At 67.8% G+C, this 112,226-nt stretch carries 106 protein-coding genes and 1 pseudogene (2 of these 107 cut by a window edge); 54 read left to right on the top strand and 53 right to left on the bottom strand.

Features of this window, described 5'->3' with window-relative positions; genetic code table 11:
• The 3 genes in view from fliH to fliF are tightly spaced (each overlapping or abutting the next) and all read right to left on the bottom strand, a layout consistent with a single transcriptional unit that may run on beyond the window.
• Positions 1–502 carry the 5' portion of a flagellar assembly protein FliH gene (gene fliH, locus WS51_RS25695; protein ID WP_059448459.1) on the bottom strand. The gene continues 182 nt to the left of window position 1, outside the view, so the window shows 502 of its 684 coding nt (coding positions 1–502); its start codon is at positions 500–502; its stop codon lies off the left edge, out of view.
• On the bottom strand, positions 495–1,490 hold the full coding sequence (gene fliG / locus WS51_RS25690; RefSeq protein ID WP_059448460.1) for a flagellar motor switch protein FliG: 996 nt from the start codon (positions 1,488–1,490) through the stop codon (positions 495–497). Before fliG ends, fliH begins: the two co-directional genes overlap by 8 nt.
• Positions 1,480–3,243 carry a flagellar basal-body MS-ring/collar protein FliF gene (fliF, locus tag WS51_RS25685; protein ID WP_059504497.1) on the bottom strand — a complete coding sequence of 588 codons (1,764 nt, stop codon included), beginning with the start codon at positions 3,241–3,243 and terminating at the stop codon, positions 1,480–1,482. The genes fliG and fliF overlap by 11 nt, the downstream gene beginning before the upstream one ends.
• Before the next feature lie 250 nt (positions 3,244–3,493).
• On the opposite strand from fliF, the gene fliE reads away from it, so the two are divergent.
• The 6 genes from fliE to WS51_RS25655 all read left to right on the top strand — a co-directional run bounded on the left by fliE (position 3,494) and on the right by WS51_RS25655 (position 7,721).
• Positions 3,494–3,838 carry a flagellar hook-basal body complex protein FliE gene (gene fliE / locus WS51_RS25680; RefSeq protein ID WP_059448462.1) on the top strand — a complete coding sequence of 115 codons (345 nt, stop codon included), beginning with the start codon at positions 3,494–3,496 and terminating at the stop codon, positions 3,836–3,838.
• Positions 3,839–4,200: 362 nt separating this feature from the next.
• Positions 4,201–4,635: a flagellar export chaperone FliS gene (gene fliS, locus WS51_RS25675; protein WP_059448463.1), complete on the top strand. Its 435-nt coding sequence runs from the start codon at positions 4,201–4,203 to the stop codon at positions 4,633–4,635.
• On the top strand, positions 4,632–4,964 hold the full coding sequence (locus WS51_RS25670) for a flagellar protein FliT (protein WP_059448464.1): 333 nt from the start codon (positions 4,632–4,634) through the stop codon (positions 4,962–4,964). The genes fliS and WS51_RS25670 overlap by 4 nt, the downstream gene beginning before the upstream one ends.
• 75 nt (positions 4,965–5,039) lie before the next feature.
• Entirely contained in the window at positions 5,040–6,398 is a 1,359-nt protein-coding gene (fliK, locus tag WS51_RS25665) for a flagellar hook-length control protein FliK (RefSeq protein ID WP_069229932.1), read from the top strand.
• Positions 6,395–6,715: an EscU/YscU/HrcU family type III secretion system export apparatus switch protein gene (locus tag WS51_RS25660; protein WP_069229931.1), complete on the top strand. Its 321-nt coding sequence runs from the start codon at positions 6,395–6,397 to the stop codon at positions 6,713–6,715. The genes fliK and WS51_RS25660 overlap by 4 nt, the downstream gene beginning before the upstream one ends.
• 271 nt (positions 6,716–6,986) lie before the next feature.
• The gene (locus WS51_RS25655; RefSeq protein ID WP_059504503.1) at positions 6,987–7,721 is read left to right on the top strand and encodes a PepSY-associated TM helix domain-containing protein; all 735 of its coding nucleotides are present in this window, start codon (positions 6,987–6,989) and stop codon (positions 7,719–7,721) included.
• 90 nt (positions 7,722–7,811) lie between these two features.
• Here WS51_RS25655 and WS51_RS25650 read toward each other — a convergent pair whose 3' ends face one another.
• The 8 genes from WS51_RS25650 to WS51_RS25615 form a co-directional block, all read right to left on the bottom strand.
• A complete protein-coding gene (locus WS51_RS25650; RefSeq protein ID WP_069229930.1) occupies positions 7,812–8,837 on the bottom strand; it encodes an XdhC family protein in 1,026 nt (341 codons plus the stop codon).
• 272 nt (positions 8,838–9,109) lie between these two features.
• A complete protein-coding gene (locus WS51_RS25645) occupies positions 9,110–10,516 on the bottom strand; it encodes an amino acid permease (RefSeq protein WP_059448467.1) in 1,407 nt (468 codons plus the stop codon).
• A 197-nt stretch (positions 10,517–10,713) separates the two neighbouring features.
• Entirely contained in the window at positions 10,714–11,370 is a 657-nt protein-coding gene (rqpR, locus tag WS51_RS25640) for a response regulator transcription factor RqpR (protein ID WP_059448468.1), read from the bottom strand.
• 7 nt (positions 11,371–11,377) lie between these two features.
• Positions 11,378–12,193 (bottom strand): quorum system sensor histidine kinase RqpS, encoded by an 816-nt coding sequence (gene rqpS, locus WS51_RS25635; protein ID WP_059504505.1) that lies wholly within the window; start codon positions 12,191–12,193, stop codon positions 11,378–11,380.
• Between the two features lie 415 nt (positions 12,194–12,608).
• Positions 12,609–13,379 carry a ferredoxin--NADP reductase gene (locus WS51_RS25630; protein ID WP_059448470.1) on the bottom strand — a complete coding sequence of 257 codons (771 nt, stop codon included), beginning with the start codon at positions 13,377–13,379 and terminating at the stop codon, positions 12,609–12,611.
• Between the two features lie 435 nt (positions 13,380–13,814).
• On the bottom strand, positions 13,815–14,630 hold the full coding sequence (locus tag WS51_RS25625; protein ID WP_059448471.1) for an endonuclease/exonuclease/phosphatase family protein: 816 nt from the start codon (positions 14,628–14,630) through the stop codon (positions 13,815–13,817).
• A 5-nt stretch (positions 14,631–14,635) separates the two neighbouring features.
• On the bottom strand, positions 14,636–15,124 hold the full coding sequence (locus WS51_RS25620; protein WP_059504507.1) for a hypothetical protein: 489 nt from the start codon (positions 15,122–15,124) through the stop codon (positions 14,636–14,638).
• 146 nt (positions 15,125–15,270) lie between these two features.
• Positions 15,271–15,990, bottom strand: a complete 720-nt coding sequence (locus WS51_RS25615; protein ID WP_059504589.1) for a nitroreductase — start codon at positions 15,988–15,990, stop codon at positions 15,271–15,273.
• A 228-nt stretch (positions 15,991–16,218) separates the two neighbouring features.
• On the opposite strand from WS51_RS25615, the gene WS51_RS25610 reads away from it, so the two are divergent.
• The 11 genes from WS51_RS25610 to WS51_RS25560 all read left to right on the top strand — a co-directional run bounded on the left by WS51_RS25610 (position 16,219) and on the right by WS51_RS25560 (position 29,190).
• Positions 16,219–17,199, top strand: a complete 981-nt coding sequence (locus WS51_RS25610) for an AAA family ATPase (protein ID WP_059448473.1) — start codon at positions 16,219–16,221, stop codon at positions 17,197–17,199.
• Between the two features lie 157 nt (positions 17,200–17,356).
• Entirely contained in the window at positions 17,357–18,466 is a 1,110-nt protein-coding gene (locus WS51_RS25605; RefSeq protein ID WP_059504511.1) for an NAD(P)/FAD-dependent oxidoreductase, read from the top strand.
• 147 nt (positions 18,467–18,613) lie between these two features.
• Positions 18,614–18,925, top strand: a complete 312-nt coding sequence (locus WS51_RS25600) for a high-potential iron-sulfur protein (RefSeq protein ID WP_069229929.1) — start codon at positions 18,614–18,616, stop codon at positions 18,923–18,925.
• A gap of 189 nt (positions 18,926–19,114) precedes the next feature.
• The gene (locus WS51_RS25595) at positions 19,115–20,422 is read left to right on the top strand and encodes an MFS transporter (RefSeq protein WP_069229928.1); all 1,308 of its coding nucleotides are present in this window, start codon (positions 19,115–19,117) and stop codon (positions 20,420–20,422) included.
• Positions 20,423–20,733: 311 nt separating this feature from the next.
• Entirely contained in the window at positions 20,734–22,362 is a 1,629-nt protein-coding gene (locus WS51_RS25590) for an ABC transporter substrate-binding protein (protein WP_059504513.1), read from the top strand.
• 118 nt (positions 22,363–22,480) lie between these two features.
• Positions 22,481–23,491, top strand: a complete 1,011-nt coding sequence (locus WS51_RS25585; RefSeq protein ID WP_059448478.1) for an ABC transporter permease subunit — start codon at positions 22,481–22,483, stop codon at positions 23,489–23,491.
• 4 nt (positions 23,492–23,495) lie between these two features.
• On the top strand, positions 23,496–24,413 hold the full coding sequence (locus WS51_RS25580; RefSeq protein ID WP_059448479.1) for an ABC transporter permease subunit: 918 nt from the start codon (positions 23,496–23,498) through the stop codon (positions 24,411–24,413).
• 1 nt (position 24,414) lies between these two features.
• Positions 24,415–25,413 (top strand): ABC transporter ATP-binding protein, encoded by a 999-nt coding sequence (locus WS51_RS25575; protein WP_069229927.1) that lies wholly within the window; start codon positions 24,415–24,417, stop codon positions 25,411–25,413.
• Complete coding sequence (locus tag WS51_RS25570; RefSeq protein ID WP_059448481.1) at positions 25,410–26,426, top strand: peptide ABC transporter ATP-binding protein; 1,017 nt, start codon at positions 25,410–25,412, stop codon at positions 26,424–26,426. The genes WS51_RS25575 and WS51_RS25570 overlap by 4 nt, the downstream gene beginning before the upstream one ends.
• Entirely contained in the window at positions 26,419–27,564 is a 1,146-nt protein-coding gene (locus tag WS51_RS25565; protein WP_059504516.1) for a TraB/GumN family protein, read from the top strand. The genes WS51_RS25570 and WS51_RS25565 overlap by 8 nt, the downstream gene beginning before the upstream one ends.
• Positions 27,565–28,503: 939 nt before the next feature.
• Positions 28,504–29,190: a response regulator transcription factor gene (locus WS51_RS25560; protein WP_069229926.1), complete on the top strand. Its 687-nt coding sequence runs from the start codon at positions 28,504–28,506 to the stop codon at positions 29,188–29,190.
• A gap of 40 nt (positions 29,191–29,230) precedes the next feature.
• On the opposite strand, the gene WS51_RS25555 is transcribed toward WS51_RS25560, so the two are convergent.
• From WS51_RS25555 to pxpB, 4 genes are all read right to left on the bottom strand, one after another.
• Positions 29,231–29,710, bottom strand: coding sequence for a hypothetical protein (locus WS51_RS25555; RefSeq protein ID WP_069229925.1), 480 nt, complete (start codon positions 29,708–29,710; stop codon positions 29,231–29,233).
• Positions 29,711–29,843: 133 nt separating this feature from the next.
• A complete protein-coding gene (gene pxpA, locus WS51_RS25550; protein ID WP_060359946.1) occupies positions 29,844–30,608 on the bottom strand; it encodes a 5-oxoprolinase subunit PxpA in 765 nt (254 codons plus the stop codon).
• Positions 30,609–30,663: 55 nt separating this feature from the next.
• Positions 30,664–31,731: a 5-oxoprolinase subunit C family protein gene (locus tag WS51_RS25545; RefSeq protein ID WP_069229924.1), complete on the bottom strand. Its 1,068-nt coding sequence runs from the start codon at positions 31,729–31,731 to the stop codon at positions 30,664–30,666.
• Complete coding sequence (gene pxpB, locus WS51_RS25540) at positions 31,728–32,384, bottom strand: 5-oxoprolinase subunit PxpB (protein ID WP_069229923.1); 657 nt, start codon at positions 32,382–32,384, stop codon at positions 31,728–31,730. The genes WS51_RS25545 and pxpB overlap by 4 nt, the downstream gene beginning before the upstream one ends.
• A 148-nt stretch (positions 32,385–32,532) precedes the next feature.
• Here pxpB and WS51_RS25535 point away from each other — a divergent pair, with 148 nt between their 5' ends.
• Complete coding sequence (locus WS51_RS25535; RefSeq protein ID WP_059448486.1) at positions 32,533–33,045, top strand: winged helix DNA-binding protein; 513 nt, start codon at positions 32,533–32,535, stop codon at positions 33,043–33,045.
• A gap of 68 nt (positions 33,046–33,113) precedes the next feature.
• Here WS51_RS25535 and WS51_RS25530 read toward each other — a convergent pair whose 3' ends face one another.
• Entirely contained in the window at positions 33,114–33,728 is a 615-nt protein-coding gene (locus WS51_RS25530; protein ID WP_059504524.1) for a 5-formyltetrahydrofolate cyclo-ligase, read from the bottom strand.
• A gap of 8 nt (positions 33,729–33,736) precedes the next feature.
• Between WS51_RS25530 and WS51_RS25525 the strand changes: the two genes are divergently transcribed.
• Genes WS51_RS25525 through WS51_RS25510 form a run of 4 tightly spaced genes read left to right on the top strand, consistent with a single transcriptional unit; the run spans position 33,737 to position 38,646 of the window.
• Positions 33,737–35,689 (top strand): lytic transglycosylase domain-containing protein, encoded by a 1,953-nt coding sequence (locus WS51_RS25525; RefSeq protein WP_059771801.1) that lies wholly within the window; start codon positions 33,737–33,739, stop codon positions 35,687–35,689.
• A 57-nt stretch (positions 35,690–35,746) separates the two neighbouring features.
• Entirely contained in the window at positions 35,747–36,706 is a 960-nt protein-coding gene (locus tag WS51_RS25520; protein WP_060329162.1) for a complex I NDUFA9 subunit family protein, read from the top strand.
• Positions 36,707–36,760: 54 nt separating this feature from the next.
• Positions 36,761–37,408, top strand: coding sequence for a glutathione S-transferase family protein (locus tag WS51_RS25515; RefSeq protein ID WP_060329161.1), 648 nt, complete (start codon positions 36,761–36,763; stop codon positions 37,406–37,408).
• Complete coding sequence (locus WS51_RS25510) at positions 37,405–38,646, top strand: multifunctional CCA addition/repair protein (protein WP_069229922.1); 1,242 nt, start codon at positions 37,405–37,407, stop codon at positions 38,644–38,646. The genes WS51_RS25515 and WS51_RS25510 overlap by 4 nt, the downstream gene beginning before the upstream one ends.
• A gap of 45 nt (positions 38,647–38,691) precedes the next feature.
• Here WS51_RS25510 and WS51_RS25505 read toward each other — a convergent pair whose 3' ends face one another.
• Entirely contained in the window at positions 38,692–39,498 is an 807-nt protein-coding gene (locus tag WS51_RS25505; RefSeq protein WP_069229921.1) for a helix-turn-helix domain-containing protein, read from the bottom strand.
• Positions 39,499–39,943: 445 nt separating this feature from the next.
• Here WS51_RS25505 and WS51_RS25495 point away from each other — a divergent pair, with 445 nt between their 5' ends.
• On the top strand, positions 39,944–41,794 hold the full coding sequence (locus WS51_RS25495) for a M24 family metallopeptidase (RefSeq protein WP_069229920.1): 1,851 nt from the start codon (positions 39,944–39,946) through the stop codon (positions 41,792–41,794).
• A gap of 114 nt (positions 41,795–41,908) precedes the next feature.
• Here WS51_RS25495 and WS51_RS25490 read toward each other — a convergent pair whose 3' ends face one another.
• The 3 genes from WS51_RS25490 to flgA all read right to left on the bottom strand — a co-directional run bounded on the left by WS51_RS25490 (position 41,909) and on the right by flgA (position 44,107).
• Entirely contained in the window at positions 41,909–42,349 is a 441-nt protein-coding gene (locus WS51_RS25490; RefSeq protein ID WP_059504540.1) for a flagella synthesis protein FlgN, read from the bottom strand.
• A gap of 83 nt (positions 42,350–42,432) precedes the next feature.
• Positions 42,433–42,765: a flagellar biosynthesis anti-sigma factor FlgM gene (gene flgM, locus WS51_RS25485; protein WP_059448495.1), complete on the bottom strand. Its 333-nt coding sequence runs from the start codon at positions 42,763–42,765 to the stop codon at positions 42,433–42,435.
• A gap of 118 nt (positions 42,766–42,883) precedes the next feature.
• Complete coding sequence (flgA, locus tag WS51_RS25480) at positions 42,884–44,107, bottom strand: flagellar basal body P-ring formation chaperone FlgA (RefSeq protein ID WP_069229919.1); 1,224 nt, start codon at positions 44,105–44,107, stop codon at positions 42,884–42,886.
• A gap of 205 nt (positions 44,108–44,312) precedes the next feature.
• Between flgA and flgB the strand changes: the two genes are divergently transcribed.
• From flgB to WS51_RS25415, 13 genes are all read left to right on the top strand, one after another.
• Entirely contained in the window at positions 44,313–44,801 is a 489-nt protein-coding gene (gene flgB / locus WS51_RS25475; protein ID WP_059504545.1) for a flagellar basal body rod protein FlgB, read from the top strand.
• Positions 44,802–44,837: 36 nt separating this feature from the next.
• Positions 44,838–45,263, top strand: coding sequence for a flagellar basal body rod protein FlgC (flgC, locus tag WS51_RS25470; RefSeq protein ID WP_059448498.1), 426 nt, complete (start codon positions 44,838–44,840; stop codon positions 45,261–45,263).
• Between the two features lie 65 nt (positions 45,264–45,328).
• The gene (flgD, locus tag WS51_RS25465) at positions 45,329–46,075 is read left to right on the top strand and encodes a flagellar hook assembly protein FlgD (protein ID WP_059448499.1); all 747 of its coding nucleotides are present in this window, start codon (positions 45,329–45,331) and stop codon (positions 46,073–46,075) included.
• 28 nt (positions 46,076–46,103) lie between these two features.
• The gene (gene flgE, locus WS51_RS25460; RefSeq protein WP_059542531.1) at positions 46,104–47,345 is read left to right on the top strand and encodes a flagellar hook protein FlgE; all 1,242 of its coding nucleotides are present in this window, start codon (positions 46,104–46,106) and stop codon (positions 47,343–47,345) included.
• A gap of 20 nt (positions 47,346–47,365) precedes the next feature.
• Positions 47,366–48,124: a flagellar basal-body rod protein FlgF gene (gene flgF / locus WS51_RS25455; protein WP_059448501.1), complete on the top strand. Its 759-nt coding sequence runs from the start codon at positions 47,366–47,368 to the stop codon at positions 48,122–48,124.
• Positions 48,125–48,159: 35 nt separating this feature from the next.
• Positions 48,160–48,948, top strand: a complete 789-nt coding sequence (flgG, locus tag WS51_RS25450) for a flagellar basal-body rod protein FlgG (protein ID WP_014895799.1) — start codon at positions 48,160–48,162, stop codon at positions 48,946–48,948.
• Between the two features lie 21 nt (positions 48,949–48,969).
• The gene (gene flgH / locus WS51_RS25445; protein WP_059448502.1) at positions 48,970–49,659 is read left to right on the top strand and encodes a flagellar basal body L-ring protein FlgH; all 690 of its coding nucleotides are present in this window, start codon (positions 48,970–48,972) and stop codon (positions 49,657–49,659) included.
• Between the two features lie 5 nt (positions 49,660–49,664).
• Positions 49,665–50,864, top strand: a complete 1,200-nt coding sequence (locus tag WS51_RS25440; protein WP_069230040.1) for a flagellar basal body P-ring protein FlgI — start codon at positions 49,665–49,667, stop codon at positions 50,862–50,864.
• Positions 50,865–51,872 (top strand): flagellar assembly peptidoglycan hydrolase FlgJ, encoded by a 1,008-nt coding sequence (gene flgJ, locus WS51_RS25435; protein WP_059794548.1) that lies wholly within the window; start codon positions 50,865–50,867, stop codon positions 51,870–51,872.
• Positions 51,873–52,102: 230 nt separating this feature from the next.
• On the top strand, positions 52,103–52,858 hold the full coding sequence (locus WS51_RS25430; protein ID WP_059504551.1) for a flagellar brake protein: 756 nt from the start codon (positions 52,103–52,105) through the stop codon (positions 52,856–52,858).
• 193 nt (positions 52,859–53,051) lie between these two features.
• Positions 53,052–55,034: a flagellar hook-associated protein FlgK gene (gene flgK, locus WS51_RS25425; protein WP_069229918.1), complete on the top strand. Its 1,983-nt coding sequence runs from the start codon at positions 53,052–53,054 to the stop codon at positions 55,032–55,034.
• A gap of 23 nt (positions 55,035–55,057) precedes the next feature.
• On the top strand, positions 55,058–56,296 hold the full coding sequence (flgL, locus tag WS51_RS25420) for a flagellar hook-associated protein FlgL (RefSeq protein ID WP_059771820.1): 1,239 nt from the start codon (positions 55,058–55,060) through the stop codon (positions 56,294–56,296).
• Positions 56,297–56,536: 240 nt separating this feature from the next.
• Positions 56,537–57,844, top strand: coding sequence for a solute carrier family 23 protein (locus WS51_RS25415; protein WP_060176270.1), 1,308 nt, complete (start codon positions 56,537–56,539; stop codon positions 57,842–57,844).
• Positions 57,845–57,886: 42 nt separating this feature from the next.
• Here the strand turns inward: WS51_RS25415 and WS51_RS25410 are convergent, their stop codons facing one another.
• The 6 genes from WS51_RS25410 to WS51_RS25385 form a co-directional block, all read right to left on the bottom strand.
• Entirely contained in the window at positions 57,887–58,354 is a 468-nt protein-coding gene (locus tag WS51_RS25410; RefSeq protein WP_230958512.1) for a hypothetical protein, read from the bottom strand.
• A 192-nt stretch (positions 58,355–58,546) separates the two neighbouring features.
• Positions 58,547–59,053, bottom strand: a complete 507-nt coding sequence (locus WS51_RS25405) for a Csu type fimbrial protein (protein WP_063550618.1) — start codon at positions 59,051–59,053, stop codon at positions 58,547–58,549.
• Positions 59,050–61,344 (bottom strand): fimbria/pilus outer membrane usher protein, encoded by a 2,295-nt coding sequence (locus tag WS51_RS25400; RefSeq protein WP_230944340.1) that lies wholly within the window; start codon positions 61,342–61,344, stop codon positions 59,050–59,052. Before WS51_RS25400 ends, WS51_RS25405 begins: the two co-directional genes overlap by 4 nt.
• Before the next feature lie 25 nt (positions 61,345–61,369).
• Entirely contained in the window at positions 61,370–62,122 is a 753-nt protein-coding gene (locus WS51_RS25395; RefSeq protein ID WP_069229916.1) for a fimbrial biogenesis chaperone, read from the bottom strand.
• Between the two features lie 98 nt (positions 62,123–62,220).
• The gene (locus tag WS51_RS25390; protein WP_059504563.1) at positions 62,221–62,727 is read right to left on the bottom strand and encodes a Csu type fimbrial protein; all 507 of its coding nucleotides are present in this window, start codon (positions 62,725–62,727) and stop codon (positions 62,221–62,223) included.
• Between the two features lie 885 nt (positions 62,728–63,612).
• Positions 63,613–64,497, bottom strand: coding sequence for a transcriptional regulator GcvA (locus WS51_RS25385; RefSeq protein WP_059542523.1), 885 nt, complete (start codon positions 64,495–64,497; stop codon positions 63,613–63,615).
• A 97-nt stretch (positions 64,498–64,594) separates the two neighbouring features.
• Between WS51_RS25385 and WS51_RS25380 the strand changes: the two genes are divergently transcribed.
• From WS51_RS25380 to WS51_RS25370, 3 genes are all read left to right on the top strand, one after another.
• Positions 64,595–65,209 (top strand): chromate transporter, encoded by a 615-nt coding sequence (locus tag WS51_RS25380; protein ID WP_069229915.1) that lies wholly within the window; start codon positions 64,595–64,597, stop codon positions 65,207–65,209.
• Complete coding sequence (locus WS51_RS25375) at positions 65,206–65,733, top strand: chromate transporter (RefSeq protein WP_059942332.1); 528 nt, start codon at positions 65,206–65,208, stop codon at positions 65,731–65,733. Before WS51_RS25380 ends, WS51_RS25375 begins: the two co-directional genes overlap by 4 nt.
• Before the next feature lie 430 nt (positions 65,734–66,163).
• Positions 66,164–67,285 carry a porin gene (locus tag WS51_RS25370; RefSeq protein WP_059448511.1) on the top strand — a complete coding sequence of 374 codons (1,122 nt, stop codon included), beginning with the start codon at positions 66,164–66,166 and terminating at the stop codon, positions 67,283–67,285.
• A 151-nt stretch (positions 67,286–67,436) separates the two neighbouring features.
• Here the strand turns inward: WS51_RS25370 and WS51_RS32935 are convergent.
• Positions 67,437–67,613: pseudogene (locus tag WS51_RS32935) on the bottom strand (ISL3 family transposase); the annotation flags it as partial.
• 176 nt (positions 67,614–67,789) lie between these two features.
• Here WS51_RS32935 and WS51_RS25365 point away from each other — a divergent pair.
• From WS51_RS25365 to gor, 6 genes are all read left to right on the top strand, one after another.
• A complete protein-coding gene (locus WS51_RS25365) occupies positions 67,790–68,347 on the top strand; it encodes a fimbrial protein (RefSeq protein ID WP_155627617.1) in 558 nt (185 codons plus the stop codon).
• A 116-nt stretch (positions 68,348–68,463) separates the two neighbouring features.
• The gene (locus WS51_RS25360; RefSeq protein ID WP_069229914.1) at positions 68,464–69,210 is read left to right on the top strand and encodes a fimbrial biogenesis chaperone; all 747 of its coding nucleotides are present in this window, start codon (positions 68,464–68,466) and stop codon (positions 69,208–69,210) included.
• 178 nt (positions 69,211–69,388) lie between these two features.
• Positions 69,389–72,025 carry a fimbria/pilus outer membrane usher protein gene (locus WS51_RS25355; protein WP_081333602.1) on the top strand — a complete coding sequence of 879 codons (2,637 nt, stop codon included), beginning with the start codon at positions 69,389–69,391 and terminating at the stop codon, positions 72,023–72,025.
• An 85-nt stretch (positions 72,026–72,110) separates the two neighbouring features.
• Positions 72,111–73,187 (top strand): fimbrial protein, encoded by a 1,077-nt coding sequence (locus WS51_RS31510; protein ID WP_167358004.1) that lies wholly within the window; start codon positions 72,111–72,113, stop codon positions 73,185–73,187.
• A gap of 529 nt (positions 73,188–73,716) precedes the next feature.
• Positions 73,717–73,941 (top strand): hypothetical protein, encoded by a 225-nt coding sequence (locus WS51_RS25345; protein ID WP_059448526.1) that lies wholly within the window; start codon positions 73,717–73,719, stop codon positions 73,939–73,941.
• A 245-nt stretch (positions 73,942–74,186) separates the two neighbouring features.
• Positions 74,187–75,542 (top strand): glutathione-disulfide reductase, encoded by a 1,356-nt coding sequence (gor, locus tag WS51_RS25340; RefSeq protein WP_069229911.1) that lies wholly within the window; start codon positions 74,187–74,189, stop codon positions 75,540–75,542.
• Between the two features lie 52 nt (positions 75,543–75,594).
• Here the strand turns inward: gor and WS51_RS25335 are convergent, their stop codons facing one another.
• From WS51_RS25335 to WS51_RS32930, 11 genes are all read right to left on the bottom strand, one after another.
• Entirely contained in the window at positions 75,595–76,896 is a 1,302-nt protein-coding gene (locus WS51_RS25335; RefSeq protein WP_059504573.1) for an NAD(P)/FAD-dependent oxidoreductase, read from the bottom strand.
• A 25-nt stretch (positions 76,897–76,921) separates the two neighbouring features.
• On the bottom strand, positions 76,922–78,226 hold the full coding sequence (locus WS51_RS25330; protein ID WP_059794558.1) for an NAD(P)/FAD-dependent oxidoreductase: 1,305 nt from the start codon (positions 78,224–78,226) through the stop codon (positions 76,922–76,924).
• 112 nt (positions 78,227–78,338) lie between these two features.
• Positions 78,339–79,913 carry a DUF3138 family protein gene (locus WS51_RS25325; RefSeq protein WP_059542519.1) on the bottom strand — a complete coding sequence of 525 codons (1,575 nt, stop codon included), beginning with the start codon at positions 79,911–79,913 and terminating at the stop codon, positions 78,339–78,341.
• 101 nt (positions 79,914–80,014) lie between these two features.
• A complete protein-coding gene (locus tag WS51_RS25320) occupies positions 80,015–80,854 on the bottom strand; it encodes an ABC transporter permease subunit (RefSeq protein ID WP_059448516.1) in 840 nt (279 codons plus the stop codon).
• On the bottom strand, positions 80,851–81,837 hold the full coding sequence (locus WS51_RS25315) for an ABC transporter permease subunit (protein WP_059771848.1): 987 nt from the start codon (positions 81,835–81,837) through the stop codon (positions 80,851–80,853). The genes WS51_RS25320 and WS51_RS25315 overlap by 4 nt, the downstream gene beginning before the upstream one ends.
• A gap of 10 nt (positions 81,838–81,847) precedes the next feature.
• Positions 81,848–83,002, bottom strand: a complete 1,155-nt coding sequence (locus WS51_RS25310) for an ABC transporter ATP-binding protein (protein WP_059504576.1) — start codon at positions 83,000–83,002, stop codon at positions 81,848–81,850.
• A gap of 188 nt (positions 83,003–83,190) precedes the next feature.
• On the bottom strand, positions 83,191–84,306 hold the full coding sequence (locus tag WS51_RS25305) for a polyamine ABC transporter substrate-binding protein (RefSeq protein WP_059547021.1): 1,116 nt from the start codon (positions 84,304–84,306) through the stop codon (positions 83,191–83,193).
• 61 nt (positions 84,307–84,367) lie between these two features.
• The gene (locus WS51_RS25300) at positions 84,368–85,801 is read right to left on the bottom strand and encodes an aspartate aminotransferase family protein (protein WP_069229910.1); all 1,434 of its coding nucleotides are present in this window, start codon (positions 85,799–85,801) and stop codon (positions 84,368–84,370) included.
• A gap of 37 nt (positions 85,802–85,838) precedes the next feature.
• Positions 85,839–87,176 (bottom strand): glutamine synthetase family protein, encoded by a 1,338-nt coding sequence (locus WS51_RS25295; RefSeq protein ID WP_059507881.1) that lies wholly within the window; start codon positions 87,174–87,176, stop codon positions 85,839–85,841.
• Positions 87,177–87,205: 29 nt separating this feature from the next.
• Positions 87,206–87,991, bottom strand: coding sequence for a gamma-glutamyl-gamma-aminobutyrate hydrolase family protein (locus WS51_RS25290; RefSeq protein ID WP_069229909.1), 786 nt, complete (start codon positions 87,989–87,991; stop codon positions 87,206–87,208).
• Between the two features lie 284 nt (positions 87,992–88,275).
• Positions 88,276–88,458, bottom strand: a complete 183-nt coding sequence (locus WS51_RS32930) for a hypothetical protein (RefSeq protein WP_006402789.1) — start codon at positions 88,456–88,458, stop codon at positions 88,276–88,278.
• Positions 88,459–88,926: 468 nt separating this feature from the next.
• Here WS51_RS32930 and WS51_RS25285 point away from each other — a divergent pair, with 468 nt between their 5' ends.
• Both WS51_RS25285 and WS51_RS25280 read left to right on the top strand, forming a co-directional pair.
• Positions 88,927–89,478, top strand: coding sequence for a cupin domain-containing protein (locus tag WS51_RS25285; RefSeq protein WP_059450693.1), 552 nt, complete (start codon positions 88,927–88,929; stop codon positions 89,476–89,478).
• An 85-nt stretch (positions 89,479–89,563) separates the two neighbouring features.
• On the top strand, positions 89,564–91,054 hold the full coding sequence (locus WS51_RS25280) for an aldehyde dehydrogenase (protein ID WP_059769376.1): 1,491 nt from the start codon (positions 89,564–89,566) through the stop codon (positions 91,052–91,054).
• 49 nt (positions 91,055–91,103) lie between these two features.
• On the opposite strand, the gene WS51_RS25275 is transcribed toward WS51_RS25280, so the two are convergent.
• A complete protein-coding gene (locus tag WS51_RS25275; protein WP_059450690.1) occupies positions 91,104–91,304 on the bottom strand; it encodes a heavy-metal-associated domain-containing protein in 201 nt (66 codons plus the stop codon).
• Between the two features lie 339 nt (positions 91,305–91,643).
• Here WS51_RS25275 and WS51_RS25270 point away from each other — a divergent pair, with 339 nt between their 5' ends.
• A complete protein-coding gene (locus WS51_RS25270) occupies positions 91,644–91,976 on the top strand; it encodes a cupredoxin domain-containing protein (RefSeq protein ID WP_011353437.1) in 333 nt (110 codons plus the stop codon).
• 12 nt (positions 91,977–91,988) lie between these two features.
• Complete coding sequence (locus WS51_RS25265; RefSeq protein WP_059450689.1) at positions 91,989–92,825, top strand: FTR1 family iron permease; 837 nt, start codon at positions 91,989–91,991, stop codon at positions 92,823–92,825.
• 88 nt (positions 92,826–92,913) lie between these two features.
• On the opposite strand, the gene WS51_RS25260 is transcribed toward WS51_RS25265, so the two are convergent.
• From WS51_RS25260 to WS51_RS25230, 7 genes are all read right to left on the bottom strand, one after another.
• Positions 92,914–93,132, bottom strand: a complete 219-nt coding sequence (locus tag WS51_RS25260) for a hypothetical protein (protein WP_059450688.1) — start codon at positions 93,130–93,132, stop codon at positions 92,914–92,916.
• Positions 93,132–93,629 carry a hypothetical protein gene (locus tag WS51_RS25255; RefSeq protein ID WP_069229908.1) on the bottom strand — a complete coding sequence of 166 codons (498 nt, stop codon included), beginning with the start codon at positions 93,627–93,629 and terminating at the stop codon, positions 93,132–93,134. Before WS51_RS25255 ends, WS51_RS25260 begins: the two co-directional genes overlap by 1 nt.
• A gap of 50 nt (positions 93,630–93,679) precedes the next feature.
• Positions 93,680–95,497, bottom strand: a complete 1,818-nt coding sequence (glmS, locus tag WS51_RS25250; RefSeq protein ID WP_059544831.1) for a glutamine--fructose-6-phosphate transaminase (isomerizing) — start codon at positions 95,495–95,497, stop codon at positions 93,680–93,682.
• 52 nt (positions 95,498–95,549) lie between these two features.
• Entirely contained in the window at positions 95,550–96,911 is a 1,362-nt protein-coding gene (glmU, locus tag WS51_RS25245; protein ID WP_059544833.1) for a bifunctional UDP-N-acetylglucosamine diphosphorylase/glucosamine-1-phosphate N-acetyltransferase GlmU, read from the bottom strand.
• Between the two features lie 134 nt (positions 96,912–97,045).
• Complete coding sequence (ttcA, locus tag WS51_RS25240; RefSeq protein WP_059507875.1) at positions 97,046–98,035, bottom strand: tRNA 2-thiocytidine(32) synthetase TtcA; 990 nt, start codon at positions 98,033–98,035, stop codon at positions 97,046–97,048.
• Complete coding sequence (locus tag WS51_RS25235) at positions 98,032–98,436, bottom strand: dihydroneopterin aldolase (protein WP_059450683.1); 405 nt, start codon at positions 98,434–98,436, stop codon at positions 98,032–98,034. Before WS51_RS25235 ends, ttcA begins: the two co-directional genes overlap by 4 nt.
• A gap of 78 nt (positions 98,437–98,514) precedes the next feature.
• Entirely contained in the window at positions 98,515–99,258 is a 744-nt protein-coding gene (locus tag WS51_RS25230) for an SDR family oxidoreductase (protein WP_059791098.1), read from the bottom strand.
• Positions 99,259–99,271: 13 nt separating this feature from the next.
• Between WS51_RS25230 and WS51_RS25225 the strand changes: the two genes are divergently transcribed.
• Positions 99,272–100,462, top strand: a complete 1,191-nt coding sequence (locus tag WS51_RS25225; protein ID WP_059791096.1) for a class I SAM-dependent methyltransferase — start codon at positions 99,272–99,274, stop codon at positions 100,460–100,462.
• A gap of 11 nt (positions 100,463–100,473) precedes the next feature.
• Positions 100,474–100,668, top strand: coding sequence for a DUF2905 domain-containing protein (locus tag WS51_RS25220; RefSeq protein WP_057928625.1), 195 nt, complete (start codon positions 100,474–100,476; stop codon positions 100,666–100,668).
• Positions 100,669–100,759: 91 nt separating this feature from the next.
• On the opposite strand, the gene WS51_RS25215 is transcribed toward WS51_RS25220, so the two are convergent.
• The 6 genes from WS51_RS25215 to WS51_RS25190 form a co-directional block, all read right to left on the bottom strand.
• On the bottom strand, positions 100,760–100,981 hold the full coding sequence (locus WS51_RS25215; RefSeq protein ID WP_059450680.1) for a hypothetical protein: 222 nt from the start codon (positions 100,979–100,981) through the stop codon (positions 100,760–100,762).
• Between the two features lie 98 nt (positions 100,982–101,079).
• A complete protein-coding gene (locus tag WS51_RS25210) occupies positions 101,080–101,988 on the bottom strand; it encodes a carbohydrate kinase family protein (protein ID WP_059798177.1) in 909 nt (302 codons plus the stop codon).
• On the bottom strand, positions 101,985–103,265 hold the full coding sequence (locus tag WS51_RS25205; protein ID WP_059791094.1) for an AGE family epimerase/isomerase: 1,281 nt from the start codon (positions 103,263–103,265) through the stop codon (positions 101,985–101,987). The genes WS51_RS25210 and WS51_RS25205 overlap by 4 nt, the downstream gene beginning before the upstream one ends.
• Entirely contained in the window at positions 103,262–104,281 is a 1,020-nt protein-coding gene (locus WS51_RS25200; protein WP_059450677.1) for a LacI family DNA-binding transcriptional regulator, read from the bottom strand. The genes WS51_RS25205 and WS51_RS25200 overlap by 4 nt, the downstream gene beginning before the upstream one ends.
• A 621-nt stretch (positions 104,282–104,902) precedes the next feature.
• A complete protein-coding gene (locus WS51_RS25195; RefSeq protein ID WP_069229907.1) occupies positions 104,903–106,741 on the bottom strand; it encodes an EAL domain-containing protein in 1,839 nt (612 codons plus the stop codon).
• A 376-nt stretch (positions 106,742–107,117) separates the two neighbouring features.
• A complete protein-coding gene (locus WS51_RS25190; RefSeq protein ID WP_059807868.1) occupies positions 107,118–108,161 on the bottom strand; it encodes a bile acid:sodium symporter family protein in 1,044 nt (347 codons plus the stop codon).
• 344 nt (positions 108,162–108,505) lie between these two features.
• On the opposite strand from WS51_RS25190, the gene WS51_RS25185 reads away from it, so the two are divergent.
• The 3 genes from WS51_RS25185 to WS51_RS25175 all read left to right on the top strand — a co-directional run bounded on the left by WS51_RS25185 (position 108,506) and on the right by WS51_RS25175 (position 111,553).
• Positions 108,506–109,003, top strand: coding sequence for a hypothetical protein (locus WS51_RS25185; RefSeq protein WP_059768676.1), 498 nt, complete (start codon positions 108,506–108,508; stop codon positions 109,001–109,003).
• Positions 109,004–109,346: 343 nt separating this feature from the next.
• Positions 109,347–110,423, top strand: coding sequence for a porin (locus WS51_RS25180; RefSeq protein ID WP_069229906.1), 1,077 nt, complete (start codon positions 109,347–109,349; stop codon positions 110,421–110,423).
• Between the two features lie 170 nt (positions 110,424–110,593).
• Positions 110,594–111,553: a LysR family transcriptional regulator gene (locus tag WS51_RS25175; RefSeq protein WP_059451601.1), complete on the top strand. Its 960-nt coding sequence runs from the start codon at positions 110,594–110,596 to the stop codon at positions 111,551–111,553.
• 112 nt (positions 111,554–111,665) lie between these two features.
• Here WS51_RS25175 and WS51_RS25170 read toward each other — a convergent pair whose 3' ends face one another.
• Positions 111,666–112,226, bottom strand: the 3' portion of a protein-coding gene (locus tag WS51_RS25170; RefSeq protein WP_059507867.1) for an NAD(P)H-dependent flavin oxidoreductase. It continues 399 nt past the right edge of the window; the window shows 561 of its 960 coding nt (coding positions 400–960); the start codon falls outside the window, past its right edge; the stop codon is at positions 111,666–111,668.

The raw sequence follows: 112,226 nt of genomic DNA, 5'->3' as shown, positions 1-112,226 counted from the left end.
GGTCGGCCGGATTCACCGCGAGATGCGGCGCGCCGGACAACGCCGGTTCGGCGGCGAGCACGTCGCGCACGGCCGCGACGAGCGCGGCGGGATCGTGCTTCACGTGCTGGCGCACGACCTGCTGGGCGATGTCGAGCGCGAGCTGCGCGAGCTCGGACGCGAGGTCGTGCTCGGCGTTCGACACGGCTTCGCGGAACGACGCGGCAAGCGCCGCGAGTTGCGCGGCCTGTTCGCGGGCTTCGGCCCGGCCGGCCTCGAAGCCCTGCTCGCGGCCTTGCTCGAAACCGGCCTGGTAACCCAGCGCCTGGCCTTCGACGTGACCGGCCGCATGGCCTTCGGCATGCGCGGCATCGCGCACGCGCTGCAGTTCCTCGGCGAGCGCGGCGGCGGCCGCGGCCGCGTCGTCGGGCGGCGGCGGGGGCGGCGGCGGATCGAACGACGCCATCTCCCACCGCTGGTACGCGGTGAGGGTGCCGGCGCGGTCGCGCGCGGAATCAGACATATGCGTCTTCCGCCTTGCCGCCGATCACGATCTGACCGCTCTCGGCGAGGTTGCGCACGATCTGCAGGATGCGGCGCTGCTGCGTCTCGACTTCGGACACGCGCACCGGGCCGCGCGCGTCGAGATCCTCGGCGAGCAGCTCGGCCGCGCGTTGCGACATGTTCGCGAGGAATTTCTGGCGCAGCGCGGGCGGCGCGCCCTTCAGCGCGATGATCAGTGTCTCCGACTCGACTTCCTTGAGCACCATCTGGATCGCGCGATCCTCGAGGTCGAGCAGGTTCTCGAACACGAACATCTGGTCGACGATCTTCTGCGCGAGGTCGGCGTCGTACTGGCGCACGCTTTCGAGCACGCCTTCCTCGTGATTGCTCGTCATGAAGTTCAGGATCTCGGCCGCGGTGCGGATGCCGCCCATCGGGCTGCGCTTCAGGTTGTCGCTGCCCGACAGCAGGCCGGTCAGCACGTCGTCGAGCTCGCGCAGCGCGGCCGGCTGGATGCCGTCGAGCGTCGCGATCCGCAGCATCACGTCGTTGCGCAGCCGCTCGGTGAAGCACGACGCGATCTCGGACGCCTGGTCGCGGTCGAGGTGCACGAGGATCGTCGCGATGATCTGCGGATGCTCGTTCTTGATCAGTTCGGCCACGGCGCCCGAGTCCATCCACTTCAGGCCCTCGATGCCGCTCGTGTCGCTGCCCTGCAGGATCCGGTCGATCAGCACGCCGGCCTTGTCCTCGCCGAGCGCCTTGGTCAGCACCGAGCGGATGTACTCGCTCGAATCGAGCGACAGCGCGGTGTGCTGCTCCGCTTCCTTCGCGAACTCCTGCAGCACCTCCTCGACCTGCTCGCGCGTGACGTTCTTCAGCGCGGCCATCGCGGCGCCGATCTTCTGCACCTCGCGCGGCGCGAGGAACTTGAATACTTCAGCGGCCTCTTCCTCGCCGATCGACATCAGCAGCAGCGCGCTCTTGGTCAGGCCTTCAGCGTTCATCGGACACCCAGTTCTTCACGACGGTGGCGACGATCTTCGGATCCTGGCGGGCGATCGTGCGCGCGTAGTCGAGGTTGCGTTCGTAGCGGTTCTTTTCGTTCTCGAAGCCGAGCAGCAGCGGATCGGGCTCGTCCGCCTGTTCCAGCGCGGGCAGGCCGTCGAGCGCGACCGGATCCTCCGGCGCCGCGAGTGCCGGCGCGGCCGGCTCGGGCGGCGGGAACGCGCGGCGCATCGCCGGGCGCACGAACATGAAATAGAGCGCCGCCGCGGCCGCCGCGATGCCGAGCCACTTCGCGGCTTCCTTCGCCATCGCGATCATGTCGGGCTGGCGCCACCACGGCAGGTCGGCGTACGGATCGCCGACGGTCGAGAACGCGCTGTTCACGACGTTGACCGAGTCGCCGCGCTTCTCGTCGTAGCCCATCGCGTCCTTCACGAGCTGCTCGATCTGCGCGAGCTTCGCGGGCGGCAGCGGTTGCATCGTCACGTGGCCCTTCGCGTCGGCGACCGGCTGGTAGTTCACGACGACGGCGACCGACAGCCGCTTCACGTTGCCCATCGGCTGCTCGACGTGGCGGATCGTCTTGTCGAGCTCGTAATTGGTCGTCTGGTCCTTGCGGTCGCTGACGGGCGTCGACTGCGGGCCGTTCTGGCCGTTGCCCGCGACGATCGGCGCCGAAGCCGGCTGCGGCGGGGTGTTCGACAGCGCACCCGGCACGCCCGAGGCGCCGCCCTGCGCAAGTTCGGTCGCGGTGCTGGTCTGCTGGCTGCGGATCGCGGCCTGCTGCGGCGTGCCGTTCGGGCCGTAGCTTTCCGAAGTCTGCTCGAGCTTCGAGAAATCGATGTCCGCGCTGACCTGCGAGCGCGCGTTGCCGGCGCCGAAGATCGGCGCGAGGATCGCGTCGATGCGCTTTTGCGTGTTGTGCTCGACCTGCTGCACGTACTTGAGCTGGCTCGCGTCGAGGCCGGTGGCCGACGCGGTCTGCGTCAGCAGGTTGCCGTCCTGGTCGACGATCGTCACGTTCTTGGCCGGCATGTCGGGCACGCCGGACGACACCATCCGCGTGATCGCCTGGACCTGGCCCTCGTCGAGCACGCGGCCCGGGTAGAGGTCGACGAACACCGACGCGCTCGGCGCTTCCTTGTCGCGCACGAACACCGACGGCTTCGGGATCGCGAGATGCACGCGCGCCGTCTTCACGGCGTTGATCGATTCGATCGTGCGTTGCAGCTCGCCTTCGAGCGCGCGCTGGTAGTTCACCTGCTCGGCGAACTGGCTGATGCCGAATTTCTGGTTGTCCATCAGCTCGAAGCCGACCGAGCCGCCCTTGGGCAGGCCCATCGCGGCGAGCTTCAGGCGCGTTTCGTGCACCTGGTTCGACGGCACGAGGATCGCGCCGCCGGCGTCGGCGAACTTGTATGGAACGTTTGCCTGCTGGAGCGCGGTAATGATCGCGCCGCCGTCGCGGTCCGACAGGTTGCTGTACAGCACGCGATAGTCGGGCGCGCGGCTCCACAGCACGAGCGCGGTGATCGCGGCGATGGCGAGCGCGACGGCGATCACGAACGGCAGCTTCGGGTTGCCCTTCATCCGCGTGATGCCGGGGATGCGTTCCGCGAAGCCGCCGAACCCGAAGTCCGCGCCGGCGCCGCCTGCTCCCGGCAACGCGGCGGCCGCGGTGGCGCCTGGCACCGGGCTGGCGAGGCCCGCGCGGGCGTCGGGGTTGATCAGCGAGTTGGCCTGCGAATCCATGCGTGGAATTTCTCCGGAGCGGGACGACTGAGCCGCTCGGACGAGCGGACGGACAATGACACGATGCGATTATCGGGACCCGCGCCCGACTCCGATCGACCGAAAAGAGCGGGGTTTCCCCCGTACTTTCGCGGCTTTGGCGCGCGCCGCGCTGCTATCCTTTTTCGCGATCCGGCATGGTGCGCGTCGTGGGGCGCCGCCTGACCGGCCGGTGCGTCCGGGTTTCTTCTCTCATATGTCTGGGGACAGCATGGCTGCCAACGTCAGCGGAATCGGTTCGGTGTTGCAACAGATGCAGGCGATGGCCGCGCAGGCGAGCGGCGGGGTCGCGAGCCCGACGGCGGCGCTCGCCGGTTCGGGCGCGGCGACGGCCGGCACGTTCGCGAGCGCGATGAAGGCATCGCTCGACAAGATCAGCGGCGACCAGAAGCACGCGCTCGGCGAGGCGCAGGCGTTCGAGGTCGGCGCGGCGAACGTGTCGCTGAACGACGTGATGGTCGACATGCAGAAGGCCAACATCGGTTTCCAGTTCGGGCTGCAGGTCCGCAACAAGCTCGTGAGCGCATACAACGACATCATGCAGATGTCGGTTTGATGCGACGGGCATCCGGGGACGGGCATCCGGGGACGGCCACCGGCAACGGGCATCCGGGGACGGCCAACCGGCGACGGGCATACGGGGACAGCCACCGGCGACGGGCATCCGGGGACGGCCACCGGCGACGGGCATCCGGGGACGGCCACCGGCGACGGGCATCCGGGGACAGCCACCGGCGACGGGCATCCGGCAACGGACCACCCGGGACCCGCGCCGGCGACACGCCGCCGGGCCCGTCCACCCGGCGGCCCGCGCACCTAAAGCTTTTCAATTCCCTTCCGATAACTCTGGAACAAGGCCGCGTCGTGCATAGCAGGGCGGCGGCTACCGCATAGCCAACGCATCACAAGGAGAAGCGCATGTTTTCCCCAGGACACGCTGGAGCCAGTGCGTACGCGCGTGTCGGCGTCGAGACGGGGGTGATGGGCGCCTCCCCGCACCGGCTGATCGCGATGCTGTACCAGGGCGCGCGCCAGGCGATCGCGCTTGCGCGCATGCACCTGCAGCAAGGCAACGTGCCCGCACGCGGCGAAGCGATCGGCAAGGCGATCGGGATCGTCGAGAGCGGCTTGCAGGCGTCGCTGAACCACGACGCGGGCGGCCAGATCGCCGGGCGCCTCGATGCGCTGTACGCGTATATCGGCCGTCGCCTGCTGGAAGCCAACATGCACGCGAGCGACGCGATGCTGGTCGAGGTCGACGGGTTGCTCGCGACGCTCGAGGAAGCGTGGACGGGCATCGCGCCCGAAGTCGCGCGCATGACCGCGCAACAGGCGGCGGGCGCGGCACGATGAATCTCAAGGCCGAATACTTCGCTCGCTACGAGGCGCTCGCGGCCGTGTCCGGCCGCATGCTGTCCGCGGCGCGCGGCGCGGACTGGAGCGCGCTGCCGGAGTTGCAGGCCGAATTCCTGCGTCTCGTCGACGGGTTGAAGGAGGCCGATCCGGGCGTCGCGCTCGACCAGGCGGATCTCGGCCGCAAGCTCGGGCTGATCCGCCGCATCCTTGCCGACGACGCCGCGATCCGCGATCTCGCGAGCCCGGACGTCGCGCGGCTGTCCGCGCTGTTCGACGCGCGGCGCTCCACCCAGGTATTGACCGATCTCTACCGCGCTCGCGGGTAGTGCCCGTTTGCCGGGGCGGCGGTTGCCGCGTGCCCGGATTTGCAACGATGTGGCTGAGGTGAGCAGGCTCCGATCATGACCGGTATCGACTCCGTTGCGGCCGCCTTGCTGGCGAGTCGCCTCGACAGCCTGCTGACCGGCCCCGTGACGGCGCCCGCCGGCGGCGGCGCGGCCGTGCAGGTCGGCACGCCGGGCACCGGCGCGCCGTCGTCGTCTTCGCCAGGGGCCGCGCCGGCGCCGCCGCCGGCGTCCGCGCAGACCGCGCTGTCCGATGTCGCGCTCGTGCTCGACGCGATCTCCCGCTCGGGCGGGGTCGCGACGCCCGTGATCGCCGGGCGTACGCCGCTGCTGGCCGATCCTGCCGTGCTATTGGGCGCGGCGGCGGCCGTGCCGCCCGACGGGCAGCCGGCCGCAGGTCCGGCTGCATCCGCCGCCATGCCTTCGGCCGCCGCTCCCGTGTCCGACGTCGCAGCCGCGCGCGATGCGGTGGCCGCATCGCCTGTCGCGGCGCTGCGTGCGGCGCTCGCGCAGGCCGTGAGCGAAAGCGGTTTGTTTTACGAATCCCATCTCGCGCAGTGGCTGGCCGGCCAGCGCCCGCTCGCGGCGTTGATGCGCGAGCCGCAGGCGCGCCTCACGACCGCGCCGGTACAGCCCGCCCCGGATGCCGCGCAGCACGAGGTGCCCGACGTGCTCGACGAACTGCTCGCGCAGCGCCTGCCGCTGCCGACGGCGGCGCGAACGGCCACGCAGCCGGGCCCGGCCGCATCGGGCGGTGCGGTGCCGCGCGAGCTTGCACAGAACGCGGCTGCCGCCGCTCGGCAAGGCGCGGCGACGACCGCGACCGCGACCGCGACGACCGACCCGCTCGGCGAGCGCCCCGACGCGCGCTGGACGCCCGCGCGCGCCGAACTGGCCGCCGCGTCGGCCGATCCGCAGACACCGGCTCCCGTGCATCCTGCCGCCGTGCCGATCGTCCGGCAGCAGCTCGATGCGCTCGCGACCGACCAGTTTCGCTGGGCGGGCGAGGCATGGCCGGGCGCACGGCTCGACTGGACGATCGAGCCCGACGATCCGGGCGGACACGCGTCGCGCGGCGCAGACGACACCGGGAGCGGGATCGCATGGCGCACGCGGCTGACGCTCACGTTGCCGTCGCTCGGCACGGTCGACGCGGAGCTGGTGCTGAACGGCGCGCAGCTGGTCGCGCGGCTGCGCGCGAATTCGGCCGGCGCGGACCGGCTCACGCGCAACGAGGCCGCGCTGCGGCAGCGGTTCGAGGGATCGGGGCTGCAGCTCGGCGGACTGTCGATCCGTGCGGTCGGCGACGAACCGGACGGCTTCGATCCGCTCGTCGCGCAGGCGGCCGCCGCAGCATATGCGCGCAGCGCGACCGGCGGCAGCACGCCGGGCGCCGACGGCGAGGTGCCGGAATGAGCATGACGTCCCGCAAGCGCGCGGCCGCGCTGGTCTACGATCCGAAGGGCGGCGACACCGCGCCGCGCGTGGTGGCGAAGGGCTACGGCCTGCTCGCCGAGATGATCGTCGCGCGTGCGCGCGATGCCGGGCTGTACGTGCATACCGCGCCGGAGATGGTGTCGCTGCTGATGCAGGTCGATCTCGACGACCGGATTCCGCCGCAGCTTTACCAGGCCGTCGCGGATCTGCTGGCGTGGCTGTACGCGCTCGATCGGACCGAACCCGGGCCGGATGACGCCACGCCGCGCTTTCCGCTGCCGCCGCTGCGCCGCTGATCGTTCGTCGGCGCCCCAGTTTCTCCTGCGAAATGCCGTTTCGGCCTTCCGCGATCATTTGGACGGCATTTCTCTTCTATTCGCCGGGATTGGCGTGCAATTTTCGCGATATGCCGGCTATCGATGAATTTTCGTGTGTCGCCAGCCGCACAGCAGCGGATTGAGCGGTCGCGTCATTTGTGTAATGATATCCATTCTCATTTTCATGTTACCCGGGCGGTGCACGTTTTCCGTGCGCCGCCCGTTGCTTTGACCGAATGGATACTCTCGCGTGAACGCGCCCGACACGATCGCCCCGCCGCAGGCGGGCAGGCCCCCTGCGGGCGTCACCGTGCTGCATCCGGCCGCACGGCCCCTGAGCGATGCCGAACTGGCGGCGCGCCGCCAGCGCTCGCGTCGCGCGACCTTCATCAAATGGCTGCGCAAGGTGCATGGCTGGGTCGGGCTCTGGGGCGCGGTGCTCGGGCTGCTGTTCGGCGTGACGGGCGTGCTGCTCAACCATCGTGCACCGCCGCTGAAGATCCCGACCGGCGAGCCGCAGGTCGAGCAGTTGCAGATCGCGTTGCCGGACCCGGCGCCGAAGTCGCCGGCCGCGATGACGAAGTGGCTGCAACGTGAACTCCACTTCGACGGCCGGCCGGGCCGCGTGCGCAAGGAGCCCGCGCAGCCCGTCGCCTGGGGCGACAAGCGCGTGATGCAACCGGAGCACTGGCAGATGGGCCTGTTCGGTCCGCACCAGAACCTGCAGGCGGAATACTGGGTGGGGAACGGCTACGTATCGGTCAAGCGTACCGGCAATACGTTCCTGACCACGCTGAACAACCTGCATCGCGGTGTCGGCATGAATCTCGGCTGGGTACTGCTGATGGACACGATCGCGGGTTCGCTGATCCTGTTGTCGCTGACGGGCGTGCTGCTGTGGACGGAGCTGAACAAGCGCCGCACGGTCGGCGTCGTGCTCGTGGCCGGCTCCGTCGCGGCGGCGCTTGCCGCGGGTCTCGCCTGATTCGGCCATCGACGCGCGCCGGTATCCCGCCGGCGCATGACGGCCCTGCGGCCCTGCGGCGCGGCCGTGCGCCGCCGCCGGCGAGCGGCCTCAGAGGCCGCAGGTCGCGCCGCTGTTTGCCGCGATCTCGCGCGCGGCCTTCGCGCCCTCGACCTGCAGGATCGTCGGCAGCGATACGTTGTTTTTCGCGGCCGTGACCTCGGCGAGGATCGAGATCGCGATTTCCGGCGGCGTGCGGCTGCCGATGTAGATGCCGGCCGGCCCGTGCAGCCGTGCCAGTTCCGCCTCGCTCAGATCGAATTCGAGCAGCCGCTCGCGCCGGGCGGCGTTGTTGCGCCGCGAGCCGAGCGCGCCGACGTAGAACGCGGGCGTCTTCAGCGCCTCCATCAGCGCGAGATCGTCGAGCTTCGGGTCGTGCGTGAGCGCGATCACGGCCGAACGCGCGTCGAGCTTCATGTCGAGCACCGTGTCGTCGGGCATCGTATGCACGACGCGCGTGCCCGCCACGTCCCACGCATCCGTGTACTCGTCGCGCGGATCGCAGACCGTCACCTGATAATCGAGCCCGACCGCGATCTGGCACAGATAGCGCGACAACTGCCCCGCGCCGATCACGAGCATCCGGTAGCGCGGCCCGTGGATCGTCACGAGCCGCTCGCCGTCGAACGCGAGCCCGTCGGTCGCCTGCGCGGGCGACAGCGACGCGCGGCCGGTCGCGAGCGTCATCGTGCGCGTGACGAGGCGGCCGGCTTCGACTTGCGCGCACAGCGCGGCGATCCCGCTGTCGCGCGTGAGCGGCTCCAGCACGAGCTGGATCGTGCCGCCGCACGGCAGCCCGAAGCGGTGCGCCTCTTCGGCCGTCACGCCGTACTTGACGGCTTCCGGGCGTGCATCCGCCGCGATCCCGCTCGCATGCACGCGGGCGATCAGATCGTCCTCGATGCAGCCGCCGGACACGGAGCCGACCACGAGGCCGTCCTCGCGCACCGCGAGCATCGCGCCCTCGGGGCGGGGCGAGGAGCCCCACGTCTTCACGACCGTCACGAGCAGCACGCGGCGCCCTTCTTCGAGCCAGCGCGCGCTGGATTTCAGTACATCGAGATCGACGCTTTCCATCATCTTGTCCCTGTTGCCGGACGGCCCGCCGGGCCGTCGTTCGATGGCCGGATTATGAACCGCCCGGCGCGCACGCGCTGGCAGCGTGCAGCCCGCGCGGGCAAATCCGGACGATCGGGCAAGAAATCACGACGATCGGGCAGCGATCGCGTGCGTGCGGAGCGCGGCGGCGCGTGGCGTGCGCGGCACGAGGGGGGCGATGGCCGGACCGGTTCGGTCGGGGGAGGGAGATATCGTGCCGCTGCGCGCGGGGGCGCGCGCAGCGGCGGCGATCAATGCGCGTCGTGCCGACCGTGCGCGAGCTTCGAGTGATGGCGCGAATACAGGAAGTAGATCACGAGGCCGATCACGAGCCAGATGCCGAACGCGGCCCACGTGACGGGCTGCAGGTTCAGCATCAGGAACAGGCACGCGCCGACCGCGAGGATCGGCACCACCGGCACGCCCGGGCAGCGGAATGCGCGCGGCAGTTCAGGGTGCGTGCGGCGCAGCACCAGCACCGCGATCGACACCATCGAGAACGCGGCGAGTGTGCCGATGTTGATCAGCTCGGCGAGCACGTTCAGCGGCACGAGCGCGGCGATCAGCCCGAAGAACAGGCCGACGAGCCAGGTCGTCAGGAACGGCGTCGCGTAGCGCGGATGCACGCGCGACAGCGCCGCCGGCAGCAGCCCGTCGCGCGACATCGCGAAGATGATGCGCGTCTGGCCGTAGCTCATCACGAGGATCACGGTCAGCATGCCGAGCACCGCGCCGAGATCGATGAAGCCGGCGACCCACTTCTCGCCGGCGATCTGCAGCGCGTACGAGATCGGGTGCGACACGTTCGCGTATTGCGCCGACGGCACGATGCCGGTCGCGACCGCCGCGACCGTCACGTACAGCACCGCGCACACCGCGAGCGACGCGATGATGCCGATCGGCAGGTCGCGCTTCGGATTCTTCACTTCCTCGGCCGCCGACGATACCGCGTCGAAGCCGATGAACGCGAAGAACATCACGGCCGCCGCGCCGAACACGCCGTTCCAGCCGTGCGGCATGAACGGCTTCCAGTTCGCCGGCGTGACGTGGAAGATGCCGACCGCGATCACGAGCAGCACGACCGACACCTTGATGAACACCATGATGTTGTTGATGCGCGTCGACTCGCGGATGCCGATCGACAGCAGCGTCGTGATCACCAGCATCACGAGGAACGCCGGCAGGTTGAACCACGTGACGACGCCCGGAACGGCGCCGGGCGCGGCCGTCAGCACGGTCGGCAGCGTGAGCCCGAAGCCCTGCAGCAGCGACTGCAGGTAGCCCGACCAGCCGACCGACACGGCCGAGGCCGCGAGGCCGTATTCGAGCATCAGGTCCCAGCCGATGATCCACGCGACGAGCTCGCCGAGCGTCGCGTACGAGTACGTGTAGATCGAGCCCGCGACCGGAATCGTCGAAGCGAATTCCGCGTACGACAGCGCCGCGAGACCGCACGCGATCGCGGCGATCACGAACGACAGCATCAGCGCGGGGCCGGCCTGCACGGCGCCCGTGCCGGTCAGCACGAAGATGCCGGTGCCGATGATCGCGCCGATGCCGAGGAAGGTGAGGTCGATTGCGCCGAGCGCTTTCTTGAGCCCGGCGCCGTGCGCGCCGGCGATCATGCGATCGACGTTTTTCTTGCGGAAGAGGGACATTGCGGATGAGTGTCCGGCGCGCGCGAGGCCGGCGGCGCCGAGTGAGTGAAAACCCGCAATTTTAGCCGATTTGGCGTGGAAGGCCCGCTGCGGCGCAGCGGTGCGCGCGGGAATCGTCCGATAAAACAAGCGCTTGTGTGCGGCGTTTCGCGCGCCGGGCACGGCGTGCAGCCGGCCGGCGCCGCGAGGACGATGAATCAGGCGCCCGACGCGGGCGCCATGTCGACGAGCCGGTTGCTCATCACGTAGAACGTCAGTTCCGCGTTGTTCGACAGCCGCATCTTCTCGAGTAGCCGCGAGCGATACACGCTGACCGTCTTCACCGACAGCGACAGCGTGTTCGCGATGTCGGTGAGGCGCTTGCCCGACGCGAGCATGCAGAGCGTCTGGTATTCGCGGTCGGACAGCTTCTCGTGCGGCAGCGGCTCGTTCTCGAACGACACGTATTCGGCGAGCGCCTCGGCCATCGCCGGGCTCACGTACTTGCGGCCGGCCGCGACCTGCTGGATCGCGCCGATCATCTGCGCGGCGTTCACCGTCTTCGACAGGTAGCCGGCCGCGCCGGCCTTGAGCGCGCGCACCGCGTACTGGTCCTCGCGATACATCGAGAACATCAGCACCGGCGCGCCCGGCAGTTTGCGCTTGATGCGCTTGAGCACCTCGATGCCGTTCGTGTCCGGCAACGAGATGTCCAGCAGGATCACGTCGAAGGCCTCGCGTTCGACGGCGGCCACGGCGTCGCTGCCGGTCTCGGCTTCGGTCACGTTGCGCGCGATGCCGCGGTCGATCAGCAGGTGGCGGATCCCTTGACGGACGATTGCGTGATCGTCCACGAGCAGGATGTTCAGGCTCATGACGGCCTCACGAGTGCGACGCGCGGCGCCCGGCCGCCGGCACCGCGAACAGCGAGTCCCACGCGAAGCGCGCGGTGACGCGCGTGCCGCGGCCGGCTTGTGCCGCGCTCGCGTCGAAGCTGCCGCCGAACGCCTCGCAGCGTGCGCGCATCCCGGCGAGGCCGTAGCCGGCGCGCCGGTCATGACGGAAACCGGTCCCATCGTCGGTGACGATCAGGGACATATGCGAGTCGTCGGTGTCGATCCGCACGTCGACGGACGTCGCGCGCGCATGCTTCGCGACGTTCGACAGCGCTTCCTGCGCGACGCGGAAGATCGCGAGCGCACCGGCGCCGCCGAGTTGCGTGAGCCGCGCGTCGGCCGCGCAGACGAAGCTCGTGCGCAGGCCGGTGCGGGCGGTGTGGCTGTCGACCCACGCCGACAGCGCGCCGACGACGCCGCCGTCGAGCGCCGGCGTGTCGCGCTCGTCGATCAGGCGGCGGTTGGCATCGGTGGCGGAGTCGAGCGCCTGCTGCGCCAGCTCGAGCGCGCGCAGGCAGCCGTCCGGCGCATCGGCCGGCAGCCACGTTTGAACGTTTGCGAGTGCGAAGCGGGCGGCGGTGAGTTCGGCGCCGAGCCCGTCATGCAGTTCGCCGGCGAGATGGCGGCGGGCTGCTTCGTCGGCGGCCATCAGCTGGAGGGACAGCGCCGCGATCCGGGCGGCGGACGTGTCGCGTTCGGGGAGGGCTTCGGCCGTGGGTGCGGCTGCGTTGCAGCCGTGTAAGAGCGGCTGCGAAGGGAACGGGGCATGAGCGCCGGTAGGCGCGTTGAGCAACGTATCCATGACTCTCCCTGCTGTCAGAAAGCGGTTCAGACACCGGCTGGCTGCGTGGCCCGGCTGCCGTTTCGATGACGGTCGCTGCCAGAGAATCGCCCCATGCCCGGGTAACAAAAGTTACATCTTGTAACGTTTGACTCCGACCCTTCGATGACCTTTGGAACGGCGACCACGCGGCCCGAATCATATCTCAAAAATTCTGAAAAGGTCATGTCAGGCGGACATTTAAGGGTAAATGTGAATAATCGGAGTGAAGCTGTTGTAGGAAAAATACCGACACGAAAGTGCCCGCGTCGCGCGTATCCAAATGTAACGATTTGACATGGAATGATCGTGCTTTGTTACGAATTCGCCAAGTAGCGACGAAAAAAAACCGGAGCTTTTGCTCCGGTTCTTGATGCGGCACAAATTCGGGGTTCGATCAGTCCACGAACGCGCGTTCGATCACGTAGTGACCCGGCGCGCTGTTCTTGCCTTCGACGAGGCCGGCCTGCTTCAGCAGATCCGTCGTGTCCTTCAGCATCGCGGTGCTGCCGCACAGCATCACGCGGTCGTTTTCCGGCGAGAACGCCGGCACGCCGAGATCCGTGAACAGCTTGCCCGTCGCGATCAGGTCGGTGATCCGGCCCTCGTTGTCGAACGCCTCGCGCGTGACCGTCGGGTAGTAGACGAGCTTTTCCTTGATGATGTCGCCGAGGTATTCGTGGCCCGGCAGGTCGTGCTTGATGTAGTCCATGTACGCCAGCTCGCCCTTCAGGCGGCAGGTGTGCGTCAGGATGACCTTGTCGAAGCGATCGTAGATCTCCGGGTCGCGGATGATCGACATGAACGGCGCGAGGCCCGTGCCGGTCGACAGCATCCACAGCGTCTTGCCCGGCAGCAGGTTGTCGACGACGAGCGTGCCGGTCGGCTTCTTGCCGATCAGCACCGAGTCGCCCACCTTCAGGTGCTGCAGGCGCGACGTCAGCGGGCCGTTCTGGACCTTGATGCTGAAGAATTCGAGGTGCTCTTCGTAGTTCGGGCTGACGATCGAGTAGGCACGCGCGAGCGGCTTGCCGTCGACTTCGAGGCCGACCATCGTGAATTCACCGTTGTTGAAGCGCAGGCTCGGCTCACGGGTGCAGGTGAAGCTGAAAAGCGTGTCGGTCCAGTGATGGACGGATTGGACGGTGGCGGTGTCGTATTTGCTCATGGCTTTGAAAACGGACGCGCGTCGCTAACGCGTGTAACGGGCCCAAAAACGGGCAAAAAAAACGAGTGCGTCGGCCCGATCGCGGATCGGCCGGCCGGCGCGTCGGACACGCGCCTTCTCGATGACAGACGATTGACGAACTGGTTATTTTACCCTGCTTGGGGCAGATGCGGGCTTGACCCGAGCGGCCGCGCGGATTTGGCGCAACGAAACCTTGCAATCGGCTTTCATCGATCGGCGGCGAGCTTCGCGCAGCAGCTGCGCCGGCCCGCGAGCGACGGCGGCCAAATCATGAAGCCGTTCGGGCCGGGCGCGATCGCCGCGACGGGTTAGACGCCAGCGATTTGCGGCAGGATCGGCAGGCAACTCGTGGCGGGCAGCGGCGCGAAGCGGGCAAGCCGCCACTCGCGTGCATCGAGCGGCCGCGCTGCCGCGTCACTGCGGATCGAGGCGCAGCCGCGCGATATACGGCAGGTGGTCCGACAGCCACGCGGTTTCGCCGGACGGCGCCTGCCATTCGAGCGGCGTGAGCCCGCGCACGAACATCTTGTCGAGCGCGAGCGCCGGGGAGAACGCGGGGAACGTGCGGCCCGACTGGCCGAGCAGCGTCGCGACCTCGGACAGCCCGATCTCGCCGAACAGCGCGACCGAATCGTTGCGCCAGTCGTTGAAGTCGCCGGCGAGCACGAGCGGGTCGTCGCCCGCGTTGCGCACGATCCAGTGCGCGATCCAGTGCATCTGGCGCAGCCGCGCCGCGCGCGTGAGCGCGAGGTGCGCGCACAGCAGCGTGACGGGCCGCGCGCCGGCGAGCGTCGCGCGCGCGACCAGCAATCCGCGCCGCTCGAAACGGTGCGCGGAGATGTCCCAGCGGCCGCCCAGGTCGAGCGGATGCGGCGACAGGATCGCATTGCCGTGCCGCCACGACGGCTTGAACACGTTCGGCCCGAGCGCGATCTGCCAGTCGAGCGCCTGCGCGATCTCGGTGGCCTGGCAGTGCCACACGTCGTCGACCGCGTCGTCCATCGGCGCGCCGAAGCCGGGCGCGAGCATCGGGCGCGGCATGCGGCGCGCCATCGCTTCCTGCAGGAAATACACGTCGGCGTGCGTGGACTGCATCCAGTTGCGCATCGCGTTCCATGCGGTGAAGCCGAGCGGCGAGCGGCCCTTGTGCAGGTTCCAGCTGACCGCGGTGATTTCGTCGGGTGCGGCGTGCGGTTCGGCGAACGGCAGGGACAAGGCGTCGGCGGACATGGCGTTCAGTCCTTCGCGACGTGCGCGCGCACGCGGTAGACGAGATGCGGGTGCTGCTCGACGAGCGTCCAGTCGGTCCATGCGTCGCCGCCGACCGCGAGCCCCGGATGGCTCGCGACGATCTGCCGCGGCGACGCCGGCAGGCATGGATCGCTGCGCGTCGCGTTTTCGTCGTCGAGGGTTTCCTGCACGTCGAGTGCGAGCGACACCGTGTGCGCGGCGTCGTCGACGGTGAGCGGCGCGACCGTCACCGAGCGCGAGCGTTCGGTCGGCACGACGCGCGCGGCATTGCCGCAGCCGACGGGCACGGCGGACGGATAGCGATGCGTGTCGGTTCGGGTTTGACCCACGGTGGTGCGTTGCTGGAACGTGTCGATCGTCTGACCGTCGCGCACCACCTGGATCTCCCATGCGACGGCGGCCGGTGCGGGGCTCTGCGCATGGGCCGCGAGCGCGGCGCTCGCGAGCAGGACGGCCAGGCCGTGTTTCAGCATGAAACTTCTCCGGAAACGCGGGGTAGCGGGAAACGGACGCACATCTTACGCCCGATCGATCCGGGCGGTCGTGTGACAGGATGCGTCGCCGCAGGTTCGCAGCACGATCCGGTCCTGATCGAAAGGTAGGTGCGCGTCACGCGTTTTCAAGCGAAAAAGCGCGCGAACTCGGCGACGCTCGCGCGCTCGGTGACGAGGCGGTTCTCGATCGCATCCGGATCGGCATGGCCGAGCGACATCCCGCAGACGAGCAACTCGTTGGCCGGTATGCCGAGATGCTCGGCGACGATCCGGTGGAACGGCACGACCGCGGCTTGCGGGCAGGTGTCGAGGCCGCGTGCGCGCGCGGCCGTCATCACGCCCTGCAGGAACATTCCGCAGTCGAGCCATGCACCGTGCGTCATCACGCGATCGAGCGTGAAGAACAGCGCGACGGGCGCATCGAAGAAGCGGAAGTTGCGCGCGTGCTGCGCGTGCATGCGGGCCTTTTCGTCGCGACCGATGTTCAATAGGCCGTACAGGTCCCAGCCGACCTTGCGGCGGCGGTCGATATACGGCGACACCCATTCGCGCGGATAGTAGTCGTACTCGGCGACGTATTTCTCGTCGCGCGCCGGATCGTCGTATGCCGCGCTCAGGGCAGCAGCGAGTGCGTCGCGCGTCGCGCCGGTCGCGACGTACACGCGCCACGGCTGGATGTTGGTGCCCGACGGCGCGCGGCTCGCGGCTTCGAGGATCGCCTCGAGCGTGTCGCGCGGCACGGGCGTCGGCAGGAACGCGCGAATCGCGCGGCGCGACTTGAGCGCGGCGTCGACGGCGTGGATCGCATCGGTGTCGACGCGCGGGACGGCAACGGAGACGGACATCGGCATACCTTCGAAACGAAGCGCGCGGCGCCGCGCGGGCGCCGTGGCGAGGCCGGCGCGGCGGCCGGTGAATCATCGATCATACGCCGCGCGGCGCTGCGCTGCAGCGCGCCCGCGGTGTTAGCAGCAGACCGCAGCGGCTGCTTGCTTGCACGCCGATGCGGGATCGCTACACTGAAATCGTAAGGGTCTGATGATCGTGTGACGGCAGCGGGTAGCGAGGTTGGTATGACGACGGAGATGGTGAAGCAGGAACTGGCGGTGGCATCCTTCAGCACGGTGTACGACCTCGAGCAGGTCGAGACCGCATTGAACGACCTGAACGAGAGCGCGAGCGACGCACTGCGCGCCACCTACGAGCGGATGCTCAAGACGGGCAATCTGCGCTTTTGCGTGAAGCCGAACCGGATGCCGTCGTTCGACGAGCTCGGCGACGCGCTGCCCAATTTCACCGAGCCGCTCGAGGACGTGCGCAAGCAGGTCGCGCTGTGCCTCGAGACGGACGACCGGCTCGAACTGATGCCGATCCTGCTGCTCGGGCCGCCCGGTATCGGCAAGACGCATTTCGCGAAGGCGCTCGCGCACATGCTCGGCACCGCGTATCACTACGTGCCGATGAGTTCGCTGACGGCCGGCTGGATCCTGTCGGGCGCGTCGTCGCAATGGAAGAACGCGAAGCCCGGCAAGGTGTTCGATGCGCTCGTCAACGGCAGCTATGCGAACCCGGTGATCGCGGTCGACGAGATCGACAAGGCCGGCAGCGATGCGCAATACGATCCGCTCGGCGCGCTGTACGCGTTGCTCGAGCACGACACCGCGCGCGCGTTCGTCGACGAATTCGCCGAAGTGCCGATCGATGCGGGCAACGTGATCTGGGTCGCGACCGCGAACGATGCGCACGCGATTCCCGAGCCGCTGCTGAACCGGATGAACGTGTACGAGATCGCGCCGCCGGACGCGGCCGGCGCGCGCCGGATCGCGCAGACGATCTACGACGAGATCCGCACGTCGCACGCGTGGGGGCGGCGCTTCCCCGACACGCTCGACGACGACGCGCTCGACGTGCTCGCCGCGACGCCGCCGCGCACGATGCGCCGTGCGCTGCTGCATGCGTTCGGCGCCGCGCGGCTCGACGGCCGCGACGTGATCGCACCGTCGGACATTCGCGCCGACGAGGGTGCGGCGAAGCGCCGGCCGATCGGATTCTGAGCGGGCGGCGCGCGCGTCGCCGCCCCGGATGCGTCGCGCCGCGACGCGCGTTCATCGCGCGACGCGTGCGGGGCGATCGGGATGCGTTCGGCAAGCGGGCGAACCGGGACGTACAATTCTCCTCTCTCCCCTTGATGCGCAAGCGACGCGAAACGTCATGGAGCAGATGGATTGTGTGGTGATCGGCGCGGGTGTCGTCGGTCTTGCGATTGCGCGGGAACTGGCCGCGCGCGGGCGCGAAACCATCGTGCTCGAGGCGGCCGACGCGATCGGCACGGGCACGAGCTCGCGCAACAGCGAGGTGATTCACGCGGGCCTCTACTACCCGCGCGGTTCGCTGAAGGCAACGTCCTGCGTGCACGGGCGCGACCTGCTGTACGAGTTCTGCGACGCACGTCACGTGCCGCACCGGCGCGTGGGCAAGCTGCTCGTCGCGACGAACGCCGCGCAGGTGAAGCAGTTGAAGGCGATCGCCGCGCGCGCGGCGGAAAACGGCGTGCTCGACCTGATGCCGCTCACGCGTGCCGAGGCGCAGACGCTCGAGCCAGCGCTCGAATGCGTGGAGGCGCTGTTCTCGCCGAGCACCGGTATCGTCGACAGTCACCAGCTGATGCTGGCGCTGCTCGGCGACGCCGAGCGCGACGGCGCGATGTGCGCGCTGAAATCGCCGGTCGAGTCGATCGACGTGCTGCGCGGCGGACGTTTCGTGGTGCGTACCGGCGGCGACGCGCCAACCGAAATCGAGGCCGCGTGCGTGATCAACAGCGCGGGCCTCGGCGCGCAGGCGCTCGCGCGCCGCACGCGCGGGCTCGACCCGCGCTGGGTGCCGCCGCTCTATCTCGCGCGCGGCAACTATTTCAGCCTGTCCGGGCGCGCGCCGTTCTCGCACCTCGTCTATCCGATGCCCGATCGCGCGGGGCTCGGCGTGCATCTCACGCTGGACCTGGGCGGACAGGCGCGCTTCGGCCCGGACGTCGAGTGGGTCGATGCGTTGCGCTATGAAGTCGATCCGGCGCGCGCGCCGGCGTTCTACACGTCGATCCGCACATACTGGCCGGGGCTACCCGACGACGCACTGCAGCCGGCCTACGCGGGGATCCGGCCAAAGCTCGCGGGGCCCGGCGAGCCGCCGGCCGACTTCATCGTGCAGGGCGCGGCGCAGCACGGCGTGCGCGGGCTCGTGAACCTGTTCGGCATCGAATCGCCGGGGCTGACCGCATCGCTTGCACTCGCGCAGCGTGTCGGCGACATGACCTCGCGTGCATGACGCACGCGGCCCGCACGCGTGCGGGCCGCCCGTGTGAAATCCCTTATCTCCGGCATTTCGGCGCGCACATTTGTCCGCTTGAGCGTTATTCTGTCGAACGCCGTCGCCAGAACGGCTTTCAAACCGATAACGTTGGAGCGAGTCCCCATGAAAGCAACCCGTCGGAGTTTCCTGATTACGAGCATTGGCGCCGTGTCCGCGCTGGCGCTGTCGCGCGAAGCGCTGGCCGATGCGCCGATGCTGTCGGAAACGGACCCGACCGCGGTGGCGCTCGGCTACAAGGCCGATGCCACGAAGGTCGACAAGGCGAAGTATCCGAAATACGCAGCGGGCCAGGATTGCGCGGCCTGCATGCTGTACCAGGGCAAGAAGGGCTCGGCATCGGGCCCGTGCGGCGCATTCCCCGGCAAGCAGGTGTCGGGGAAGGGCTGGTGCAGCGCATTCTCGAAGATGGGCTGACGTCCGCGGCGGCATCGTGCAATGCCGCAATGTGGCGAAAACCGCAAAACGCCCGCCATCGGACGATGGCGGGCTTTTTTATGCTTGAAAACGGTTCCGTCGCTTTCTACACTCGCTGCACACCAAGCGCGCCCGCGGCATCCCGCGCCGCGCCGGCCGATACGGCGAATCCACGAGGACGAGGCACGCATGGCGACGATTGCGAATTCAACGAAAACGGTCCGGCCGGAGCGTGCGCTGAACCGGCGGGCAGTCGCGGCGGCCGTGATCGGCAACGCGCTCGAGTGGTACGACTTCACGGTCTTCGGCTTCATGACCGTCGTGATCGCCGAGCTGTTCTTTCCGACGACCAGTGAATACTCGTCGCTGCTGCTGACCACCGCGACGTTCGGCGTCGCATTCTTCATGCGCCCGATCGGCGGCATCGTGTTCGGGCTGTACGCCGATCGTGCGGGCCGCAAGGCCGCGCTGTCGCTCGTGATCCTGCTGATGACGGCCGGCATCTTCCTGCTCGCGATCGCACCGCCCTATGCGGCGATCGGCATCGGCGGCCCGCTCCTGATCGTGCTCGGCCGCCTGCTGCAGGGTTTCTCGGCGGGCGGCGAATTCGGCAGCGCGACCGCGTTGCTGATCGAAGCCGCGCCGTTCTCGAAACGCGGTTTCTACGGCAGCTGGCAGATGGCGAGCCAGGCGGCCGCGCTGCTGATCGGCGCGCTCGTCGGCGCGGCCGTCACGCGCGGGCTGTCGCACTACGCGCTGCGCAGCTGGGGCTGGCGCGTACCGTTCATCCTCGGGCTCGTGATCGGCCCGATCGGTTTCTATATCCGCCGTCATCTCGCGGATTCCGAAGCATTCCTGCACGCGCAGCAAAGCGCACGCCGCGCGACGCTCGGCGAAGTGTTCACGCGCCATCCGCGCGAGGTGCTGTGCGGGCTCGGTTCGGTGATCGCGCTGACGGTGACGATCTACGTGCTGATCAGCTATCTGCCCACTTTCGCGGTGAAGCAGCTCAAGCTGCCGTATGCGGAATCGTTCTACGCCGTGATCATCGGCAACCTGCTGCTGATGGTGCTGTCGCCGGTCGCGGGCGCGTGGTCGGACCGCATCGGCCGCAAGGGCCTGTCGCTGTGGTCGCTCGTGCTGACGCTCGCGCTGATGTATCCGTTGTTCGCGTGGCTCGACGCGGCGCCGAGCATCGCGCGGCTGATCGCGGTGCAGGCCGTGCTGTCGGTGACGCTCGCCGGCTACTACGGCCCGTTCGGCGCGATGATCGCCGAGCTGTTCCCGGCCAACGTGCGCTCGACGGGGCTGTCGATCGCGTACAACGTCGCGGTGATGCTGTTCGGCGGTTTCGGGCAATTCATCGTCACATGGCTGATCAAGGCGACGGGCACGCCGCTCGCGCCGACCTATTACGTGATGGCGGGGCTCGCGCTGTCGATCGTCGCGGTCGCGTTCGTGCCCGCGCGCAGCGCGGATCTCGACGCGCCGGTCTGACGGCCGCATCGCGGCGGCCATCGTTGCGAAAGCTGCAATGATGCGCGCATTGGCCCCGAAACCGGCGCGGCCATCGTTCGCGTCCGCGTACGAATTGTTTAGTTCGTAGAAGGAAACACGCGCGGGATGAGCGAATTCGCCGCTCGCGCGCGCAGACGCACTTTTCGCGCACGCGAGACATCCGCAAAAACCCGCGCAAATGCGTCTAGAAGAGTTTTTTCTCCAGCTTGTTGCAAAATCGCTAGCTCAAGTAATATCCCGCGTACCCGGCCCCTGGGGGACCGGTTCCGATCTGGAGACCTGGAGGAAACATGGAATACAACCGTCTGTTGCACACCCTGCGTGTTACCGCCATGGCAGGCGTGGCAGCGGCATCGTTCGGCATCGCGGGTTCTGCATTCGCACAGATCCCGAACAAAACGCTCGTCTACTGCTCAGAAGGCAGCCCGGCGGGTTTCGATTCCGCGCAATTCACGACCGGCGTCGATTTCACCGCCGCCACGTTCACCGTCTATAACCGTCTCGTCGAATTCGAGCGCGGCGGCACCAAGGTCGAGCCGGGCCTCGCCGAGAAGTGGGACGTCTCGTCCGACGGCAAGGTGTACACGTTCCACCTGCGCCATGGCGTGAAGTTCCACACGACCGACTTCTTCAAGCCGACGCGCGAATTCAACGCCGACGACGTCGTGTTCACGTTCGAGCGCATGCTCGATCCGAACCAGGCGTTCCGCAAGGCGTACCCGGTGTCGTTCCCGTACTTCACCGACATGGGCCTCGACAAGCTGATCACGAAGGTCGAGAAGGTCGATCCGTACACCGTGAAGTTCACGCTGGCCGAGCCGAACGCGCCGTTCATCCAGAACATGGCGATGGAATTCGCGTCGATCCTGTCGGCCGAATACGGCGATCAGCTGATGAAGGCCGGCAAGGCCGCCGACATCAACCAGAAGCCGGTCGGCACGGGCCCGTTCATCTTCCGCAGCTACACGAAGGATGCGACGATCCGTTTCGACGGGAATCCTGACTACTGGAAGAAGGGCGAAGTGAAGATCTCGAAGCTGATCTTCTCGATCACGCCCGACCCGGGCGTGCGCGTGCAGAAGATCAAGCGCAACGAGTGCCAGGTGATGAGCTATCCGCGTCCGGCCGACATCGCGACGCTGAAGGCCGATTCGGGCATCGACATGCCGTCGCAGCCGGGCTTCAACCTCGGCTACCTCGCGTACAACGTCGAGCACAAGCCGGTCGACAAGCTCGAAGTGCGTCAGGCGCTCGACATGGCGATCAACAAGAAGGCGATCCTCGAATCCGTCTATCAGGGTGCGGGCCAGGCCGCGAACGCACCGATGCCGCCGACCCAATGGTCGTACGACAAGAACCTGAAGATGGCGCCGAACGACACCGCGAAGGCGAAGGCGCTGCTCGCGAAGGCCGGCTATCCGAACGGGTTCGACATCACGCTGTGGGCGATGCCGGTGCAGCGCGCATACAACCCGAACGCGCGCCTGATGGCCGAGATGATCCAGGCCGACTGGGCGAAGATCGGCGTGAAGGCGAAGATCGTCACGTACGAGTGGGGCGAGTACATCAAGCGCGCGCACACGGGCGAGCAGGACACGATGCTGATCGGCTGGACGGGCGACAACGGCGACCCCGACAACTGGCTCGGCACGCTGCTCGGCTGCGAGGCGATCAAGGGCAACAACTTCTCGCACTGGTGCTACAAGCCGTTCGACGAGCTGATCCAGAAGGGTCGCACGACGACGGGCCAGGACGCGCGCACGAAGATCTACATGCAGGCGCAGCAGATCTTCGCGCAGCAGCTGCCGTTCTCGCCGATCGCGAACTCGACGGTCTACCAGCCGGTACGCAAGAACGTGGTCGACATGCGCATCGAGCCGCTCGGCTATGCGCGCTTCGACGGAGTCGGCGTGAAGTAACGCGGCCCGTGTAAGCTGTCGTCATCGAGAAGACCGGCTTGAACTCATCCGGCGGCGAGGGGCCAAAAGCCCCTCGTCGCCGGTCGCACATTTCCCACGAGAAAATACGAGACGCATCATGTTCACATTCGTGTTGCGCCGCGTGGGCATGGTGATTCCGACCTTCATCGGCATCACCATCCTGGCGTTTGCGCTGATTCACCTGATACCGGGCGATCCCATCGAAGTGATGATGGGCGAGCGCGGCGTCGATCCCGCGATGCATGCAGAGGCGATGAAACGCCTCGGGCTCGACCAGCCGCTGCCCCTGCAGTACGTCCACTACATCGGCCGGGCGCTGCATGGCGACCTCGGCACGTCGATCATCACCAACACCAGCGTCGCGGGCGAATTCTTCGCGCGCTTCCCGGCCACCGTCGAGCTGTCGCTCTGCGCGCTCGTGTTTGCGCTCGTGGTCGGGCTGCCGGCCGGCGTGATCGCGGCGCTGCGGCGCGGCTCGGTCGTCGATCACGGCGTGATGGGCACCGCGCTCACCGGCTATTCGATGCCGATCTTCTGGTGGGGGCTGATCCTCATCATGGTGTTTTCGTCATACCTCGGCTGGACGCCCGTGTCGGGGCGCATCGCGGTCGAATACGACTTCCCGCATCCTACGGGCTTCATGCTGATCGACGCGCTGCTCGCGCCGGACGAAGGCTCGTTCAAGTCGGCGCTCAGCCATCTGATCCTGCCGTCCATCGTGCTCGGCACGATCCCGCTCGCGGTGATCGCGCGGATGACGCGCTCGTCGATGCTCGAAGTGCTGCGCGAGGACTACATCCGCACCGCCCGCGCGAAGGGGCTGTCGCCCGCACGCGTGGTCGTCGTGCATGCGCTGCGCAACGCGCTGATCCCGGTCGTCACCGTGATCGGCCTGCAGATCGGCACGCTGCTTGCTGGCGCCGTGCTGACCGAGACGCTCTTTTCGTGGCCCGGCGTCGGCAAGTGGCTGATCGATGCGATCGGCCGCCGCGACTATCCGGTCGTCCAGGGCGGCATCCTGCTGATCGCGACGCTCGTGATCGTCGTGAACCTGGTCGTCGACCTGCTGTACGGCGTGCTGAATCCGCGCATCCGCCACACGAGGTAATTCCATGAGCAATCTGCAAAACACCCTGCCGAGCGAATCCGCGCCGGCCGGCGGCCGTGCGCTCGCGCTGCGCGAGTTCTGGGCCAACTTCTCGCGCAACCGCGGCGCCGTCGGTGCCGGCATCGTCGTGCTGCTGCTGATCCTGGTCGCGATCCTCGCGCCGCTGATCGCGCCGCACAGCCCGGTCGAGCAATACCGCGACTACGTGAAGATTCCGCCCGCATGGCTCGCGGGCGGCAACTGGCAATTCATCCTCGGCACCGACGAAGCGGGCCGCGACATCCTTTCGCGCCTGATGTTCGGCGCGCGCATGTCGTTCTGGATCGGCTTCGTGTCGGTCGTGCTCGCGCTGATTCCCGGCATCGTGCTCGGGCTGGTCGCCGCGTTCTTCCAGAAATGGGCCGACACGCCGGTGATGCGCATCATGGACGTGCTGCTCGCGCTGCCGTCGCTGCTGCTCGCGGTCGCGGTCGTCGCGATCATCGGCCCGGGCCTCACCAACACGATGTTCGCGATCGCGATCGTCGCGCTGCCGGCCTACGTGCGTCTCACGCGCGCATCCGCGCTCGGCGAGCTGCAGAAGGAATACGTGACGGCGTCGCGCGTGGCCGGTGCCGGCACGCTGCGCCTGATGTTCTCGCAGGTGCTGCCGAACTGCACGGCACCGCTGATCGTGCAGGCGACGCTCGGCTTCTCGTCGGCCATCCTCGACGCCGCCGCGCTCGGCTTCCTGGGCCTCGGCGTGCAGCCTCCGACCGCCGAGTGGGGCGCGATGCTCGCGTCCGCGCGCGACTACATCGACAACGCATGGTGGATCGTGACGATGCCCGGCCTGTCGATCCTGATTTCGGTGCTCGCGATCAATCTGCTCGGCGACGGGCTGCGCGACGCGCTCGATCCCAAACTGAAGCGGATGGCCTGACATGACCCAGAATCTCCTGACCATCCGCAATCTCGCGGTGAATTTCAACGGCTTGCCCGCCGTCGACCGGATCAACCTGTCGATCGCGCCGGGCGAGGTGGTGGGCGTCGTCGGCGAATCGGGCTCCGGCAAGAGCGTGACGATGATGGCGCTGATGGGCCTGATCGACGCGCCGGGCAAGGTGACGGCCGACGAAGTCACGTTCAACGGCGTGGATCTGCTGAAGGCGTCGCCGAAGGCGCGCTGCAAGATCGTCGGCAAGGACATCGCGATGGTGTTCCAGGACGCGCTGACGAGCCTGAATCCGAGCTACACGGTCGGCTACCAGATCAAGGAAGTGCTGAAGCTGCACGAAGGCCTGCGCGGCGACGCGCTGCATCGGCGCGCGCTCGAGCTGCTCGACCAGGTCGGCATTCCCGACGCGAAGAATCGCATCGCGGCGTTCCCGCACCAGATGTCGGGCGGGATGAACCAGCGCGTGATGATCGCGATGGCGGTCGCGTGCAACCCGAAGCTGCTGATCGCCGACGAGCCGACCACCGCGCTCGACGTGACGATCCAGGCGCAGATCATGGATCTGCTCGTGAAGCTGCAGAAGGAGCGCGGGATGGCGCTCGTGCTGATCTCGCACGACCTCGCCGTCGTATCGGAAGTCGCGCAGCGCGTCGCGGTGATGTATGCGGGCGAGATCATCGAGACCAATCGCGTGCCGGACATCTTCCGTGCGCCGCATCATCCGTACACCGAAGCGCTGCTCGCGGCGATTCCCGAGCACAATCAGGGGGCGCGTCGCCTTGCCGCATTGCCGGGCATGGTGCCCGGCCGCGATGATCGCCCGTCCGGGTGCCTGTTCGCGCCGCGCTGCAAGTACGTCGTCGACGATTGCCGCAAGGCGCGTCCGGCGCTCGATACGCTGGTGCCGGCCAACGATGCGATGCGTGCGCGCTGCATCAAGCCGCTCAATGTTTCCAACCTCGACCTGACGGGAGGCGCACGATGAATGCAGATAAGGAAGTCCGCGCCACGCCGCACGACGAGGAAGCGGTGCTGGTCGCCGATCGGCTCGCGAAGCACTACACGGTCAAGCGCGGGATGTTCGGGCAGGGCACGGTGAAGGCGCTCAACGGCGTGTCGTTCTCGTTGAAGCGCGGCAAGACGCTCGCCGTCGTCGGCGAATCCGGCTGCGGGAAGTCGACGCTCGCGCGCCAGCTCACGATGATCGAAACACCCACGTCGGGTCACCTGACGATCGACGGCAAGGACGTGGCCGGCGCGAGCCGCGAGACGGTCGCCGACCTGCGCCGCCGCGTACAGATGGTGTTCCAGAATCCGTTCGCGTCGCTGAACCCGCGCAAGACGGTCGAGCAGACGCTCTCCGAGCCGCTCGAGATCAACGCGAACCTGACGGCCGCCGAACGCGCGGCGCGCATCGCGCAGATCATGCGCACGGTCGGCCTGCGGCCCGAGCACGCGAAGCGCTATCCGCACATGTTCTCGGGCGGCCAGCGCCAGCGGGTCGCGATCGCGCGCGCGATGATCCTCGATCCGCGGATCGTCGTCGCCGACGAGCCGGTGTCCGCGCTCGACGTGTCGATCCAGGCGCAGATCCTGAACCTCTTCATGGATCTGCAGGAGCAGTTCAAGACGAGCTACGTGTTCATCTCGCACAATCTGTCGGTGGTCGAGCACGTCGCCGACGACGTGATGGTCATGTACTTCGGCAGCGTCGCCGAGCTCGGCGACAAGGCGACGATCTACGCACGTCCGCGCCATCCGTACACGCGCGCGCTGATGTCGGCGACGCCGGCGATCTTCGAGGAAGACCGCCGCGTTCAGATCAAGCTGCAGGGCGAGCTGCCGTCGCCGCTCAATCCGCCGTCGGGCTGCGCGTTTCACCAGCGCTGCCCGTATGCGGTCGAGCGCTGTCGTGTCGAGGAACCGCAGCTGCGCGACGTCGACGGACGCCGCGTGGCCTGCCATCGCGCCGAGGAGGTGGGGGAGGCGAATGCCTGATGGTTTGGCGGCGCGCGCGTCCGGCGTGCGCCGTTCGGGGGTCGGCCGCGCGCGGATGATGCGCGCGTGCCGCAACGCACGGCGCTGGAGCGTGCGCACGGTCACGGGCGCGGCGCTGGCCGGCGCGTGCGTCGCGGCCGGCCTCGTCGTTCCCGTCGGGGCCGCGCGTGCCGAAGGGCGTGCGCCGGCCAGTTCGCCGATCCATACGTCGCAGGTTCCGCCGCCCGGCATGAGCCTGCCGGGCTTCCACGCGCCTTCCGTGTCCAACGGCACGGTCGCGCGCGGCACGGTTCGCGTGCAGCCCGCGCGCATGCCGTTCTACGTGGCGACCAAGGGCAAGGTCACGCTGTACGTGCTCGGCACGCTGCACACGGGCGACCCGTCCGACTATCCGCCCGCCCAGCCGTTCCGGCCGCGCATCCTCGGCGCGCTCGCGGCGTCGCCGACGCTCGCGCTCGAGCTGTCGCCGGACGATCTGCTCGAATCGCAGGACGACGTGTCGAAATACGGCGTGTGCCGCTACCCGTGCCTGCAGCGGCTGCTGCCGGAGTCGCTGTGGCAGCGCCTCGCGGGGCGCCTGCGCGGCAATCCGGCCGCGCTCGCGGAAATCCGCCGGATGCGGCCGTGGCTGGCGGCGCTGGTCGTCGAGACCTACGACTCGCTGTCGGCCGGCCTGCAGACCGAGTACGGCACCGAGGCACAACTGCAGAACGTGTTCCTGAAGAAGAAGGGTGGCCGGGTGATCGGGCTCGAGACGCTGGCCGAGCAGATGCGCGCGTTCACCGGGCTGACGCTCGCCGAGCAGCGCGAGATGCTCGCGCAGGACATGGTGCAGACGCCCGCGCAGAATGCCGACGACATCAAGGCGCTGCATCGACTGTGGCAAATTGGCGACGCCGATGCGATTTTCGCGTGGGCGGTCGCGAAGAGCGAGCGGCTGGCCCGTTCGAAGACGCTGTCGGCGTCGATCGACAACAAGATCCTGTACGAGCGCAACCGGCGCTTCGTTGCACGGATGACGGCAATCGCCGCGCCGAACCGGCCGGTATTCGTCGCCATCGGCGCGCTGCATCTGGGCGGCCCGCGCGGCGTGCTCGAATTGTTGCGTCAACAAGGTTACAGCGTCGACGCGAACTGAGCGTCGCGGGCGTGCCCGAACCGATCCTCCCCTGTTTGATCGACGCTGCGTGCGTAGCGTCAAACGCCTGTATGGGCGTGCGATTCGATAAGGAAAACCCTCGATTCGTCAGAAAATAGCGTTTCAAACGATTGACATCCCGTTCGGCCAATATCTATTCTTCGATCCACAAGTTGAAAAAATGAAAAGAATAGAAAAAGTTCTACGGGGTAGCAGAAAACAAAGCGCGGGGTGAGCGCGTTGCCGGCACGTGGTGCACACGTGTCGGCCGCGGAAAGCGTCTGCATGTACGGCGGGGCCAACCATCGTCGGACAACAACAACGCATGCAGGCCGACTTGCGAATAAGCGACGCTCCGTCGTCCAACCGGGGTAAGCAGTAAATCGGGCGGCGGCGGACGTTTTTTAATCCGGAAGGTTTTCCGGTCACGGTCGACAGACGGTTTCGGGGGGCGAGAATCGACAGACGGCGAAGCCGCAGCGATCGCGCCAACGGAAAAGCGCCACGAGGGCGCTTTTTTCTTTTGTGCGACCGAACCCGTGTGGTGGCAGGGGCCGGTGGCGCATGACATCGTAGTGGCCGACGATCCCCGCCGGATCGCACGGAGCCCGCATCGGTCCAGGGCTTCGTGTTTGCCGCCAGCCGAGTCGACTGAGGTTGTACAGCGATGAGGCAGTGGTGGCCCGTTTGCTTTTTGCAACAGTTCTGCGCGTACCACGCGCGCCATGGTCGACGCCGCGTCCGTATTTTCCTGCGTTGCTGGCCGATGTTCAGCCCCCGGCTTTGGGACATCGAGCATAGAAACGGCATCGATCACACGATCGGACAAATTTCTTCCGACTCCGTCGTCACCGCTGGCCAATGCCCGCCGTTGTTTTGAGATGGTTGTCGTGGCACGGTTGGTCAATGCACCAAGCCATCCAGGGAAACGCGAGCGCAATGGACACGGAACCGATGAAGAGCCGTAATCAGGCCTTGCCTGTTCTGCTCGTGGAATCGCAGCCGCTCGTCGCGCAAGCGATGCGGATCGCGCTGACGGCGATCGATCATCGCGTGAGGCCGACGGTCTGTCACTGCGTGGAAAGCGCGTTGCGTGCAGTTCGCCGGCACCGCCAATGGTGCCTCGTTTTCATCGATCTCGACATGTGCGATGAACATGGCGTGCCGCTTTCCCGGCAATTGCACGACGAAGGCCTTGCGCAGCGATGTGTGGCCGTCACGTCCACCCGCCGTTCGTTCGGGATCGGCGAGGCAAGGCGGATGGGAATGGCCGGCTGTATCGACAAGATGGCGTCGGTAGGCGATCTTACTGCCGCGTTACGTTCCTTGCTCGACGGTCGGCCGTGCTTTCCCGATGTCGGACCAAAGCGAGATCCGCTGGCGCGTTTGACGAGCCGCCAGCGCGATGTGCTCGCGCTGCTCTGTGTCGGTTATCCGACGAAGGCGATTGCATCGACGTTGAGTCTCGCCCAGGGAACCGTCGACAACCACATCGCTAACATCTTGCGTACGTTGAACGCGCAGAACCGCGCGCATGCGATCTACAAGGCTGTCGCGCAAGGCTACTTTCCCGAGATTTCGTTCGAAGCGTCTGGATGCGGCGCTTCGCGCCGCGCGCAGCGGTAGCGAGTGACGCCGTAGCCCCGGGCGGGCGCATGCCTGTCTGTCAATGCGTGTGTTCGGCGGACCGGTAGTAAGCGGAAATTCGGCTAGCGAGAAAGAATCCGACTCCCGACGTAACGACCAACGGGACGGTGTCGGTGTCGCCGTCGATGTGGAAAAGCGATGCCGCGCAAGCCCAAACCCCGGCGTAGATCAGCACGACCAGGACGAACGTGACCACGAACGAGCTGACGTTCGTTGCGAGGCGACACATTGCATGTTTTTCGGCCGGGAGGTCCTTTTCCGGCGTCGACGCACGGGCCGATCCGACATGAAAGGGATAAAGAACCCAGGTTCCCTGGCTGTACGGCGACCGGAAAAAGCGAAGGAGCACGTATTCCACGAATCCTGAAATGGCCGCAATGGACGCGTAAAAGAGAACGCCGCGGCTACCGGGCAAGAAACGCGCGGAGGCGACGTCGAGCGCCATGAACATCAGATAGGCGAAGAGTATGCGTGGCGCTGCTCGAGTCAGCTTTTCCATGGCGATTGAGTGAGTTGCCCGAGCGGTCAATTTATCAGCGACTCACGCCCCCGGAAATGTGGAATTTCTCATGGGTTGGGGGAGCTGACCGGCATCGGGGCCGGACGCCACGCGTGCTCGCCGAGACGACGCGTCACGCGTCCTCGCCAGCCTCCAGCGCACCCGGCGCCACCACATCGATTCCCGCCGCCTCCAGCGCCGCACGAATCCTTTTCGCGAACGCCAGCGCATGCGGGCCGTCGCCGTGCAGGCAGACCGTCTGCGCATTGAGCGCCACCCACTCGCCGCTCACCGCCCGCACCTGCCGCTCGCGCACCATGTCGAGCGTGCGCGCGAGCACCGCTTCCTCGTCGTCGATCAGCGCGCCGGGCTGGCTGCGCGGCACCAGCGAGCCGTCCGCGCGATAGCCGCGATCGGCGAACACTTCCTCCACCGCGGCGAGCCCCGCGTGCCGCGCGGCCGCGACGAACACGCTGTTCGCGAGCCCGAACACGGCAAGCGACGGATCGAAGTCGTGGATCGCGGACACCACCGCGTCGGCGATCATCGGGTCGCGCGCGGCCTGGTTGTACAGCGCGCCGTGCGGCTTCACGTGCGCGATGCGGCCGCCCTCGGCCTGCGCGATCGCCGACAGCGCGCCGAGCTGGTACAGCACGCCCGCATAGATGTCGCTCGCCGGCAACTGCATTTCCTTGCGACCAAAATTCTCCGGGTCGTGAAAGCTCGGATGCGCGCCGATCGACACGCCCTTCTGCACGGCCCAGCGCACGCAGTCGCGCATCGCGTTGGCGCCACCTGCATGCCAGCCGCACGCGATGTTCGCCGACGTGACGAGGTCGAGCAGCGCCTCGTCCGATCCGCATCCTTCGCCGAGATCGGCATTCAGATCGATTTCCATGATGTTCCTCGTCCACTGATGGCGTGGCGCGTCCTTCGTCCTGCTTCCGCCATTGTCACGCCGCGCGCGATTGCGCGCGGCGGCGGGTCTCCTCGCGCATCTCGATCGCAACGTCGATCTGCCGCAGATAGGCACGTTCAGCGCTCAGGGCGGCGCGCGCGGCATCGGGTGTCGTGCGCACGAAGCGGATCGGCAGATTGAGCCGCGCCTGCGCGAGTTTCCAGAGATCCGCGCGGATCACCGTGCCGATCTTCGGGTAGCCGCCGGTGGTCTGCGCGTCGTGCATCAGCACGATCGGCTGGCCGTTCGGCGGCACCTGGATCGTGCCGGGCAGCACCGCGTGCGACAGCAGCTCCACCGGCCGCTCGCGCACCAGCTCGGCGCCGGCGAGCCGATAGCCCATCCGGTTGCTGTTCGCGGTGACGAGCCATTCCTCGTCCCAGAACGCCTGCTGGGCGTCGGCCGCGAACGACGCGTAGTCTGGGCCCGGCAGCACGCGCACGGGCATCGCCCACGGCGCATGCGCGGGCCGGTGGCGGCGCGGCGGCTCGTCGACGCGCACGAACGCGCACCACGCGGGCGCCTTCACGCCGAATTCGGGCGCATCGGCCGCGAGGCAGCCGGCGCCGGCCGGCGGCACACCGACCGGAAGCCGATCGCCGTCGCGCAGCGCGCGGCCGCCGAGCCCGCCGAAGCGCGACGCGAGATCGGTGCTGCGCGAGCCGAGCATCGGCAGCACGTCGATGCCGCCCGCGATGCACAGGTAGCCGCGCATCCCGCGCTTCGCGGCCGGCAGCACGAGCGTCTGCCCGGCGTCGACCGGCAGGCTCCACCACGAATACACGGGCTTGCCGTCGAGCGTCGCGCCGAATTCGGTGCCGGTGATTGCGATGCGCGTCGCGCGCGTGAAGCGGAACGCGGCCGGGCCGATCGTGATTTCGACCGCCGCCGCGCCGGGGCGGTTGCCGACCAGCCGGTTGCCGACTTCGAGCGCGAGGCCGTCGAGCGCGCCGCCCTGCGCGACGCCGAGATGGCGCATGCCGCGGCGGCCGAGATCCTGCACGGTCGACAGCGGGCCGGCGCGGACGACCTCGATCGTGCCCGGTGCTGAGTTCTGGGTCATGTCGCGTCGACTCCGGCAATGGTGAAGCGCACGCGGTCGCCGGGCAGCAGCAGCGTCGGCTGCGGGCGCGCCGGGTCGAACAGCACGTGCGACGTGCGGCCGATCAGCTGCCAGCCGCCGGGCGACGTGGCCGGGTAGACGCCCGTCTGCGCGCCGCCGATGCCGACCGAGCCGGCCGGCACTTCGAGCCGCGGCGCCGCGCGGCGCGGCGTGTGCAGCGACGCATCGAGGCCGCCGAGATACGCGAAGCCCGGCTGGAAGCCGATGAAGAACACGACGTATTCGCCGGCGGCGTGCCGCGCGACGACTTCGTCGGCCGACAGCCCGGTATGCGCGGCGACAGCCGCGAGGTCGGGGCCGGCAGCGCCGCCGTATTCGACCGGAATCTCGATCTCGCGGCCGTCCGCGTGCTCGACGTCGGCGGTTTCCCACGCGTCGCGCAGCGCCGGCGTGAGCGACTCGGCCGTCGCGGCGAGCGCATCGAATACGATCGTCAGATTGTTCATGCCCGGCACGACGTCGATCACGTCGGGCCATGCGCGCGCGGCCTCGGCGACGGCCCAGACGCGGCGCTGGCAATCGAGCGTGGCGGGCGGCGGCACCTCGCAGACGAGGGCGGCATCGCCGAGCGGATAAATGCGGGGTTGCGTCATCGGACTGGCACGGTTCGGACGGCAATGTTAGCGCACATTGTCAATAAAATATCGACAACTTCCCAATAAGCGTTTTCGCCTAGCCCGTATGGCCGGGCTTCTGGCGTACACTCGGCACACCCTGTCATCCGGCTTGCGCCGCCTTTCCATGAAGCGTCCTGCGACCAAGATCGTGTCATCCGAACACCTCGTTTCCGATTCGAGCGCGGAGCTGTCGGAACTCGAATACGGGCTCATCATGGCCGGCAACGCATTCAACCGATGGATGGTGCGCTGCATGTCGGCCGCCGGCGCGAAGGACATGACGGCGGTCGAGGTGTCGCTGCTGCACCACGTCAGCCATCGCGAACGCAAGAAGAAGCTCGCCGACATCTGCTTCGTGCTCAATATCGAGGATACGCACGTCGCCACCTATGCGCTGAAAAAACTGATCGCGCGCGGCTACGTGAAGAGCGAGAAGAGCGGCAAGGAAGTGTTCTTCTTCGCGACCGAGGCGGGCCGCGAGCTCTGCCTGAAGTATCGGGAGGTGCGCGAGCATTGCCTGATCGAGACGCTCAAGGACAGCGGCCTCACCAACGAGCAGATCGGCGACGCGGCGCAGCTGCTGCGCCACGCCTCGGGCCTCTACGACACGGCCGCGCGCGCGGCGGCGTCGCTGTAAACGATTGCGGACGGGACGACGAACGCGGTGACGCGCGGCATGCCGCTCGAGCGACGTCGCGCGCCGCGTCATCCGGCGGCCGGGTCCGGGTAAAGCGCGCCGTCGGTCACGATCCACTGCATCGCGAGATCGTGCGCTTCGGCCGGCAGCGCATCCACGCGGCACGCTTCATACGCGATGCCAACCGTCACCGGCAGCGCCGTGCCCGGCCACATCGCGAGCGTGCGGTCGTAATAGCCGCCGCCATAGCCGAGCCGGTAGCGCTGGAGATCGAATCCCACACACGGAATCAGCAACAGGTCGGGCACGACGACGACGCCCGACGCCGGCTCCGGAATCCGGTGATGCCCTTCGCGCATCGGCGTGTGCGCATCCCACGCATGGAACGCGAGCGGCGTGTGCTTCTCGCCGATCACCGGCAGCGCGACACGGCGACCGGAGCCTGCCGCCGACCACGCGAGCACCGCGTCGCGTGCGTCGAATTCGCCCGGCAGCGGCCAGTAGAAACCGATCGTGCGCGGCGCGAGCCGCTCGAGCAACAGGCGAAGCCGCGCGTCGAGCGCGGCGTTCGCGGCGGGCTGCGACGCGGCGTCGCGACGCGCGCCGGACAGCGTTTTGCGCAGTGCAACCTTCGGGTTCGGCACAGGGTTGCATGCTATGCTTTCGCTCACTTCGTGCTCCATTCAAAACGATGTCGAACAGCCTTTTCCGAGTATATCGCGCGGTCGCGCTCGCGCTTTCGGCCGCCGCGCTCGTCGCGGGCACGGCCGCGTGCGCCGCACCGAACGACGACACGCTCGCCGGGGACGACCAGATCTTCGTGCAGCTGCGCGAAGCCGCGCGCCGCAACGACGCCGCGAAGGCCGCGCAGCTCGCGGCGATGATTCCGAACTATCCGGTTCCGTCCTACGTCGAGTATTTCCAGATCAAGCCGCAGCTGTTCGATTCGACGGGCCGCGCACGTGTCGATGCCCCCGACGCACCCGTGCAGTCGTTCCTGCAGCGCTACGACGGCCAGGCGATCGCCGACCGCCTGCGCAACGACTACCTGCTCGTGCTCGGCGCGCGCCACGACTGGCGCAGCTTCGACGATCAATACAAGCGCTTCGTGCTCGACGACGACACGCAGGTCAAGTGCTACGCGCTCGAATCGCGCGCGGCGCGCGGCGAGAACGTCGCGGATGCGGCGCGCGCGCTGCTCGTCGAGCCGAAATACTACGGCGACGCCTGTGTCGACCTGATTACGGCGCTCACCGTCAACCAGCAGTTCACGAGCGACGACGTGTGGCAGCAGGCCCGCCTCGCGTACGAGCAGAATTACACGACGCTCGGCGGGAAGATCGTCGACGCGCTCGGCGCGCGGCCGGCCGGCTTCGACCAGGCGACCAGCGCGCCGCCGCTGTATCTCGCGCGCGGCATCGGTCCCGACGCGGCCTCGCACCAGCTCGCGCTGATCGCGCTCGGCCGCATGGCGCGCAACGATCCGGACGCGGCGGCGGGGATGCTGACGTCGCTCGCCGGCTCGCTGACGAAGCAGGAGCAGGCGATCGCGTGGGGCGCGATCGGCTACCAGGGCGCGATCAAGCGCTCGCCGCTCGCATCCGTCTGGTATGCGAAATCCGCGAACGCGCCGCTGTCGAACCCGGGTTACGAATGGCGCACGCGCGCCGCGCTGCTCGCCGGCAACTGGCCGATGGTGCGCTGGTCGATCGAACAGATGCCGCCGTCGCTGCGCAGCGATCCGGCATGGATCTACTGGCATGCGCGCGCGCTCAAGCAGAGCGGCGACACGCTGCAGGCGAACCAGGAGTTCGAGCAGGTCGCGGGCCAGTTCAACTTCTACGGGCAGCTTGCCGGCGAGGAGCTGGGCCAGCGCACGTCGATCCCGCCGCGCACGAAGGTGAGCGACGCCGACGTCGATGCGATGAGCAAGATCCCCGGCTTCGCGCTCGCGCAACGCTTCTACGGGCTGAACCTGCGCCTCGAAGGCAACCGCGAATGGAACTGGCCGCTGCGCGGGATGACCGATCGCCAGCTGCTCGCGGCCGCCGAATACGGCAAGCGCATCGACCTGCTCGACCGCACGGTCAACACGGCCGACCGCACGAAGGCCGAGCACGACTTCACGCTGCGCTACCCGTCGCCGTACCGCGACATCGTCGAGCGCTACGCGCAGTCGAGCGGCCTCGACATCGAATGGGCCTACGGGCTGATCCGCCAGGAGTCGCGCTTCATCACGAACGCGCGTTCGTCGGTCGGCGCGGGCGGACTGATGCAGCTGATGCCGGCCACCGCGCAGCTCGTCGCGAAGAAGCTCGGGATGGGCACGATCACGCGCGCGCAGATGCACGACATCAATACCAACGTCCAGCTCGGCACCTGGTATCTGGCGGACATCTACAACAACTTCGACAGCTCGCCGGTGCTGGCGACGGCCGGCTACAACGCGGGCCCGGGCCGGCCGCGCCAGTGGCGCCAGGTGTTGACGCAGCCGGTCGAAGGCGCGATCTTCGCGGAGACGATTCCGTTCAACGAGACGCGTGACTACGTGAAGAACGTGCTGTCGAATACCGTCTATTACGCGGCGCTCTTCGAGGGCAAACCGCAATCGTTGAAGAAGCGTCTAGGCATGATCTCGCCCTGATCCGCAATCTTCACACTGCCGCGCGAGACGCGGCAGTGTTCTTTTGAGGTCACCATCATGGATCGCCAGACCGTCGCGCTGCTGGGCGGCACCGGCTTCATCGGCAGCCGGCTCGTCAATGCGCTGATCGATGCCGGCAAGCAGGTGCGGATCGGCACGCGGCGGCGCGAGCATGCGCGCCACCTGCAGATGCTGCCGATCGAGATCGTCGAGCTGGAAGCGCTCGATACGCGCACGCTCGCGCGGTTCGTCGCCGGCGCGCATGCGGCCGTCAACCTCGTCGGCGTGCTGCACGGCGGCCGCGGCACGCCTTACGGGCCCGGGTTCGAGCGCGCGCACGTCGCGCTGCCGGCCGCGCTGGCCGCCGCGTGCGTCGAAGTCGGCGTGCGGCGCGTGCTGCACATGAGCGCGCTCGGCGCCGATTCGCACGGCCCGAGCATGTACCAGCGCTCGAAGGGCGACGGCGAGGCCGCGCTGCATGCGGTCGCGGCGACCGATTCGCTCGCGCTGACGATCTTCCGCCCGTCGGTCGTGTTCGGCCCCGGCGACGCGTTCCTGAACACCTTCGCGAACCTGCAGCGCACGCTGCCGGTACTGCCGCTGGCGATGCCCGACGCGCAATTCCAGCCGGTGTTCGTCGGCGACGTGGTGCGCGCATTCGTCAACACGCTCGATCTCGCGGCAGCGGATGGCAAGACCTACGAGCTCGGCGGCCCGACCGTCTATACGCTCGAGCAACTGGTGCGCTATTGCGGCACGCTGGTCGGCCGGCAGGCACGCATCGTGCGCCTGCCCGACGCGCTCGCGCAACTGCAGGCGCGCGTGTTCGAATGCCTGCCCGGCGAGCCGGTGATCACGCGCGACAATCTTGCGTCGATGTCGGTGCCGAACGTGCTGTCCGGGCCGCTCGCGCCGGAACTCGGAATCGCGTCCGCGAGTCTCGAGAGCATCGCGCCCGCGTATCTCGGCCATGCCGCGCGGCGCTCACGCTTCGACTGGTTCCGCTCGCGCCGCTAGGCGTCGCGGGCCGTCGCTTCCGTCATTCACTTTCGCGCTTTTCGGAACCCCGCCATGAAACTCGTCATTGGAGACAAGAATTACTCGTCGTGGTCGATGCGGCCGTGGCTGCTGCTCGCGCATTTCGGCATCCCGTTCGACGAGATCGCGATCGAGCTGCGCCGCGACGACACGGCCGCGCGCATCCGCGAGTATTCGCCGACCGGCAAGGTGCCGTGCCTGGTCGACGACCACGGCTTTGCGATCTGGGATTCGCTCGCGATCGCCGAGACGCTCGCCGAGCGTTATCCGCAATTCCCGATGTGGCCGGCCGATCCGCTCGACCGCGCGCATGCGCGCTGCATCTCGGCCGAGATGCACTCGGGCTTCGCCGCGTTGCGTACGGACATGGGCATGAACGTGCGCGCGTCGATGCCGGGGCGCGGCGCGACGCCCGAGGCGCTCGCCGACGTCGCGCGCATCGACGCGCTGTGGAGCGCATGCATCGAGGCATCGGGCGGCCCGTTCCTGTTCGGTGAATTCGGGATCGCCGATGCGATGTATGCGCCGGTCGTGATGCGTTTCAACACGTATGCGCCGGCGCTGTCGCCGGAGGCGGCCGGCTATGCCGCGCGTGTGACGGCGCTGCCGGCGGTGCAACGCTGGATCGATGCCGCGCGCCGCGAAACCAACGTGATCGCCGAGTACGAACCGACGCCATGAACATCTACGCAGTAGGCGGAGCGATCCGCGACGAATTGCTCGGCGTGCCGGTGCAGGACCGCGACTACGTGGTCGTGGGCGCAACGCCCGAGCAGATGGTCGCGCAGGGCTTCCGGCCGGTCGGCAAGGATTTTCCCGTGTTCCTGCATCCGGACACGCAGGAGGAATACGCGCTCGCGCGCACCGAACGCAAGACGGCGGCCGGCTATCACGGCTTCCAGTTCTACTACGCACCGGACGTGACGCTCGAGGAGGATCTTGCGCGGCGCGACCTGACGATCAACGCGATGGCGCGCGAAGTGAGCCCGGAAGGTGCGCTGGTCGGCCCGGTGATCGATCCGTTCGACGGACAGGCCGACCTGCGCGCGCGCGTGTTCCGGCACGTGGGCGACGCGTTCGTCGAGGATCCGGTGCGGATCCTGCGGATCGCGCGCTTTGCCGCGCGCTTCGCCGATTTCACGGTCGCGGACGACACGCTCGCGCTGATGCGGCGGATGGTCGACGCGGGCGAAGCGGACGCGCTGGTGCCCGAGCGCGTGTGGCAGGAGATCGCGCGCGGGCTGATGGAGGCGAAGCCGTCGCGGATGTTCGCGGTGCTGCGCGAGTGCGGCGCGCTCGCGCGCATCCTGCCCGAGGTCGACGCGCTGTGGGGCGTGCCGCAACGCGCGGACTACCACCCGGAGGTCGACACGGGCGTGCACGTGATGATGGTCGTCGATTACGCGGCGAAGCAGCGCTATTCGCTGCCGGTGCGCTTCGCGGCGCTCACGCACGATCTCGGCAAGGCGACCACACCCGCGGACGTGCTGCCGCGCCATGTCGGCCACGAAGGGCGCAGCGTCGATCTCATCAAGCCGCTGTGCGAGCGGCTGCGCGTGCCGAACGAGTGCCGCGATCTCGCGCTGGTGGTCGCGCGCGAGCACGGCAACCTGCATCGCGTGATGGAAATGGGCGCGGCCGCGCTCGTGCGGCTCTTCGAGCGCAGCGACGCACTGCGCAAGCCGGCGCGCTTCGCCGAGATGCTGCAGGCGTGCGAATCGGATGCGCGCGGCCGGCTCGGGCTCGACACGCAGCCGTATCCGCAGGCCGAGCGGCTGCGCGTGGCGCTGGTGGCGGCGCGCAGTGTCGATGCGGGCGCGATCGCGCGCGGCCTTGCCAACGATGCGATGCGGATCAAGGACGCCGTGCATCGCGCGCGCATCGAGGCCGTCAAGCAGGCGCTGGCGATCGCCGAATAACGGGCGAGCGCCGGGTGGCGGAGCGCGCCGCCCGGCAGCTGGCTGTCACTGCTTCGTGCGGGCGGTGGCGCGGCGAGACGGCGTGGCGGCAGCGGCTCGCTTGGCGGTGGCGGCGCGCGGCTTCCCGGTTGCCGGCTTGGCCCGCGTGTCGACGGGCGCGGCCGCGTTCGAATCCGTGTCGCGCTCGGGTTTCGCCGCGGGTTCGCGGCGGCTCACGCGCGGCTCGCCCGGCCTTGCGCCGGCATCGCGTGCAAGCAGCCTGATCTTCATTGCCGCGGATCCGAGCTCCGCATCGTCGTCGTCGAAGAGCGGCAGCGTGCCGACCGCGATCATCTCGGCGGGCCCGTCGCCGACGTTCGCGACGCGGTGGCGTTTCCTTGCGTCGAAGTGCAGCGAGTCGCCGGCGGACAGCGGGTAATCCTTCCTGCCGATCGTGTAGCAAAGCCGTCCGGTCAGCACGTACACGAACTCGTCGCCGCCGTGCGCGACCCATTCCGAACGGTAGCCCTCCATCATCCGGACCTTGAGCGCGTTGATCTGACTGCCGTCGAAGGTGGTGGACAGCCGCTCGTACCACTGCGACGCGGCATCGACGGCGTACGGCTCGCGGCGGCCCGCGTGCGAGTCGGGCTGCGCCTGGCGCGGCTGGTCGATCAGCGTGCCGAGCGGCACGTTCAGCGCCTTCGCGACGTTGACGAGCGACGAGAGCGAGATGCCGGTGAGGTGGCGCTCGACCTGCGACAGGAACCCGACCGACAGGTTTGCTTCGGTCGCGACTTCCAGCAGCGTCTTCTTCGCTTCCCGGCGCAGGCGGCGAATGCGCTGGCCGATACGCATGATGTCTGAATCCATGAATCTCTTTCGTGGCAACGAGCCGCAAGGCGGGCAGAGGGGCGGTGCCGTCGCCGGGATGCGGCGTTGCGCGAATCGCACGAAGCACGGCCGTCGGGACGACGATGCCGGCGCATTGTACCGCGCGTACCGCGCACGCCGGCGCGAGGACGTTGCGCGCCGGACGCGGCCGCGCATGACCGCGCCGCCGCCGCGCGCGGTGTCGGAAATTTTAGCCCTACGAAAATTTTGGCTTGACCGCGATTTCAGCGTGCTCTAGATTCTGTCGCTCGCATCAAACAAAGTTAAGTGAGACAAAAATTTCCCCGAAAATCCGGCGATGGAACGGCACCGCCGCGCGGCTGCGCTCCGCGCCGCGCGTCCCCGCACGGGCGGTGTGTCGCGCCACGCATGCGCCGGCGCGTGTCGCCGCCGGCCGCCTACAACAATCAATAACGGGTATCCGATGATCGATCGACTGAAATACAGCTTCTCCGGCCTTCCTCCGTACGACGCGTGCGTCGCCGATACGCAGGCCGGCCTGTCGCGACTGCTCGATGCCGCGCGGCTCGACGCGGTCGTGGTCACGTCGCAGGACGAGTACATCACCGAATACCTGCCGCGCCGCAACAACCCGCGCTATGCGCTGTCGGGCTTCGACGGCTCGGCCGGCTGCGGGATCTTCCTGAGCGCGGCAACCGCGCAGGCGCTCGGCGTGCCGCCGTTCGTGCTGTTCGTCGACGGCCGCTACCACCTGCAGGCCGAACAGCAATGCGACCCGGCGCGCGTGCGCATCGAGAAGCTCGGGATGAACGTGACGATCTGGCAGGCGCTGGCCGACTGGCTGCTCGCGCATGCGAGCCGGCTCGCGCGGGTGGGCTACGACGCGCTGCGAATCAGCGTCGCGCAGCGCGACCGGCTGGTCGAGCGCACGCAGGCGGCGTCGCTCGACTGGACGAGCTTCGTCGAGCGCGAGATCGACCGCGCGATCGCGCTGCCGGGCTGGGAGGTCGAGCGGCCGATCTTCGAGCTGCCGGATGCGATGACCGGCGCGAGCATCGCGCACAACGTCGATGCGCTGAACCGGCGACTCGCCGGGCACACCGGCGCGGCGCCGGGCAAGACCGCGTTCTTCACGTGCGCGTCCGACGATCTCGCGTATCTGCTGAACAGCCGCGGCTATCACATCCCGAATGCGTCGTCGCACCTGGGCTTTCTGTTCGCGCTCGGCGAGCAGGTCGTGCTGTTCCTGCCGGAAGGTTGCGACCGGTGCCCGGTCGAAGTGACGTCGTATCCGGCGCTGCAGGTGATCCGGCGCGATGTCGCCGAACTCGAGCGCTTCCTCGCGCGGTTCGCGGTCGACCACGTGTGCTACGGCTTCGAATCGGTCAACTGCGCGCTCGTCGAGTCGGTGCGTCGCGTGTGGCCGCACGCGCGCCACGCCGATTTCAACCCGGTGGAGGCGCTGCGGGCCGCCAAGACGCCGGCGGTCCTCGAGCGGTTCCGCGACGCATTCGCGCGCAGTTCGGCGGCGATCGCCGAAACGATGCGCTGGGCGAAAGCCGGCGAGCCGGGGCAGCGCCATACCGAGTACGACCTGGCCCGCACGATCAACGACGCATACGGCGCCCGCTCGGCGGTCGCGCTGACGTTCCCGTCGATCGCGGCGAACGGCGCGAACAGCGCGTTCGCGCACTACACGGCGGCGAGCGCCGACGTCGAGCTGACCGAAGGCGAACTCGTGCTGCTCGACAGCGGTGCGTACTACGACGCCGGTTTCGCGACGGACTGCACGCGCGTCGTGCTGCGCCGCACGCAGCCGGATACGGTCGCCAGGCCGTGGCAGCGCGAGATCTACACGGTCGCGCTGAAGGCGTGCATCAAGGGGCTCGTCACGCGCTTTCCGAAGACGGCGACGGGCGGCGACGTCGATGCGACGGTGCGCCAGGTGTGCCGCGATCACGGCTACGATTTCGGCCACGGCACCGGGCACGGTGTCGGCATCCACGTGCACGAAGGCGGCGTGCGGTTCGCGCCGGGCGCGAAGTACGGGTTGGTGCCGAACGCGGTGATTTCGGTCGAGCCGGGCATCTACGTGCCGGGCAAGGGCGGCGTGCGGATCGAGAACATCGTGATCGTGCGCGCGGACGACGACGCGTCCGACACCGTGGCGTTCGAGAACCTCGTCACGGTCGGCTACGACTGGGACCTGATCGATCTCGGGATGCTGGACGACGACGAGCGCGCGTACCTGCGCGACTACGAACGGCTTTGCGTGGAACGCGGCACGCAGGTCACCGCGTGTCCGCTGCTTTGAAACGGGGAAGGTGCGCGCGGCCTTGGCAGGGCCGCGCGATGCGCAGCCGGCGCGTCGCTGCGCCGGCGTGACGGGGGCGTCAGTGGAATCGGTGCAGCCGGAGCGGTCGGGGTCTCAGCGCATCAGCGCCGACACGCGCCCGTCGGGGCCGTAGACACCGGCCGGCGCGGGCGCCGAGCGCAGCACCGCGAGCGCGCGCTCGTTGTAGTCCATCCGGATCCGGATCAGCATCCCGTTGGTCGCATTGGCCTGCCGCGCGCGTTCGGCGGCCTGCAGCAGCAACTGCCAGCGGCCGGCGAGGCGGGCATCGCGCTCGGCGGCCTGGTCCATCCCTTTCTTGCCGGCCGGAAAGCCGAGCGCGGACAGCTGCGTGTCGCGCGTGCGCTCGAGCTGCGCGAGCCGGTCGATCAGCTCGGTTTTCCTTTCGACGATGCCGGGCAGCATCTCGAGCGGCTCCGGTGTCGTCAGCGCCTTTTCCTCGTAGGCGAGCAGGGACGCGAACGCTTCGACCGTCGCGTGTTCGTCGTTGACCGTGGCCAGCAGCTCTTCTCTCATCGCGTCATGCTCGTCGCGCCGGCACGCGTGCGCATGCCGGCAAACCAGGGGACCGGTCAGGGCGTGACGGGCCCCGGGCCGGCTCAGTTGCCCTGCGAGCGCTGCTGTTGCAGCAGGTCGCGGGCGGTATTCAGTACGCCGTCGGCGATCTTGTTCACGTCGATCGTCAACGTGCCGTTGTTCAGTGCGTCCTTGATCGACTGGACGAGGGCCGTGTCGATGTCGGCGCTGCCGGAGGCCGACAGCGAACGCAGCTGGCCGGACAGACCCGACAGGTTCACGGTCGTGTCGCCGCCGGTCGATCCTGCGTCGGCCGCCTGCGCGGACGACGACGAAGCCGCGCCGGATTGCGCGCGGGTCGCGCCGTTGCCGGTCGACGCGAGTGGGCTCGGGTTCGGAGTGGAATCGATCTTCACGATGGGTTTCCTGTACGGTATGACCCAGATAACGGCCGGGTCGGCCCGAACTTTAGCATCGTGAGCCCGACATTCTCCGAATAAACAATTCTTTACACTCTTTCGCCGCGATCCGCCCCTAAAGCGGAATTTCCACGGTTCCGGCGTCCTTGACGATCGCCGTGACGATCTGGCCCGCCGCCATCCTGACCCGCACCGACTGGCCCGGCGCCGCATTCGCGAGCGCGCTGCCCTCGGCCGAGATCGTGAAGCCGGGCCCGGCCGCGACGACGCGGACCGTCTGGCCGGCCGACACCGACGCGGCGCTCTTGAGCATGTCCTGGCGCAGCGGCAGCCCGGCCGAGATCCGGGCCAGCGCGGTCGCGCCGACCGCCTGCGCGGGATCGGTGATCACCGCCAGCGGCAGCACCGTCAGGTCGCCGTCGCGCGCGACCAGGTCGGCTGCGGTGAGCGGCTCGCCGGGTGCGATCTGCCGCGCAGCGACGTAATAAGTGGCCTGCACGGCGACCTTCGCCTGCAGATAGACCGTCCACGGCCGCGCGCCGGCGCAGCGCACGCCGACCGTCGTGCGACCCCACAGGCGCGCGCCGGTCGGCAGGAACGGCTCGAGCGTCGTGCACGCGGCGAGTCCGCGCGGAAATGCGGCGGCAACCGTCGCGGTGGTCTTGCCGGGCAGGCCCGCGACCTGCTGCTGCAGGAATGCGAGGGCCGTGCGCCGGATCGTGTCGGGATCCTGCTGGCCGGGCGGGGGCGCCGGCTGGGGTGCGGTGGTGGCCGGGGCCGGCGCGGCGGCAACGGCGGGCGCGGCCGAAGCGGCGCGGGCCGCCGCCATGCGCGCGGCGATGGCCGGGCGCGACGGATTCGATGCGGCATCGGCCGTGCCCGCGACGACGGTCGCGACGGCACCCGGCTCGGCAGCGCGCCGCGCGCCATCGCCCGCGTTCGCGCGCGCGGCGGCGTAGACGGGGCGCGGTGCCGGTGCCGGCACGGCGGCTGGCGGCGCAACGCTCGTCACGACCATCGAGCCGGCCGAGGCCGCGCCATTGATGCCGGCGCCGCCGCTTGCGTCCCGGGCGCCGCCTGTCGTCGGCATTCCCGTACCCGAAGCCCAGGCCGAAGCCGAAGCCGAAGCAGCCGTGCCCGCATTCGCGCCGAACTGCCCGCCGCTCGCCGCGTTCGCATGCGCGAGCGCGGTCTCGGCCGTCTCGCCGCGTCCGGGAATCACGATCATCCCGTCGTCCGCGTACGCGAGCGGCACCGCGAGCCACAGCGCCGCGGCGAGCGCGCATGCACGCGCGATGCGCGTGCCGCGTCCGTCGTTTCCGCGAAATGCGCGTGTCATCGCCGTGTCCTCGAAGCCGTTGATCCGATTCGCATTCTAGGGACGCGGGCCGTCGCGCAAACGATGAATAGAGGGGGCCTTTGCCGCGTTATTCGTCCGATTGCCGGTTGCGGGCGGCGCCTACCATCGCTGTCATGGAAAAAAGCCCCTTGGGCCGCCATCCGGCGCAACGGGCGTGCAGCGCTTCATACGGAGAGACGCACACATGCTGGACAAACTCGATGCCGAATTCGCGTTCGGCCGACAGGCGCTCGACGTGCGCGCCTATCGGCAGGAACTGCTGTCGTCGAACATCGCGAACGCCGACACGCCCGGCTACCAGGCCCGCGACGTCGATTTCGCGTCGACCCTCGCGCGCTCGCTGAAGCAGACGGGCGGCGGCCTCGCGCCGAGCAACGCCGCACCGCTGCCCATGGCGCAGCCGGCCGGCGTGACGAGCGGGATGACGATGGTGTCGACGGCGCCCGGCCACATGGCCGGCACCGCGAAGCTGATTCCGACGGGCGGCCCGGCGGACGACTACGGTCGCGCGCAGTACCGGATGCCGCTGCAGCCGTCGCTCGACGGCAACACGGTCGATCTCGACGTCGAGCGCGTGCAGTTCGCGAACAACGCGCTGCACTACGAAACCGGGATGACCGTGATGACCCAGCAGATCAAGGCGATGATCGCCGCGATCTCGACGAACTCGTAAGCGCGCGCCGCTTCCGAACCCGAACAAGGAGCCTCCATGCCCTCGTTGATGAACATCTTCGGCGTCGCCGGTTCAGCGCTGTCCGCGCAATCGCAGCGCCTGAACGTCACCGCGTCGAACCTCGCGAACGCGGACAGCGCGACCGGCCCCGACGGCAAGCCGTACAAGGCCAAGCAGGTCGTGTTCGCGACCGACCCGATCGGCGGCGCGCGCACCGCGTCCGGCCAGGGCGTGGGCGGCGTGCGCGTGACGAAGGTGGTCGACGATCCGTCGCCGATGAAGTCGACCTACGACCCCGCGAACCCGGCCGCCGACGCGAACGGCTACGTGCAGATGCCGAACGTCGATCCGGTGCAGGAGATGGTGAACATGATCTCGGCGTCGCGCTCGTACCAGGCCAACGTCGAGACGCTGAACACCGCGAAGACGCTGATGCTCAAGACGCTGACGATCGGCACGTAAGCCGCGCGCCGATCGCACTTCCACACCGAGACAGACCCGACAGTTCCGACACAAGGCCACCCAGGATGACTTCCTCCAGCACGACGATCGGCAGCAACGGCACCAACGTGTCGACCCTGCCGACCGACACGATGAACACCAACAACGTGTCGAGCACCGGCACGTCGGCGAGCGACCTGCAGGCGACGTTCCTGAAGCTGCTCGTCACGCAGCTGCAGAACCAGGATCCGACGAGCCCGGTCGACAGCTCGCAGATGACGTCGCAGCTCGCGCAGATCAACACGGTGAGCGGCATCGCGCAGCTGAACACGTCGCTCACGTCACTGTCGACGCAGCTCGCGGCCGGCCAGCAGACGCAGGCCGCGCTGCTGATCGGCACCAACGTGCTCGCGCCGGGCAACAGCGTCGGCGTGAAGAGCGGCGCGGCGTCGCCGTTCGGCGTGTCGCTCGCGAACGACGTGTCGAACCTGACGATCACCGTGAAGGACAAGTCGGGTGCGGTCGTCAACACGATCAACGCGGGCAAGCAGTCGGCCGGCACGGTGCCGTTCAACTGGACGCCGACGGATGCGGCCGGCAACACGCTGCCGGACGGCACCTACACCGTGAGCGCGCAGTACACGGGCAGCGACGGCAAGACGTATACGCCGACCGTGCTCGCGGCCGCGACGGTGCAGAGCGTGATCAAGCAGGCCGACGGCACGGCGGGGCTCGTGCTGTCGAACGGCACGACGGTGGGCTTGACCCAGGTCGCGTCGATCTTCCCGAACACCGCGTCGTCGTCGTCCGGCGGCACGACCACCACCAACTGATCCAGCTTTCTCGAAAACGGAGACCGAAATGGGTTATCAACAGGGTCTGAGCGGCCTCGCCGGCGCATCGAACGCGCTCGACGTGATCGGCAACAACATCGCGAACGCGAACACGGTCGGCTTCAAGTCGAGCACCGCGCAGTTCTCCGACATGTACGCGAACTCGGTCGCGACGTCGGTCAACACGCAGATCGGGATCGGCACGTCGCTCGCATCGGTGCAGCAGCAGTTCGGCCAGGGCACGATCAACACGACGAACTCGTCGCTCGACGTCGCGATCAACGGCAACGGCTTCTTCCAGATGTCGAACAACGGCGTGACGACGTACTCGCGCGACGGCACGTTCCAGCGCGACAAGAACGGCTTCATCGTCGACTCGCAAGGCCGCAACCTGATGGGTTACGCGGCGAGCTCGGGCGGCGTGATCAACACCGCGCAGACCGTGCCGCTGCAGGCGCCGACCACCAATATCGCGCCGACCGCGACGACCAAGATCACCGGCCAGTTCAACCTGAACTCGCAGGACACGGTGCCGACCAAGACGCCGTTCAGCGCGACCGACACCACGACGTACAACTACTCGACGTCGATCCAGGTGTATGACTCGCTCGGCGGCTCGCAGGCGGTCAACATGTACTTCGTGAAGTCGGCGGCCGGCACGTGGGAAGCCTACGCGGGCGTGCAGGGCGGCGCCACGACGGATCTCGGCACGGTCACGTTCAACTCGTCCGGCGCGATCCAGAGCACGACGACGGGCACGCCGGCCACGCCGACCGCATCGCTCGGCCAGTTCCAGTTCACCGTGCCGAACACCGACGGTTCGGCGACGCCGCAGCAGCTCACGCTCGACCTGACCGGCACCACGCAGTACGGCGGCAAGGACGGCGTGAACAACCTCGCGCAGGACGGCTATGCGAGCGGCACGCTGACGACCTTCTCGATCGGCGCCGACGGCAAGCTGACCGGCAACTACTCGAACGGCCAGACGGCGGTGCTCGGCCAGATCGTGCTCGCGAACTTCAACAACCCGAACGGGCTCGTCAATCTCGGCGGCAACCAGTACGCCGAATCGTCCGCGTCGGGCGTGCCGCAGATTTCGGCGCCGGGCAGCACGAACCATGGTTCGCTGCAGGGCAGCGCGCTCGAGAACTCGAACGTCGACCTGACGTCGCAGCTCGTCAACCTGATCACCGCGCAGCGCAACTACCAGGCGAACGCGCAGACGATCAAGACGCAGCAGACCGTCGACCAGACGCTCATCAACCTGTAATGCGCGGATAACCGGCAGCCATGGACCGACTGATCTACACGGCGATGACGGGCGCGTCGCAGTCGCTCGACCAGCAGGCGATCGTCGCGAACAACCTCGCGAACGCGTCGACGACGGGTTTTCGCGCGCAGCTCGCGACCTATCGCGCGGTGCCGATGAATTTCGGCGACGGCAGCAACATCGACCCGTCGACGACGCGCACCTACGTGCTCGCGTCGACGCCCGGCGCGGATTACGCACCGGGCCCGATCACGCGCACCGGCAATCCGCTCGACGTCGCGGTGCAGGGCGCCGGCTGGCTGTCGGTGCAGACCGCCGACGGCGGCGAGGCATACACGCGCGCGGGCAACCTGCATGTCGACGAAAACGGCCAGCTCGTCAACGCGAGCAACCTGCCGGTGATCGGCAACGGCGGCCCGATCTCGGTGCCGCCGAACGCGGAAGTCACGATCGGCAAGGACGGCACGGTGTCCGCGCTGATGCCGGGCGATCCGCCGACGGCGGTCGCGATCGTCGACCAGATGAAGCTCGTGAACCCCGACCCGGCCACGCTCACGCGCGGCAACGACGGGCTGTTCCGCACCGCCGACGGCAATCCGGCCGACGCCGACCCGAACGTGGTCGTCACGCCGAATTCGCTCGAAGGCAGCAACGTGAACCCGGTGACCGCGATGGTCGCGATGATCGACAACGCACGGGCGTTCCAGCTGCAGTCGAAGCTGATCCAGACGGCCGACCAGAACGAGCAGTCGGCGAACCAGCTGCTCAACTTCAGCTGAGCGGCACGGCCGTAGCTACCAGGAGAAGATTCAACATGAACCGATCGCTCTACATCGCCGCCACCGGCATGAATGCGCAGCAGGCGCAGATGGACGTGATCTCGAACAACCTCGCGAACACCAGCACGAACGGCTTCAAGGCGTCGCGCGCGGTGTTCGAGGATCTGCTGTACCAGACGATCCGCCAGCCGGGCGCGAACTCGACGCAGCAGACCGAACTGCCGTCGGGCCTGCAGCTCGGCACCGGCGTGCAGCAGGTCGCGACCGAGCGCCTGTACACGCAGGGCGGCCTCACGCAGACCGGCAACTCGAAGGACGTCGCGATCAACGGCGCGGGCTTCTTCCAGGTGCTGATGCCGGACGGCACGAACGCGTATACGCGCGACGGCTCGTTCCAGACCAACGCGCAGGGCCAGCTCGTCACGTCGAGCGGCTACCAGATCCTGCCGGCGATCACCGTGCCGCAGAACGCGCAGTCGCTGACGATCGGCAAGGACGGCGTCGTGTCGGTCACGCAGCCGGGCTCGAGCAACGCGGTGCAGATCGGCTCGCTGCAGATCGCGACCTTCATCAACCCGGCCGGCCTCGAGGCGAAGGGCGAGAACCTGTTCGCCGAGACCACGTCGTCGGGTGCGCCGAACGTGTCGCAGCCGGGCCTGAACGGCGCGGGCGTGCTCAACCAGGGCTATGTCGAGGCGTCGAACGTGAACGTCGTGCAGGAGCTCGTCAACATGATTCAGACGCAGCGCGCGTACGAGATCAACAGCAAGGCCGTGACGACGTCCGACCAGATGCTGCAGACCGTCACGCAGATGAAGAGCTAACCGGAAAGTCCCGTCGTCGCCATGAAGCAGGTTCGCCTCCTCCCGTCAGCCTCCGTCCGCGCCGCGTGCGCGGTCGCGGTGGCCGCGCTCGCCGGTTGCGCGCAGATTCCGCGCGACCCGATCATCCAGCAGCCGATGACGGCGCAGCCGCCGATGCCGATGTCGATGCAGGCGCCCGGCTCCATCTACAACCCGGGCTACGCGGGCCGGCCGCTGTTCGAGGATCAGCGGCCGCGCAATATCGGCGACATCCTGACGATCGTGATCGCGGAGAACATCAACGCGACCAAGTCGTCGGGGGCGAACACCAACCGCGCGGGCGACACCAGCTTCAACGTGCCGACGGCCGGCTTCCTCGGCGGGCTGTTCGCGAAGGCGAACCTGTCGGCGGCCGGCAACAACAAGTTCGCGGCGACCGGCGGCGCCAGCGCGGCGAACACGTTCAACGGCACGATCACGGTGACCGTCACCAACGTGCTGCCGAACGGCAATCTCGTCGTCAGCGGCGAGAAGCAGATGCTGATCAACCAGGGCAACGAGTTCGTGCGCTTCTCCGGGGTCGTCAACCCGAACACGATCTCGGGCGCGAATTCGGTCTACTCGACGCAGGTGGCCGACGCGCGCATCGAATACTCGGCGAAGGGCTACATCAACGAAGCCGAGACGATGGGCTGGCTGCAGCGCTTCTTCCTCAACATCGCACCGTGGTGACGACGATGCAGCAGCCTCTTTTCCATCGCCTGTCGTCCCGTATGTCGGCCCGCGTGTCGCGCGTGCCTGCCGTCGCGCGGCTCGCCGCCGCGTTCGTGCTGGCGGCCTGCGCGCTCGGCGCGGCACCCGCGCACGCGGAGCGCCTGAAGGACCTCGCGCAGATCCAGGGCGTGCGCGACAACCCGCTGATCGGCTATGGCCTCGTCGTCGGCCTCGACGGCACGGGCGACCAGACGATGCAGACGCCGTTTACGACGCAGACGCTCGCGAACATGCTCGCGAACCTCGGCATCTCGATCAACAACGGTTCGGCCAACGGCGGCACGTCGTCGCTGAACAACATGCAGCTGAAGAACGTCGCGGCCGTGATGGTGACCGCCACGCTGCCGCCGTTCGCGCGGCCGGGCGAGGCGCTCGACGTCACCGTTTCGTCGCTCGGCAACGCGAAGAGCCTGCGCGGCGGCACGCTGCTGCTCACGCCGCTCAAGGGCGCGGACGGCCAGGTGTATGCGCTCGCGCAGGGCAACATGGCGGTCGGCGGCGCGGGCGCGAGCGCGAACGGCAGCCGCGTGCAGGTGAACCAGCTCGCGGCCGGGCGGATCGTCGGCGGCGCGATCGTCGAACGCTCGGTGCCGAACGCGATCGCGCAGATGAACGGCGTGCTGCAGCTGCAGCTGAACGACATGGACTACGGCACCGCGCAGCGGATCGTGTCCGCGGTCAATTCGAGCTTCGGCCCGGGCACCGCGACGGCGCTCGACGGCCGCACGATCCAGCTCGCCGCGCCGGCCGATTCCGCGCAGCAGGTCGCGTTCATGGCGCGCCTGCAGAATCTCGACGTGAGCCCGGACAAGGCCGCCGCGAAGGTGATCCTGAACGCGCGCACCGGCTCGATCGTGATGAACCAGATGGTCACGCTGCAAAGCTGCGCGGTCGCGCACGGCAACCTGTCGGTCGTCGTCAACACGCAGCCGGTGGTATCGCAGCCGGGGCCGTTCTCGAACGGGCAGACGGTGGTCGCGCAGCAGTCGCAGATCCAGCTGAAGCAGGACAACGGCGCATTGAAGATGGTGACGGCCGGCGCGAACCTCGCCGACGTCGTGAAGGCGCTGAACACGCTCGGCGCGACGCCGGCGGACCTGATGTCGATCCTGCAGGCGATGAAGGCGGCCGGCGCGCTGCGCGCCGATCTGGAGATCATCTAAATGGCAGCGAACCTCCCCAACGCAAACGACCTGACGCAGCGCTTCGCGCTCGACGTGCAGGGCTTCGACGCGCTGCGCGCGCAGGCGAAGCAGTCGCCGCAGGCCGGCGCGAAGGCGGTCGCGGGCCAGTTCGACGCGATGTTCACCGAGATGATGCTCAAGAGCATGCGCGACGCGACGCCCGACGGCGGGCTGCTCGATTCGCACACGTCGAAGATGTACACGTCGATGCTCGACCAGCAGCTCGCGCAGCAGATGTCGAAGCGCGGAATCGGCGTGGCCGACGCGCTGATGAAGCAGTTGCTGCGCAACGCGGGGCAGGGCGCGGGTACCGACCCGGCGGCCGATGCCGGCGCGGCCGGGCTCGGCCTCGGCGGCCTCGGCGGCCTCGGTGCGGCCGGCTCGGGCACGTCGGGCAACGAAGGCAGCCTCGCCGCGATGAACGCGATGGCGCGGGCGTACGCGAACGCGTCGAACAACGGCGGGCTCGCCGGCGCGCGCGGCTACTCGGCCGGCAGCGCGTTGACGCCGCCGCTCAAAGGCGCGAGCGGCGTGCAGGACGCCGACGCGTTCGTCGACCGCCTCGCCGGCCCGGCCCAGGCGGCGAGCGCGACGACCGGCATCCCGGCGCGCTTCATCGTCGGCCAGGCCGCGCTCGAATCGGGCTGGGGCAAGCGCGAGATTCGCGCGAGCGACGGCTCGACCAGCTACAACGTGTTCGGCATCAAGGCGAACAAGGGCTGGACGGGCCGCACGGTGTCGGCGCTGACGACCGAATACGTGAACGGCACGCCGCGTCGCGTCGTCGCGAAGTTCCGCGCGTACGATTCGTACGAGCACGCGATGACCGACTATGCGAACCTGCTGAAGAACAACCCGCGCTACGCGGGCGTGCTGAGCGCAAGCCGCAGCGTCGAAGGCTTCGCGCACGGGATGCAGAAAGCCGGTTACGCAACCGACCCGAATTACGCGAAGAAGCTGATCTCGATCATGCAGCAGATCGGCTGACGGGCAGCGGCCGGAGCCGCTCCCCTGCAGCCTTTTTGCAATCTTACGGACCGCGCCCGGCACCCGCCGCGCGCGGTTTCAACGTTTGCGCGAAAAAAACCGGCAATTCGATCTAAACTTTCGGTGAGCACTGCCGCTAAGTGTGTGAGACCTGCAACCGGGCCATGTTCTGGCCCGGTTTTACTGCGCACCGGTCGCCCGGGCGCCCATGAAAAGAAAACCGGCTAGCCATGAATATCGAAACGTCGACCGATCCGAGCCTGGATGCGGGCCATTCCGGGCCTGACTACGCCCGCCGTAATCCGCTGGAGATCGGTGTGCAGCTGCGCAACCTCGTGAACCGCGGCGACTTCCTGACCGTCCAGTACCCGGGCGGCCAGCTCGTCACGCGCCTGCTCGAGGTCGACGTCGGCGCGCGCACGTTCACGTTCGACTGGGGCGCGCTCTCCGAGCAGAACGCCGGCATTCTCGGCGCGTCGCATTGCACGTTCGCGGCGGCGCCCGAAGGCGTGCGCGTGGAATTCACGACGAGCACGCCGCGCGAGACGCGCTACGAGGGGCTCCCGGCGTTCGTCGCCGATTTCCCCGACGTGCTCATGTGCATCCAGCGCCGCGAGTATTTCCGTGTCGATGCGCCGATCGTCGATCCGTTCCTGTGCCGCGGCAAGCTGCCGGACGGCGAGGGCTTCGTGTTCGAGGTGCACAACCTGTCGCTCGGCGGCGTCGGGCTGCGCACGGCCGACGAGCGCGTCGAGGCGCTCGAGGTCGGCACGCTGCTGCCGGAGGTCGAGCTCGAGCTGACCGGTCACGGCAAGCTGTCGCTCGACCTGCGGCTCGTGTCGCAGCGCTCGACCCAGATGCCGAACGGCTCGCGGCGCTACCAGCTCGGCTTTCGCTTCATGTCGCTGCCGGGCAGCGCGGAGAACACGCTGCAGCGCCTGATCACGCAGCTCGAGATGAAGCGCCGCTCGCTCGCGCGGGCCTGACGCATCGCTGTCGCGGCCCCATCCGGGGCCGCTTTCGCACCGGCGCCGGCAGCGTTCGCCGGCGCGCTTGACGGACGGCGCGCACGCGTGCGTCGCCCGCGCATTTTTCCCTCAATTTTTCCGATCCGCGGCCGTTATACCGGGAGTCACGCAACCCGGCGGCCGCAGCGCGGCCGGCTCATCAGGATCGCGCATGTCCAACACACTCATGAACCTCGGTGTCAGCGGCCTCAATGCCGCGCTCTGGGGCCTCACGACGACCGGTCAGAACATCAGCAACGCCGCGACGCCCGGCTATTCGGTCGAACGCCCCGTCTATGCGGAGGCGAGCGGCCAGTACACGTCGAGCGGCTACATGCCGCAGGGCGTGAACACCGTCACGGTGCAGCGGCAGTACAGCCAGTACCTGAGCGACCAGCTGAACAGCGCGCAGTCGCAGGGCGGCGCATTGTCGACGTGGTATTCGCTCGTCGCGCAGCTGAACAACTACGTCGGCAATCCGACGGCCGGGATCTCGACGGCGATCACCGGCTATTTCACCGGCTTGCAGAACGTGGCGAACAGCGCGGCCGACCCGTCGGTGCGGCAGACGGCGATCAGCAACGCGCAGATTCTCGCGAACCAGCTCAACGCGGCCGGCCAGCAATACGATGCACTGCGCCAGAGCGTGAATACGCAGCTCACCAGCACGGTGTCGCAGATCAACACGTACACCGCGCAGATCGCGCAGCTGAACCAGCAGATCTCGGCGGCGAGCAGCCAGGGGCAGCCGCCGAACCAGCTGATGGACCAGCGCGACCTCGCGGTGTCGAACCTGTCGAGCCTCGCCGGCGTGCAGGTGGTGCGCAACGACAGCGGCTACAGCGTGTTTCTCGCGGGCGGCCAGCCGCTCGTGCTCGCCGACAAGAGCTATCAGCTCGCGGCCGTCACGTCGCCGTCCGACCCGAGCGAACTCACCATCGTGTCGCAGGGCATCGCCGGCGCGAATCCGCAGGGCCCGAACCAGGCGCTGCCCGATGCGTCGCTGTCGGGCGGCACGCTCGGCGGCCTGCTCGCGTTCCGCAGCCAGACGCTCGACCCCGCGCAGGCGCAGCTCGGCGCGGTCGCGGCCAGCTTCGCCGCGCAGGTCAACGCGCAGAACGCGCTCGGCATCGACCTGTCTGGCAAGCCGGGCGGCAACCTGTTCACGGTCGCGGCGCCGTCCGTCTATTCGAACCAGGGCAATACCGGCACCGCGTCGCTTTCCGTGTCGTTCGCCAACCCGTCGCAGCCGACGACGAGCGACTACACGCTGTCGTACGACGGCACCAACTACACGCTGACCGACCGCGCGAGCGGCACGGTGGTCGACCAGAAGGCCGGGCCGATGCCGCTGTCGCTCGGCGGGCTGAACTTCTCGTTCTCGTCCGGCGCGATGAATGCCGGCGACCAGTTCACCGTGCTGCCCACGCGCGGCGCATTGACGGGTTTCGGCCTCGCGACGACGAGCGGCTCGGCGATCGCGGCCGCGTCGCCGGCCATCACGTCCGCGTCGAGCACCAATATCGGCACCGGCAAGATCGCGCTGAGCGGGGTGAGCGCCGGCTACCAGGTGCCGACCACCAAGCTGACCTACGACGCGGCGACGAAATCGCTGTCGGGCTTCCCGGTCGGCACCACGGTGACGATCCCGGGCACGCCGCCGACTTCGGTGACGATCAGCAATCCGACCGATTCCGTGCCGTACGACCCGTCGACCGGTGCGGCGATGACGATGTCGGGCACGGCCGCCGGTGCGCTGAACGGCGTGACCGTCACGCTGTCGGGCACGCCGTCGGACGGCGATTCGTTCACGATCGGGCCTTATGCGGGCGGCACGAGCGACGGCAGCAACGCGCTCGCGCTGTCGCAGCTCGTCAACGCGAAGACGCTCGGCGGCGGCACGACGACGCTCACCGGCGCGTATGCGAACTACGTGAACAACATCGGCAATACCGCGAGCCAGCTCAAGTCGTCGAGCACCGCGCAGACGGCGCTGGTCGGCCAGATCACGTCCGCGCAGCAGTCGGTGTCGGGCGTGAACCAGAACGAGGAAGCCGCGAACCTGATGCAGTACCAGCAGCTCTACCAGGCGAACGCGAAAGTGATCCAGACGGCGTCTTCGCTGTTCCAGACCGTGCTGGGCCTGTTCAGCTGACCGGATTCGAGAGGATAGAAACGATGCGGATTTCCACGACCCAGTTCTACCAGCTGAACGTCGGCCAGATGAACGATCAGCAGGCCCAGCTCGCGCAGCTCTACCAGCAGATCTCGAGCGGCGTGAGCCTCACGACGCCGGCCGACAACCCGGTGGGCGCGGCGCAGGCCGTGCAGTTGTCGATGACGTCGGCCACGCTGTCGCAGTACGCGTCGAACCAGAGCACGGCGCTCGCGTCGCTGGGGGCCGAGGACCAGGCGTTGCAGAACGTCAGCACGGTGCTCGGCAACATCCAGTCGGTGATCGTGCGCGCCGGCGACGGTTCGCTCGCCGACAGCGACCGCGCGGCGCTCGCGACGCAGCTCGAGGGCTATCGCGACCAGTTGCTGTCGCTCGCGAACTCGACGGACGGCGCCGGCAACTACCTGTTCGCTGGCTACAAGAACGCCGCGGCGCCGTTCACGAAGAACGCGGCCGGCGGCATCAGCTACGTCGGCGATACGGGCACGCGCACCGTGCAGATCGACGATTCGCGCAGCGTGCCGCAGGGCGACTCGGGCCTCTCGGTATTCATGTCCGTGCAGTCGCTGGGCAGCTCGCCGGTCCAGGCGGCCGGCGCGAGCAACACGGGCACGGCCACCATCGGCAACGTCACGGTGACGGACCCGTCGGCCGCGACGAACGGCCATCAGTTCACGATCACGTTCGGCGGCACGGCGGCCGCGCCGACCTACACGGTGACCGACAATACGGCGTCGCCGCCGACGACCACGCCCGCGCAGGCCTACACGTCGGGCACCGCGATCGCGCTTGGCAGCGGGATGAAGGTGGCCGTGTCGGGCACGCCGGCGGTCAACGATACGTTTTCGGTCACGCCCGCGCCGCAGGCGAGCGGGGTCGACGTGTTCTCGACGCTCGATTCGATGATCACGGCATTGAAGACGCCCGTCACCGGCAACGCGACGGCGATTGCCGCGCTGTCGAACGCGATGGGCACGGCCGCGACGAAGATCAACAACTCGATGCGCAACGTCACGACGGTGCTGGCATCGGTCGGCGGCCGCGAGCAGGAGGTCAAGGCGATGCAGGCCGTGAACCAGACCGCGGCGCTGCAGACGACCAGCAACCTGTCGGACCTGACCGGCACCAACATGGTGACGACCATCAGCCAGTACCTGCAGGTGCAGAACGCGCTGAGCGGCGCGCAGAAGGCCTACGCGCAGCTGCAGAACATGTCGCTGTTCCAGTACATCAATCCGTGATGGCCATGGTGCCCGCCTCGATGTGAGCGCACGCTTACATCGAGGCGGGCGTGGGCCGACCGCGGCCCGCCTTCATCGGCGCGATCGTGCCGTCCGGCACCGCGCCCGGCGTGCACGACCGCCGCCCCGCCGCCTCCGGCGGTTCGCGCTTGCCAGCCCCATTTCCGCTCCGTAAACTCGCGCCAGATTCCAGACCGGCGCACCGTCCGCAGCCGGCGTTCGACAGGAGCCCTTTTCCCCATGTCCGATTCCTACTTCCCGCGCTGGCGGGTGCAGCCGACCGGCGCCGCCGCGCGCGTGGTCGGCCCCGACGAGCGCCTGCCGTGGCCGCAGATGGTCGCGATGGGCGTGCAGCACGTCGTCGCGATGTTCGGCTCGACCGTGCTCGCGCCGCTGCTGATGGGCTTCGATCCGAACCTGTGCATCTTCATGTCGGGCATCGGCACGCTGCTGTTCTTCGTGCTGGTCGGCGGCCGCGTGCCGAGCTACCTCGGCTCGAGCTTCGCGTTCATCGGCCTCGTGATCGCGGTCACGGGCTACGGCGGCAGCGGGCCGAACCCGAACATCCCCGTCGCGCTCGGCGGGATCATCGCGTGCGGTGTGGTGTACGTCGCGCTCGGCGCGCTCGTGCAGGCAATCGGCACGCGCTGGATCGAGACGCTGATGCCGCCCGTCGTCACCGGCGCGGTGGTCGCGGTGATCGGGCTGAACCTGGCGCCGATCGCGGTCAAGGGCGTGTCGGCGTCGACCTTCGATTCGGTGATGGCGCTCGTCACGGTGCTGTGCGTCGGCGGCGTCGCGGTGTTCGCGCGCGGGATGATGCAGCGCCTGCTGATCCTCGTCGGGCTGGTGATCGCCTACGTGATCTATGCGATCGCCACCAACGGGCTGGGCCTCGGCAAGCCGGTCGATTTCTCGATCGTCGCGCATGCCGCATGGTTCGGGGTGCCGAGCTTCCGGGCGCCGGTGTTCGATCCGCACGCGATGCTGATGCTCGCGCCGATCGCGGTGATCCTGGTCGCGGAGAACCTCGGCCACATCAAGGCGGTGAGCGCGATGACGGGCACCAACCTCGACCGCTACGTCGGTCGCGCGTTCATCGGCGACGGGCTGGCGACGATCGTGTCGGGCAGCGTCGGCGGCACGGGCGTGACGACCTACGCGGAGAACATCGGCGTGATGGCCGTCACGCGGATCTATTCGACGCTCGTGTTCGCGGTCGCCGCGCTGATCGCGATCGGGCTGGGCTTCTCGCCGAAGTTCGGCGCGGTGATCCAGACGATTCCGGGCCCGGTGCTCGGCGGCGTGTCGATCGTCGTGTTCGGGCTGATCGCGGTGACGGGCGCCCGGATCTGGGTCGTCAACAAGGTCGACTTCTCGGACAACCGCAACCTGATCGTCGCGGCCGTCACGCTGGTGCTCGGCGCCGGCGACTTCTCGCTGAAGGTCGGCGGCTTCGGGCTCGGCGGGATCGGCACCGCGACGTTCGGCGCGATCATCCTGTACGCGATCCTGCGCAAGGAAAAGGAACCGGGGCCGGTGGTGTGAGCCGCGGCGGGATTGGGGCCGCGGGCGCCGGCGTGCCGCGCGTCACGGGTTCGGCTGCACCGAGAACGTGAGCGGCCATGCGAAGGTCCCGTCCTTCGCCTTCGGCGCGAACACGAACCGGTAGGTCAGCGCGAACGTCGTGTTCAGCGCCGTATAGGGCACGGATATCGTTCCGCCCGTGCCCGGGAGCACGACCTTGCCGCCGAAGCCGCTGATCTCGATCGAACTGAACTGCGACTGACTGGCGGCCGCGACCTGCACGCGTACCGTGTACCCGGCGCGGTCGTTGGTCTGGACCGCGAGCGTCGTCCCGGACGGGTTGCTGGTGTTCGGCACGGCGACGTAGCCGATGCTGGTGTCCTTGTTCGCGATCACGAGCTTCGCCGGATTGGTCGCGTTGAGCCGCGCATACGCCTGGACCGTCGCGCCGACCTGCACCGACCGGCTGGCCTGCTTCGCGTCGCTATGGCCGGGCACGGCGCCGAGTAGCGCGATCGATAGCGCGGCCATTGCCGCAACCCGCGCGCGTGTGCGACCGCCGGCCCGCTGAGGCGCGAGAGGCCGCGTGCAGGTCCATGCGCGTCGGGCGCACTGCGATGCGGCGGCGCCCGCTGTCTCGGTTCGATTCATGTCTGCCCCCGTTGTCCGAGTCCGTGATGGCGATCGATGACGGCATGCGCAACGCATGCGCCGCCAGCACGCCTAGTAAGTGAACAGGATCGTGATGTTGTGGTCCGCATAACTGCCCGGCACGACGTTCTGGCCGCCGCGGATCAGCCCGTACACGGTAGCGTTGAAGGCGCCGGCGCCCGTGATCTTGCCCCACGAAATCGCCGACGTGCCGCTCGTGCCGTCGCCCCAGATCGACGTGTGCGCGCTGTCTAGATACAGGTTGTAGCCGAGCGTCTGCGTGGCGCCGGTCCGCGTCATCAGGCGGTTCGCGAAGGTACCGCCGCCCGCGCTCGCGGTGATCGTCGGCGTCGCGTTGCCGCTGCCGGTGCAGTTGACGGAGATCGTGACGGCGGAAGTGGCGGCGTTGATCGTGTCGTACGTGCCGAATGCCATCGACGACGGCGCATTCATCGTGCAGGTCGTCGCCGCGCGCGCGGGCAATGCGAGCAGCACGACGGCACCGGCCGCGAGCGCCGCGGCCGCCGCGTGAGAGCGTGCGAGCCGGACCAGCCGCCCGGCATGCTTGCGATGTCTCATGGTGTGACTCCCTTGCAAAGATGGGTGCCCAGGTCCGGCAGCGGGTCGTCGCCGGCGGGAAAGCGCACGGTCACGTCGCACTGCCGGTCGCGCCACGCCGCATGCAGGTGGTTCTGCTCCGACAGTCCGGTCACGTAGACGACGCCGTCGCGGCCGACGGGAAATGCGTCCTTCTGCCCGTCGATCGTGACGGTCGCGCCGGCGGGCAGGTGCGTGCCGTTCTCGAGATCGAGCGTCAGCACCGCGCCGCGCGAGCGCGTGATCGGGAACACCAGCGCCATGCCGCTGCGGAAGTAGGGCACCGCGTCGAGCTTCAGCGTGCCGATCGTCGCGTCGAACGGCAGGTCGGCCTGCTCGATCGAGATCGGGTTGCTTTCATACGCGCGCAGCCGCGGCAGCAGCGCGACGCCGCCCGCGTCGGTGCGCGCGACGAGCTGGTTGTCCGCGAGGATGCCGACGTTGGCGAAACCCGGCACCTTGACCAGCGCGAAGCTGTCCGTGATCTGCCGCGACAGGCGCGCGGTGCCGTCGACGAACGCGATGCCGCCCGCCGCGTTGGCGCGCACGCCGGCGCGGCCGCGATACGAAGCGGCCTCGACGCTGTAGGTGCCGGTGCGTGTCTGCAGCGTCGCGCTGGCATCCTGCGTGTCGTTGCCGGCCTGCAGCGAATAGCCGAATCCTTCGCCGACCGGCAGGCTGCGCTGCAGTTGCGCGAGCATTTCGGTACCGCTTTGCTGGCGTGTCAGCGTGACGGATGCGCTCGTCCGGTTGTCGACCGGGATCGTCCATGCGACGCCGACGATCGTCGCGCCCGAGCCGCTCAGCGGCTTGCTGACGCTGATGTTGGCGAAGCCGAAGCGCCCCAGCTGCGCGCTGTAGCTGAGCGACAGCAACTGGGTCTTGTAGCCGTCGCGATTGTCGAGGAATACGTGCGCGAGCCCGAGCGAGCCGAAGCGGCCCATCCCGACGCCGACGTTGACGCTCGTGAGCAGCTTGGGCGCGAGCGTGCCCGGCTCGAGCCCGATCTGCGCGAAATGCGGGCTCGCCCATTGCGCGTGTGCGCCGATTTCGACGAGGCCGGCCTGGCTCTCGGCGCCGATCGTCGCCAGCGCACCCGGGCCGCCGGCGCTGCGGCTCGCCGCCGCGGACGCGTTGACGACGCCGAGCGGCCCGGCCAGCACCACGCCGCCGACGCCGAGGTTCTGCCGCGACCCTTCGGCTTCCGCGTGGATCTCGCCGGTGAACCGGTCGGTGAGGCCGATCCGGTGCGTCGCACTGGCGAACCAGCGCCCGTAGTCGTTGCTCGCCAGGCCGAAATCGCGCCGCTCCTTGCCGATCTCGTACGAGTAATCCTGCATGCCCTGCTTGAGCAGGTTCGCGCTCGCATAGAACGACTGGGTGATCACCTGCTCGCGGCCCATGACGTCGCGCACGACGACCCGCACGTCGCCCTGGCCGGTCACCACCGGCACGTTGTTGATCGCGAACGGACCGGGCGCGACCTCGCGCGTCGACGTCAGCGCGTTGTTGACGTAGACGTCGACCGTCGAAGGCAGCACGGCCTGGCCGCTCACGCCCTGCAGCGGAATCGTGACGAGTCCGGGCTGCGTCGCGAAGTTGGTCGCGTACTGGATGCCGCCGAAGCGGATCGCGCGGCCCCACGTGCCGGGACGGCTGATCGCGTCGCCGATGCGCAGGCTGGCGAGGTGGCCGGGACGATCGGTCGTCCACGTGGTTTCGAGGCGCGTCAGGCGCCGGGCCGGGCCCGATTCGTCCGCGAGGAACGTGCCGACGCCGACGCCGAATCGGTTGAAGAATCCGAGCTCGAACAGCCCAGCGCCGTGCGTCTGCCCGGCGGCCTGCTCGGCGAGCAGATCGTAGTTGAAGAAGCCGCCGATGCCCGGCTCGACCGCGGGCGCGCGGTGCCGGTCGGCCTCGTCGAAGGTCGCGCCGACGAACGCCTGCGCGGGGACGTTGATCGCCATCGTCAGGCTCTGCTCGTCGACGGAATACGTGAGCCCCGCGATCGCCTTCAGCGGATAGAACGGCGCGTCGCTGCCGGCCAGCGGCGCGACGTCCGGCTGCCTGAGTCGCCAGCGCTTCAGGTCGTCGGCCGACACGTAGAACTCGCCGTCGGCCGCCTTGATCAGCAACGCGGTTTCGTCGAGCCCCTGGCGGTTGATGTCGACCTGATACAGCAGCTCGGCCGGGCCGCCCGCCATGCCATGCGACGCTTGCGCGGCCGGTGCCGCGACAAGTCGCTCTTCCGCGAGGGTGGTCTGCGCGCTCATGAGAATCGCGATCAGCAGCGCCGCGTCAACGCGCGTTCGGCGCGACCGTCGAATCGATATCGCCCGCATCGGAGTAGCCGACCAGGTGCATTCCGGAAGCCGCGGCCGGCGCCGCTCCGGCGCCGGGCTTGAACATCAGTTCGCGGGACTGGCCCGGCAACACGTACGCGAATTCCGCATGCGTGGCGACGGGGCGATCGCTGCCCGGCGCGAGCAGCGCAAGGTTCGCCACCTGCGCATGCGCGGTGCCGTCGTTCGTCACGCGCAGCGCGAGCAGCCCGGTGTTCCCGGCTCGCGGCGCCGCGCTCCAGCGCAGCCGCGGGGCGGTGTCGGCGGCCGGCTTGACGAAGATCGGCAGGCTCATTTCCAGCGCGATCTGCACGCCGGCGAAGCCCGGCTTCGGCGCGGGCGGAATCTCCTGCAGATAGAGCCGGTAGCTGGTTTCCCGATCCCCGCCCGGCGCGTGCCGCAGGCCGATGCGCACGACCTGCGAACCGCCGGGCGCGATCGTGAAAATGGGCGGCGCGGCGATCAGGTCGCCGGTTGACGCATAGACGTCGTCGCCCGCGTTCTGCGACCACGCCGCCGTGCGCAGCTGCACGACGACGGGCTGGTCGGGCGACTCGTTCTTCACCGTGAGCGCGACGCTGCGTTGCGCGGCGGAGAGTTCGACGCGAACGGGAGACACGGTGAAGTCGGTGGCCTGGCTGTCGGCGCATGCGGCGGCGAGCGTCACGGCCGCGATCCAGGTCGCAAGTTTGCACACGTTCGGTTTCATCACGGATCCACCTCCAGGAGATTCCCTTCGACGCGCTTGGCGTGTCCCGCTCGGGAGGGGCGCGCGCATCCGCGATGCGGCGCACCCTCCGCGCGGCGCTAGAACGTGACGGTGACCGTCACCGTATCGGCGTAGCTGCCGGGCACCGCGTTGGGCTGGTCGGGCACCTTGCCGTAGACGGTCTTGGTGATCGCCTGGGCCATCGCCATGCCCTGGCCGGTGCCGTTGACGGTGTCGGTCGGCGGCGTGTTGCCCCACACGACCGTGCGGCCCGAATCCTGGTACAGCGAGTAGTTGAGCTGATTCGAGCCGCTCGTCATGATGCGGTTGCTCACCGTGGCGCCGGACGTCATGCCCGCATTCAGGCCGATGTTGAAGTTCGTGCCGTTCGTGCAGCGGACCGTGATCGCCGATTGCGCGGATTGATCGCCGGTGCCGGGCGTGTAGGCGGGGAAGGTCAACGCGCCGGCCGAGTCGATCAGGCAGGTTGCGTTGACGGTGGCGGACACGCCGAACGTCGTACTGGCTTGTCCGGCCGAGACCGCGACGGCCACGCAAGCGAGCGATGCGGCAAGTGCCGCCTTGGTCAGTAAGGAATGCTTCATGATGTATTTCTCCCTTGAGAGCTGAAAAGTGCGGCCGGTGCGACGAGCGGGTCGTTCGGGACGGAATCTCGATCGTCCGGATGCGCGATAGGTCTTCTCGGTGCGTCGGAATCGGATCGCTGGCTGGGCGGGCACCTCCTTAGTGTCGTGATGCGGAGTCGGAGCGGCGCGGCGCCCGGGCACGCTGCGGTGCTGCGGCATACGACGTCAGTCGCGGCTGTCACCGCCCGCATGCGCGTCGGCATGCGAGCGAGCACGGGCCGACATGCCCGCGCGAAAGGCACGACTCGTCGTGGCGCGCATGCGCCCGGCAGTGGGTTCCCGGGGTTCGCCTATTGGATCGAGGCGCGGTGACGTCGGTTGACGGTGTGGGCCGTGTTCGCGCACCGGACGGGGGCGGCGCGAAGTCGCGCCACGCGCATCGGCGGATGCGTGACAGGAGCAGTAATGAACGACAGTAGCCGTGTGACGGCCGATATCAGTTTGGACATGATTTCCCCGACCCGCTTGATGATTGTTTGTCGCCTGCGTTGGGCCGTTCGCCCGTGCAGTGTCGTTGTGTGCACGGCTGCATCAGCAAGCAGCGGGCCAGCACGCGGACTTCCGCGCAAACAGGGGCTCGGCGGACGCGGCGTGCCGCCGGGGCGACGTGGCGGATGCGTAAGTGTTTCAGCCGTGAAACGCGAGGCGGCAAGCCGGTCGGATGCACGCCAGAACCGGCGTGCGGTGGCTGGAATGACGGGGTAAACGCTGGGGCCGCGCGACGGCGATTCCGCAGGGGAATCGTGCGCGTTGCATGCGGATCGGTTTCATTCGTGCAACGCGCGCGCAAACGCAGCGCGGCGCATCGTGGCCGTTACAGGCGGGTGCCAGGTGCGCGACGCGTCATGCGTTCACATTCGACTGCGCCGCGAGCCACGCGCAGAACTGCGCGACGAGCGGATCCTCTGCCGCCGCGCCCGGCGCGATCCACCAGTAGCTGCGCGTCGCGATGCGCGGCCCGGGCAGCGGCATCACGAGGCGGCCGCTCGCGAGTTCGTCGTCGATCAGCGGGAGCGGGCCGAGCGCGACGCCCAGCCCGTCGACGGCCGCTTGCAGCGCCAGGTAGAAGTGGTCGAACGACTGCCGCTTGCGCCCCTTCATCGTCACGCCGGCCGCCGCGAACCAGTCGCGCCAGCCTTCCGGCCGCGTATCCGAATGCAGCAGCACATGCCGCGCGAGATCGTCCGCGCTGGCAATCGGCGCGCGCTCGAGCAGCGCGGGGCTGCAGACCGGAATCACGCTTTCGTCGAGAAAGTGGCCGCTCGTGTAGCCCGGCCAGTGGCCGGGGCCGCGACGGATCGCGACGTCGAAACCGTCGAGCGTGTCGAGCGGCGCATTCGACGTGGACAGCTTCAGCTCGACGTTCGGCATGCCGCGCTGGAACCGCGACAGGCGCGGCAACAGCCATTTCATCGCGAAGGTCGGCAGCGCATTGATGCGCAGCACGCGCGCGGCTCCGGTGTTGCGCAGCTGCTCGGTGGCGAGCGCGATGCTGTCGAACGCGGCACGCACGGTATCCAGATAGCGGCGGCCTTCGTCGGTGAGCTTCACGCGCTTGCCGTAGCGATGGAACACCGGCTTGCCGAGCCACGCCTCGAACCCGGCGATCTGCCGGCTGATGGCACCATGAGTCACATGCAGCTCGTCGCCGGCGGCGCTGAAGCTTTCGTGTCGTGCCGCTGCTTCAAAGGCCCGAAGCGCGGAAAAGGGCGGGAGGTCTCGTGCCATGCTTGTGATTCTAGATCACAAGAGCGTGCCAATAAAATCGTTTTGCCGTGATGCGCAACGGCGGTAACCTCGGGGGCATCGTTTGATGAGGACCCCCATGCAATCCGTTTCTCCGCCGCCCGCCGCGGCCGCGCGCCGGATCGGCCTCGCCGAGTTGTTCACCGGTTTTCTGTCGCTCGGCCTGATGTCGTTCGGCGGCGCGCTGCCGTTCGCGCGGCGCACGATCGTCGACGAGCGCAAATGGCTCACCGCCGACGAATTCACCGATCTGCTCGGGCTGTGCCAGTTCCTGCCGGGCGGCAACGTGATCAACCTGTCGGTCGCCGTCGGCATGCGCTTTCGCGGCGTCGCGGGCGCGTTCGCCGGCATTCTCGGGCTGATCGCGGGCCCGACGCTCGTGGTCGTCGCGCTCGGCGTGCTGTACGCGAAGACACAGGGCGACCCGCGCGTGCAGCACCTGTTCGGCGGGCTCGCCGCCGCGGCCGCGGGCCTGCTGGTCGCAATGGCCGTGAAGGTCGTGAAACCGCTGCGGCACGCGCCGCGCGCCGCGGCCGGCATCGCGGTGCTCGCGTTTGCTGCGATCGCTGTGCTGCGCATCCCGCTCCTGACGGCAATGCTGGTGCTGACGCCGGTGAGCATCTGGCTCGCGTCGCGGCGTCGCGATACGCCGGCATCGCAGCGCGCGGCCGCGCGCGACGGAGGCCGGCCATGAACGACACGCTGATCGCGATCGCGACGATCTTCAGCCAGCTTTCGCTGCTCGCGTTCGGCGGCGGCAACACGATCCTGCCGGAGATGCAGCGGCAGGTCGTCGACGTGCATCACTGGATGAGCGCGCACGAGTTCACCGCGCTGTTCGCGCTCGCGCAGGCCGCGCCGGGGCCGAACATGATGATCGTGTCGCTGGTCGGCTGGCACGTGGCCGGCTGGGCCGGGCTGCTGGTCGCGTCGATCGCGAAGTTCGGGCCGTCGTCGCTCGTCACGGTGCTGGCGCTGCACGCGTGGGAGCGCTTTCGCGACCGGCCGTGGCGGCGCTACGTGCAGCAGGGGCTGATGCCCGTCACGGCCGGGCTCGTCGCGGCCAGCGCGCTGCTGATCTCCGAAGCGTCGAACCGCACCGCGATCCAGTGGGGCATCTCCGCCGCATGTGCGGTGCTCGCGTGGCGCACGCGCATCCATCCGCTTTGGTTGCTCGCGGCCGGCGCGCTGATCGGCCTCACGGGCATCGGCCAGTAAGCGGCGGCCGTTCCGTGCCGGCTTCCGTCGGGCGATAGCAAACGCCAGGCAGACGCCGGCCGGTCTCCGTTCACGAGATCGGGCCGGGCCGGGCCGCCGCCCGCGCGCGCAGTCGCCGTGTGCCCGCTCGCTGCGCATCCACCGCCGATGCGTCGGGCTGCATCGACTGCATTCCCGGCCGATCCTTACAGCATCGGCCGTCGTTCCCCCATCACCGCGCCACGCTTCGGCCGCGCGAGACGCAAGCCCGGCGCGGGAAACGTTGTTCCAGGACGACAATCGCGGCGTTGCCGCGCATTTCATTTTCTTTCAGGGCGCGCACTGGTCTTATGATTCAGCCCACATCGCGCGCGCCATGAACGTGCGCGATCGCCACCCGGCTGCGCACGCGGCCGGCCATGAATGGAGACACCTACAAAAAGGAAAGCTCATGAAGCAGACCACCCGACTCGCAGCCATCGCAGGGGGCGCGGTGCTGGCCTTCGCCAGCCAGTACGCAGCAGCACAAAGCTCGGTCACGCTCTGGGGCGTCGCCGACGCCAGCATCCGGTATTTGACCAACGCAAACGCCAAGAACGACGGCCTGCTGTCGATGACCAACGGCGCGATCACCAACAGCCGCTTCGGCATCTACGGCACGGAGGATCTCGGCGGCGGCCTGAAGGCCCTGTTCAACCTCGAAAGCGGCGTGAACCTGCAGAACGGCGCATTCGCCGACAGCGGCCGCCTGTTCAACCGCGCAGCGTACGTCGGCCTGCAGAGCCCGTACGGTACGGTGACCCTCGGCCGCCAGAAGACGCCGCTGTTCGACCTGCTGGCTGACACCTACGATCCGCTTACCGTCGGCAACTACCTCGAAAACGCGTGGCTGCCGGTCGCGCTCGGTGGCGGCCTGTATGCGGACAACCAGATCAAGTACACGGGCAAGTTCGCGGGCCTGACCGCCAAGGCGATGTACTCGACGGGCACGAACTACGAGTCGACCGGCGCGGGCGGCTTCTCGGGCCAGATTCCGGGCTCGCTCGGCAAGGGCAATGCATGGGGCGTGTCGCTGTCGTACGTGGCGGGCCCGCTCAGCATCGCGGCCGGCGCGCAGCAGAACAGCGACAACTCCGCACGCAAGCAGACGATCTACCACGCGAACGTCGTGTACGCGTTCAGCAAGGCGAAGGTCTATGCGGGCTACCTGCGCTCGAAGGACGACACCGGTTTCGTCGACAGCCTGCTCGCGCAGCAGTCGATTCCGGTCGCGAAGGGCACGGGCCGGATCGACGACGGTCCGTTCGCGGGCGTGAGCTGGCAGGTCAGCACGCCGCTGACGCTGACGGGCGCGTTCTACTACGACCACATGCGCAACGCGATGACCACGAACGGCACGCTCGCGAGCGGCAACCGCTACGCGATCGTCGGCATCGCCGAATACGCGCTCAGCAAGCGCACCGAAGTCTACGGCACCGTCGACTTCAACAAGACGAACGGCGCGGCGAACGTCGAGCTGCCGGGTCGCAGCAACCAGACCGGCATCGCGATCGGCCTGCGCAATATCTTCTGACGAAAAATCGGCATGCGTGCGCCGGGCCAGGCCTGGCGCGCATCGAAGAGGCTCCTGCGGGAGCCTCTTTTTTTTTGTGCGCGCGGCATGGGCGCGCTGCTGCTTCGTACAAGTCCCGCCATGTGCCGATCACGGCAAGCGAAGCGAAGCACACCACCCGGTATTCGAATCGCGGCAGGTCACGCATCGGACGAATCGTCGTCTCGTGGATCTGCTCGCAGCGTGCCCCGCATTGCGCGCTGACCGGCGTCCAATACGGTGACCGCGTGTGGCCTTCTCCTTCCGGCCTTTCGTCTCGAACGCGCCACGGTTTCCAGCGATGAACCAAGAATTAGGAAATTTCCTATGGCCTAGGACGATCCCGATTGAGAGACTGTGCCTTCCTTTCGATGAAAGGTAAATGAAGGATTCGCGTGGAGCGCGAGGCCTCGTTCTTCAACAGGGCGCCGGGTTTTTCTAGTGACCTATACATGTCGTCTGAATCATTGAGGTAAACACATGAGCATGAAAAAGACTTTCATTTCCGCGGTGCTGGCAGCGGGAGGCATCATCGCAATGGCTCCGGCAGCGCACGCGTCCGACGGCACGATCACGTTCAACGGCAGCGTCATCGCGTCAACCTGCAAGCCCGACGGCGGCGCTGGCGATGTGACGGTTACGCTGCCGCCGGTGTCTACCACGGCGTTGAAGGAAGTCGGCCAGACCGCTGGTCGTACGCCGTTCAGCCTGATGCTGACGGGCTGCGCGACCACCGAGGGCAACCCGACCAAGGTCAGCGTGGCATTCGAATCGGGCGCCAGCGTCAACCAGTCGACGGGTCGCCTGACGCTCGACGCGGGTACGGCCGAAGCACCGAGTGCCAAGAACGTCGAAATCAGCGTGCTGAACGCCCAGCAGCAGGCGGTGAACGTCGGTGGCGCGGGTGACCAGGGTGCGCTGTCCGCCGACATCGGCGCGGACGGCAAGGCCAAGATGGACTACTTCGCGGAATACGTCGCGACTGGCGTCGCGGAAGCCGGTGCGGCCAACACGCGCGTTCAATACTCGCTGAGCTATCAGTAAGTAACGGTGGGGTCGCTCCGTCGGGAGTCGACCCCTCGACACGCTTTCATTGGGGAGTCGATGCGTATCCCGGATAAATACGCAAAAATAAGGATTGCATACTAAAGGTGTCGTGCATGAAGAAGATGAGAATACTGATCGGCGTCGCGGTAATGGCCTCGGCACTTTTCTCGACCCTGGCGTCCGCTGGCGTGGTGATTTCCGGCACGCGCGTCGTCTTTCCTTCGACCGAGCGCGAAGTCACGGTCAAGCTGACGAACGAAGGCAAGGCGCCAGCGCTTGTTCAGGCATGGCTCGACACTGGCGACGCCAATGAGTCGCCGGACAAGATCGACGTGCCCTTCATGGTGACGCCGAGCATGTTCCGGCTGGAGCCGGGCCGCGGCCAGACACTTCGCATCATCCAGTCGGAAGCGACGTTGCCGGCCGACAAGGAATCGCTGTTCTGGCTCAATGTACTGGAGATTCCGCCGAAAGCCTCGAACGGTGATGACCGCAACAAGATTCAGATCGCGTTCCGGTCGAGAATCAAGCTGATGTATCGGCCGGCCGATCTGCCGGGTTCGGCCCGCGCAGCGTCGACACAATTGAAGTGGACGCTCGTGCGCGACGGCAACGCGGCTTACCGGCTGGAGGCGGCAAATCCGACTCCCTATGTCGTGAACGTCGGGTATGCGACGTTGAAATCGGCCGGGAAGGAGTACGACGCACATATGGGTTACGCGCTGCCGGGCGGCACGTTGTCGTTGCCGGTCGACGGTCTCGATTCGGCGCCAGCCGCGGACGCCAGCGTCAAATTCGGCAGCATCGACGATTGGGGCGCCACGCAGGCACACGAACAGCCGGTTGCGTTGAAGCCGTAAATCAGTTCAAGCCCGTCGCTTGCCGATAGAGCCGCATCGCGGCGCCCCGCCGGAATCTTGATCGGTTCGGCACTCGTGATCTGAATCGCAACGCCGATTCGACTCCGAAAGCGTCGCAGTCATCTCCCCGTCAACTCCATTCGAGACACCGGATACGCCGGGCGGCTGTGCCGTCCGGATGGGCCGCGCTCGCTTACCTTCCTGCCATACCGTGAACTCGACAAGACCTGCCCGTATCGCTTGCGAACCGCCCCGGCCGCAACTCAAGTTGCTGTCGGTGCTCGTGCCGTCCACTTTGGCCGCGTATTCCGGAATCGGCAATGCTGCGGAGCCTGCTCCGTTGCAGGTGGCGCAGACCGAGTTTGCGCAGGTGGAGTTCGACGGCGGCTTTCTGCCTGAAGGGAGCGGTCGGGGCATCGATCTTTCTCGATTCGAGCGCGGCAACATCGTGTCCGTCGGCACCTACCGTGTCGATCTCTACGTCGGCCAGAACTGGATCGGCCGTTACGACGTGCCGTTCAAGGCGGCTGACGGTACACCGGATGCGCAGCCGTGCTTCGACACGCAACTGCTGAACCGTATCGGCATCGATTTCGAGAAGCTGTCGCCGGAGGTGACCGCGCAACTGGCGGACGAAGGCACCTGTCTGCGTATCGGCCAGATCGTGCACGACGCCAGCGTCGATTTCAACTTTGCCGACCTGCGTTTGACGCTGTCGATTCCGCAGGCTTCGCTCGCACGCCAGGCGCGCGGTGCAGTGAGTCCGGATCAGTGGAATTCCGGCGTGCCGGTGGCCAGCCTTGGCTACAACGCCAACATCTACACGTCGAAGAGCAGCGGCAGTGCATCGCAGACGGACGGGTACCTCGGGCTGAGCGCGGGCGTAAACGTCGGCAACTGGTACTTCAGGCACGAAGGGGCGTACAACTGGGCGCAGCGCGGCGAAAACCGCTATCAGAACATCGCGACGTACGTGCAGCGGGATCTGCCGTCGCTGTCGTCCCAACTGCGCATCGGCGAAAGCTATACGTCCGGCGAATTGTTCGATTCGACCGCGTTCCGGGGCGTGCAGGTGTCCTCCGACGACCGGATGCTGCCGGACTCGTTGCGCGGCTATGCGCCGGTCATTCGCGGCGTCGCGAACAGCAATGCGAAGGTGACGATCCAACAGAACGGCGTCCAGATCTACGAGACGATCGTTGCGCCCGGCGCATTCGAAATCAATGACCTGTATCCGACCGGCTACGGGGGCGACCTCAACGTGTCCGTCACTGAGGCGGATGGTTCGGCGCACAGTTTCTCCGTGCCGTACGCGGCCGTTCCGCTGTCGTTGCGACCGGGCCGCAACCGCTACAACTTCGTGGCCGGCGCTGTGCGGAATCAGCAGGTCGACGGCAATGCGCCGTTCGCCCAGGCGACCTGGCAGCGGGGCCTGAACAATCTGGTCACCGGGTACGCCGGGGTCACGGTCGCGCAAGGTTACGCGGCCGGCATGGTCGGCGCCGCGTTCAACACGAGGCTCGGTGCATTCGGCGCGGACGTCACGCATGCGTCCACGTCGGTGTCGGGCGTCAAGCGCTTCAACGGGTCGAGTATCCGCGTCAGCTACTCGAAAACGATTCCGACGACGAATACGGACATCGCGCTGGCCGCGTATCGCTACTCGACGAACGGATACTTCGGCCTCAACGACGCGCTGGTTGCGCGCAATGCCGTCAAGTCCGGCAAGTCGGTGGAATCCGTCTGGCGCCAGCGCAATCGCGCTTCGCTCACGCTCAGCCAGCGTCTCGGCGATCGAGGTGGCCGGCTCAGCGTGACGGCGTCGGCGGCGAATTACTGGAATCGCCCGGGTTCGGACACGAACTATTCGGCCGGCTACAGCAATACCTTCCGGAACCTGTCGTATTCGATCTCCGCGACGCGGCAGCGCACCTCGAGCGGCGAAATGAACACGATGCTCTATGCGAGCGTGTCGATTCCGTTCGGCAAGACGCGTCCGGTCACGGTATCGACCAACGTCAGTCACGACACGTCGGGCCAGACGCAGGTGCAGTCGACGCTGTCGGGCCTGGCGGGCGCCGATCGCAACCTCTCGTACAGCATGAGCGCGAACCATGCATCGGGCAATGGCGCATCGTCGACGAACGGCAGCGGCAACGTGACGTACCGCGGCTCGCTCGCGGAGCTCAACGCAAGCGCCGGCGCCAGCTCGACCTACCAGCAGGCTTCGGTGGGCGTACGGGGCGCGGTAGTCGCACACGGCGGCGGCCTCACCTTGTCGCAGCCGCTGTCCGAGACGTTCGCGATCGTCGCGGCGCCGGGCGCCAGTGGCGCGCGCATCACGAATTCGACCGGCGCTCGCGTCGACGGCCGCGGCTACGCGATCGTGCCGTACCTGACGCCGTATAGCCTGAACACCGTCGAGCTCGACCCGAAGGGGCTGTCCACGGATGTCGAACTGAAGGAAACGAGCCAGCAGGTCGTGCCGCGTGCGGGCGCGGTGCCGTTGCTGCGTTTCGCGACCGTCTCGGGCCGCACCGCGCTCGTCAGTGCGCGCCAGCCGAATGGCACCGCGCTGCCGTTCGGCGCGGCGGTGCGCGACGCGAACGGCAAGGATGTCGGCGTGGTCGGGCAGGCCAGCAAGATTTTCGCGCGCGGGCTCGAGGAAAAGGGCCGACTCGATGTCACGTGGGGCGATGGCAACAAGCACGCGTGCTCGATCGACTATGCGTTGCCGCCGCGCGGCAAGGCTGCGGGTTACCAGCAATTCAGCGGAACGTGCCGGACCGCGGTGTCCAGCTCCGCGGGGTTGTGATGGGGGGCGTGCAATCGCCGGTGACGCCCGATGCTGCGCGGCCAATGGAAGTGTTCGTCAATTACGCATTTACTCAGCGCATAACATGAGCAAAAAACTTACCTTCTTAAAGATGTTTGCGGTTGCGTCCGTGCTGTCGGTCAAGTGCGGGATGGCGGCGGCACTTTGTACAACGAGGATCAGTGTTCCTGGTGCTATTGATATGGCGCCATTGAACATTTCCGGCCCATCCAGCAAATTCAAGCCGGGCACGGTGCTTGGAGCGGCATCAAAGAGTCTTGTGCAATTCTTTTACGACGGACAAAAAGAAAATTGCCGCGTAGGAGACAAGTTCCGCATGAGGCTAAGTCCCGCGCTGGCAGTGGTGCCCGGTATACAGTACGTGGATGGCGGAAAAACTTATCCGATTTATGAAACGACTATTCCTGGCGTCGGCCTCGCTATTGCGGTCAAACCCGTACGCGCCTGGGACAACTTTGATTGGGTGCCGCTTGAGGAGTCGCACACGGACCTCGACATGACTTACTCGTTTGTCGACAGCATGGTTGAATACTATGTCCAGGCGACTCCTGTTGTGAGTGGACCGATCAAATCCGGAACCTATTCGTTTTCAGCCGAATCGGTCAAATATGCCATGGTCGCCGAGACGACTGGACAGCTGGTCAGCCAGTGGCGGTTGACAAGCAAGGTATCCCTTTCCGCTACCGTCGCGGCGCGCGTGTGCAACGTGACGAGCGGCCTGGATGCCGTCGTCGACCTGCCGGCCGTTACGGCGTCGAGTTTCGGTGGCGTCGGTTCCGTCTCGCCTCAGGCTGCGCAGTCATTTTCCGTCAAGCTCAATTGCGAGGAGAACGTCAGAGTCCATGCGACGATGACCGATGCCAACAATCCGTCGAATGTGAGCGATGTTCTTAGCTTGTCGCCGGACTCGACCGCATCCGGCGTCGGCATCCGGATTCTGCGCAATAACGGCGCCGTGCCGGTTCGTTTCGGACCGGATTCGAGTAACCCCGGCACTACGAACCAGTGGTACATCACGACCACGCCGTCGACGGGCGGAAGCGTGACGGTTCCGTTTGTCGCGAAGTACGTCAAGTCGGGCCAACAGGTTTCGACCGGGAGCGTGAAGGCGCGCAGCACCATCACATTTTCGTATCAGTGAGACGAGGGGAGCGGGGCGCGCGTTCGTGCTGGTCGCGCACGGAGCTGTCCCGCACACGCTCGACTGCCGCACATAACCATCGTCGAGATGCCCGCGCCGCGCGCGCAATGCGATACGAGTGCTTGTCCCGCGCGAACGATGGACAAGCCCGGCGCCGGTGCGTGTCAGCGCAGCGCTGCCAATCGCTCTCAAACGCTCCACGGTTTCCTGTGACGAATCCGTTTTTTTCGTCACGCGACCTTCATCCGCGCGGGCGACCATTCAGCGACCGCTCCATCAGGAATGGCCGGCCCGTAAGGATTCCGTCGGGATTCCAGAACATACTTTGACAGTGCGCGCGAAGCGATTCCGCTACGCTGCGTGCAGGGTCCGCCGTGTACCGCAACGCACGCGCGGGCGTCGTTCCGGCGCGCGCGTCCCGCGCGCGGCCGGCCTGGTGCGTAACTTGTGTATCCGGTGATGACAAACACGGTCCGCCGGTTTTTTTCGTGGGACGATGCGCTCACGATTTTCTTGAAAGGGGATGACGATGGGTATCCTGAACACCGTGGGTGAAATCGCTGGCGCAGTGGCAGCCGTCGAGGCGGCGGAGAAGGTCGATCCGGATGCGGGCCTGCTGACCAAGGCAGCGGCGGCCGTTGCCGGCTTCAAGGGCGCCGAGGCGATCGAAGGCATGCTCGAGAAGAAGGAAGAGCAGCCCCAGCAGGCAGACGATACGCAGGCGACGGACGGCGGCGACACGTCGCAGGCCTGAGCATGGCGGCCGGTCCCGCCGCGGGTGCGCCCTTCGCGCGCCCGGGCGAACCGGTGCCGCGCGGCCGGCAGGTCGGGCATGTGGTCGATCGGTGACGCATGGCACACCCGGCAGCTGGTTTGACCGGCGAGAGGCGACGTCTCTCGCCGTTTTTTTATGGCGCACGCGTGCTGCGGCGCCATGTTCCGCACGAATTCCCGAATCTTGCTATCGTGCCGTCATCCGAACTGCGATGAGGGCTTGCGATGGAATTCGACTACGACCTGTTCGTCATCGGGGCCGGCTCCGGCGGCGTGAGGCTCGCCCGGATGTCGGCGTCATACGGCGCGCGCGTCGGCATAGCGGAACAAGAACAGATCGGCGGCACCTGCGTGCTGCGCGGCTGCATTCCGAAGAAGCTGCTCGTCTACGCATCGCACTATCCGCACGAACTCGAGGACGCAAAGGGCTTCGGCTGGACCTTCGGCGCCGGCACGCTCGACTGGCCCGCGCTGATCGCCGCGAAGGATCGCGAGATCAACCGGCTCAGCGACATCTACATCGACTTGCTGCGGCAATCCGGCGTCGAGATGCACGCAGGGCGCGCGACCCTCGTCGACGCGCATACGGTCGCGATCGGCGAGCGCACGATCCGCGCGCGCCATATTGCGATCGCGACCGGCTCGCGCCCGTCGATGCCGCCGCGGCCCGGCATCGAGCATGCGATCACGTCGCGCGAGGCGCTGTCGCTCGACAAGCTGCCCGCCCGCATCGCGGTGGTCGGCGGCGGCTATATCGCGGTCGAATTCGCGGGCATCTTCAACGGCTTCGGCAGCCATGTCGATCTCTTCTATCGCGGCGAGAAGATCCTGCGCGGCTTCGACGACGACGTGCGCCAGTTCCTCACCGACGAAATGACGAAACAGGGTGTCGCGATTCATGCGCGCGCGGTGATCGAGTCGATCGAGCGTGAGGAGGACGGCACGCTGTTCGTGCGCATCGGCGACGCGCGGCACGGGCCGTACGACCAGGTGCTCTATGCGACCGGCCGCGTGCCGAACGTCGACGGGCTCGGGCTGGAGCAGGCGGGCGTCCTGCTCGACGCGCGCGGCGCGATCGCCGTCGATGCGTATTCGGCGACGTCGGTGCCTTCGATCCATGCGATCGGCGACGTGACGTCACGGCCGCAGCTCACGCCGGTGGCGACACGCGACGGCGCGCTGCTCGCGCGGACGCTGTTCGGCGGCGCGCGCGTCGCGGTCGATCACGATTACGTGCCGTCGGCCGTGTTCAGCCAGCCGGAGGTCGCGACGGTCGGCTTCACCGAGGCCGATGCGCGGCGCCTGCGCGGCGACGTCGACATCTATCGCACGTCGTTCAAGGCGCTGCGCCACACGCTGTCGGGCCGTGACGAACGCACGCTGATGAAGCTCGTGGTCGCGCGCGACAGCCAGCGCGTGATCGGCGCGCATATGGTCGGCCGCGACGCGGGCGAGATCATCCAGGGCATCGCGATCGCGATCCGCGCGGGCGCGACGAAGGCGCAGTTCGACGACACGATCGGCATTCATCCGACCGCAGCCGAGGAATTCGTGACGATGCGGCAGAAGGTGGCCGAGTGATGGAAACCGGGGCGCCGGCTCGCTATGTGCCGCACGCACCGATGCGCCCCGTTCAATGCACACCGAACGCGTCGAGCAGCCGATACCAGCTCATCGCGAGCACCAGCGCCGGCGTGCGCAGCGTCGCGCCGCCGGGAAAGTCGCGATGCCTGATCTTGCCGAACAGGTCGAAGCGGCTCGCCTGGCCGTCGATCGCCTCGGCGATCAGCTTGCCCGCCAGCGCGGTCGTGTTCACGCCGTGCCCCGAGAAACCCTGCGCGAAATACATCGTCGGCGCGACGCGCCCGAAGTGCGGCGCGCGGTTCATCGTGATGTCGACGAAGCCGCCCCATGCGTAGTCGACCTTGACGTCCGCGAGCTGCGGGAACGTCTTGAGCATGTCCGCGCGCATCGCCGCCGCGAGATCGCGCGGTTCGCGCGTCGAATAGCTGACCTTGCCGCCCCACACGAGCCGCGTATCGGGCGCCGGCCGGAAATAGTCGAGCACGAAGCGGCTGTCGCAGATCGCCGCGCGCGCGGGCATCAGCGCGGCGGCGCGTGCTTCGCCGAGCGGCTCGGTGGCGATCACGTAAGTGCCGACCGGCATGATCTTCTTCGCCAGCGCGGGCGCGAGCGTGCCGACGTACGTATTGCATGCGAGCACGACGAAGCGCGCGCGCACGTGCCCGTCAGCGGTCTCGACGACATGGCCGCCCGACACGTCGCGCACGCGCGTCACGCAACTGTCTTCGTGGATTCGCACACCCGCGTCGGTCGCCGCTCGCGCGAGCCCGAGCGTGTAGTTCAGCGGATGCAGGTGGCCGCTGTCGGGGTCGTACAGGCCGCCGCGATAACGCGCGGACTGCACGTAGTCGCCGAGCTCGTCCGCTTCGACGAAATGAAAGCGGTCGTAGCCGAAGCGCTTCGCGGCCTCGTCGCGCCAGCGCTTGAGCCCATCGGCGTCGCGCTCGGTATTCGCGGCGGTCAGGTAGCCGGGTACCAGCGCGCAGTCGATGTCGTGCCGCGCGATGCGCGACTTCACGAGCGACAGCGTTTCGAGGCCCATGTCCCAGATCCGCTTCACGTCGCTTTCCGGCATGAAGTTGCCGAACGTGTCGATGTCGCATGCAAAGCCGCCGATCAGCTGGCCCCCGTTGCGACCGCTCGCCGCCCATCCGACCCGCGAGGCCTCGAGCACGGTCACCGAATGGCCGCGCTCGGCGAGGTTCAACGCGGCGGACAAGCCGGTGAGGCCGGCGCCGATCACGCACACGTCGGCGTCGGTCGCGCCGGCGAGCGGCGCATGGCGGGTCGTATCGTTGGCGGTCGCCGCGTAGTACGACGCGACGTGCGGCTGGTTGGCGAATGTCTGCATGATCAGGAAAACGAATGAAAGAGGTTCAGAACAGCTCGCGCACGCGGTGATACAGCATCCCGAGTTCGAGCGCGGGCTGCCGCCACGCGTCGCCGCCCGGAAAGCGCCGGTGGCGCAGTTGCGCGAACAGGTCGAACGCGCGCGTGTCGCCCGCGATCGCGCCGGCGATCGCGCGCCCGGCGATGCCGGTCAGCGCGACGCCGTGCCCGCTGAAGCCCTGGACGTAGAAGAAGTTCGGATCGAGCGCGCCGAAGTCCGGCGCACGATTGCGCGTGACGTCGACGAAGCCGCCCCACGCGTGGTCGACGCGCACGTCGGCGAGCTGCGGGAACACGCCGACCATGCGCCGACGAATCGTTTCCGCCAGCGTGTCGGGCGACGCGCCCGCCGAGTTCGCCCGGCCGCCGAACAGCATTCGATGGTCGGCCGACAGCCGGAAATAGTCGAGGAAGAAGTTGTTGTCGCATACGGCTTCGCGCTGCGCGATCAGCGCGTCGGCGCGTGCACGGCCGAGCGGTTCGGTCGCGATGATGTACGACGCGATCGGTGCGATGCGCGCGGCGGTGGCGGCGGGCAGGATGCCGCCGGGGCCCGCGTTGCAGCACGACACGACGAAGCGGCAGCGCACTTCGCCCGACGGCGTACGCACGACGGGCCGCGCGCCGCGCACGACCTCGAGCGCGGGCGTATGCGCATGGAGCGCGACGCCCTCGCGGCGCGCGGCATCCGCGAGGCCGAGGCAATACTTGAGCGGATGCAGGTGGCCCGACAGCGGATCGTAGACACCGGCCAGATAGCGGGACGACGCGATGCGCGCGCGAATCGCGCCGGTGTCGAGCCACGACAGCGACGGATGGCCCCAGCGCGACGTCGCGGCATCCATCCACGCGCGCAGGTCGCCGATGCGGCGCGGCTTCGTCGCGACCGTCAGGTAGCCGCGCGTGAAATCGCAATCGATGCCGTGGCGCGCGATCCGCTCGGCGATCAGCGCGACGCCGTCGAGCGACAGCGACCACGCGGCACGCGCGCCGGCGGCGCCGAGCTGCCGCTCGATCACCTCGTCTTTCGCGAAACCCGTGATTGCCTGGCCGCCGTTGCGGCCAGATGCGCCCCAGCCGGGCCGGTGCGCATCGATCACGGCGACCGACAGCCCGCGCGCACGGCAATCGAGCGCCGTCGACAGCCCCGCGAAACCCGCGCCGATCACGCACACGTCGACGTCGATCGCGTCGTCCAGCACGGGGTCGTCGACCACGGGGCGCGCGGCGCTCGCTTCGTAATACGAATCGCGCGCGAGCGCGTCGGCGCGGCGGGTGAAAGACTGCGTCATCGAACCGGCTCCCTCGAAGACGGCCGCAGGCGGTGCGCGACGCACCGCGATCCGGCCGGTTGAAACGATGCGGGACGCCGTGCGCGCGGCACGGCGTCCCGCGTGGCCCGCATCAGAACGAATAGATGAACTGCGTCGCGAGCAGGTCGTTGGACTTGCCGTACGAGCCGTCGTTGCGCAGGAACACCTTGTTGTTCGCCCAGTCGTGCCGGTATTCGACCTTCACGGTGATCTGCTGGGTCGGATAGAACAGCAGGTCGAGCGCGACGTCCTGGCGCACCGCGCCCTTGCACTCGAAGCCCAGGCCGCCGCCGGCCTTCGACATCGCGAGGCAGTCCGCATCGACGCCGAAGCCGTTGTTCGGATCCATCCCGTTGCCGTTCAGCGCGATGCCGCCGCCGCCGCCGCCGTTCTTCGTGTTGGCGAGCAGGTCGTAGCGCAGCGTCACGCCCATGCGGCCGACCACCGGCGCGTTGAACTTGCGATGCGCGAGCAGCGACAGGCCGTACCACTGCGCGAGCCCGCCGTTGAACGCCGCATGCTGCTGCCGGCCGTAGTCGACTTCGGCGTTGTACTGAACGTCGGCGAGCGTGTAAGTCGCGTCGAGTTCGCCGAAGAAGAACGAACCATACGCGCTCGGTGCCGCACCGCCCGGGCCATAGTGGACGTTGCCCTGATCGTCGATCGCGCTCGCCAGCGTCTGCCGCCCGATGTTGAACGACCCGCCGATATCGAGCGCGCTCGACCACGTGTAATCCGCGCGTGCCGTGAAGGTCGGCACCTTGTTGCTGGTACTGATCGGATCGCCGAGCGCATTGGTGCCCGTCTGCGTGACCGAACCGTACGTGCGGTACTGCTCGTTGCCGAGGAAGAACTTCCACGCCCAGTTGCCCTTCGTGTAGTTCGCGCCGACGCCGACGTAGCTGCCCGGATCCGAGAAATCGTACAGCAGGTTGTGCGTGAGCGTGAGCATCTGGTTCGACTGCTGCACCTCGTAGCCGCCGAAGCTCGGGATCAAGCCGGCGACGAGCGTCGTCGACGCGGTGATCGGCACGTTGACGACGGCCGTGTTCAACAGGTTGTCGGTGATCGAGCCGCGCGAGTTCTGCAGCAGCGTGATGCCGTTGCCGCGGTTCGGCATCAGCGTGATTTCTGCCGACGGCGCCATCGGGCCGACGCCGAAGGTCTTCTTGATGTCGAGGTACAGATCGCCGAACGTGCTGTTGAAGTAGTTGTACGCGTTCTCGTGGTTCGCGAACAGGAACGACGACGTGCCGGCCGCGCGATTGTAGATGTAGGTCGGATCGATGTAGCCGGTGACCGACAGGCCCGCGAGCGGCCCGGTGTTGGCCGCGTCCGTCAGCGAGTCGACCTTCAGCTGCTGGTTCGCGATCTGCTGCTTCATTTCGCTGACCTCGTCGTTGGTCAGCGTGGCCTGGGCGCGGCCATAGTCCGGCGACGACGGATCGGCCGCCACGATCGCCGGTTTTGCGGAAGCCGTCGCGCCGGCCTGCGCGAGCGGCGCGCCGCCCGGCTTCGCGGCGAGCTGCGCCTGCATGGCCTTCATCTGTTTCTGCAGCGCGGCGACCTGCGCCTGCAGCGCCTTGATTTCGGCGGAAGTCGAGTCGGCCAGCGCGATGCCCGGCAACGCGCCGGCCACCAGCAGGCAGATCAGTTTCTTCTTCATTGCGGATTCTCCTTGTCGTGCGCCTGTCAATGTGTGATCGGTTCGCGCGCCGCAACACGCGGCGCGCGGGTCTTGTTATCGAGAGAAACGGAAGAGGGGCGTCAGGCCGCCGCGAACGCCGCCTTCATGTCGGCCACCCGGCGTCGTTCGCGTGCGATCATCATCTGGTTCACGACGATCACGCCGATCGTCACCGCGGTGATGAACAGCGTCGCCAGCGCGTTCATTTCCGGATTCAGGCCGAGACGCACGCGCGAGAACACCACCAGCGGCAGCGTGGTCGAGCCCGGCCCCGACAGGAACGCAGACAGCACCAGGTCGTCGATCGACAGCGTGAACGACAGCAGCCACCCGGACAGCAGCGCCTGCGAGATCAGCGGCAGCGTCACCACGAAGAACACCTTCAGCGGCGTCGCGCCGAGATCGAGCGCGGCTTCCTCCAGCGACTTGTTCATCTCCTTCACGCGCGACTGCACGATGATCGCCACGTACGACACGCACAGCATCACGTGGCCGATCCAGATCGTGACCATCCCGCGACCCTTCGGCCAGCCGAACATCTGCTCGAGCGCGACGAACAGCAGCAGCAGCGAGATGCCCTGGATCACTTCCGGAATCACGAGCGGCGCGTTGATCATCCCGGTGTACAGCGTGAAGCCCTTGAAGCGCCCGAAGCGCGCGAGCACGAAGCCGGCCCACGTGCCGATCGCGACCGACGCGGTGGCCGTCAGCAGGCCGATCTTCAGCGACAGCCACGCGGCCGTGAGCAGCTCGTCGTCCTGCAGCAGCGCCGCGTACCACTTCAGCGAGAAGCCCGACCACACGGTCACCAGCTTCGACTCGTTGAACGAGTACACGACCAGGCTGATGATCGGGATGTACAGGAACAGGAAGCCGAAGGCGAGAACGCCCGTCGACAGCGGTTTGCTCGGCTTGATCATTTCGCTTCCTCCAGTTCCTTGACCTGGTAGTACTGGAACAGCGCCATCGGCACCAGCAACAGCAGCACCATCGCGACCGTCACCGCGGACGCCATCGGCCAGTCCATGTTGTTGAAGAATTCATCCCACATCACGCGGCCGATCATCAGCGTATCGGCGCCGCCGAGCAGCTCGGGAATCACGTATTCGCCGACCGCCGGGATGAACACCAGCAGGCTGCCGGCGATGATCCCGTTCTTCGACAGCGGCAGCGTGATCCGCGTGAACGCGACCCACGGCTTGGCGCCGAGGTCGTACGCGGCCTCGAGCAGCGTGAGGTCCATCTTCACGAGGTGCGCGTACAGCGGCATCACCATGAACGGCAGGTACGAATAGACCATCCCGATGTAGACGCCCGCGTCGCTGTGATAGAGGCGCAGCGGCGTGTGGATGATGCCCAGCGCGATCAGCGCGTGGTTCAGCAGGCCGTCATCCTTCAGGATGCCGATCCATGCGTACACGCGAATCAGGAACGACGTCCAGAACGGCAGCATCACGGCCATCATCAGCACGTTGCGCCGGCCAGGCTCCGAGCGCGCGATGTAGTACGCCATCGGGTAGCCGATCAGCAGGCAGAGCAGCGTCGACACGGCGGCCATCTTCAGCGAGCTGAGGTAGGTCGCGATGTACAGGTCGTCCTGCAGCAGGAACGCGTAGTGCGACAGCTGCAGCGCGAAGTGCACGACGCCGTCCTTGATCTCGACGAGCGACGTGTATGGCGGGATGCCCATCACCTGGTCGGCGAAGCTGATCTTGAACACCAGCACGAACGGCAGCGCGAAGAAGACCGTGAGCCACAGGAACGGCACGCCGATCGCGATGCCGCGGCCCGACGGCAGGAAGCGCGACAGCGCGGCGAAGCGGCTGCGGCGTCTGGCGGCCGGCGTCGTGACGGTCGCACCGGTCGACACCGGTGCGGACGGAGTGGAAGCGGAAGTTCTCATCATGTCGCCCTCACTGCGTCAGCACGACGCCGCTGGCCGGCGACCACGACACGAACACGTCGTCGTTCCACGCGGGTGCGCTGTCGTGCATCAGGTGCGAGCTCGACAGGTTCGACACCACCGTCTTGCCGCTCGGCAGACGCACGTGATACAGCGAGTAGGCGCCCATGTACGCGATGTCGGTCACGACGCCGCGCGCCCAGTTGTGATGCGAACCGGGCTTCTCGCGCGACACGTGCACGCGTTCCGGGCGCACCGAGATGCCGACCGGCATGCCGAGCGGGCCGGTCACGCCGTGGCTCACGTACATCCTCGCTTCGAGATCGTCGCTTTCGACGAAGATGTGATCGGGTTCGTCCTCGACCACGCGGCCTTCGAACAGGTTCGTCGAACCGATGAACTCGGCCGAGAAGCGGCTGTTCGGGTATTCGTACACTTCGCCCGGCGTGCCGATCTGCACGATCTTGCCTTCGCTCATCACCGCGAGGCGGCTCGCCATCGTCATCGCCTCTTCCTGGTCGTGCGTGACCATCACGCAGGTCACGTCGACCTTCTCGATGATGTTCACGAGTTCGAGCTGGGTCTTCTGGCGGATCTTCTTGTCGAGCGCGGACATCGGCTCGTCGAGCAGCAGCAGCTTCGGGCGCTTCACCAGCGAGCGGGCGAGCGCGACGCGCTGCTGCTGACCGCCCGACAGCTGATGCGGCTTGCGCTTCGCGTATTTGCTCATCTGCACGAGCGCGAGCGCGTCGGCCACGCGCTCCTTGATTTCGTTCTTCGGCGTGCCTTCCTGCTTGAGGCCGAACGCGACGTTCGACTCGACCGACATGTGCGGAAACAGCGCGTACGACTGGAACATCATGTTCACCGGCCGGCGATACGGCGGCAGCGATGCGAGGTCCTCGCCGTCGACGAAGATCTTGCCGGAGGTGGCCGTCTCGAGCCCGGCGAGCATGCGCAGGAGCGTCGACTTGCCGCAGCCCGAGCTGCCGAGCAGCGCGAACAGCTCGTTCTTCGCGATCGTCAGGTTGACGTTGTCGACGGCCGTGCTGTCGCCGAACTTCTTCACGACGTTTTCGATGCGCACGAACGCGTCGTTCTTGGTGCGGGCCGTGGCGGCCGGTTGGGTCTGGCGTGCGGCAGCGGAAGAGGGTATCGATTGCATGGGAGTCACCATTCGTTCTTCACGGATTGCGGGCGTGAGCGTCCCCGCGCGAGGCGCGCAACGCGACTCGCGGACAACGGCTCATGCCGGATGGAACAGTGCGCGCGGCGCGCGCGGGCGGACGCAGGTCCGCGTATCTCAGGCGGCGAGGCGTGCAGCGATGCCTGCGCCGCCGTGATGCATGGCGATCAGTGGCCGGTTTTCAGTTGCGCCCACAGACGGTTCTCGAGGCGCAGGATGTCGGCCGGCATCGGCTTCATCAGCACCATCTTCTTCAGCACGTCTTCGGGCGGATAGACGGTCGGATCCTGCGCGACGGCCGGCGTGACGAACTGGTGCGCGGCCTTGTTCGCGGTCGGGTAGAACACCGTGTTGGTGATCGCCGCGTTGACCTTCGGGTCGGACACGTAGTTGATCCACTTCATCGCTGCCTCGGGGTGCGGCGCATCCTTCGGGATCACCATCACGTCGAACCACAGCAGGCCGCCTTCCTTCGGGTTCGCGAACTTGATGTCGTACGAGCGCTTCGCCTCGGACGAGCGGCGGTGCGCGATGCCGACGTCGCCCGACCAGCCGAGCGCGACGCACACGTCGTTGTTCGCGAGGTCGTTGATGTAGCCGGACGAGTTGAACTGGGTAATGTACGGGCGGACTTTCTTCAGGACTTCGAACGCAGCCTGGTAGTCGCCGGGATTCTTGCTGTTCGGATCCCTGCCCATGTATTGCAGCGTCGCGGCGAACACGTCGACGGCCTGGTCGAGGAACGATACGCCGCAGCTTTTCAGCTTTTCCATGTTGGCCGGGTCGAACACGAGTGCCCAGCTGTCGACGGGCGCCTTGTCGCCGAGCACCTTCTTCACGGCCTGCGCGTTGTAGCCGATGCCGTCCGTGCCGTACGCCCAGGGCACGCCGTACTGGTTGCCCGGGTCGGCATCCGCGATCATCTTCATCAAGAGCGGGTCGAGGTTCGCGAGGTTCGGGATCTTCGACTTGTCGAGCTTCTGGTACACGCCGGCCTGGATCTGCTTGGCCATGTAGTTCGACGTCGGCACGACGATGTCGTAGCCCGAGCTGCCCGCCAGCAGCTTGGCCTGCAGCGTGTCGTCGCTGTCGTAGTTGTCGTACTTGACGTGGATGCCCGTCTGCTTCTGGAAATTCGGGATCGTGTCGGGGGCGATGTAGTCGGACCAGTTGTAGACGTTCAGCTCTTCGGCATGCGCCGACGGGCTGGCAACCGACGTGAACGCGGCCGCGGCGGCAAGGGCCGCGACGGAACAGGCTTGGCGAAGAAAACAGGCACGCATGGTGGAATTCCCCTGGTTATGGTGGCGTGCGGCGCCCGCCGCACGCCTGTAGGCAAAGTCGTTACGAAAGGCCCAGCTGCTGGGCGGTCGCATCGACGGCCTTCTTCGCCTTCGACACGAGTTCATCGATTTCCTGACGCGAGATCACGAGCGGCGGCGACAGCAGCATCCGGTCGCCGGTCGCTCGCATGATCAGGTTGCCGTTGAAGCAGAAGTCGCGGCAGATCGTGCCGACGTCGCCGCCGTTCGCGAAGCGGCGGCGTTCGGCGGGCGACTCCGCGAGCTGCAGGCTCGCGACCATGCCGTGGCCGTGCACCTCGCCGACGATCGGGTGACGCGCGAAGGTTTCGCGCATCAGCGCCTGGAAGTACGGGCCCGTGTCGTGCTTCACGCGCTCGACGATGCCTTCGTCGCGCAGCAGCTTCAGGTTCGCGACCGCCACCGCCGCCGCGACCGGATGGCCCGAGTACGTGAGTCCGTGATTGAATTCGCCGTTGTCGATGATCGGGCGCGCGACGCGCTCGTGGATGCCCACCGCGCCCATCGGCACGTAGCCCGACGTCAGGCCCTTGGCCATCGTGATGAGGTCCGGCTCGAAGCCGAAGTGCTGGTGCGCGAACCATTCGCCGGTGCGGCCGAAGCCACCGATCACTTCGTCGGCCACCAGCAGGATGTCGTACTTGCGGCAGATGCGCTGGATTTCCGGCCAGTACGTCGACGGCGGGAAGATCACGCCGCCCGCGCCCTGGAACGGCTCGCCGATGAACGCGGCGACGTTCTCCGCGCCGAGCTCGAGAATCTTCGCCTCGAGCTGCTGCGCACGCGCGAGGCCGAACGCCTCAGGCGTCTCGCCGGCCTGCGCTTCGCCGAAGAAATACGGCTGGTCGATGTGCACGATGTGCTCGACCTTCGACGGCATCTGCTCGTGCATGTAGCCCATCCCGCCGAGCGTGCCGCCGGCGATCGTCGAGCCGTGATAGCCGTTTTTGCGCGAGATCACGTATTTCTTCTGCGGCTTGCCCTGCACGCGCCAGTACTGATGCACGAGTCGCAGCACGGTGTCGTTGCCTTCCGAGCCGCTGTTGCAATAGAAGAAATGGTTGAAGCCGGCCGGCGTGACTTCGGCGAGCATCGCCGACAGTTCGATCACCGGCGGGTGCGTCGTCTTGAAGAACGTGTTGTAGAACGGCAGTTCCTGGATCTGGCGATACGCGGCATCGGCGAGCGCCTTGCGGCCGTAGCCCACGTTCACGCACCAGAGGCCGGCCATCCCGTCGATGATCTTGTTGCCGTCGGAGTCCCACAGATAGACGCCGTCGGCCTTCACGATCACGCGGCTGCCCGCACGATTGAGCGCGCCCATGTCGGAGAACGGGTGGATGTGGTGCGCGGCGTCGAGCGCGCGGTATTCGGCGGTCGAGCGCGCCTGCGTCGTGCGCGGTGCGGTGGCCGGCGCGGCCGGCTGGATCCAGGCAGATTCGTTGCGGTAAGTCATGTTTCCTCCGTGATTCCGTATTCGGTCGCGTGCACGCTCAGACGTGCAGCAGCAGATGGCGGCGTTCCCACGAGCTGATCACGCGGAAGAACGCTTCGTATTCGGTTTCCTTCAGCGCGAAATACGCCTTCAGGAACTTGTGGCCGAGAATCTCGCCGAGCGGCTCGCACGCGGCCATCAGCGTGAGCCCTTCCTCGAGGTTGCGCGGCAACTGGTACGGCAGTTCGTAGCCGTCGCTGACGAGCGGTTCGGTCGGTTCGAGACGCTGCGTCATGCCGAGATAGCCGGCCGCGAGCGTCGCGGCGAGTGCGAGATACGGGTTGCAGTCGACACCCGGCAGCCGGTTCTCGATGCGGCGCGCGGCCGGCCCGGAATGCGGGATGCGGAAGCCGACCGTGCGGTTGTCGTAGCCCCACTGCACGTTGATCGGCGCGGCCATGAAGCGCGACAGCCGGCGGTACGAGTTGATGTACGGCGCGAAGATCGGCATCAGCGCGGGCGTGTACTTCTGAAGCCCGGCGAGGTAGTTGTAGAACGTCGACGTGGCGCCGCCGGTTTCGCGCGACGTGAACAGGTTCTGGCCCGTCTCCTCGTCGACGATGCTCTGGTGCACGTGCATCGCGGAGCCCGGCTCGCCTTCCATCGGCTTGGCCATGAACGTCGCGTACATGTTGTGGCGCAGTGCCGCCTCGCGCACCGTGCGCTTGAACAGGAACACCTGGTCGGCGAGCGACAGCGCGTCGCCGTGCATGAAGTTGATCTCCATCTGCGCGGCGCCGACTTCGTGGATCAGCGTATCGATGTCGAGGTTCTGTGCTTCGCAGTACTCGTAGATGTCCTCGAACAGCGGGTCGAACTCGTTGACGGCCTCGATCGAATAAGACTGGCGGCCCGTCTCGGGGCGGCCCGTGCGCCCGACCGGCGGACGCAGCGGCAGGTCCGGGTCCTTGTTCATGTCGACCAGGTAAAACTCCAGCTCCGGCGCGACGACAGGCTTCCAGCCTTTCGCCTTGTACAGGTCGAGCACGCGGCGCAGCACGTAGCGCGGCGAGATCTCGACGGGCGAGCCGTCGAAGTGCACGCAGTCGTGAATCACCTGTGCGGTCGGATCGACGGCCCACGGAATCAGGCGAATGGTCGACGTGTCGGGCACGCACACCATGTCGGGATCGGTCACGCCGGTCAGCGAACCGTCTTCCGGATACTCGCCGGTGACGGTCTGCACCATCACGGCCTGCGGCAGGCGCATCGATTCGCCGGACGTGAACTTGTTGCGCGGCGTGATCTTGCCGCGCGCGATGCCGGCCATGTCGGGAATGATCGCTTCGATCTCGGTGATCCGGTGTTGCTTCAGGAAGTCTTCGATGTCTTGCATGTCTGTTCTCGTTATGTGGGTCGGCGCGCTCAGGCGAGCGCGGCGGCGGCCGCGGCGCGCGTGCGGGCATTGCGGCGCGCGCGGCATGCATCGCCGAAAGCGCGGAAGATCGCGCTCGACAGCGGGTCATGCGCATGCCGCCATTCCGGATGCCATTGCACGGCGAGCGCGAAGGCCGGTGCATCGACGACGCTGACGGCCTCGATCAGGCCATCCGGCGCGACGGCTTCGACGGCGAGGCCGGAACCGAGCTGCGCGATGCCCTGCTTGTGCAGCGAGTTCACGTGCACGTCGTCGCGGCCGCCGGCGAGCGTATGCAGCAGGCCGCCGGGCGTCAGGTGCACGAGGTGCGCGGGGCCGTATTGCATATCCATCGGCGCGTCGTCGTCTTCCCGGTGATCGGCGAGGCCGGGCACTTCGTGCACGCGCTGGTGCAGCGTGCCGCCGCAGACGACGTTCAGCTCCTGGAAGCCGCGGCACACGGCCAGCACGGGCACGCCCGCGACGATCGCCGCGCGCAGCAGCGGCAGCGTGGTCGCGTCGCGTGCGGGATCGTGCTTCGTGCCGGGCGCGCTCGGCGCGCCGCCGTACAGGTGCGGCTCGACGTTCGAATAGCTGCCGGTAAACAACAGGCCGTCGACCGTGGCGAGCACGTCGTCGACGGACTGGCGATCGCCGAGCGCGGGCAGCACCATTGCGAGCGCGTGCGCGCCGTCGACGATCGCCGCGACGTACTTGTCGCCGACCGTGTGCGACGCATGCGCGCCGATTTGCGTGAAGTCGGCGGTGATGCCGACGAGGGGTTTCCTTTCCATGACGTCAATCAGTTGTCCATAGGGCCGCGACGTGCATTGCGCTGAAAATCGTCAAACGCAGGCGCGACACGACCCCGCAGCCTGGCGCAACGCGCAAGGCCGCTGGTGAATGGGCGCAACGGGTTCGCATGGCGACCCGCGCTGCGCGCGACGGTCAGGCCGTCGTTCGTTTCGTTGCGCCGTGCGACGCGGCAATCGATGCGCGAACGCGTTCCGTCACCGCGCGGATGACGCGGCTGACGAACAGGCAGTTGAAACGAACGACGAGAAAAGGAGGAGAGGCGCTATGGCAGCAGCGATGCGACTTCGTCGGTATCGACGGCCACGAACGCGCGTGCGGAAACGGCGTTGTGACGGCGAACGGAACGACGGGACAGGATGGTGTAGATCGACAGATGCAGCAGGCGAGGACTATGCCAGCCGCAACTGCCATCGGAAGCGGGAGCAGCGCTGCGCAAACTTCGCACATCGCCTCGATCCCACCTCACCAGAGGGCCACGGACTCTCACGATTACACTCGACTGGTTTGTTGAAAGTATTGAACACCTGATCGTTTCGACGCGCGAGGCGTTTAAAATAATCGAGGTGCCGGGCCTGCATCATTCACATCGACGGGCATCGATTTTTACGTTGCAATAACGTTTTTCGGTGCCGATGAATTGCCAATGACGCTGACCTGAGAGCCAGCATATACGAGCCAAAAACGGCGTCAAATGTTTTTTGACGGTCTCGTGTCAGGGCTTTCCCGAGGCACTCCGAACAAAACATTCGTAAAAGGAATGGCTGAAGAGGTGTTCATTATTTCGAACGCCTTTCAGGGTTTTCCCCGCTGATGCGCGGCATAAAGTGATTAGAATATTCAACGGCTGCGTAACGCCGTCCAACGCGTCGTTTCACTTTTTCACCGCACTCCTATCGTGTCCGAAACCGAATCGATGTCCACCGAAGTTGCCGAGCGCCTGCGTTTCGTGCGCAACAAGCATGGTCTGTCGCAGCGCGAACTCGCGAAACGGGCCGGCGTGACCAACGGCACGATCTCGCTGATCGAACAGGGGCGCGTGAGTCCTTCGGTCGGTTCGCTGAAGAAACTGCTCGAGTGCATTCCGATGAGTCTCGCGGAGTTCTTCACGTTCGAGCTCGTCGAATCGCGCTCGGTCGTATCGCGCCGCGACGAGATGCCGAACCTCGGCAACGACGCACTCGCATTTCATCTCGTCGGCGCGGGCGTGAAGGACCGCAACATGTGCATCATGCGCGAGATCTACCAGCCGCTCGCCGACACCGGGCCCGAGATGCTCGCGCACGCGGGGCACGAAGGCGGCGTCGTCGTGTCGGGCCGGCTCGAGCTCACCGTCGACGGCGCGACCTGGCTGCTCGACCCCGGAGACGGCTACTACTTCGAAAGCCGCTTGCCGCACCGTTTTCGCAATCCCAGCGCGGAACAGCTCTGCGAGGTCGTGTCGGCGAATTCGCCGGCCACCTTCTGAGCCCGCATCACTGCATTCGCCGCCGGCGGTCGTGCCGTTGCGCGGCATGCCGCAGCGCGAATGCCACGACAATTGAGGCATCCTGATGAACAAGTTGACTTTGGCTGACTGGCAGGACAAGGCGGCGTCGCTCGCGATCGAAGGGCGCGCATTCATCGACGGCGCGTCGCGCGACGCGCACGGCGGCAGGACGTTCGACTGCGTGAGCCCGATCGACGGCCGCGTGCTCGCGAAGGTGGCCGATTGCGGCGAGGCGGACGTGAACGCCGCCGTCGCCGCCGCGCGCCGCGCGTTCGACGCCGGCGTGTGGGCCGGGCTGAACCCGCGCGCGCGCAAGGCCGTGCTGCTGCGCTGGGCTGCGCTGATGCGCGAGCATCTCGACGAACTGTCGCTGCTCGAGACGCTCGACGCGGGCAAGCCGATCGGCGACACGACGACGGTCGACGTGCCGGGTGCCGCGTATTGCGTCGAGTGGTTCGCCGAGGCGATCGACAAGGTCGGCGGCGAAGTCGCGCCGGCCGACCATCATCTCGTCGGCCTCGTCACGCGCGAGCCGGTCGGCGTGGTCGCGGCCGTCGTGCCGTGGAACTTCCCACTCCTGATGGCCGCATGGAAGTTCGGCCCGGCGCTCGCGGCCGGCAACAGCGTCGTGCTGAAGCCGTCGGAGAAGTCGCCGCTGACCGCGATCCGCGTCGCGCAACTCGCATACGAGGCCGGCATCCCGGCCGGCGTGTTCAACGTCGTGCCGGGCGCGGGCGAGCCGGGCAAGCTGCTCGCGCTGCATCGCGACGTCGACTGCATCGCGTTTACCGGCTCCACCGCGGTCGGCAAGCTGATCATGCAGTACGCGGCGCAGTCGAACCTGAAGCGCGCGTGGCTCGAACTCGGCGGCAAGTCGCCGAACATCGTGCTGCCCGACTGTCCGGATCTCGACCGTGCCGCGCAGGCCGCGGCCGGCGCGATCTTCTACAACATGGGCGAGATGTGCACGGCCGGCTCGCGCCTGCTCGTGCATCGCGACATCAAGGACGCGTTCATCGAGAAGCTGGTGGCGGCCGCGCGCGCGTACGTGCCGGGCAACCCGCTCGATCCGTCGGTGTCGATGGGCGCGATCGTCGACGCAATCCAGCTCGAGCGCGTGCTCGGCTACATCGATGCCGGGCGCAAGGAGGGCACGCTCGTGACCGGCGGCGCGCGCGTGAAGCAGGAGACGGGCGGCTTCTACGTGGAGCCGACGGTGTTCGAAGTGAAGCCCGACGCGAAGATCGCGCGCGAGGAGATCTTCGGCCCCGTGCTGTCGGTGATCGTGTTCGACGATGTCGACGAGGCGGTGCGGATCGCGAACGATACCGAGTACGGGCTTGCGGCGGCGGTGTGGACATCGAACCTCACGACCGCGCACGACGTGTCGCGCCGGCTGCGGGCGGGCACCGTGTGGGTGAACTGCTACGACGAAGGCGGCGACATGAACTTCCCGTTCGGCGGCTACAAGCAGTCGGGCAACGGCCGCGACAAGTCGCTGCACGCGCTCGAGAAATACACCGAGCTGAAGTCGACGCTGATCCGGCTGCGCTGACGCGGCCGGTGCGCGGGCGCAGTGCCGGCGGGCGCCGCGCCCGTGCGCGTCAGGCCGAGCGCAATGCCGGGTGGAAGCCCGCGGCTTCGATGATCGACTGCACGCGTTCGGCGCCTTGCGCCGATTCGACCTTGACCGTCTTCGCGGCCACGTCGATGTCGAGCTTCGCGGACGGGTCGGCTGCCGTCACGGCGCGCGTGATCGCGTTGGCGCAGCCGCCGCACGTCATGTCCTGGACTTCGAATTCCATCGTGTTCTCCTGGTTGATTGGCGATTCACAAGCGTTACTAGTTGCCAGCATGAAGCTTGCCATGGTGGGAAGGTCAAGCATGTTCGATGCATTCGGCATTGCACAAGCGTTTTGTAAAGCTGAAGTCAGACGAATTCCATTTTGCGCGCGTGCGTCAGTCGGAATTTTTCCGGATTGACGGTCGACTATTGTCGACGAAATCTGGCGAAGCCTTGCGTGGCAAGGCGCGTGTCGTCGCGATGATGCGCGATGTCCATGCTGCTTGTAAGGGTACTTGGAGAGGGAAATGCGAATCGATCTTACTATCGATTCCCCTCGATATTTCATTTCGTTACCCGTATGAATCGCTTCGCTTTCGGTTTCGCACTGGCCCTGCTGGGCGCATCGGCCACGTCCGCGTTCGCCGCCGACGACGTCGTCAACCTGACGCTGAAGGACCACAAGTTTTCTCCCGACGGCGTGACGATTCCGGCCGGCAAGAAGGTGAAGTTCGTCGTGAAGAACCTCGATGCGACGCCCGCGGAATTCGAAAGCGACGATTTCAAGGCGGAGAAGGTCGTGCCGGCCGGCAAGTCGGTCGAGATTCTGGTCGGGCCGCTGAAGGCCGGCACCTACGAGTTCCACGACGAGTATCACGAGGCGCAGTCGAAGACGCACCTCACCGTCAAATAAGCGGATATCGCCATGCTGTCTACCGCCCTGATCGTCTTTCGTGAAGTGCTCGAGGCCGCGCTCGTGGTCTCGATCGTGATGGCCGCGACGAAGGGCGTGCCCAGGCGCGGCTGGTGGGTTGGCGGCGGGCTCGTCGGCGGCGTGATCGGCGCCGGCCTGATCGCCGCGTTCGCCGACGTGATTTCGCAGTGGGCCTCCGGCATGGGGCAGGAAGTGTTCAATGCCGGCGTGATGTTCGTCGCGACGCTGATGCTCGCGTGGCACTGCATCTGGATGAGCCGCCACGGCCGCGAGATGGCGCTGCACATGGGCGAGGTCGGCCGGGCCGTCGCGGCCGGCAGCCGGCCGCTCACGGGGCTGGCGATCGTCGTCGGTGTCGCGGTGCTGCGCGAGGGCTCCGAGGCCGTGCTGTTCCTGTACGGCATCGCGGCGGGCGATCCGGGGCAGACGCCGCAGATGATCGTCGGCGGCCTGCTCGGCGTGCTGGGCGGCGCCGGGCTCGGCTACGCGATGTATGCGGGCCTGCTGCAGATTCCGCTCAAGCGCCTGTTCTCCGTCACCAACGCGCTGATCGTGTTGCTCGCGGCGGGCATGGCGAGCCAGTGCGCCGGCTTCCTGTTGGCCGCGGGCCTCGTGCCGTCGTGGGGCGATGCGCTGTGGGATACGTCGTGGCTGCTCAAGGAATCGAGCATCGTCGGCAAGGCGCTGCATACGCTGATCGGCTACACCGCGCGTCCGGCGGGGATCCAGATCGCCGCGTACGTCGTCACGCTGGTCGCGATCGTCGTGCTGGCGCGGCTCGTCGGCCGGCCCCGGACGGTGGTGTCGCCGCCGCGGCCCGTTGCCTGAGCGGGAGCGGGGCAGAATGCACAAAGGGGCGTCATGTGACGCCCCTTTGTCTTTGCGTTGACGGCCCGCATGCGGCCGCGCGGCCGGTTCAGCGATGGTTGTCGATCCATGCGCGGGCCCATTCGAGCCCCGCTTCGCGCGCTTCGTCCTCGGTATCGAACACGCCGAGCACGCCCGACGCTTCAACGAGCCGGTTGTTCTGCGTGATCGTGCCGCTCGCCGCGAAGCGTTCGGGCTGCAGGATTTCATCCTGCTGCAGGATCGAATGGCCCCAGATCTGGTAGCCGTGATAGGTCTGCGCTTCCATTATCGCGTCACCTCCGCGGACGGGCTGCGCGTGCCGACGCGCAGCACGTTGCCGTCCGGTGTGTATTGCCGCGGGATGTCCGGGAACGTGAGCGCGTGCGGCGTGTCGGGCAGCGCCGGCTGCATCACCGTGAGCCGGCCCGGCGCGGGCTGCGTGACCGGGCGCGGTGCGGCCGGTGCATCGACCGTCGCGGCGGCCGGTCGACGCGGCGCGGTTTTCACGGCTTGGGCGACGCGGCGCTTGTGCAGCTTGACCGCGGCCTTCGGCTGCACGCTTGCGTGCTTTTCCACGGTCTTGCCGCCGGCGTGCACGTCGGCACCCGGGCGCGCTGCCGGCGTACGGGCATCCGGCGTACGGGCGTCCGGTGTCCGGGCCTGCGCATGCGCCGCCGGCGACCGCGCCTCGGGCGGGTTCCAGACTTCGACGTAGTGCTCGGCCGCCCAGCCCGTCGACGCGAAGCTCAGCGCCAGCAATCCGCATCCAAACAGTCTTACCATGGTCTCTCCGTCAGTCTCGTCGGCGCGCCGGACCGCGCTGCGCCGATTGCTTACTCCACCGTCACCGACTTCGCGAGATTGCGCGGCTTGTCGACATCGGTGCCGCGCGCGCAGGCGGTGTGATACGCGAGCAACTGCAGCGGCACGACGTGCAGGATCGGCGAGAGCTGCCCGTAGTGTTCCGGCATCCGGATCACGTGCAGGCCGTCGTCGTTGACGATCTGCGTGTCGGCATCCGCGAACACGTACAGCTCGCCGCCGCGCGCGCGCACTTCCTGCATGTTCGATTTCAGCTTCTCGAGCAGCGTGTCGTTCGGCGCGACCGTGACGACCGGCATCGCTTCCGTGACGAGCGCGAGCGGCCCGTGCTTCAGTTCGCCCGCCGGATACGCCTCGGCATGGATGTACGAGATTTCCTTCAGCTTCAGCGCGCCTTCGAGCGCGATCGGGTAGTGCAGCCCGCGGCCGAGGAACAGCGCGTTTTCCTTGCGCGCGAATTCCTCCGACCACGCGATGATCTGCGGCTCGAGCGCGAGCACGCTGTTCAGCGCGGCCGGCAGGTGGCGCAGCTCCTTCAGGAATTGCGCTTCCTGCGCGGCGTCGACGTGCCCGCGCAGCTTGCCGAGCGTCGCGGCCAGCACGAACAGCGCGACGAGCTGCGTCGTGAACGCCTTGGTCGACGCGACGCCGATCTCGGTGCCCGCGTGCGTCAGGAACTGCATTTCAGTGAGGCGCACCATCGCGCTCGTCGCGACGTTGCACACCGCGAGCGTATGCGTGTGGCCGAGCGATTGCGCGTGCTTGAGCGCGGCGAGCGTGTCGGCCGTCTCGCCCGACTGCGAGATCACCAGCACGAGCTGGCGCGGATTCGGCACCGACTCGCGGTAGCGGTATTCGCTCGCGATCTCGACCTGGGTCGGGATCTTCGCGATCGATTCGAGCCAGTACTTCGCGGTGAGGCCCGAGTAGTAGCTCGTGCCGCACGCGAGGATCAGCAGGCTGTCGATGTCCGCGAACGCGGCGGGAGCCGCCTCGCCGAACAGCGTCGCGTCGAACGCGTCGGCTTGCGGCACCGTGTCGCTGATCGCGCGCGGCTGCTCGAAGATTTCCTTCTGCATGAAGTGGCGATACGGGCCGAGCTCGACCGCGCCGCCGTACGCGCTGACCACGCGGATCTCGCGCTGCGCGAGCGCGCCGTGGCGGTCGACGATCTTCACGCCGTCGAGCGACAGCTCGCACACGTCGCCTTCCTCGAGGAACGTGAAGCGGTCGGTGCTGCCGGCCAGCGCGAGTGCGTCGGAGGCGAGGAAGTTCTCGCCGTCGCCGTGGCCGACGACGAGCGGCGAACCCTGGCGCGCGCCGACGACGGTGTGCGGCTGGTCCTTGTGCGTCACCGCGATCGCATACGCGCCGTGCAGCTGCTGCACGGCCTCGCGCACGGCTTCGAAGAGGTCGCCGCGATACAGGCTGTGCACGAGGTGCGCGATGACTTCGGTGTCGGTCTGCGACACGAACTCGTAGCCCTTCGCGCGCAGCGCGTCGCGCAGCGACTCGAAGTTCTCGATGATGCCGTTGTGCACCAGCGCGAGCGCGTTCGACGAGAAGATCGGGTGCGCATTGTGCGTGACGGGCGCGCCGTGCGTGGCCCAGCGCGTGTGCGCGACGCCGGTGGCGCCTTCGAGGTTCGATTCGCGCACCTGCGCGTCGAGGTCGGCGACGCGTGCGACGCTGCGCGCGCGCTTCGGCGCATCCGGCTCGAGCACGGCGACGCCGCACGAATCGTAGCCACGGTATTCGAGGCGCCGCAATCCTTCGATCAGCACCGGAACGATATTACGCTGCGCAACTGCGCCGACAATGCCGCACATGAAAATCTACCCTCTATATGGATGACGGGCGCCGCGCGGCGCCCGCAAGACATCAATTTTTCTTCTTGACCGGGCGGACGTAGCCGCTCTTCGCGGTCTGCGTCTTCTCGTTCAATGCGAGGACGCCTTCCGCGACGTCCTTCCAGATCGTCGTGCCGGCCGCGATCGTCACGCCGCGGCCGACGCGCACCGGCGCGACGAGCTGCGTGTCGGAGCCGACGAACACGTCGTCCTCGATCACGGTGCGGAACTTGTTCGCGCCGTCGTAGTTGCAGGTGATCGTGCCCGCGCCGATGTTCACGCGCGCGCCGATGTCGGCGTCGCCGATGTAGGTGAGGTGGTTCGCCTTCGAGCCGTGGCCGAGCACCGCGTTCTTCACCTCGACGAAGTTGCCGACGTGCGCTTCGTCCGCGAGCTGCGCGCCCGGACGCAGCCGCGCGTACGGGCCGATCACGGTGTTCGCGCCGAGCTCGGCGCCGTCGATGTGCGTGAATGCGTCGATGCGCGTGCCCGCGCCGATCGACGCGTTGCGGATCACGCAGTTCGCGCCGATCGTCACGTTGTCGGCGAGCGTCACGTTGCCTTCGAACACGCAGTTCACGTCGATCGACACGTCGCGGCCGCAGCGCAGCGTGCCGCGCACGTCGAGCCGCGCCGGATCGGCGAGCGTGACGCCGTCGGCGAGCAGCGCATCGGCGACGTTGCGCTGATGGATGCGCTCGAGCTCCGCGAGCTGCGCCTTGCTGTTCACGCCGAGCGTTTCCCATTCGTCGTCGGGCTGCGCCGTGACGATCTCGAAGCCGGCCTCGATCGCGAGCTCGACGACGTCGGTCAGGTAGTACTCGCCCTGCGCGTTCTCGTTCTTCAGCGCACCGAGCCACATCGACAGCTGCGCGGTGGGCGTGACGATGATGCCGGTGTTGATTTCGGCGATCTTCAATTGCTCGGGCGATGCGTCCTTCTGCTCGACGATGCGCGTGACGAAGCCCGACGCGTCGCGCACGATGCGGCCGTAGCCGGTCGGGTCGTCCAGCGTGACGGTGAGAATGCCGTAGCGGCCGTCGCGCGCGGCGTCGACGAGGCGCCGCAGCGTCGACGCGCGCGTGAGCGGCACGTCGCCGTACAGCACCAGCGTCGGTTGCGCGGGATCGAGCAGCGGCAGCGCCTGGCGCACCGCGTGGCCGGTGCCGAGCTGCTCGGCCTGCACCGCGAACTGGACGTCGGGCGCGGCGACGGCGGCCTGGACCTGCTCGGCGCCATGGCCGACCACGACGACGAGCCGCGACGGCTGCAGCGTGCGCGCGGTGGCGATGACATGGGAAAGGAGCGGCCTGCCGGCCAGGGGATGGAGCACTTTCGGCAGCGCGGAACGCATGCGCTTGCCGGTGCCTGCCGCCAAAATCACGATATTCATGGCGCCAGCTTGTCAGAGGAGTTCGAAGCCGTCCATTTTAGCATGCGGCCCCCGTCGTTCCGGGCCTGTCGCGACGGGGCGACAGCGCCGGAACGAGGCCGCGGCCCCGGTTCCGGCGGGCGTTCGGGCCCTGCTTACAGGTCGTCGAACTGGACGATCGAGATCGGCTTCGCGGCGCCCGGCGCGGCGCTCTCCTCGCCGGATGCGCACGGCTCCTCGTCGAACGCGATGTCGCCCTGCGGATCGGCCTCGCCGGTCGCGCGCAGCGATGCGAACGGGAACAGTCCGGTGTCCATCAGGTGCGACGGCACGACGTTCGCGAGCGCGCTGAACATGTTGTCGACGCGGCCCGGGAAGCGCTTGTCCCATTCGCGGATCAGCGCCTTCATTTCCGCGCGCTTCAGGTTCGGCTGGCTGCCGCACAGATTGCACGGGATGATCGGGAACTCGCGCAACTCCGCGTATTTCTCGAGATCGGTTTCCTTCACGTACGCGAGCGGCCGGATCACGACGTTCCTGCCGTCGTCCGACTGCAGCTTCGGCGGCATGCCCTTCAGCTTGCCGCCGTAGAACATGTTGAGCAGCAGCGTCTGCAGGATGTCGTCGCGGTGGTGGCCGAGCGCGATCTTGGTCGCGCCGAGCTCGCCGGCCACGCGGTACAGGATCCCGCGGCGCAGTCGCGAGCACAGCGAGCAGGTCGTCTTGCCTTCGGGCACGAGCCGCTTGACGATGCTGTAGGTGTCCTGGTTCTCGATGTGGAACGGCACGCCGACCTGCGTCAGGTACTCGGGCAGCACGTGTTCCGGGAAGCCGGGCTGCTTCTGGTCGAGGTTGACCGCGACGATGTCGAAATCGATCGGCGCGCGCTCGCGCAGGCGCAGCAGCACGTCGAGCATCGCGTAGCTGTCCTTGCCGCCCGACAGGCACACCATCACCTTGTCGCCCTGCTCGATCATGTTGTAGTCGCCGATCGCCTGGCCGACCTGGCGCACGATCCGCTTGAACAGCTTGTTGTTCTCGTACGCTTCCTTCTGCTCGCGGCGCGTCAGCGCGCGGCGGCCGGTGTCGGCGGCTTCGATGACGGCCGCGTCGGCCGCCGTGTCATGTGTTTGGGGGGCGTTCATGCGCGCTCCTCGTCCTTGATGCGAAAGACTTCGACGCCGACGGCGTCGCAGTCCGGATAGGCGTCCGGTTTCTCGGTACAGACGCGTACCGCGCGCACGGCGTCGTGCGCCAGCAGGTTCGCGGCGATCGCGTCGCACAGCGTTTCCTGCAGGTGGATGTGGCCGCGCGCCACGCATTGCGCGACGCTCTGCTTCATCAGGTCGTAGTCGACGACTTCATGCAGCCGGTCGTCGACGGGGGTGGACAGCGCGAGCGGCACGAACAGGTCGACGTTGATGACGACGCGCTGCTCGCCGCGCTTCTCGTGTTCGAAGGCCCCGATGTTGATGTGCACCTCGTAGTCGCGCAGGTAGAGCCTGCGGCAGTCCGCGAGGCGGGGGTGCAGGAGAGCGGAAAACATGGTCGTCCCAGTCAAATTGGCGTGCGCGCACGCAAAGCGGCGCGGGCGGCGGCAGTCACGCCGCGCGATCCGCGCAGTTCATTCATTCGGGCCGGCGGCGGGCGGCACCAGGTGCTCGCCGCCGTCGACGGTCAGCGTCGCGCCCGTGACGCCGGGCGCGCTCGCGAGATAGCAGGCCGCCGCCGCGATGTCGTTCGCGTGCGGCGCATGGCCGCGCACGAGCGCCGCGACACGCACCTTCGGCGCGAGCGACAGCGCCAGCGCGGCGGTCGCGCGGTTCAACGCGGCCTGCATCAGCGCATGCGACAGCTGCGCCGGCGCCGGGTGAAACAGGGCCTGATCCAGCACGTGGATCGCGCACGCGCGCAGCGATTCGTCGTCGCGCGCGGCGTCGGGCGTCGCGTCGGCCAGCGCGCGGGCCAGCGCGAGCGGCGCAGTCACGTTGCGCGCGAGCGCGGCCGCGAGCGCTGCGCCGTCCACCGTGTGCGCATCGTCGGTGCCGGCGCATGCGCTCACGAACACCGCACAGGCCGGCCTGCCGAGCGCCGCGCCGCACGCGGCGACGAGCGCGGCCGCGTCGGTTTCAAGGGCCAGGTCGGCGTCGAGCACGGCTGCACGGCGGCCGTGCGCGGCGACTTCGGCGACGAGCGCGTCGGCGGCCGCGCGCGGCGCGCCGGGGCTGCGCTGCAGCGCGACGTCCCAGCCGCGCTGCGCGAATCCGGTCGCGAGCGCACGGCCGAGCGACGCGGCGTCGGCCGCGTTGCCCAGCGCGCCGGCGACGAGCGCGATGCGCGGGGTCGACGTATCGGCTGAAACGGTCATTTACAATGCCGGGATGAACCCGAAAGCTCACGAACCCGCTAGTTTACCTGCTCCCGGCCCTGACGCGCTCGCGCAGTCCGAAACCCTTGCCGCGCAACTGCGCGACGAGATCGCGGCGGCCGGCGGGTGGCTGCCGTTCGACCGCTTCATGGAACGCGCGCTGTATGCGCCCGGCCTCGGCTATTACAGCGGCGGCGCACGCAAGTTCGGCCGCCGCGCCGACGACGGCAGCGACTTCGTGACGGCCCCCGAATTGTCGCCGCTGTTCGCGCAGACGCTCGCGAATCCCGTTGCCCAGGCGCTCGCGGCAAGCGGCACGCGGCGCGTGATGGAGTTCGGCGCGGGCACGGGCAAGCTCGCGGCCGGGCTGCTCGCGGCGCTCGATGCGCTGGGCGTCGAGCTCGACGAGTACCTGATCGTCGACCTGTCCGGCGAGTTGCGCGAACGCCAGCGCGACACGATCGCGGCGGCTGCGCCCGCGCTCGCCGGGAAGGTGCGCTGGCTCGACGCGCTGCCGGAGCGCTTCGACGGGGTCGTGGTCGGCAACGAGGTGCTCGACGCGATGCCGGTGCGCCTGTTCGCGAAGACGGACGGCGCGTGGCTCGAGCGCGGCGTCGCGCTGGATGCGCGGCACGCGTTCGTGTACGACGACCGGCCCGCCGCCGCGGCCGGCCTGCCGCCGGTGCTCGCGACGCTCGACGTCGACGACGGCTATGTGACCGAGACGCACGAAGCCGCGCTGGCGTTCACGCGCACCGTGTGCACGATGCTCGGGCGCGGCGCGGTGCTGCTGGTCGACTACGGTTTCCCCGCGCACGAGTACTACCATCCGCAGCGCGACCGCGGCACGCTGATGTGCCACTACCGCCACCACGCGCATGACGACGCATTCCTGTACCCGGGGCTGCAGGACATCACCGCGCACGTCGAATTCACCGGCATCTACGACGCGGGTGTCGCGACCGGCGCGGACCTCCTCGGCTACACGTCGCAGGCGCGGTTCCTGTTGAACGCCGGCATCACCGACGCGCTGGCCGCGATCGATCCGTCCGACATCCACCAGTTCCTGCCTGCGGCGAACGCGGTGCAGAAGCTGATCTCGGAAGCCGAGATGGGCGAGCTGTTCAAGGTGATCGCATTCTCGCGCGGGATCGACGGCACGCTCGACGCGTTCGCGCGCGGCGACCGCTCGCACGCGCTCTGACGGGAGCCGGGATGCTGCGCTGGCTGATGGCGTCGTTCGTCGCGGTGATGATCCTGACGCGCTGCTGGCCGTGGCTCGGCAAGTTCGGCATCGGACGGATGCCGGGCGACGTCACGCTGACGCTCGGCGGGCGGCGCTACCCGTTCCCGTTCATGTCGACGCTCGTGCTGACGATGCTGGTGTCGATGGTCGCGCGGCTGCTCTGAGCTGCGCCGAATGCGGCGGCGCGCCGCAGCCGGGCCGCGGCGCGCGCGTGATGGTTCCGCGCGTTACGGTTCGCGCTTCACGGTTCGCGCGTCAAAGTTCGATTTCGCCGAGGATCCGGTGCGCGAGCGCCTTCGCTTCGTCGAACGCCTCTTCCTCGCTCGGACTCGTCGTGTGGACGTCGTAGCGCATGTTCTCCGTCTCGTCGCCGTCGTCCCGGGCGAGGATCACGTAACCCTGGAACTGTCCGTTGGCGGCGTGCTGCGTATGCGCCTTGGCCGTGTAGATGCCCTTCGTGAACGTGTTCGTGTCCATCGTGCCTCTCCCGCAATAGGACACTTCATCGTAGCACTGCGGCGCAGCATGTACAGCGCCGCGAATCGGCGACCGATCAGCGCGCCGTCATCGTCCCGTCACCGTTCGAGCAGCGCGACGACCTCGTCGAGCGTCGGCGCGTGCGCGCCCGTATGCCGGCACGCGGCAGCGCCCGCCGCGAGCGCGAACGCGAGATGCTCGCGCCACGACCGCTGCGGCGCGGCCATCAGGCTGAACAGCATGCCGCCGATCGATGCGTCGCCCGCGCCGACGGTGTCGACCACCTCGACGCGCGGCGGGCTGGCCTCGAATACCTCGCCGTCCGCGTAAAGCGTCGCCGCCTGCGCGCCGCGCGTGACGAGCACGGCCGCGCGCGGATTCAGCGCGCGCACCGCGGCCACCGCATCGGGGCCGTCGCCGCCGAACAGGTGGCGCAGGTCCTCGTCGGACACCTTGATCAGGTCGGCGAGCGCGGCCATCTTCTCGAGCGTCGGCCGGTACGCGGCCGTCATCAGGTTCCGGTAGTTCGGATCGAAGCTGATCTTCACGCCGCGCGCGTGCAGGTCGGCCGCGAGCGCGATGAGCGTGCTCGCGAGCGGTTCGCGCACGAGGCTGATGCAGCCGAAGTGCGCCCACTTCACGTGGGCGGCCCAGCCGGCCGGCAATTTCGCCGGATCGAACGCGAGATCCGCGCTCGCTTCGCCGATGAAGAAGTACGCGGGCGGCCGCGTCTCGTGGACGATCGCGAGCAGCGGCGCACGCGGCACCCGCTGCAGGAAGCGCAGGTCGAGGCCGGCGGCCTCGCTCGTGCGCCACAGCACGTCGGAGAAGCAGTCCTCGCCGATCGAGCCGGCGAGCGCGCTCGGCACGCCGAGGCGTGCGACCGCGCGCGCGACGTTCCAGCCGGCGCCGCCCGGCACCGAGGTCCATTGTGCGTCGCCCGCGCGCACCATGTCGGTCAGGATGTCGCCCGCCGACACGAAGGCCGGAAAGGTGGCGCCGCTCATTGCGTCGGCTCGCTGCGCGACGCGCGCGCGAGGGTCGCGAGCACGTCGTAGCATGCGCCCATCGTGTGATAGTCGGTCTTGCCGGCCGGGCTCTTCTCGTCGCTGTACTTGCGGTTGTCGCAGGTAAGGATGCGGAACCACGCGCCGTAGCGGTGATCGACGAAATGCGCCCAGCTGTAGCGCCAGATCTCGTCGTACCAGTCCCAGAAGCGCTCGCTGCCGGTGCGCGCGCCGAGCATCGCGGCCGCCGCGAAGGTTTCCGCCTGCACCCAGAAGTACTTGTTGTGGTCGCAGATCGTGAAGTCGGGGCCGAAGCCGTAGCAGAGCCCGCCGTGATCGGCGTCCCACGCATGCGCGAGCGCCGCGTCGAACAGCTCGGTCGCGCGCGGCACGAGCCAGTCGAGCGGGCGGTGCCGCTCCAGGATCAGCAGCAGCTTCGCCCATTCGGTCTGGTGCCCGGGCTGGAAGCCCCACGGACGGAAGATGTTCGAACTGTCTTCCTTGTTGTAGTCCCAGTCGACCGACCAGTCCGCGTGATAGTGCTCCCACACGAGGCCGCCCGACAGCGCGGCCTGGCGCTGCGTGATGTGGGTCGCGAGCTTTTCCGCGCGATCGAGATAGGTGAGATGGCCCGTCGCCTCGTACGCCGCGAGCAGCGCTTCCGTCATGTGCATGTTCGCGTTCTGGCCGCGGTACGACGACACGTTCCAGTTCGGTGTCGCATCGTCCGCGTAGAGGCCCGCGGCCGGATCCCAGAAGCGGTGCTCGGCGAGCTCGTAGGTCGACGCGATCAGCGCGCGCGCTTCGTCGATGCCGGCCATCGTCGCGTGCGCGGCGGCGAGCAGCACGAATGCGAGCCCGTAGCAGTGGCGCGTGCCGTCGAGCGTCGCGCGTTTCGCGCCGTCGCGCCAGTCGAGTTCCCAGTCGTAGCCCTGCAGCGTTTCGTCCCAGTGCGCATCGCGCAGGAAGCGCAGCCCGTGGCGCGCGTACTCGAGATGGCGCGGATCGCCGAAATGCCGGTAGGCCATCGCGTAGTTGAAGACGAACCGGCAACTGCTGACCAGGTGCCGCGACGTGCGGTTGTAGACGCTGCCGTCGTCGCGGAAGTAATGGTAGAAGCCGCCCGTCGGGTCGAGCACGTTCGGCGCGTAGAAGCGCAGCGTGTCCTCGACGTGCGACAGCAGGAACGACGGATCGCGGAAGCTCGCGACGAACGGTGCCGCTTGCGTGTGGGCGGCCGGCGCGGCCGTGCGGGATTGGACCGGGGGCATGTTCATGATTCGGTGACCGTGGCGGTATCGAGTGCCGGTGAGCCGGCGGGCTGGCTGCTGGCCCGTACGATCAGTTCGACGGGCAAGGAGATCTCGGTGCGCTCGGGCGCTTCCGCGAGCAGCAGTTCGACGCCGCGGCGGCCGAGCGCTTCCTTGTCGACGGCGAGCGTCGTGAGCGGCGGGTTCGCGTGCGCGGCGGCCGGGATATCGTCGAAGCCGACGATCGCGATGTCTTCCGGAATCCGCACGCCGCGCGCGATGCACACGCGCTGCGCGGCGAGCGCGGCGGCGTCGTTGTATGCGAATACGGCGTCCGGGCGCGGGCCGGGCGCGTCGAGCAGCTGCTGCATCGCGCGCGCGGCGCCGGTGTCGGGGTCGAGCCCGGCGTCGATCGTCACTTCGTATGCGGGATCGAACAGCCGCCCGGCCTCGAAGAACGCGCGGCGGTAGCCGATTGCACGCTGCGCGATGCTGAAGTGCGCGGCCGAGCCGCCGATGAATGCAATCCGCGAGCGGCCGATGGCGAGCAGGTGGCGCATCGCGAGCGCCGCGCCCGTCGCGTTGTCGATGTTCACCGAGCGCAGGCCGGGCGCCCACAGGTCGATCAGCACGAGCGGCCGGCCGGTCGCGGCGAGCGCCTCGATCGTCTCGGGCTCGATGAAGCCGGCCACGGCGATCGCGTCGGGCGCGTGCGGGCGCATCTGGCGCAGCACGTCGTCGTTCGGGCCGACCGTGAGCAGCGTCGGCACGATGCCGCGCTCGCGGCATGCATCCTCGACGCCGTGCAGCACGTGCGAGAAAAACGGGCTGGCGGGAAAGCGGTTGTGCTGGCGATGCAGCAGGAAGGTGAGCCGGCGCACGCGCGGGCGCAACTGGGCCGGGTCGTAGCCGAGCCGCTGCGCGATCTCGACGATGCGCGCCCGCGTGGCCTCCGACAGGCCCGGCTGGTTTTTCAGCGCGCGCGAGACGGTGCCGATCGAGACTTCTGCCGCCCGCGCCACGTCGCGAATGGTCGTGCCCATCGTTCGGGATCCGGTTTGTTTAGGGTGATGGCGATTGTATAGTAAAACGCAGCGCCAAATTCGGGCCGGATAACCGGGGAATACCCGGAAATAGCGGGTTTTTACGCGCTAATCTGCGAAAACGACGTTACTAAAAATACTAAACAAAACGCGGAAAAGGCAAGGTGATCGCGTGAGCGCGAGATGTCGGAGTAGCGCGAGGTGCGCATGTTCGGTTGCCCGGTCCGCGCGGGGGCTGGCGGAGCGGGAGGGATGAAGGGGCGGGAGGCGAGAAGACGAGAAGGCGAAGGCGAGAAGGCGGGAAGGCGGGAAGGCGGGAAGGCGAGAAGGCGGGAAGGCGGGAAGGCGGGAAGGCGGGAAGGCGGGAAGGCGGGAAGGCGGGAAGGCGGGAAGGCGGGAAGGCGGGAAGGCGGGAAGGCGGGAAGGCGGGAAGGCGGGAAGGCGAGAAACCGAGAAGCCGAGAAGCCGAGAAGCCGAGAAGCCGAGAAGCCGAGAACGCACGAGCGGCGGAAGCGGCCGACGCCGGTCGGTGCCCTGGAACCGCCCAAGCACGCGACACCCTCGTCGCCGCCATCCGCGCCGGCTGGCAGCGCGCTTGCGCCCCCGGCCACTCCCGCCGATTCAGCCCGCCGCCGCCTGCGGCGGCCCGCCGCGATCGCGCAGCGCCGCGCGGCCCGCATCGAGATCGACGACCGCGAGCCCGCCCGGCTGCTGTTTCGCGCGCCGCTTCGCGAGCGCCGCGACCGACGCGATCTCGTCGCTGCCGTAGCGCATCGCGCCGTTCGCGCCCGCCGGCACGCCCACCACGCCGATCGCCATCGTCACGAAGCCGAAGAACGCGGGGTTGCCGTGCCGGTCCTCGCCGCGCAGCCCGCCCACGAGCCGGTCGGCCTGCGTGTAGAAACGCTGCGCGCCTTCGTTGAAGCGCGCGATCGCGTCGGCTGCGCGCGCGTGCCAGTCGTCGCGCTGGAACAGCACGAGGAAATCGTCGCCGCCGACGTGCCCGAGAAAGTCGCGCTGCGGATCGCACACGCCGGCCAGCACCGTCGCCGCGAACTTCAGCACTTCGTCGCCCTGCCAGTAGCCGTACTGGTCGTTGAACGGCTTGAACTGGTTCAGATCGACGTAGCATGCGTGGAAGCCGGCGTCGCGCGCCAGCAGGCGCTCGATGTGCGCGCTGATCGGGATGTTGCCGGGCAGGAACGTCAGCGGATTCGCATAGCGCGCGGCCTCGATGCGCATCTCGGTCACCGCGCGCACGAGGCTCTCGCCGGTGCCGAGCCCGACGTAGCGGCCGTGCTCGGTGATCACGAAGCCGTCCGCGAGGTAGCGCTGGTCGTGGCTCGCGAGCAGCATCGCGAGCTGCTCGACCGTCGTCGCGTTGTCGATCATCAGCGGCGCGTCGTTCGCGAACTGCAGGCACGGCTTCTTTCCGAACACCTCGCGGTGGTACGGCAGCGTGAAGCGGTCGATGAAGCCGCGCCGGTTCACGAGCGCGACCGGCCGCCCGCGCTCGACGAGCGCGACGGCATGCAGCGCCGGCATCCGGTTGAACAGGTCGAGCACGTCGTTGTTGGTGGCATCCAGCGGCAGCGCCGGCGCCGGGACGAGCATCTTCGCGGCGATCGTGCCGCTCGGCCGCGCGGTGCGCGTCGCGCCGGGGAACACCGCGATGTGCGGCGTGCGGATGGCGTCGCGCGCGGCCTGCGCGACGACCGGCGACGGATGCGCGTCCGGCCGGCCGAGCAGGAAGCCCTGCACGCAGCAGATGCCCATGTCGCGCACGACGATCAGGTCGCACTCGTTTTCGATGCCTTCCGCGATCAGCTTCGCGCCGCTCGCGTGCGCGAAGTGCTGCATCGCCCTGACTGCCTCGAACTTGAGCCGGTCGCGCGCGATGTCGTGAATGAAGAAGCGGTCGATCTTCACGACGTCCGGGTGCAGGCGCAGCCACAGGTTCATGCTCGCGTTCGCGGTGCCGTAGTCGTCGAGCGCGAACTGAATGCCGGCGTCGCGCAGCGACGCGACTGCCGGCCCGATGCGCGTGACGTCCGGCATCGCGGTCTGCTCGGTCAGCTCGATCACGATGCGCTCCGTGCCGACCCGCGCGCGACCGAGCAGTTGCCGCGCACGCTCGCGTTCGCGTGCGAGTTGCAGGATCGTGCCCGCGCTGAAGTTGAGGAACAGCTTGCCGTCGCAACCGAGGGCGGCGAACGCGTCGAGGCAGGTGAGGGCGGCCGCCTGTTCGAGCGCGATGGTCGCGCCGTCGCGGGCGGCCTGCGCGAACAACGCGGCCGGCGGCTCGAGCTCGGTGCCGCGCGGGCCGCGGATCAGGCCTTCGTAGCCGACGACCGTGCCCGAGGCGAGGTCGACGATCGGCTGGAACACGGCCGCGAGCGCACGCTCCGCGATCAGGCGCGTGGTGGGGGCGACGGACGAGTCGGGATGGGGCGCGGGCATGGCGAGGGAGCCGAGGCGACGGGACGCCCGAATTTAACGGCATCGCGCGTGAAGAATTGAATGAAGATTTCGTGACACGATGCACGCCGATGGTGCATGAGTCGCCCGGTGGCGAGCGGCGAGCGGCGCCGAAGGCGGAGAAGGCGGAGAAGGCGGAGAAGGCGGAGAAGACGGAGAAGGCGGAGAAGGCGGAGAAGGCGGAGAAGGCGGAGAAGGCGGAGAACGGAGAAGGCGGAGAACGGAGAAGGCGGAGAACGGAGAAGGCGCAGAAAGCGCAGAAAGCGCAGAAAGCACCAAACCAGAAGGAATCAGGAAGCGGAACCAGAACGACGCCAATACCCGCGCGCGGCCAGCCACGCCGGCCGCGCAGCCGCGCTCAGCGCTTGCCCGCGCTCAGCGCCTCGCGTGCGCGTGCGGTGTCGGCCGCGCCCTCGTCGCCGTCACGCTCGCCGCGCATGTCGCGCGCGCCCCAGCGCTGCGCGAGCGCCGCGCACGCCATCAGCTGGATCTGGTGGAACAGCATCAGCGGCAGCACGATCGCGCCGACCGCCTGCGCGGAGAAAATCACCTTCGCCATCGGCACGCCGGCCGCGAGGCTCTTCTTCGAGCCGCAGAAGATGATCGTGATCTGGTCGGCGCGGTTGAAGCCGAGCCGCTTGCTGACGAACGTGGTCAGCACCAGCGCGATCACCAGCAGCACGACGTTGACGACCAGCAGGCCGCCGAGCGCGCGCGCCGGAATCTGGTGCCACAGCCCCTGGTTCACGGCCTCGCTGAACGCGACGTAGACGACGAGCAGGATCGAGCCCTGGTCGACGAAGCGCAGCACGCCGCGATTGCGTTCGATCCAGCGGCCGATCACCGGCCGCAGCAGCTGGCCGGCGATGAACGGCACGAGCAGCTGCATCACGATGCTGCCGACCGTGCTCCACGGCGACGCGGCCGCGGCCGACTGCGACGTGATCATCAGCCCGACGAGTGCCGGCGTCACGAAGATCCCGAGCAGGCTCGACGCGGACGCCGCGCACACGGCGGCCGGCACGTTGCCCTTGGCGATCGACGTGAACGCGATCGACGACTGGACCGTCGACGGCAGCGTGCACAGAAACAGCACGCCGGCGTAGAGCGCCGGCGTGACGAGCGGCTGCAGCACGGGCTTCAGCGCGAGGCCGAGCAGCGGGAACAGCGCGAACGTGCTGAGCAGCACGACCGCATGCAGCCGCCAGTGGGTCGCGCCCGCGACGACGGCTTCGCGCGACAGCTTCGCGCCGTGCAGGAAGAACAGCAGGCCGACCGCGACGTTGGTCGCCCAATTGAATGCATGGGCGGCCGGGCCGCGGCACGGCAGCAGGCTCGCGAGCACGACGGTGCCGACGAGCGCGAGCGTGAAGTTGTCGGGAAGGAAACGGGGACGGGCCATCGGGAAACTCGATTCGGAAACGGCAGGCGCGCGCGTCGCGCGCGAAGCCGATATTGTCCCGGTTGACCATTCAATACACAAATTCATTGTGCGAATCGATTGATGAATCACCTGCATCCAAAGGCCGTGCCGGCGACGGGCAGCCGATGCGCACAATGGCAGAAGAATGTTCTGCCGCGATTGCGCCCTGAAGTGAAAAAACCTAGCAGTAACATGGTGTTACACCGATGCCCGCGACCTAACACTTTTTGGCTCGACACCGTTTCGGGGCGCTCATAAATTACTGCTGAAAGGCTTGCGTCGGCCGGCAACACCCGGCGGCGAGCGGCAACAGGCACTGAATGATGACGGAACGGGTGAAACTGAAGGTCGGACGATGGGTGGCAGGCGTGCTCGGCGCACTGCTGATGCCGCTCGCGCTCGCGCAGCCGCCGCACGGCGGCCAGGCGTTCGGCGGCGGCCAGGGCTTCGGTCACGGTTTCGGTGGCGGCGACATGCGCGCGTTCGGCCAGCCGGCCGGCAACGCGCCGGTGTGGCGCCGGGCGCTGCCGCCGGGCGGTGCGCGTACCGGCGGCGTGAGCGGCTACGGTTCCCGCTGGGGGCTGCGGCCGACGCCGTCCTACGGCCATTACGCCGCGCAAAGCCCGTATCGCCCGATCAGCGCGGACTCCCGCCAGATGCCGCGTCCGCCGGGCGGCGGCAACGTGCCGCTGCGAGCCGGCTCGATCCGCGCCGACGTCGCGCGCTACAACGAGGAGCGCGGCGGCCGCCCGATGCCGCCCCCTCGCGCACAGGAAGAACCTTCCCGCTCGCCGTTTTTCTCCCCGTTCTACCGAAACTGAACGCCTCGCGCGTTCGCCCTGCCGGCTGTGATGCGAATTCGCCACAGTCGCGCGCAGATTTCCGCTGATTTTCCCGTCGCATTGCGCTATCTTTCGCGCCCGGTACGCGCGCGCCGGCGGCCTGCCCGTCGCGTGAGCGCTCCGCGCGGGGCCGCTGCGGCGCGCCTGGCCACAGGCCGATTCAGCGAAGTTAATGCCGCCGCTATACCCGCAATAAGTGTGCGCAATTTTGACCGGACGAATGATCCGTAAAGATGGCTGCGCCCCATACGACGCAAGCAATCGGCTCAAAAAAACAACGCTCGCGCCACTTATCGACACTTCGACAAATCCTGGAGATCCCATGAAAGCATTCGCTCGCCGTGCGTCGCGCACGTCCGTCAAGCTAATCGCCGCGGCCGCCTGCGTGGCGGCAACGGCACCCGTCCACGCGCAATCGAGCGTCTCGCTCTACGGTCAGGTCGACGAATGGATCGGCGCCACCAAGTTCCCGGGCGGCGATCGCGCATGGAACGTGTCGGGCGGCGGGATGTCGACCTCTTACTGGGGCCTGCACGGCGCGGAGGATCTCGGCGACGGCTACAAGGCGATCTTCACGCTGGAGAGCTTCTTCCGTGCGCAGAACGGCCAGTTCGGCCGCTTCCAGGGCGACACGTTCTTCGCGCGCAACGCGTACGTCGGCGTCAGCTCGCCGTACGGCACGGTGACGGCAGGCCGCCTGACGACGCACCTGTTCCTGTCGACGATCCTGTTCAACCCGTTCTACGACTCGTACACGTTCTCGCCGATGGTGTACCACGTGTTCCTCGGCCTCGGCACGTTCCCGACCTATCCGAGCGACCAGGGCGCGGTCGGCGATTCGGGCTGGAACAACGCGCTGTCGTACACGTCGCCTTCGTTCGGTGGCCTGAATTTCGGGGCGATGTACGCGCTCGGCAACACGGCCGGCGACAACCGCTCGAAGAAGTGGAGCGCGCAGTTCAACTACGCGAACGGCCCGTTCGCGGCGACCGCCGTCTACCAGTACGTGAACTTCAACAACGGCCCGCAGGACCTGAGCTCGCTCGTGACCGGCATGAAGAGCCAGGGCATCGGGCTGGTCGGCGCGACCTACGACCTGAAGTACGTGAAGCTGTTCGGCCAGTACATGTATACGAAGAACGACCAGGTCGCCGGCAGCTGGCACGTGAACACCGCGCAGGGCGGCGTGTCGGTGCCGCTCGGCGTCGGCAACGCGATGGCGTCGTATGCATACTCGCGCGATGGCGGCGGCCTCGACCAGACGCGCCAGACCTGGGCCGTCGGCTACGACTACCCGCTGTCCAAGCGCACCGACGTCTATGCTGCGTACATGAACGACCACATCAGCGGCCTGTCGAGCGGCAACACGTTCGGCGCAGGCATCCGCGCGAAGTTCTGACGATCTGCGTGCCGCACACGCGCGCATCGCGTGTCCGGCCTGCCGGCTTGCAGCCCCGAAACGGCGCCGCTTCACGCGGCGCCGTTTTGCCTTTGTTGACCTTTTTGTTTCCTCGCCTTTGTTACCCTATCTCGTAATTGCATGATTCCCAGGAATTGCGAGCTAGTTCGATGGATACCCTCGTCAGCATGAATGTGTTTCGCTACGTCGTCGAAGTGGGCAGCTTCGTCGGCGCGGCGGAGCGCATGCAGATGTCGGCCGCGATGGCGAGCAAGCACGTGATGCATCTCGAGCAGCAGCTCGGCGCGCGGCTGCTGCATCGCACGACCCGACGCGTCGCGCCGACCGAGGCGGGACGCGAATACTACGAGCGCCTCGTGCAGGCGCTGTCGGAACTCGACGAGGCCGGACAGGCGGTCGGCGCCGCCAGCGTCGTGCCGCAGGGCCGCCTGCGCGTGACGTCGCTGTCCGCGTTCGGCTTGCGGCACGTAATGCAGGCGGTCACCGATTATGCGGGTCGGTTCCCGGACGTGACCGTCGACATGACGCTGTCCGATCGCGTGGTCGACCTGATCGAGGAAGGCTACGACGTCGCGGTGCGCGCGGCGCCGAACGGACTGAAATCGTCGTCGCTGGTCGCGCGGCAGATCGCGACCGCGCACATCCTGCTGGTCGCGTCGCCCGAGTATCTCGAGAAGCACGGCACGCCGCGGGCGATTGCCGATCTCGCGCACCACAACTACCTGCGCCGCGATTCGAATTCGACGATGCTCGATTCGCTCGTGATCGATGCGGCCGCCGCGTCGCGGGTGAACCTGAACGGCAACCTGATCGTGAACCATCTCGAGGGGCTGCGTGCGGCCGTGCTCGCGGGCGCGGGCATCGCGCTGCTCGGCACCGAGGTGATCGGCGACGACATCGAATCCGGCCGGCTCGTGCCGGTGCTGCTCGACTCGGTGCCGCCGCACGAGGCGCCGATCTATGCGGTGTATGCGAGCCGCCGCCACGTGTCCGCGAAGGTGCGCTCGTTCGTCGACTTTCTCGCCGCACGCTTCGAAGGGCAGTCGCTGTGCCCGTCGATCGAAGCGCGCCTGCGCGTGTTGCCGATCGCGCGAATCAAGCGCGCCTGAGGCCGCCGACACGGCTCGATCGGACGAAAAAAAGCGCGAACCATTGCGGTTCGCGCTTTTTCGTTTTCGGGCGCGGCCTGCGCGGCGGCCGGGCAACCCGCCGCCGCTCGCGTCAGCGCGCGATGCCCAGGCGCGCCTTCGCTTCGTCGTACTCGCGCTTGAGGCGCTCGACGAGCGCACCGACGCTCGGCAGGTCGTCCATCAGGCCGACGCCCTGGCCGGCACCCCAGATGTCCTTCCACGCCTTCGCCTTGTCGCCGCCGAAATTCATCTTCGACTTGTCCGATTCCGGCAGCGCGTCCGGATCGAGTCCGGCCTTCTCGATGCTCTCGCGGATGTAGTTGCCGTGCACGCCGGTGAAGAGGTTCGTGTAGATGATGTCGGACGATTTCGCGTTGAGGATCGCATGCTTGTAGTCCTCGACCGCGTGCGCTTCCTGCGTCGCGATGAAGCGCGTGCCCATGTACGCGAGATCGGCGCCCATCGCCTGCGCGGCGAGGATCGAGCCGCCGTTCGCGATCGAGCCGGACAGCACGATCGGACCGTCGAACATCTTGCGCACTTCGCCGACGAGCGCGAACGGCGACGTCGTGCCCGCGTGGCCGCCGGCGCCGGCCGCGACGAGGATCAGCCCGTCGACGCCGGCCTCGAGCGCCTTCTGCGCGTGGCGCAG

This window comes from Burkholderia territorii (genome assembly GCF_001718335.1).
GTDB lineage: Bacteria > Pseudomonadota > Gammaproteobacteria > Burkholderiales > Burkholderiaceae > Burkholderia > Burkholderia territorii.
Note: the sequence above shows the minus strand (reverse complement) of the source record. Positions and strands in the feature narration are given on the sequence as shown.

What these genes read in the sequence shown, in the direction of transcription:
- flgJ (WP_059794548.1), top strand. Translation starts at nt 50,865, where the DNA reads ATGGCAGCGAACCTCCCCAACGCAAACGACCTGACGCAGCGCTTCGCG.
- WS51_RS25525 (WP_059771801.1), top strand. Translation starts at nt 33,737, where the DNA reads ATGTCGAACAGCCTTTTCCGAGTATATCGCGCGGTCGCGCTCGCGCTT.
- WS51_RS25440 (WP_069230040.1), top strand. Translation starts at nt 49,665, where the DNA reads ATGCAGCAGCCTCTTTTCCATCGCCTGTCGTCCCGTATGTCGGCCCGC.
- WS51_RS25375 (WP_059942332.1), top strand. Translation starts at nt 65,206, where the DNA reads ATGAACGACACGCTGATCGCGATCGCGACGATCTTCAGCCAGCTTTCG.
- WS51_RS25625 (WP_059448471.1), bottom strand. Translation starts at nt 14,630, where the DNA reads ATGTCCGCCGACGCCTTGTCCCTGCCGTTCGCCGAACCGCACGCCGCA.
- gor (WP_069229911.1), top strand. Translation starts at nt 74,187, where the DNA reads ATGGAATTCGACTACGACCTGTTCGTCATCGGGGCCGGCTCCGGCGGC.
- WS51_RS25360 (WP_069229914.1), top strand. Translation starts at nt 68,464, where the DNA reads ATGAAGAAGATGAGAATACTGATCGGCGTCGCGGTAATGGCCTCGGCA.
- WS51_RS25430 (WP_059504551.1), top strand. Translation starts at nt 52,103, where the DNA reads ATGAATATCGAAACGTCGACCGATCCGAGCCTGGATGCGGGCCATTCC.
- WS51_RS25515 (WP_060329161.1), top strand. Translation starts at nt 36,761, where the DNA reads ATGAAACTCGTCATTGGAGACAAGAATTACTCGTCGTGGTCGATGCGG.
- WS51_RS25405 (WP_063550618.1), bottom strand. Translation starts at nt 59,053, where the DNA reads ATGAGACATCGCAAGCATGCCGGGCGGCTGGTCCGGCTCGCACGCTCT.
- WS51_RS25395 (WP_069229916.1), bottom strand. Translation starts at nt 62,122, where the DNA reads ATGAAACCGAACGTGTGCAAACTTGCGACCTGGATCGCGGCCGTGACG.
- WS51_RS25610 (WP_059448473.1), top strand. Translation starts at nt 16,219, where the DNA reads ATGACGACGGAGATGGTGAAGCAGGAACTGGCGGTGGCATCCTTCAGC.
- WS51_RS25315 (WP_059771848.1), bottom strand. Translation starts at nt 81,837, where the DNA reads ATGAGAACTTCCGCTTCCACTCCGTCCGCACCGGTGTCGACCGGTGCG.
- rqpR (WP_059448468.1), bottom strand. Translation starts at nt 11,370, where the DNA reads ATGAGCCTGAACATCCTGCTCGTGGACGATCACGCAATCGTCCGTCAA.
- WS51_RS25400 (WP_230944340.1), bottom strand. Translation starts at nt 61,344, where the DNA reads ATGAGCGCGCAGACCACCCTCGCGGAAGAGCGACTTGTCGCGGCACCG.
- WS51_RS25530 (WP_059504524.1), bottom strand. Translation starts at nt 33,728, where the DNA reads ATGGAGCACGAAGTGAGCGAAAGCATAGCATGCAACCCTGTGCCGAAC.
- WS51_RS25615 (WP_059504589.1), bottom strand. Translation starts at nt 15,990, where the DNA reads ATGTCCGTCTCCGTTGCCGTCCCGCGCGTCGACACCGATGCGATCCAC.
- WS51_RS25260 (WP_059450688.1), bottom strand. Translation starts at nt 93,132, where the DNA reads ATGGAAGCGCAGACCTATCACGGCTACCAGATCTGGGGCCATTCGATC.
- WS51_RS25220 (WP_057928625.1), top strand. Translation starts at nt 100,474, where the DNA reads ATGCTGCGCTGGCTGATGGCGTCGTTCGTCGCGGTGATGATCCTGACG.
- rqpS (WP_059504505.1), bottom strand. Translation starts at nt 12,193, where the DNA reads ATGGATACGTTGCTCAACGCGCCTACCGGCGCTCATGCCCCGTTCCCT.
- WS51_RS25235 (WP_059450683.1), bottom strand. Translation starts at nt 98,436, where the DNA reads ATGTTTTCCGCTCTCCTGCACCCCCGCCTCGCGGACTGCCGCAGGCTC.
- WS51_RS25585 (WP_059448478.1), top strand. Translation starts at nt 22,481, where the DNA reads ATGTTCACATTCGTGTTGCGCCGCGTGGGCATGGTGATTCCGACCTTC.
- flgG (WP_014895799.1), top strand. Translation starts at nt 48,160, where the DNA reads ATGAACCGATCGCTCTACATCGCCGCCACCGGCATGAATGCGCAGCAG.
- WS51_RS25535 (WP_059448486.1), top strand. Translation starts at nt 32,533, where the DNA reads ATGAAGCGTCCTGCGACCAAGATCGTGTCATCCGAACACCTCGTTTCC.
- WS51_RS25415 (WP_060176270.1), top strand. Translation starts at nt 56,537, where the DNA reads ATGTCCGATTCCTACTTCCCGCGCTGGCGGGTGCAGCCGACCGGCGCC.
- WS51_RS25590 (WP_059504513.1), top strand. Translation starts at nt 20,734, where the DNA reads ATGGAATACAACCGTCTGTTGCACACCCTGCGTGTTACCGCCATGGCA.
- fliK (WP_069229932.1), top strand. Translation starts at nt 5,040, where the DNA reads ATGACCGGTATCGACTCCGTTGCGGCCGCCTTGCTGGCGAGTCGCCTC.
- WS51_RS25175 (WP_059451601.1), top strand. Translation starts at nt 110,594, where the DNA reads ATGGATACCCTCGTCAGCATGAATGTGTTTCGCTACGTCGTCGAAGTG.
- WS51_RS25320 (WP_059448516.1), bottom strand. Translation starts at nt 80,854, where the DNA reads ATGATCAAGCCGAGCAAACCGCTGTCGACGGGCGTTCTCGCCTTCGGC.
- WS51_RS25650 (WP_069229930.1), bottom strand. Translation starts at nt 8,837, where the DNA reads ATGGAAAGCGTCGATCTCGATGTACTGAAATCCAGCGCGCGCTGGCTC.
- fliG (WP_059448460.1), bottom strand. Translation starts at nt 1,490, where the DNA reads ATGAACGCTGAAGGCCTGACCAAGAGCGCGCTGCTGCTGATGTCGATC.
- WS51_RS25560 (WP_069229926.1), top strand. Translation starts at nt 28,504, where the DNA reads ATGGACACGGAACCGATGAAGAGCCGTAATCAGGCCTTGCCTGTTCTG.
- WS51_RS25370 (WP_059448511.1), top strand. Translation starts at nt 66,164, where the DNA reads ATGAAGCAGACCACCCGACTCGCAGCCATCGCAGGGGGCGCGGTGCTG.
- pxpB (WP_069229923.1), bottom strand. Translation starts at nt 32,384, where the DNA reads ATGACGCAACCCCGCATTTATCCGCTCGGCGATGCCGCCCTCGTCTGC.
- WS51_RS25280 (WP_059769376.1), top strand. Translation starts at nt 89,564, where the DNA reads ATGAACAAGTTGACTTTGGCTGACTGGCAGGACAAGGCGGCGTCGCTC.
- flgF (WP_059448501.1), top strand. Translation starts at nt 47,366, where the DNA reads ATGGACCGACTGATCTACACGGCGATGACGGGCGCGTCGCAGTCGCTC.
- WS51_RS25200 (WP_059450677.1), bottom strand. Translation starts at nt 104,281, where the DNA reads ATGGGCACGACCATTCGCGACGTGGCGCGGGCGGCAGAAGTCTCGATC.
- WS51_RS25630 (WP_059448470.1), bottom strand. Translation starts at nt 13,379, where the DNA reads ATGAGCAAATACGACACCGCCACCGTCCAATCCGTCCATCACTGGACC.
- WS51_RS25390 (WP_059504563.1), bottom strand. Translation starts at nt 62,727, where the DNA reads ATGAAGCATTCCTTACTGACCAAGGCGGCACTTGCCGCATCGCTCGCT.
- glmU (WP_059544833.1), bottom strand. Translation starts at nt 96,911, where the DNA reads ATGAATATCGTGATTTTGGCGGCAGGCACCGGCAAGCGCATGCGTTCC.
- WS51_RS25570 (WP_059448481.1), top strand. Translation starts at nt 25,410, where the DNA reads ATGAATGCAGATAAGGAAGTCCGCGCCACGCCGCACGACGAGGAAGCG.
- fliS (WP_059448463.1), top strand. Translation starts at nt 4,201, where the DNA reads ATGTTTTCCCCAGGACACGCTGGAGCCAGTGCGTACGCGCGTGTCGGC.
- WS51_RS25385 (WP_059542523.1), bottom strand. Translation starts at nt 64,497, where the DNA reads ATGGCACGAGACCTCCCGCCCTTTTCCGCGCTTCGGGCCTTTGAAGCA.
- WS51_RS25575 (WP_069229927.1), top strand. Translation starts at nt 24,415, where the DNA reads ATGACCCAGAATCTCCTGACCATCCGCAATCTCGCGGTGAATTTCAAC.
- flgA (WP_069229919.1), bottom strand. Translation starts at nt 44,107, where the DNA reads ATGACACGCGCATTTCGCGGAAACGACGGACGCGGCACGCGCATCGCG.
- WS51_RS25355 (WP_081333602.1), top strand. Translation starts at nt 69,389, where the DNA reads ATGGGCCGCGCTCGCTTACCTTCCTGCCATACCGTGAACTCGACAAGA.
- WS51_RS25365 (WP_155627617.1), top strand. Translation starts at nt 67,790, where the DNA reads ATGAAAAAGACTTTCATTTCCGCGGTGCTGGCAGCGGGAGGCATCATC.
- flgE (WP_059542531.1), top strand. Translation starts at nt 46,104, where the DNA reads ATGGGTTATCAACAGGGTCTGAGCGGCCTCGCCGGCGCATCGAACGCG.
- WS51_RS25600 (WP_069229929.1), top strand. Translation starts at nt 18,614, where the DNA reads ATGAAAGCAACCCGTCGGAGTTTCCTGATTACGAGCATTGGCGCCGTG.
- WS51_RS25545 (WP_069229924.1), bottom strand. Translation starts at nt 31,731, where the DNA reads ATGACCCAGAACTCAGCACCGGGCACGATCGAGGTCGTCCGCGCCGGC.
- WS51_RS25670 (WP_059448464.1), top strand. Translation starts at nt 4,632, where the DNA reads ATGAATCTCAAGGCCGAATACTTCGCTCGCTACGAGGCGCTCGCGGCC.
- WS51_RS25265 (WP_059450689.1), top strand. Translation starts at nt 91,989, where the DNA reads ATGCTGTCTACCGCCCTGATCGTCTTTCGTGAAGTGCTCGAGGCCGCG.
- WS51_RS25195 (WP_069229907.1), bottom strand. Translation starts at nt 106,741, where the DNA reads ATGCCCGCGCCCCATCCCGACTCGTCCGTCGCCCCCACCACGCGCCTG.
- WS51_RS25410 (WP_230958512.1), bottom strand. Translation starts at nt 58,354, where the DNA reads ATGGCCGCGCTATCGATCGCGCTACTCGGCGCCGTGCCCGGCCATAGC.
- WS51_RS25565 (WP_059504516.1), top strand. Translation starts at nt 26,419, where the DNA reads ATGCCTGATGGTTTGGCGGCGCGCGCGTCCGGCGTGCGCCGTTCGGGG.
- WS51_RS25330 (WP_059794558.1), bottom strand. Translation starts at nt 78,226, where the DNA reads ATGACGCAGTCTTTCACCCGCCGCGCCGACGCGCTCGCGCGCGATTCG.
- WS51_RS25345 (WP_059448526.1), top strand. Translation starts at nt 73,717, where the DNA reads ATGGGTATCCTGAACACCGTGGGTGAAATCGCTGGCGCAGTGGCAGCC.
- WS51_RS25275 (WP_059450690.1), bottom strand. Translation starts at nt 91,304, where the DNA reads ATGGAATTCGAAGTCCAGGACATGACGTGCGGCGGCTGCGCCAACGCG.
- WS51_RS25490 (WP_059504540.1), bottom strand. Translation starts at nt 42,349, where the DNA reads ATGAGAGAAGAGCTGCTGGCCACGGTCAACGACGAACACGCGACGGTC.
- WS51_RS25205 (WP_059791094.1), bottom strand. Translation starts at nt 103,265, where the DNA reads ATGAACATGCCCCCGGTCCAATCCCGCACGGCCGCGCCGGCCGCCCAC.
- WS51_RS25290 (WP_069229909.1), bottom strand. Translation starts at nt 87,991, where the DNA reads ATGGAAAGGAAACCCCTCGTCGGCATCACCGCCGACTTCACGCAAATC.
- WS51_RS25215 (WP_059450680.1), bottom strand. Translation starts at nt 100,981, where the DNA reads ATGGACACGAACACGTTCACGAAGGGCATCTACACGGCCAAGGCGCAT.
- WS51_RS25645 (WP_059448467.1), bottom strand. Translation starts at nt 10,516, where the DNA reads ATGTCCCTCTTCCGCAAGAAAAACGTCGATCGCATGATCGCCGGCGCG.
- WS51_RS25305 (WP_059547021.1), bottom strand. Translation starts at nt 84,306, where the DNA reads ATGCGTGCCTGTTTTCTTCGCCAAGCCTGTTCCGTCGCGGCCCTTGCC.
- WS51_RS25520 (WP_060329162.1), top strand. Translation starts at nt 35,747, where the DNA reads ATGGATCGCCAGACCGTCGCGCTGCTGGGCGGCACCGGCTTCATCGGC.
- WS51_RS25295 (WP_059507881.1), bottom strand. Translation starts at nt 87,176, where the DNA reads ATGCAAGACATCGAAGACTTCCTGAAGCAACACCGGATCACCGAGATC.
- flgD (WP_059448499.1), top strand. Translation starts at nt 45,329, where the DNA reads ATGACTTCCTCCAGCACGACGATCGGCAGCAACGGCACCAACGTGTCG.
- fliE (WP_059448462.1), top strand. Translation starts at nt 3,494, where the DNA reads ATGGCTGCCAACGTCAGCGGAATCGGTTCGGTGTTGCAACAGATGCAG.
- WS51_RS25210 (WP_059798177.1), bottom strand. Translation starts at nt 101,988, where the DNA reads ATGAGCGGCGCCACCTTTCCGGCCTTCGTGTCGGCGGGCGACATCCTG.
- WS51_RS25285 (WP_059450693.1), top strand. Translation starts at nt 88,927, where the DNA reads ATGTCCACCGAAGTTGCCGAGCGCCTGCGTTTCGTGCGCAACAAGCAT.
- WS51_RS25620 (WP_059504507.1), bottom strand. Translation starts at nt 15,124, where the DNA reads ATGCTGAAACACGGCCTGGCCGTCCTGCTCGCGAGCGCCGCGCTCGCG.
- flgK (WP_069229918.1), top strand. Translation starts at nt 53,052, where the DNA reads ATGTCCAACACACTCATGAACCTCGGTGTCAGCGGCCTCAATGCCGCG.
- WS51_RS25595 (WP_069229928.1), top strand. Translation starts at nt 19,115, where the DNA reads ATGGCGACGATTGCGAATTCAACGAAAACGGTCCGGCCGGAGCGTGCG.
- flgC (WP_059448498.1), top strand. Translation starts at nt 44,838, where the DNA reads ATGCCCTCGTTGATGAACATCTTCGGCGTCGCCGGTTCAGCGCTGTCC.
- WS51_RS25230 (WP_059791098.1), bottom strand. Translation starts at nt 99,258, where the DNA reads ATGACCGTTTCAGCCGATACGTCGACCCCGCGCATCGCGCTCGTCGCC.
- WS51_RS25225 (WP_059791096.1), top strand. Translation starts at nt 99,272, where the DNA reads ATGAACCCGAAAGCTCACGAACCCGCTAGTTTACCTGCTCCCGGCCCT.
- WS51_RS25335 (WP_059504573.1), bottom strand. Translation starts at nt 76,896, where the DNA reads ATGCAGACATTCGCCAACCAGCCGCACGTCGCGTCGTACTACGCGGCG.
- ttcA (WP_059507875.1), bottom strand. Translation starts at nt 98,035, where the DNA reads ATGAACGCCCCCCAAACACATGACACGGCGGCCGACGCGGCCGTCATC.
- WS51_RS25380 (WP_069229915.1), top strand. Translation starts at nt 64,595, where the DNA reads ATGCAATCCGTTTCTCCGCCGCCCGCCGCGGCCGCGCGCCGGATCGGC.
- WS51_RS25605 (WP_059504511.1), top strand. Translation starts at nt 17,357, where the DNA reads ATGGAGCAGATGGATTGTGTGGTGATCGGCGCGGGTGTCGTCGGTCTT.
- WS51_RS25510 (WP_069229922.1), top strand. Translation starts at nt 37,405, where the DNA reads ATGAACATCTACGCAGTAGGCGGAGCGATCCGCGACGAATTGCTCGGC.
- glmS (WP_059544831.1), bottom strand. Translation starts at nt 95,497, where the DNA reads ATGTGCGGCATTGTCGGCGCAGTTGCGCAGCGTAATATCGTTCCGGTG.
- WS51_RS25495 (WP_069229920.1), top strand. Translation starts at nt 39,944, where the DNA reads ATGATCGATCGACTGAAATACAGCTTCTCCGGCCTTCCTCCGTACGAC.
- flgH (WP_059448502.1), top strand. Translation starts at nt 48,970, where the DNA reads ATGAAGCAGGTTCGCCTCCTCCCGTCAGCCTCCGTCCGCGCCGCGTGC.
- fliF (WP_059504497.1), bottom strand. Translation starts at nt 3,243, where the DNA reads ATGGATTCGCAGGCCAACTCGCTGATCAACCCCGACGCCCGCGCGGGC.
- WS51_RS25310 (WP_059504576.1), bottom strand. Translation starts at nt 83,002, where the DNA reads ATGCAATCGATACCCTCTTCCGCTGCCGCACGCCAGACCCAACCGGCC.
- WS51_RS25270 (WP_011353437.1), top strand. Translation starts at nt 91,644, where the DNA reads ATGAATCGCTTCGCTTTCGGTTTCGCACTGGCCCTGCTGGGCGCATCG.
- pxpA (WP_060359946.1), bottom strand. Translation starts at nt 30,608, where the DNA reads ATGGAAATCGATCTGAATGCCGATCTCGGCGAAGGATGCGGATCGGAC.
- WS51_RS25555 (WP_069229925.1), bottom strand. Translation starts at nt 29,710, where the DNA reads ATGGAAAAGCTGACTCGAGCAGCGCCACGCATACTCTTCGCCTATCTG.
- WS51_RS25580 (WP_059448479.1), top strand. Translation starts at nt 23,496, where the DNA reads ATGAGCAATCTGCAAAACACCCTGCCGAGCGAATCCGCGCCGGCCGGC.
- WS51_RS25180 (WP_069229906.1), top strand. Translation starts at nt 109,347, where the DNA reads ATGAAAGCATTCGCTCGCCGTGCGTCGCGCACGTCCGTCAAGCTAATC.
- WS51_RS25660 (WP_069229931.1), top strand. Translation starts at nt 6,395, where the DNA reads ATGAGCATGACGTCCCGCAAGCGCGCGGCCGCGCTGGTCTACGATCCG.
- WS51_RS31510 (WP_167358004.1), top strand. Translation starts at nt 72,111, where the DNA reads ATGAGCAAAAAACTTACCTTCTTAAAGATGTTTGCGGTTGCGTCCGTG.
- WS51_RS25300 (WP_069229910.1), bottom strand. Translation starts at nt 85,801, where the DNA reads ATGACTTACCGCAACGAATCTGCCTGGATCCAGCCGGCCGCGCCGGCC.
- flgL (WP_059771820.1), top strand. Translation starts at nt 55,058, where the DNA reads ATGCGGATTTCCACGACCCAGTTCTACCAGCTGAACGTCGGCCAGATG.
- WS51_RS25255 (WP_069229908.1), bottom strand. Translation starts at nt 93,629, where the DNA reads ATGGTAAGACTGTTTGGATGCGGATTGCTGGCGCTGAGCTTCGCGTCG.
- WS51_RS25505 (WP_069229921.1), bottom strand. Translation starts at nt 39,498, where the DNA reads ATGGATTCAGACATCATGCGTATCGGCCAGCGCATTCGCCGCCTGCGC.
- WS51_RS25185 (WP_059768676.1), top strand. Translation starts at nt 108,506, where the DNA reads ATGACGGAACGGGTGAAACTGAAGGTCGGACGATGGGTGGCAGGCGTG.
- flgB (WP_059504545.1), top strand. Translation starts at nt 44,313, where the DNA reads ATGCTGGACAAACTCGATGCCGAATTCGCGTTCGGCCGACAGGCGCTC.
- WS51_RS25190 (WP_059807868.1), bottom strand. Translation starts at nt 108,161, where the DNA reads ATGGCCCGTCCCCGTTTCCTTCCCGACAACTTCACGCTCGCGCTCGTC.
- WS51_RS25325 (WP_059542519.1), bottom strand. Translation starts at nt 79,913, where the DNA reads ATGAAGAAGAAACTGATCTGCCTGCTGGTGGCCGGCGCGTTGCCGGGC.